A 113,152-nucleotide genomic window follows, 5' to 3' on the forward strand; every position below is an offset into this window, starting at 1 on the left:
TCGACAGCTGCGCGAGCCGGCGAAACGTCAGCGTGAAGTCGGCACGACTCGCATGCATCGTCTCGAGCAGCTGATTCGCGAGCGCCGCGTCGCCGTCGCGTTCGAGTTCGAGGCCGAGCTTCGCGCGCATCGCGCGCTCGAGCGCGGGACCGAAACGCTCGGGGAAGGTCGCGAGCACGGCCTGCGCATCGTCGACCGCGCGTTCCGCGCGCGCGTCGTCGTCGGCGATGCCGTGCTGCAGCCCGATCAGCGGCAGCAGCGCCTGCGCGAGGCAGTAGCAGTTCCAGTGCGCGATGCGCGGCTGCATCCGGTACGCATAGCGGCCGCCCGTATCCGAGTGGTTGCAGATGTGGTTCGCGTCGAACGCGTCGACGAAGCCGAACGGGCCGTAGTCGATCGTCACGCCGAGGATCGACATGTTGTCGGTGTTCATCACGCCGTGGCAGAACCCGACGGCCTGCCATTGCGCGACGAGCTCGGCCGTGCGCCGCGTCGCGGCTTCGAGCAGCGCGAGATAGGGATCGTCGGCGTCGCGGCAGGCCGGATAGAAGCGGTCGATCACGTGATCGGCGAGCGCGCGCAGCAGATCGGGGCGATTGTTCGAGAAGAAGTGCTCGAAATGGCCGAAGCGCACGAAGCTCTCCGACACGCGCGTAACGACGGCCGCCGTCTCGATTTCCTCGCGCACGACCGGCTGGTCGGAGCCGATCACGGTCAGCGCGCGCGTGGTCGGGATGCCGAGGTGGTGCATCGCTTCGGAGCACAGGAATTCGCGGATCGACGAGCGCAGCACCGCGCGGCCGTCGCCCATCCGCGAATACGGCGTGCGGCCGCTGCCTTTGAGCTGCAGCTCGTAGCGGCGCCCGTCCGTGCCGGGCAATTCGCCGATCGTCAGCGCGCGGCCGTCGCCGAGCTGGCCGGCCCAGACGCCGAACTGATGGCCGGAGTACACGGACGCGTAGGGCAGCGCCTCGGCGGGCCAGTCGCGCGTCGGATTGCCGGCGAACAGCTCGGCGAAGCCCGGCTGCGCGGCGAGCGACGCGGGCAGCCCGAGCAGGCGCGCGACTTCGTCGGAAAAACCGACCACGTACGGCGCCGCGAGCGGTGCGGCCGGCAGCCGCGTATGAAACGCGTCGCCGAGCCGCAGGAACGCGTGGGCGTCAGGCGCGGCGAGCGTCGCGGCGAGGTCGGGCAGGGTGTCAGCCGGATCGGCTGCGCTTCGGGAAAACGACATGTTGAGCGCCTCTGGGTAAGCCGATATTGTAAGGCGGCGCTGCGCCGCCCGCATGGCGGCCCGCGCGATGCACGCCGCCCGCCCGGGCCGCCGCGCGCCGCTGCCGCCGCGGGGCCCGTCACCGATTCGCGTCCTTCAGGGGAGAACAAGACGATGGGCAAGCCGTTGCTGGGCCAGATGATGGACATGCCGCTGCTGGTGTCGTCGCTGATCGCGCATGCCGCGCGTCATGCGGGCGACACCGAGATCGTGTCGAAGCGGATCGAAGGCGACCTGCATCGCTACACGTATCGCGACTGCGAGCGGCGCGCGAAGCGGCTTGCGCAGGCGCTCGCGCGGCTCGGCGTCGAGGCCGGCGACCGCGTCGGCACGCTCGCGTGGAACGGCTACCGGCATCTCGAGGCGTACTACGCGATCGGCGGCATGGGCGCCGTCTGCCACACGATCAACCCGCGGCTTTTTCCCGAACAGATCGCGTACATCGTCAATCATGCGGAAGACCGCTACGTGCTGTTCGACATCAACTTCGCGCCGCTCGTCGAAGCGCTCGCGCCGCGGTGTCCGAACGTGCGCGGCTGGATCGCGATGACCGACGTCGACCATCTGCCGCGCGGCGCGATGCCGTACCTGTGCTACGAGACGCTCGTCGAGGCGGAGGACGGCGGCTACGACTGGCCGCGTCTCGACGAGCAGCAGGCGTGCGGGCTCTGCTATACGTCGGGCACGACCGGCAATCCGAAGGGTGTGCTGTATTCGAATCGCTCGACCGTGCTGCACGCATACGGCGCCGCGCTGCCCGACGCGATGAACCTGTCGGCGCTGGACGCCGTGCTGCCGGTCGTGCCGATGTTCCACGTCAACGCATGGGGGCTGCCGTACGCGGTGCCGCTGACGGGCGGCAAGCTCGTGCTGCCCGGCAAGGATCTCGACGGCCGGTCGCTCTACGAGCTGATGGAGGCCGAGCGCGTGACGTTTTCGGCGGGCGTGCCGACCGTCTGGCTCGGGCTGCTGAACTACATGCGCGAGGCAGGCGTGCGCTTCTCGTCGCTGAACCGCACGGTGATCGGCGGCTCGGCCTGCCCGCCCGCGATGCTGCGCACGTTCGAGGACGACTACGGCGTACGCGTGATCCATGCGTGGGGCATGACCGAGCTGTCGCCGCTCGGCACGCTCGCGAAGCTGAACTGGGCGCAGTCGCAGCGGCCGCACGACGTGCAGCGGCGGCTGCTCGAAAAGCAGGGACGCGTGATCGGCGGCGTCGACATGCGGATCGTCGGCCCGGACGGGCAGGAACTGCCGTGGGACGGCGTCGCGTACGGCGAGCTGCAGGTGCGCGGGCCGTGGGTGATCGACCGCTACTTTCGCAGCGACACCTCGCCGCTCGTCGACGGCTGGTTTCCGACCGGCGACGTCGCGACGATCGACGCGGACGGGTTCCTGCAGATCACCGACCGCAGCAAGGACGTGATCAAGTCGGGCGGCGAATGGATCAGTTCGATCGACGTCGAAAACGTCGCGATCGCGCACCCGGGCGTCGCGGAGGCCGCCTGCATCGCGTGCGCGCATCCGAAGTGGACCGAGCGGCCGCTGCTCGTCGTCGTGCCGCGCGAAGGTGCGAACCTGACGCGCGAGGCGCTGCTCGCGTTCTACGAAGGCAAGGTCGCGAAATGGTGGATTCCGGACGACGTCGTGTTCGTCGAATCGCTGCCGCATACCGCGACCGGCAAGCTGCAGAAGCTGAAGCTGCGCGAAATGTTCCGCGACTACGTGCTGCCGACGGCGGTCTGCGCACCGTAACGCGGGCGCGCGGCCGGCCCTTCGGTCGGGCGCCGTTATCGGCCGGTTGCCCTGGCCGGTCCCCTTGCGAGTCCCCTTGCCGGTCGCTGCGATCCGCCCCCGGATTGCGCGCAAATTCAAATTGAACGACCGTGCTTTTTCGTTGTATGCTGCCTCCGTTCGATCCGGACATGCGGCCGTTCGACCGCGCACAATGGAAGCGCCGCCACCCCGGCGCGCGATGCATGGAGGCAGGCAGATGGCAGTGGATTACTCGACTCGCGACGGCGTCGCCGTCATCACGCTCAACAATCCGCCCGTCAACGGGCTCGGCCTGTCGACGCGGCTGGGCATCATGGACGCGCTCGAGCGCGCCGCGCACGATCCGTCGATCGCCGCGATCGTGCTGACGGGCGCCGGCCGCGCATTCTCGGGCGGCGCCGACATCACCGAATTCAATACGCCCAAAGCGCTGCAGGAACCGACGCTGCATACCGTGATCCGCGCAGTGGAGGCGAGCGCGAAGCCGGTCGTCGCCGCGCTGCACAGCGTCGTGATGGGCGGCGGTCTCGAGCTCGCGCTCGGCGCCCACTATCGCGTGGCCGCGCGCGGTGCGCAGATCGCGCTGCCCGAAGTGAAGCTCGGGCTGCTGCCGGGCGCGGGCGGCACGCAGCGCCTGCCGCGCGCGGTCGGCCTCGAGACCGCGCTGAACATGATCGTGTCGGGCGCGCCGGTGCCCTCCGAGCAGCTTGCCGAAAGCGGGTTGTTCGATCAGCTCGCCGACGGCGATCTGCTCGACGCGGCCGTCGCGTTCGCGCGCAAGGCCGGAGCGCAGCCGGGGCCGCATCCGCGCGTGCGCGACCGCAAAATCGTCCACGACAACGCGGCGGGCTTTATCCAGTTCGCACGCAATTCGGTGAAGGCCGCCGCGCCGAACTTCCCGGCGCCGCACAAGTGCATCGACGCGATCGAGGCCGGCGTGCTGCACGGTTTCGACAAAGGCAGCATCGCCGAGCGCGAAGGCTTCGTCGCGCTGATGATGACGCCGGAAAGCCGCGCGCTGCGGCACGCGTTTTTCGGCGAGCGCGCGGCGAGCAAGATTCCCGACGTGCCGGCCGACACGCCGGTGCGCGACATCCGCCGTGTCGCGGTGATCGGCGCGGGCACGATGGGCGGCGGCATCGCGATGAACTTCGTCAACGCGGGGCTGCCCGTCACGCTGCTCGAAACGAAGCAGGACGCGCTCGAGCGCGGGCTCGCGACGATCCGCAAGAACTACGACGCGCAGGTGAAGAAGGGCAAGCTCACGCAGGAGAAGCTCGAGGCGCGCATGGCGCTGATTGCGCCGACGCTGTCCTACGACGACGTGAAGGACGCCGACCTCATCGTCGAGGCCGTGTTCGAGGAGCTCGGCGTGAAGGAGCAGGTGTTCCGCAAGCTCGACGAAGTCGCGAAGCCGGGCGCGATCCTCGCGTCGAACACGTCGACGCTCGACGTGAACCGCATCGCCGCATTCACGAAGCGTCCGCAGGACGTCGTCGGCATGCACTTTTTCAGTCCGGCGAACGTGATGAAGCTGCTCGAAGTCGTGCGCGGCGCGCAGACGGCGAAGGACGTGCTCGCGACCGTGATGGCCGTCGCGAAGAAGATCCGCAAGACGGCAGTGGTATCGGGCGTATGCGACGGCTTCATCGGCAACCGGATGATCGAGCAGTACATCCGGCAGGCGCTGTTCATGCTCGAGGAAGGTGCGCTGCCCGCGCAGATCGACCGCGCGATCGAGCAGTTCGGCTTCGCGATGGGGCCGTTCCGGATGAGCGACCTGGCCGGCAACGACATCGGCTGGGCGATCCGCAAGCGCCGCTACGTCGAGCAGCCCGACCTCCATTATTCGAAGATCGCCGATCGTCTCTGCGAGCAGGGCCGCTTCGGACAGAAGACGGGCGCCGGCTGGTACGACTACGCGCCGGGCGATCGCCGCGCGCGGCCGTCGGCGCTCGTCGACGAGATGGTCGTCGCGTATTCGAAGGAGCGCGGCATCGAGCGACGCAAGATCGCCGACGACGAGATCGTCGAGCGACTCGTGTTCGCGCTCGTCAACGAAGGCGCGAAGATTCTCGAGGAAAAGATCGCGTCGAAGGCGTCCGACATCGACATGGTCTATCTGACCGGTTACGGCTTCCCGCTGTGGCGCGGCGGCCCGATGCTGTACGCCGACATGGTCGGCCTTTACAACGTCGAGCGCGCGATTCGCCGCTACGCGGCCGCGCCGAACGGCGATGCGTGGCAGCTCGCGCCGTCGATCGCGGAACTCGCGAAGGCCGGCCGCGGATTCAACGGCTGACGCTACGCGGCGCCGCGCACCGACTCGTAAGGAGAAACGCAATGAAACGCACCGACGACGTGCTGCTCGTGATCGACGTGCAGTACGACTTCATGCCGGGCGGCGCGCTGGCCGTCGCCGACGGCGACGCGGTCGTGCCCGTGATCAACGCGCTCGCGCAGCGGTTCGAGCGCGTCGTGATCACGCAGGACTGGCATCCGCGCGAGCACGTGTCGTTCGCAGCGAATCATCCGGACGGCGAACCGTTCTCGACGATCGCGCTGCCGTACGGCGAGCAGGTGCTGTGGCCCGTGCATTGCGTGCAGGACACCGAAGGCGCGGCGCTGCATCGCGACCTCGACCTCCCGCACGCGCAGCTCGTGATACGCAAGGGCTGCGATGCGCGCGTCGACAGCTATTCCGCGTTCGTCGAAGCCGATCGCACGACGCGCACGGGGCTCGCGGGCTATCTGCGCGAGATCGGCGCGAAACGCGTCTGGTGCTGCGGGCTCGCGACCGACTACTGCGTCGCGTGGTCGGCGCTCGACGCGCGCGCGGCAGGCTTCGATGCCGCGGTGATCGACGATGCGTGCCGCGCGATCGACCTGAACGGCTCGCTTGCGCAGGCATGGCAGCAGATGCAGGCGGCGGGCGTCGCACGCGTGACGTCCGATGGCGTGCGCGCCAGCGCATAGCGCCGCCTTTCCACTCGATTCAGCACATCAGGCAGGAACGAAGGAGACTCGCATGACCGAAGCCGTAATTGTATCGACCGCACGCACGCCGCTCGCGAAATCGTGGCGCGGCGCCTTCAACATGACGCACGGCGCGACGCTCGGCGGCCACGTGGTCGCGGCGGCGCTCGAGCGCGCGAAGCTCGACCCGGCGCGCGTCGAGGACGTGATCATCGGCTGTGCGAATCCGGAAGGCGCGACAGGCGGCAACATCGCGCGGCAGATCGCGTTGCGCGCGGGGCTGCCGGTCAGCGTGCCGGGCATGACGGTGAACCGCTTCTGCTCGTCGGGGTTGCAGACGATCGCACTCGCCGCCCAGCGGATCATCGCGGGCGAGGGCGACGTCTACGTCGCGGGCGGCGTCGAATCGATCTCGTGCGTGCAGAATGAAATGAACCGGCACATGGCGTACGAGGGCTGGCTGCTCGAACACAAGCCGGAAATCTACTGGACGATGCTGCAGACGGCCGAGAACGTCGCGAAGCGCTACGGGATCTCGAAGGAGCGTCAGGACGAATACGGCGTGAACTCGCAGCTCAAGGCCGCCGCCGCGCAGGAAGCGGGGCGCTTTCGCGACGAGATCGTGCCGATCACCGTGCGCGCCGGCATCGCCGACAAGGCCACCGGCCGCCTGTTTACGAAGGAAGTGACGGTGTCGGCCGACGAGGGGATCCGTCCGGACACGACACTCGACGGCGTGTCGAAGATTCGTCCGGCCGTGCCGGGCGGTGTGATCACGGCCGGCAATGCGAGCCAGTTTTCCGACGGCGCGGCCGCGTGCGTCGTGATGAGCGCCGCGGCCGCGCAGCGCGAAGGGCTGCAGCCGCTCGGCGTGTTCCGCGGCTTCGCGGTGGCCGGCTGCGAGCCGGACGAGATGGGCATCGGCCCCGTGTTCGCGGTGCCGAAGCTGCTGAAGCAGGCAGGGCTGAGCGTCGACGACATCGGGCTCTGGGAGCTGAACGAAGCGTTTGCGGTGCAGGTGCTCTATTGCCGCGACACGCTCGGGATCCCTGACGATCGCCTGAACGTGAACGGCGGCGCGATCGCGGTCGGCCACCCGTACGGCGTGTCGGGCACGCGGCTGACCGGCCACGCGCTGATCGAAGGCAAACGGCGCGGCGTCAAGTACGCGGTCGTCACGATGTGCATCGGCGGCGGGCAGGGCGCGGCCGGCCTGTTCGAAATCGTCTGACGTTTCGCCTGCCGTGCCGGCCGCCGCGCGACTGCGGCGCGCGCGGCACGGCGCTCTTCACGACGGCCGCCGCCTGCATGCGGCATGCCGGCCGTAATGCCGTTTCCCCTCACTTGTCAAACGAATCGCCGCTCCTATACTTGCTCTGACATTTGCCTTTCGGAACAGAGGGGCCGACGCGCGCGCCATGGCCGGGTCGCGCGCATGCGGGTGCGACACGCGAATCGGCGGCAAATCGATCGGGGAACGAATTGAGTACGACCTTTGCAGCCGGGGAACCGCCCCGCGTCGTGAGCGCGGCTGCGCGGATTTACGCGAAAGGCCTGCTGGTCGGATTCGCGCTGCTGCCGGCCTATCTGATCGCCTACCTGTGGTTCTTCGCCGATCCGCGCGCGACCTTCGAAAACCACGCGTTCCATGAAATCGCGATTGCGGCCGCGACCGTCGAGGGCGCGTTCGTCACGTACGTCACCTGGGTCTGCTATCGATCGTCGGGCGAACCGCTGTTGCGCTGGCTGACGCTCGGCTTTCTCGGCTTCGCGACGATCTACGCGCTGCACGGCGTGTTTACCGGCGCCGCGCATCACAACATCTGGCTGTTTCTGCTCTACGGGCCCGCGTCGCGGCTCGTGATGGCGATCCTGCTGCTGACCGGCCTGCTGTCGTATTCGCGCCCGCCCGACCGCGCCGACAAGCGCACGAGCGTGCGCACGTGGCTGCCGTGGCTCGTCGTCTTCGCGCTCGTCGACGTCGCGGTCGCGTATCTCGCCTATTCGCCGATCGCGGGCGCGCTCGGCACGCGGCTCGCGATGGAGGGCGGCGCGCTCGTATTCTCGCTGCTGAACGTCGCCGTACTGCTCGCGCGACGCATCCGCTCGCCTCTGATGGTGATCTACGGCGTGTCGATCACGGCGTTCGCGCTGTCGTCGCTCGCGTTCCTGCTCGGCAAGCCGTGGAACCACATGTGGTGGCTCGCGCACGCGATCTTCGCCGGCGGCTTCTTTCTGCTCAGCTACGGCGTCGTGCAGGCGCTGCAGACGACGCGCTCGTTCTCGGCGATCTACAGCCAGCAGGATCTGATGAGCCGCCTCGCGGAATCGATGGCGCGCACCGAGAGCGCGCTGCTCGAACTGCGACGCACGAACCAGAAGCTCGAATACATGGCCGCGACCGATCCGATGACGGGCGCGTCGAACCGCCGGCAATTCATCGCGCAGGTCGAACGCGAGATCGGTCGCGCCGAGCGCGACGGCATGCCGTTCTGCCTGCTCGCGCTCGACCTCGACAATTTCAAGCACATCAACGATGCGTACGGCCATCAGATCGGCGACGAGGTGCTGCGTGGCGTCGTGCGCCAGTGCCTCGACGCGATCCGGCCGAGCGGCGCGCTTGCGCGCGTCGGCGGCGAGGAGTTCATGGCCTTGCTGCCCGAGATGCCGCTCGAGGGGGCACGGATGACGGCCGAGCGCGTGCGTTCGTCGATCGCCACTGCGCCGTTCGGCCTCGACTTCAAGCGCGTGCAGGTCACGGTCAGTGTCGGTGTGGCGCAGTACGGCGTCGACGGCAGCACGGTAGACGCGCTGCTACGCGTCGTCGACGAACGGCTGTATCAGGCCAAGCGGGAAGGACGCAATCGCGTCGTCGCGCGGTGACGCTTTGCGGGGCAATACGTTGGCGCGAACCGCTGCGAGAGCGTGCCGTCCCGTGCGTCGCCCCGGACGGCGAAGCCGTGCCGGGGCGCCATCGCGTGGTCGACCGCCGCGTAATCGACGCGCGCTGCGCTAGCGCGACGCGGCCGCTGCGATGTGCGTCGCGCCATCATCCTGCAGCCGCTGCGACGCCTGCCACCAGTACCTGCCCGCGCGCAGCTGCGGATCGCGGATCGCGAGATACGTCGTGCTCCAGAGCTGCGCGGCGTTCGCCTCGGTCGCATCGGCGCTGCGCGTGCCGAATGCGTCGGCGTGGTACTGCCCGTTCGCGTAGGACCACGTCCACATCTCCGAGGTGCGCATGTCCCGGCCGTTCGCGATGACCTGCCACACGGTCTGCCGCGCCTGCGTGAGCAGCGCACGTGTCGTATCGGAGAGGTCCTGGCGCGCGAGCTGCCGATCGAGTCCGGCCACCCACATCGCCTGCTGCCACGACCAGATCACGGTGCCGTGATACGCGGAACTCGTGAACTTCGGCCACAGCGACGGATTCGCATACGCGGGGTTGGCGATCAGCATCCCGACGTCGGTGACGAGGCCGGTCGGGAACGGCCGGATCGCGTCGGCGACGATCCGCTGCAGCTGCGCCTCGGGCGGTGTGCCGAACAGCAGCGCGAAGCCGCCGTCCGAGTTCATCACCGGAATCGGATGGCCCTGTTCGTCGAGCGACAGCGCGTAGAACGCGAGCGGCGCGCTCGGCGCGGTGCCGGCCGGCACGCCGGCCGTCGGCGCATACGCGGCTACGTCGGCCGCCGCCTGCGCGGCCGGTACGCCGACTTCGAACAGCGGCGGCGCTTGCTGCTCCCATACCGCCGCTTCGTTCGAGGTGTCCGCGAGCGAAGCGCGCTGGTTCGCATCGAGATACGGATCGAGCAGCCCGCGCGCGAGGAACGCGTTCGCCGCGCGCAGCGCGGCCGGCACGAGCACCGCGTTGACGTCGTACGGGTACACGCCGCCGCCGAGCCCGTCGGTACTGTCGCGCCAGTTGCCGACGATCTCGCCCGGTCGCAGATGAATCAGGTTCGCGACCGCGGGCTGCTGCGCGAACGGCCGCGCGGTGTCGGCGACGTGCAGCAGGTTCGCGACGAGACGGCTGCCGTTCGTCCGTCCGTCGCTGCCGCGCTGCGCGAGATACGCGGCCGCGCGCGCCTGGCCGCGCGGATCGTCGATCAGCCATGCCGCGGCGATCGGCGCGAGCAGATAGTCGCTGTCGATCATCTTGTAGTCGTAGGTCGGCGTCGCATCGTCGGGGCGGCCGTTCTTCCGGTTGTCGATTAGCGCGAATTCGCCGATGCCTTCCTCGTGTGCGACCTTGCCGTCGCTCGACAGCCGCTCGAGCACCGACGACAGCCCGGCCTCGATTGCCGGCGCTTCGAGCACCGGCATCAACATGCGCACCGAGATCAGCGTGTCGCGGCCGAAGTAGGTGTCGTATTGCCACGAGCCGGCGAGCAGCTTGTCGTGGAAGCTCAGGAACTCGAGGACGTTCTGGCTCACCGGATCGGGGTTCGCGGACGAGGTCAGCAGATCGGCGTGCGTGATCGGCGACAGCGGGGTCTCGCCCGACAGCGCATCGATGTGCAGCTTCAGCACGTGCGAGCCGGCGGCCGCGCGCAGCACCAGCTTGCCGCCCGACGCGGTCGCGATGCTGCCGCCGTCGCGCAGCGTGATGCGCAGCGCGTAGCCGGGCGCGCCGTCGATCCGGTCGCGCTGCCATTGCGCGGTGCCGCCCTGCACGGCGGCCGCGACGACGATGTCCGGCGGAATCGATGCGCCGCCGTTGAAGTCGCGCAGAAAGCGCACGTTGCTGAGCAAGGCCTCGCGGATCGTCAGCGTGTCCGTATCGACCGAGACGTCCGCGCCGATGCCGTACAGCGGACGGCCGCGCGCGTCGGGCGCCGACAGCGCGGCCGGCGGCGTATCGAGGCTCCAGTTCACCGCTTGCGCGGTATCGTCGAACCACAGCCCGGTGCCGCTGTTGCCGGCCGGGAAGACGACGAGCAGGCGCGGCTTTGTCGACGAGCGCATCAGTAGATGCGCGGCCACCTTGTCCTGGCGGAAGAATGCGTTGATCTGTCCGCCGGTGTCCATCCGGAACGACAGCGCGGCCTGATTCGACGGCGCGGTGGCGGGCTGAATGTCGTCGTCGTTGCACGCGGCGAGCAGCGCGGCGCAGACGACACCGATGCAGAGCGACTTCGCGAAGCGATGCATGTCATATCCCTCCTGATGACTGACGTCGTTGTTATGAGGCGATCGGCGCGCGGCTTGTTTTTTGTCGGGTGCGAAATTGCGTCTTTACGTTAATCGGTCGATAGGAGAAGCGATGGAAATAGAATGAGAATGACGGGAGGCCTTTTAATGGATCGGTTGAACGCGATGATTCCGAATGCGCAATTGCGGTTGTTCGAATAAACGTTGCAGGCGCAACGTGTGCGCCAAGCCGATGCAGCCGATAACGGAATGTAATCCGTCGTACGAATTCTAGGAGTCGGATAAAGCGGCAGTCAATATCGGTTTCGAATGAATTCGAATAATGGTGGTTAAAAAATTCCTGTAATTATTTCCTGACGAATCGGCAAAATACGAAAATTTGACGGAACCGATCGGCGCGCAGCGATGCGATTTGGGAAAAATGGAACGGCAATGAACGCCGGTATCGCCGATTCGATGTCCGGGCGACATGCAATGGTGTCGATGCTTCATTGAAGTCTGCGCGTGCCCCGCTCGCACCGCGTCCCGATGAAGCGCCGTCGCGAGCAATCGGCATACCCGCGCTCGACCGCGCGGCTCGGCCATCGCGCCGCATCACCGCGCATGCGCGCACCCGCATGCGGCAAGTTTGGTAGGCTTGGAGTCTGCCTGCGCCGGCCGCGGATCGCGCGCGATCCGCGATGCGCGCGCGGCAGGCAGACCGACATGACGAGCCGGCGCACCGACGCCGGCTTTGCGATTCTCACGAACCGGAGCGAACGAAGTGATCAGACATATTGTGATGTGGAAGCTGAAGGAATCGGCGGAGGGCGCGACGCGCGCGCAGAACGCGCTGAAGCTGAAGGAAAAGCTCGAAGGCTGCCGCGACATCGTGCCGGGCATCCTGCAACTCGACGTCGGCGTGGCGACGCCGGGTCTCGAAGCCACCTGCGACGTCGTGCTCGTGTCCGATTTCGCGGATCAGGCGGCGCTCGATGCGTACCAGGTGCATCCGGTTCACCAGGAAGTGAAGAAGTTCGTCGTCAACGTGGTCGAAGGGCGGCAATGCCTCGACTATCTGGTCGACGGTACGCGATGAGCGACGCGGGAACCCGGACGGACGGCCCGTCGATCGAGAGCCCGTTCGTCGACTTGCTCGGCGTGCGCCTCGTGTCCGCGAAGGACGGTGCGAGCGAGATCGCGCTCGCGCTCGACGAGCGGCACATGAACACCTGGAGCATCGCGCACGGCGGCGTGACGATGACGCTGTCGGACATCGCGCTCGCGATGGCCGCGCGCAGCCTGACCGACGACGGCGTCGGCGTCGTCACGGTCGAGATGAAGGTCAACTTCATGCAGCCGGGCCGCGGCGAGCTGCGCGCTTACGGCCGCGTGATGCACCGCTCGACCACGATGGCGTATTGCGAAGGCGAGGTGCGCGACAGCGACGGCAATTTCGTCGCGAAGGCGCTCGGCACGTTCAAGTACATGCGGCGGCTCGCGGTCGGCCGCGACATCAAGCGGCAACGCACACGCACGGCGCCGGACGCGCAGCCTGGCCCGAGCGACGCGTAAGCGGCGTACGCGCGGCCCTGTCGGCGACGGCAGGGCCGTTTCCTTTGCAGGACGGCGCGCAGCCGCGCCGGCGGCGCCGCGTTACGCGGCGGCCGCGAACCGGAGACAGCGATGAATACGATCAACCGTCAGGTGCTGCTCGTGTCGCGCCCGCAGCAGGCCGCGAGCGTCGACAATTTCAGGCTCGTCGAGACGCCGCTCGCGCCGCTGGCCGACGGCGAACTGCGCGTGCGCAATCATTTTCTGTCGCTCGATCCGTACATGCGCGGCCGCATGAACGACGCGAAATCGTATGCGCCGCCGCAGCCGCTCAACGAAGTGATGATCGGCGGGACGGCGGGCGAGGTGATCGAGTCGCGCCATCCGGACTTCGCCGTCGGCGATCGCGTGGTCGGCCAGTTCGGCTGGCAGGAATACGGCACGTCGAATGGCGCCGGGCTGCGCAAGGTCGACACGTCGCGCGTGCCGCTGTCCGCGTGGCTCGGCGTGACCGGCATGCCGGGCGTGACGGCGTGGGTCGGGCTGAACCGCATCATCAAGCCGAAGGCCGGCGACACGATCGTCGTCAGTGCGGCGAGCGGGGCGGTCGGCAGCGTCGTCGGCCAGCTCGCGAAGCGCGCCGGATGCCGCGCGGTCGGCATCGCGGGCGGCCCCGACAAATGCCGCTACGTGGTCGATACGCTCGGCTTCGATGCGTGCGTCGACTACAAGGCCGGCCGGCTCGTCGACGATCTCGCGGCCGCGACGCCCGACGGCGTCGACGGCTGCTTCGAGAACGTCGGCGGCGTGGTGCTCGATGCGACGATGGCGCGGATGAACGCGTTCGGCCGGATCGCGGTGTGCGGGATGATCGCCGCCTACGACGGCGCCGCGGCGCCGCTCGCGAATCCGGCGCTGATCCTGCGCTCGCGGCTGACGATGCAGGGCTTCATCGTGTTCGAGCACGCGGACGCGTGGCCGCCGGCGCTCGCCGAACTGGCCGAGCTCGTCGCGACGAAGCAGCTGCACTACCGCGAGACGATCGCCTACGGGCTCGAGCGTGCGCCGGAAGCGTTCATCGGGATGCTGAAGGGCCGTAATTTCGGCAAGCAGCTCGTCCAGCTCGTGTGACGCAGGCGTGGCATCATGTGGCGCTTGTTCGTTCCCGGCGCCACGCACGCGCCGTTCACCCCGATGCCGCTGAATCCGAAGATCGCCCAGGTGCTCGACATGGTCGAGCGCGCGAAACGCCCGCCTTATCATCGCCAGACGCCGCAGCAGGCGCGCGCCGCCTACGAGAAGAGCGCGCCGATCCTCGACGTGCCGCCCGCGCCGATGCATGCGGTCGACGCGTGCACGATTCCGACGCGCGACGGCCATACGATTGCCGCGCGGCTGTATCTGCCGGTCGAACCGAGCCTCGCCGAGCCGCTGCCCGCGCTCGTCTACTATCACGGCGGCGGCTTCACAGTCGGCAGCATCGACACGCACGACGCGCTGTGCCGGATGTTCGCGCGCGACGCGCGCTGCGCGGTGCTGTCGGTGGGCTACCGGCTCGCGCCCGAGCACCGGTTCCCGACCGCCGTCGACGATGCCGAGGACGCATTGCGCTGGCTGCATCGCGAGGCGCCCGCATTGGGCCTCGACGCGTCGCGGCTCGCGGTCGGCGGCGACAGCGCGGGCGGCACGCTCGCGACGGTCTGCGCGGTGCTCGCACGCGATGCGGGCATCGATCTTGCGCTGCAACTGCTGATTTACCCGGGCGTCACGGGCCATCAGGACACCGCCTCGCATGCGCGGCTCGCGAACGGCTACCTGCTGTCGCGCGACACGATCCAGTGGTTCTTCGCGCAATACGTGCGCGACGCGGCGGATCGCGACGACTGGCGCTTCGCGCCGCTCGACGGCCGGCGCGGCGCGCCGTCGTTCGCGGGCGTCGCGCCCGCGTGGATCGCGACGGCCGAGTACGACCCGCTCAGCGACGAAGGCGCCGCCTATGCGGACAAGCTGCGCGCGGCCGGCAACGCGGTCACGCTGGTCTGCTATCCGGGCATGATCCACGAATTCTTCAAGATGGGCGGCTACGTGCCCGAGGTGAAGGCCGCGCATGCCGATGCGGTCGCGGCGCTGAGGGCCGCGTTCGACGACGTTTGACGGCGGGCGGCGACGGCGCCGCGCGCGAGGAGGGCAGCGATGACGGACGGCGTGGTGGAAACCGGCGACTGGACGACGCTGGGCGGCGATGCGGCGCGCATTCGCGACGCGGTGTTCGTGCGCGAGCAGCGCATCCCGCCCGAATGGGAACTCGACGACGACGATCCGCTCGCGTTGCATGCGGTCGCGTACCGGATCGACGCGACGACCGGCGCGCGCCGCGCGGTCGCGACGGGGCGGCTGCTGCCGTCCGGCACGATCGGCCGCGTCGCCGTGCTGGCCGAGGCACGCAACCGCGGCATCGGCTCGGCCGTGCTGCACGCGCTGCTCGATGCCGCGCGCCGGCGCGGCGAACCGCTCGTACGGCTTTATGCCCAGGAGGCGGCGGTGCCGTTCTATCTGCGGCACGGGTTCTCGGCAGCCGGCGCGCCGTTCGTCGAGGCCGGCGTGCCGCACGTCGAGATGACGCGCGTGCCGTGACGCGGCGCGTCAGCGCGGCGTCGTGACGTCGATGTCGAAGGCGAACGCGCGCTCGAACTCGCCGGGCCGCACGGTGCGATGCGAGCCGTCGTCGTCGCTGCGCTCCTTGATCTCGACGGTGAGCCGCACGCCTTCCTTCATCGTGACGCGCAGCGCGGTCGTGCCGCGCGTGCCGTATTCGGGCGTCTCGATGAACGCGGCGGACAGCGCGCGCTCGCGCTCGAGCGGAATGCCGGTGTGCGGCAGCGCGTCGTCGTCGGCCACGCGCGTATCGCGCATCAGCGCGATCAGCTCGTCGAGCGACGGTGTCGGGTTGTCGGTCAGCAGCGTGCCGAGCTCGGCGCGCTTGCGCACGACTTTCGGCCAGGGCGTATCGAGCCGCGCGTTCGACAGCGCGTGCACGCCGGCGCCGACCGCGACCGGGGGCGCCGCGCGGCTTTCGCCTTCGGGCGCGCGATTGCAGAACCATGCGAGTTCGCGCCGTTTCCAGTCGCCGACGAGCAGGTTGAAGCCGTTGTAGACGGCCGCATGCTCGGCGAGCTGCGCGAGATAGTCGAGCGGCGCGACGGCCGGGCCGCCGAGATAGTCGGACACGAGCTTGCCGCGCGTCGGCGCGCCGGCACGGATGTCGAACGGCGCGCGGTAATTGGTCAGCGCGGCGAAGCGGCCGTCGCGCGACACGCCGAGCCAGGTGCCGCCCGCCTCGAGATCGCGGCCGGCGAGCACGCCCGGCACGTCTTCCCACCACGACAGCGGCGCGCTCGTGCGGCGAAAGAATTCGTCGCGGTTGGCGGCCAGCGTAAATACGGGACCGGCGGCGGCATCGGGCTGCCAGTCGAAGGCAATCAGACACATCGGGCGAATCTCTCGCAGGAAACGTCGCGCGGCCGGCGCACAAGGCGCTGCGGCGCGCGAACGGGTTGTCAGTGCGTCATGCGTCGGTCGGCCACGCGTACGGCAGTGCGTCGAACGCGAGCGCGGGCCCGGCGGCCGAGCCGACGTGCACGCTGCCGCTGTCGAGCGCGGCGAGCTTGATCTCGACGAGCGCGTCGACGCCGCCCGCGGGCGCCGCCGCCGCATTGACGATCATGCCGCAGGGCTGGCCCGGATCGTCGCTGTGGAACAGCTCGACGCCGGCACGCACGGTGTCGGTGTCGGCCGCGACGTGCGCGAGCGCGGTGCGGCGCTTGATCGTGCCGCGATACTGGCTGCGCGCGACGACTTCCTGGCCCGGATAGCAGCCCTTGCGGAAGTTGACCGCGCCGATCACGTCGAAATTCACCATCTGCGGGACGAACTGTTCGACGACCGGCTGCGTGATACGCGGTTCGCCGGCACGCACGTCGAGCCAGTCCCACACGGCCGGCGACACGACCGGCAGCTTGCCGCCAAGCGCGGCGAGGCGCGCGTCGACTTCCGCGCGCGGGCCGATCCACAGGTAACGCTTGCGCCCGGCCGCGTCCGGCACGCGGATCAGCGCGCCGGCAGGGCCGTCGACCTTCACGTGCACGCCGTCCGGCAGCGCATCGAAGATGCCCGACAGCGCGTCGCGCACGTCGCCGGCGAAGCCCACCACCGCAAGCGCCTCGCTCGCGTCGGTCAGTTTCGCCTTCGCACGCAGCACGAACATCGACAGCCGCTTCTGCACCGCGGCCTGAATGTCCTTCGACACCAGCAGGCGCACGTCGTGGCCCGCGCGCCACGCGAGGAACGACGCGAGCAGCCGGCCCTTCGGCGAGCAGTAGCCGCTGAGCCGCGCACTGGCGGCGTCCAGATGCTCGATGTCGTTGGTGAGCTGGCTGTGCAGGAACGTTGCCGCATCGTCGCCGGCCACGTCGATCACGCCGAACTGCGCGAGCGGCATGCACGCGCCCGGCGCATCGAAATCGGCGGCGGACGGACGGGGAAAAACGGGAAGCGGGGCGGATGCGGCAGCCTGGGCAGCCGGTGAAGCGAACGGTGTGCTCATGGAATGAGGGAACAGTCAACCCTGACTTTGACGGAGGCGAGCAAGTATTATATGGGTCTTACCTGAGTCACGTTCCATGTCCCTACTGAAGAAATGCGCCGCGACGGTGGCGGCGCTGGCCGTCGTTGTGGCCGCTGCCGGCGCGGGCGGCGCGTATTACTGGGCGACCCGCCCGCTGCTGCTCGGTGCGGCGTCGCTCGACGTCACGATCAAGCCGCGCAGCAGCGTGAAGAGTGTCGCGCTGCAACTGAAGCGCGGCGGCGTACCGGTCGAGCCGTTCGGCTTCGTCGCGATGACGCGGCTGCTCGGCCTGTCGAGCCGGCTGAAGTCCGGCAACTACGAATTCAAGACGGGCGTCACGCCGTACGAAGTGCTGCAGAAGATCGCGCGCGGCGACGTGAACGAGTACGTCGCGACGGTGATCGAGGGCTGGACCTTCAAGCGGATGCGCGCGGAACTCGATGCGAACCCCGATCTGGTCCACACGACGGCCGGGATGAGCGACGCCGAACTGCTGCGCGCGATCGGCGCGTCCGACAGCGCGATCGAGCGCGGCAGCGGCGAAGGGCTGTTCTTTCCCGATACCTATCTGTTCGACAAGGGCACGAGCGACGTGAACATCTACCGGCGCGCCTACCGGCTGATGCAGACGCGCCTCGACGAGGCGTGGGCCGCGCGTGCGCCCGGCCTGCCGTACAAGACGCCTTACGAAGCGCTGACGATCGCGTCGATCGTCGAAAAGGAAACCGGGCATGCGGCCGATCGCGCCTTCGTCGCGGCCGTATTCGCGAACCGGCTGCGCATCGGCATGCCGCTGCAGACCGATCCGTCGGTGATCTACGGGCTCGGCGACGCGTACGACGGCCGCCTGCGCAAGCGCGACCTGCAGGCCGACACTCCTTACAATACCTACACGCGACGCGGGCTGCCGCCGACGCCGATCGCGTTGCCGGGCGTCGCCGCACTGCAGGCGGCGATCAATCCGGCGCAGACGAACGCGCTCTATTTCGTCGCGAAGGGCGACGGCACGAGCGTGTTCTCGGATACGCTCGGCGATCACAACAAGGCCGTGGACAAGTACATACGAGGTCAATGATGGCGAGCGGTAAATTCATCACGTTCGAGGGCATCGACGGGGCGGGCAAGACGACGCACCTGCAATGGTTCTGCGAACGCCTGCAGCACAAGCTGGCCGGCGCCGGCCGGCAGGTCGTCGTGACGCGCGAGCCGGGCGGCACGCAGCTCGGCGAGAAACTGCGCGAGATCCTGCTGAACCAGCCGATGGATCTGGAAACCGAGGCGCTGCTGATGTTCGCCGCGCGCCGCGAGCATCTCGCGCTCGTGATCGAGCCGGCGCTCGCGCGCGGCGACTGGGTCGTGTCGGACCGCTTCACCGACGCGACCTTCGCGTATCAGGGCGGCGGCCGCGGGCTGCCGCGCGACAAGCTCGAGACGCTCGAACGCTGGGTGCAGGGCGGCTTTCAGCCGGACCTGACCGTGCTGTTCGACGTTGCGCCGCACGTCGCGAGCGAGCGCCGCGGCGCCGTGCGCATGCCGGACAAGTTCGAGAGCGAGTCGGACGCGTTTTTCGCGCGCACGCGCGGCGAATATCTGCGGCGTGCGGAAGAAGCGCCGCATCGCTTCGCGATCGTCGACGCGACGCAGTCGATCGACGAGATCCGTCAGCAGCTCGAGCGCGTACTCGCCGCGCTGTAACCCGCAAGGAACGCACCTCATGATCTATCCGTGGCAGACCGACGACTGGAACCGCCTGCAGCAGTTGCGCGCGCAATGGCCGCATGCGCTGCTGCTGCACGGGCAGGCCGGCATCGGCAAGCTGCAGTTCGCGCAGCATCTGGCGCGGGGTTTCCTCTGCGAGTCGCCGCAGCCGAACGGCGAGCCGTGCGGCACCTGCGCGGCTTGCACGTGGTTCGCGCAGGGCAACCATCCGGACTACCGGATCGTGCTGCCCGAAGCGCTCGCCGGCGAAGCGCCGGGCGCCGCGGACGATGCGAAGCCGGCCGAGGCGGACGACAGCGGCAAGAAGACGCGCACGCCGAGCAAGGAGATCAAGATCGAGCAGGTGCGTGCGCTGCTCGATTTCTGCGGCGTCGGCTCGCATCGCGGCGGCCTGCGCGTCGTCGTGCTGTATCCGGCCGAAGCGCTGAACGTCGCCGCGTCCAACGCGTTGCTGAAGACGCTCGAGGAGCCGCCGCCGGGCGTCGTGTTCCTGCTCGTGTCGGCGCGCATCGACCGTCTGCTGCCGACCATCGTCAGCCGCTGCCGGCAGTGGCCGATGAGCGTGCCGGCGCCCGAGGCGGCCGCCGCGTGGCTCGCGACGCAGGGCGTCGACGACGCGCGCGCGCTGCTCGCCGAAGCCGGCGGCGCGCCGCTCGCCGCGCTGGCGCTCGCGAGCGACGAGAACCGCCCGTTGCGCGACTTCGCGCTGAACCAGCTCGCGGCCGGCGCGGCCTGCGATCCGTTCGCGTGCGGCGAGACGCTGCAGAAGCTGCCGGTGCCGCTCGTGCTCGGCTGGCTGCAGCGCTGGCTGTACGATCTGCTGGCGCAGCGGATGGCGGGCGCGCCGCGCTATTTCCCCGCGCACGCGGCGGCACTCGCGCGCTGCGCGCAGACGGTCGACGCGAACGCGTTCGCGCGCTTCATGAAGGCCGTCACGCGGCAGCGCACGGTCGAGAACCATCCGCTCAATGCGCGGCTCGTCTTCGAGGAATTGTTTCTCGGTTATCGCGAAATGTTCGCGTGATCCTCGATTGTTTCCGTCGGGTTGCGAAACGATGACCGACACCTGCCGCGAGGCGACGCGCGCGTCGCGGCCGGCTTTACGTATTCAGGAACCACGATGTTCGTCGACTCTCATTGCCACATCAATTTCAAGGGTCTCGCGGATCGCCTGCCGGCGGTGCTCGAGAACATGCGCGAGCACGACGTCACGCACGCGCTGTGCGTGTCCGTCGATTTCGAGACGCTGCCCGACGTGCTCGCGATCGCCGAGGCGCACGACAACGTCTATGCGTCGGTCGGCGTGCATCCCGATCACGAGGAGGCGCGGGAACCGACGCTCGCCGAACTCGTCGAACTGGCCGCGCATCCGAAGGTCGTCGCGATCGGCGAGACGGGCCTCGACTACTACCGCCTCGAAGGCCGCTCGATTGCCGACATGGAGTGGCAGCGCGAGCGCTTTCGCACGCACATCCGGGCCGCGACCGCGACGATGAAGCCGCTGATCGTCCATACGCGGGCGTCGTCGGAGGACACGCTGCGGATCATGGCCGAGGAGCGCGCGGACGTGCCCGGCGGCGTGATGCACTGCTTCACCGAGCCGTGGGCCGTCGCCGAGCAGGCGCTCGCGCAGAATTTCCACATCTCGCTGTCGGGCATCGTCACGTTCAAGAACGCAACCGAGGTGCAGGACGTCGCGCGCCGCGTGCCGCTCGACCGGCTGCTGATCGAGACCGACTCGCCGTACCTCGCGCCGGTGCCGTATCGCGGCAAGCCGAATGAACCTGCGTACGTGAGCCATGTCGGACGCTTTATCGCATCGGAGCGCGGCATCGCGGTCGAGACGCTTGCCGACGCAACGACACAAAACTTTTTCCGGCTGTTCAAGATCGCCCGCTGACGCGCCGCACAGCCGACAACCCAGGGAAGGAGCCCACAACAATGACGAAGCCGACCAAACATTTGCCGAAACGCGCGCTCGCCGCCGCCGTGCTCGTCGCGAGCGGCCTGCTCGGCGCCGCCGGCGCGCACGCCGAGTCGCTGGACGCGATCGTGAAGGCGGTCAAGTTCGACGACATCGCCGACATCGGCAAGCAGCTGAAGAACGGCCTCGATCCGAACACGGTCGCGCCGAACGGCGATCCGCTGCTCGTGATCGCCGCGCGCGAGAAGTCCGACAAGGTCGCGGCGGCGCTGGCGTCGGCCGCGAACGTCGATCTCGAGAAGGAAGACAAGGCCGGCGAAAACGCGCTGATGCTCGCGTCGCTGAACGGCGACGTCGCGCTCGTGAAGCTGCTGATCGACAAGGGCGCGGAAGTCAGCAAGAAGGGCTGGGCGCCGCTGCACTACGCGGCGACGAACGGTCAGGACGCGGTCGTCAAGGTGCTGCTCGATCATGACGCGTACATCGACACCGCCTCGCCGAACGGCACGACGCCGCTGATGATGGCCGCGCGCGGCAACCACGCGACGACCGTCAATCTGCTGCTCGACCAGGGCGCCGATCCGCAGGTGAAGAACCAGCTCGGGCTGACCGCGCTCGACTTCGCGAAGCACTACAAGGCGCCGGACGCGATCGACATCCTCAGCAAGCGTACGGTGCGCGTCGGCGCATCGGCACCGGCAGACGCGCAAAAGAGTGCAAAATGACGGTTTTCGGCGCGGCCGGCCAGCCCGGCCGTGTCTGGCCCGTCACGGCAGTGGGCCGTTGCGGGCCGCATTGACATAAGGAACACCATGTTGCGGGCTATGTTTTGTGCCGCGGCGTTTGCCGTGCCGTTGTCGGCGGCGGCTTTCACGGGCGCGGATCTCGACCGTCTGTGCGCGAAGACGGACATCAAGTCGCGAGCGTCGTGCGCGGCCTACATCGAAGGCGCCGCCGACGGCGTCTACAACACCATCGACGCGATCGGCGGCACGACGGGGCCGCGTGTCGGCCAGTATTTCTGCCTGCCGCCCGACATCAAGGCGCAGCAGATGACCGACGCGGTGCGCAAGTACATCGCCGAAAATCCGAAGCTCGCCGACTACAACGCGAGCACCGCCGTGTCGCTCGGTCTCGGCAAGGCCTTCCCGTGCCGGGGCGGCAACTGACCGACCGGACCGTGTCCGGGCCTGCGCGTGTGCCGCGCGGCGCCCGGACGTTCCCGACGCATTCAGGACGAGGCGCACGCGCCTCCTAACCGAAGCATCCCGGGCGCCGATGATTTCAATCGAGGAGTTTCAGCGCATCGCCGATGCGCCGCTGCATTCATGGCTCGGCACGCTGTTCGTGTCGATTGCCGTCGTGTTCGTCGTCACCATCGGGCATCGTCTCGGCGCGCGGATCGTCAAGCGCATCGCGCAGCCGTATCCGCTGACGAGCGCGATCCTGCGCTACATCGACAAGCCGTCGCTCGTCGCGCTCGTGCTGCTCGCGCTCGAATTCGTGTGGCTGCAGGCCGACGACGGCATGGCCTTCGTACGCGGCATGCGCACGGCGGCTGCGGTCGGCTCGATCGCCTCGCTGACGTGGCTGCTCGTGCGGCTCGCGGCCGGCGTCGGCGACGCGATCATCCGCGCGCATCCGCTCGATACCGCAAACAACCTGCACGCACGCCGCGTCCACACGCAGGCGAAGGTCCTCGTGCGGACCGTGATGGTGCTGATCGTGATCATCGGCACCGGCGCCGCGCTGATGACGTTCCCGAACGTGCGGCAGATCGGCGCGAGCCTGCTCGCGTCGGCCGGCGTCGCGGGCCTCGTCGCCGGTATCGCCGCGCGGCCCGTGCTCGGCAACCTGATCGCGGGGCTGCAGATCGCGCTCACGCAGCCGATCCGGCTGGACGACGTCGTCGTGATCCAGGGCGAGTGGGGCCGCATCGAGGAGATCACGGGCTCGTTCGTGTCGGTGCGGCTCTGGGATCAGCGGCGTCTCGTCGTGCCGCTGCAGTGGATCATCGAGAACCCGTTCGCGAACTGGACGCGCAGCAGCTCCGAGATCATCGGCACCGTGTTTCTGTCGGTCGATTACCGCACGCCGCTCGCGCCGCTGCGCGAGGAACTGGCGCGCCTCGTGCACGCGGCGCCGGAATGGGACGGCCGCGTGCAGGTGCTGCAGGTCACCGACGCGACCGAGCGCACGATGCAGCTGCGCGCACTCGTCAGCGCAGCCGATTCGTCGCTGTGCTGGGACCTGCGCTGCCGCGTGCGCGAAGGCCTGATCGCGTATCTGCAGACGCACTATCCGCAGTGCCTGCCGCGCAGCCGGATGGAGCTGTATCCGCACGACGCGGCGCCGAAGGAGCCGAGCCCCGAACGTCCGCATGCGCGGGCGCCGGCCGGCAGCACCGCCGCGAACACCGCGGCCGACCCGAAGGCCAACGACGGCCGCCACTGAGCGCCGCGCGCGCGACGATCCCATCATGACCGCCCTCACCACGCTCGCGATTGCCAACTACCGCTCGTTGCGCGAGCTGATCGTGCCGCTCGCGGCGCTGACCGTCGTGACCGGCCCGAACGGCAGCGGCAAGTCGAGCGTCTACCGCGCGCTGCGGCTGCTGGCCGATACCGCGCAGGGCCGCGTGATCCCGTCGCTCGCGCGTGAAGGCGGGCTGCCGTCGACGCTGTGGGCAGGCCCCGAGCGCTTCTCGCGCGCGATGCTGGCCCGCGAGGCGCCGGTGACGGGCACGGTGCGCAGCGGGCCGGTCAGCCTGAAGCTCGGCTTCGCGTGCGACGATTTCGGCTATGCGATCGATCTCGGGCTGCCGGTGAAGACCGGCACGTCGATGTTCGGGCTCGATCCGGTCGTCAAGCGCGAATGCATCTGGGGCGGCCCCGTGCTGCGTCCGTCGACGCTGCTGGTCGACCGGCACGGCGTGCAGATCCGCGCCCGCGCGGCATCGGGCGACTGGCGCACGATTCCGCAGCCCGTCGCGAGCTTCGACAGCATGATGACCGAGTTCGCCGATCCGGCCGGCGCGCCGGAGATGATCGCGGTGCGCGAGCGAATCCGCTCGTGGCGCTTCTACGATCACTTCCGGACCGACGCGCAGGCGCCCGCGCGGCAATCGCAGATCGGCACGCACACGCCGGTGCTCGCCGACGACGGCGCCGATCTGGCCGCCGCGCTGCAGACGATCCGCGAGATCGGCGACGGCGCGGCGCTCGACGCGACGATCGACGACGCGTTTCCCGGCGCGTCGATCGAAATCGACAGCCCGGGCGGCCGCGGCCGTCTCGACGTGCTGATGCGCCAGCCGGGATTGTTGCGGCCGCTCGCGGCGGCCGAGCTGTCGGACGGCACGCTGCGCTACCTGCTGCTCGCGGCCGCGCTGCTGACGCCGCGTCCGCCCGCGCTGATGGTGCTGAACGAACCGGAGACGAGCCTGCATCCCGACCTGCTGCCCGCGCTTGGGCGGCTGATCGTGCAGGCCGCGCAGCGCACGCAGGTGATCGTCGTGTCGCATGCGGCGCGGCTGATCGCAACGCTCGAGCGCGACGGGCAGTGCGAATCGCTGGTGCTCGACAAGCAGCTCGGCGCGACGACGCTCGTCGATGCCGATACGCGCGATCTGCCCGCATGGAAATGGCCGTCGCGCTGATGCGGACGCGGCCGCTGCCGGCGGATGCCGCTGCGCGGCGGCGCGCGGCGCTCGCTTGCGCGCGACGAGTGTATCGGTCTGTAACATCGCCCATAAAATGCAAGACCGCGCCGTGCCGGGCGGCGGAATCGCTAATAATGGCGGGATAGCGCGCCGGCGCCGTGCCACGCCGGGCAGCGCCGTTCGCCGGCGACGGTTGTCCGCGCCAAGGGACGGACCGGGCCGCGCATGCCGCGTGCCGGCCGCCTCGGCAGCCGCCGCGCACCGACGCGCTCACGCACGCCGACCAAGGAGACGTGGACCATGAGGATTGCCCAGATCGCCCCGCTGACCGAATCGGTGCCGCCGAAACTGTACGGCGGTACGGAGCGCGTCGTGTCCTACATCACCGAGGCGCTCGTCGACCTCGGACACGACGTGACGCTGTTCGCGAGCGGCGATTCGACGACGCGTGCGACGCTCGAGCCCGTGTGGCCGCGCGCGTTGCGGCTCGACACGTCGATCCGCGACCGCGTCGCGCCGCACATGCTGCTGATGGAAACCGTCGCGCGTCGTGCGAAAGACTTCGACGTGCTTCATTTCCACATGGACTACTACTCGTTTTCGGTGTTCGACCGGCAGGAGACGCCGTACGTGACGACGCTGCACGGCCGGCTCGATCTGCCCGAACAGCAGCCGGTGTTCGACACGTTCAGCCGCGCGCCCGTCGTGTCGATCTCGAACGCGCAGCGGCAGCCGCTGCCGCAGGCGAAGTGGATGACGACCGTCTATCACGGGCTGCCCGAGACGCTGTACATGCCGCAGCCGGTCGAGCCGCGCTACCTCGCGTTTCTGGGCCGCATCTCGCCGGAAAAGCGCGTCGATACCGCGATTCGCATCGCGCAGCAGTGCGGGCTGCCGATCCGGATCGCCGCAAAGATCGATTCGGCCGACCAGGAGTACTTCGAGCGCGAGATCAAGCCGCTGTTCGCGCTGCCGAACGTCGAGTACATCGGCGAGATCGCCGATCATCAGAAGGCCGAATTCCTGTCGGGCGCGCATGCGCTGCTGTTTCCGATCGACTGGCCGGAGCCGTTCGGGCTCGTGATGATCGAGGCGATGTCGTGCGGCACGCCCGTGATCGCGTTCAATCGCGGCGCGGTGCCGGAAGTGATCGACGAAGGCGTGTCGGGCTTCATCGTCGAGGACGAGATCAGCGCGGTGGCGGCCGTGAACCGGCTGCACCTGCTGCCGCGTGCACGCGTGCGGCGGCGCTTCGAGGAGCGTTTCACGTCGCGCCGGATGGCGCAGCAGTACGTCGACATCTATCAGTCGATGATCCGCGCGCAGAAGCGCTCGCGCTTCAAGGTGATCGACTCGACGACATGACGCATGCGCGCGACGCGCATAAAAAACGGCGATGCTCCGCAAGGACATCGCCGTTTGCACATCGTCCGCGCAGCACGCGCGGACGGGCAGGACGCGCAGCGTCAGAGCTTGAGCTTCGTGACCTTCGTGCCGTTGATCGACACGTCGCCCATCAGGCCGGCGTTGGTCAGCACGATGACCTGAACCGGTGCGGTCGCCGTGTTCGTGTCGACCGCGCCGTTCGCGCCCATCTTCACGAGCGCGACCGACGCGCCCGCGCCGGCGGCCCAGCCCTCGGAGTTGCGGAATTCGTCGAGCGCCTGCTGCGTCATGAACAGGAACACGATCGCCTTCGACTGCGCGCCGGCCTGCAGGCCGACCGACAGCGACGACGTGTTGTAGTAGCCGACGGTGCTGCCGCCGACGCGCAGCGCGCCGTTGCCGGACTGGCCGCCGACGATGAAGCCGGCCTGCAGCACCTCAGGGAACACCAGCACGCCGCGCGACTTCGCGACGAGTTCGCGCGAGCCCTTGACCGTCGAATACAGGCGCGACAGCGTCGCGTCGACACTCGAATCGATCGCCTGACGCTTCGACGCGTTGGTCGCGGCGTTGTCGGGTTTGTCGGGGGTAGTGGTGCAGCCGGTGAGCGCGAGGCTACCGACGACGAGCGCAGCGGCCAGTTTCAGCGCGAGAGTCCGTTTTTGCATCGTTCTTCTCCATCGGATGATGTTCGGAGTGAGTCTCGCTCAGAGAGCGGCCCACGTCGGCAGTTATATCACAGCGACATGCAGCGGCTTTTCGTTCGGACGTGAAAAAGCGTCAAATCGGGTGCCGATGTCGCGGCGTGCCAACGCGGCACCGATGTCGCGTGCGGCGTCGGGGCGCGGCTGGGGAAAAGGGCGGGGCGTCAGCGCGCAACGGGCGGAACCGGCGGCTCCATCGGTGGCTTGACGGGCGGCTTGATCGGCGGCCGCCGCAGCGCGCGGCGGATCAGCGCGATCACGACGCCGCAGCCGAACAGGAACACGGCCGGCACGACCCAGTAGCCGACGAACGCATGCCACAGATAGCTTGCGAGCGTATTGCGGCGCACCACGTATTCGTCGCGCGCGGCCTGCTGGCGCGGCGCGTTGGCGGCCAGCACCTCGGCCGGGCAGCCGGCTGCACGCGCTTCATCGGCGTCGCCGTGGCACTTCGCGGCCGCGCCGGCGGCCTGCTGCGCATCGGTCAGTTGCCAGGTGGTCAGCGCAAGCTGCAGATCGGCCTTGTTGTAGGCCATCTCCTCGCGAATCTCGCGCACCGCGACGATCGCGACGGGCACGGCCCAGAATGCGACCACGATCACCCAGCGGCGGAACCAGCGGTGTTGTCTCCATGCCATCCATGCCTCCGTTTGACGCGGCATGCGCGTCCGTGTCGAGGGCGGCCCGATGGCGCTTCTTGTACTTGGATGGGCCGCGTTGCAGCCATCATAGAAGAAAACGCGGCGAATTGCCGCACCGCGTGCGCGCGCGGGCGGCCGCGCCGGGCGGCGCGCGCGGCGCCGGCGTCGATGCGCGTACAACGAAAGCAAAAATGCCGCGCCCGCCGAAGCGGAGCGCGGCATTCGCGGCCGGTGTGCCGGAATCAGGCGGCCGGCTGGCTGCTCAGGCAGCTCTTCATGAACGCCTTGCGGTCGTCGCCTTTCTTGTCGGCGGCTTGCGTGTTGCAGGCCTTCATCTTTTCCTGCTGCGTCATCTTCTTGGCAGGCTTCGCCGATAGGCAGTCCTTCATGAACGCCTTGCGTTCGTCGCCCGTCTTGCCGGCGGCCTGGGTGTTGCAGGCCTTCATCTTGTCCTGCTGGCTGTTCGCCGCGAACGCGGGGGAAGCCAGCATGCCGCCGAGAAGCACTGCGGCCACGAGCGATTGGATTTTCATTTTGACACTCCCATGGGGTGAATTGCGTTTTATCGACGCCGTCACGAAGCCGATGCGGCACGATACGGAGTAGGGTCGCATCGCGCCGCGTTCCGATTATGGCAAACCAATGTGAAAACACCAAAACGGCACTTCCTATAACGCCGTCGCGCCACCGTGCGTTGACGTCGCACACGCGCCGGCGATCGGGATAAACCATGAGCGGCGCGCGTCGCGCGCGTTTGTTCGCACCGAATCGCTCGAATCCGGGCCGCGAGCCATTACAATCGCGGCCATGAATACGCTGACTCCCGCTTCTTCTTCCTCCGCGGCGCACCTGCCGCGCATTGCCGTCCTCGCGACCGGCGGCACGATCGCCGGCGCCGCGCCCGACGCGACGAGCACGGCCGGCTATCAGGCCGGCGCGCTCGGCGTCAATTTCCTGCTCGACGCGGTACCGGCGCTCGCGTCGGTCGCGCGCATTCATGCCGAGCAGGTCGCCAGCATCGACAGCAAGGATCTCGCACTGCCGCTCTGGAACACGCTCGCCGCGCGGATCGACGCACTGATGGCCGATCCGGCCGTCGACGGCATCGTCATCACGCATGGCACCGACACGCTCGAGGAAACCGCCTATGCGCTGCATCTGGTCGTGACCGGCGACAAGCCGGTCGTGCTGACTGCCGCGATGCGGCCGGCCACCGCGCTGTCGTCGGACGGGCCGCTGAACCTGCTGAACGCGGTGACGCTCGCCGGACATCCGGCCGCGCGCGGGCAGGGCGTGCTCGTCGCGTTCAACAACCGGATCCATGCGGCGCGCGACGTCGTGAAGACGAGCACCTATGCGGTCGACGCCTTCCACTCGCCGGAGCTCGGCGCGCTCGGCTGGGTGCAGGACGGCCGCGTCGAATTCGCGCGCCGCGTCACGCGTGCGCGCGATGCGCAACTGACGATTCCCGAGACGTGGCCGCCGGTCGACGTGGTCGCGAGCTATGCGGGCGTCACGCGCACGGCCGTCGATGCGCTCGTCGCGGCCGGCGTGCGCGGCCTCGTCGTCGCGGGCACGGGCAACGGCTCGATCCATGCGACGCTGCAGACGGCGCTGGCCGACGCGGTGAACGCCGGGGTTGCGGTGGTGCGCGCGTCGCGCGTCGGTTCCGGGCACGTGATGCGCAACGGCGCCGCGAACGACGATGCGTTCGGCTTCGTCAGCGCCGGCTCGCTGAGCCCGTTCAAGGCGCGCGTGCTGCTGATGCTCGCGCTGGCGAACGGCATTCGCGAGCGCGACGCGTTGCAGCGGCTGTTCGATCGCTGCTGACCCACACGCGGCCGCGTGCCGGCCGAATCGATGCCGTAAACGACAAAGGCAGGCCGAACGGCCTGCCTTTTCTCATGTCGACGCGTGCAAACGCTCAGGCTTGCGGCGGAATCACGAGCTTCTGGCCCGGATAGATGCGATCGGGGCTCGACAGCATCGGCTTGTTCGCCTCGAAGATCACCGGGTACTTGTTCGCGTCGCCGTACACTTCCTTCGCGATCGCGGACAGCGTGTCGCCCGGCTTCACGTCGTGGTACCGGACTTCCGGATCGTCGGGCTGCAGGCCGTCGTCGTTGACGCCCGCGACGCCTTGCACGTTGCCGGCCGCGACCTTGACCTTCGCCTTCGTGTCGAGATCGGGCACGCTGCCCGACAGCGACACGGTGCGCGACGCGCCGTCGAACGCGACGGTCAGGTTCGACGTGTCGAGGCCCTGCGTGTTGATGTAGTTCTTGATTGCATCGGCCGCGGTCTGGTTCGCGGCATTCGGATTTTCCGCCGCTTGCGCGTCGGCATGACCCAGCAGTTTTTCACCCGCCTCTTTGATAAACGAAAGAAGACCCATCGTTGCACTCCTTAGGTGGTTGAAACGAAAACGCGCCGTGAAGTGGCGAAAAAAACACCGCGCTGGGGGCGGCCACCGAAGGTGAACGCGAGCGCGGCGGTTTTCTCGAAAGGCGTGGCGAAAGTGTAGGCGTTCGTCGCGACGATTGCATGAAAAATCGACGGTACGAACGTAAAGAAATGTAATACGCGAAATCCGACAGGCGGACACCCGACGACGACGTCTGACCGACCAAGGCTTCCCCGGCGTCGCCGGGTGCCGCTGCGGACCCCACCACGCCGCTCTCAGCCCAGAGCGACGTTTTTCGCCCCGCCGCGCACGCATCGACGCGATGCGCGGCGGGGCGCCCCACCGTGATGCGCGCGTGTCGCGCACATCGATGCACCGGCAGCGGCCGGCGCACGTGAATTTCGCGCACCATCCGCCGCGAGCGCGACGGATAGTGCGTCATGGCAGCCGCCCGACGCGGCCCGCGTTCAGCTTGCCGACTTCTCGATCTCGAAGTTCGACATGATCTCGAGCGCACGCACGAGCGCCGAGTGATCCCATGCCTTGCCGCCGTGCGATGCGCACACGCTGAACAGCTGCTGCGCGCTCGCGGTGTGCGGCAGCGCGAGGCCGAGCTTGCGTGCGCCTTCGAGCGCGAGGTTCAGATCCTTCTGGTGCAGCTCGATGCGGAAGCCCGGATCGAACGTGCGCTTGGTCATCCGCGCGCCGTGCACTTCGAGGATGCGCGATGCTGCGAAGCCGCCCATCAGTGCCTGACGCACGCGCTCCGGGTCCGCGCCCGAGCGCGCGGCGAACAGCAGCGCTTCGCCGACGGCCTCGATGTTCAGCGCGACGATGATCTGGTTCGCGACCTTGCAGGTCTGGCCCGCGCCGTTGTCGCCGACGAGCGTGATGTTCTTGCCCATCTTCTCGAACAGCGGCTTGGCGCGCTCGAACGCCTGCTCCGGGCCGCCGACCATGATCGTCAGCGACGCTTCGCGCGCGCCGACTTCACCGCCGGACACCGGCGCGTCGAGGTAGTCGCAGCCGAGCGCATTGATCTGCTTCGCGAATTCCTGCGTGTCGAGCGGCGAGATCGAGCTCATGTCGATCACCAGCTTGCCGGCCGTCAGGCCCTTCGCGACGCCGTCGTCGGCGAACAGCACGTTACGCACGTCGGGCGTATCCGGCACCATCGAGATGATGATGTCCGCGTTCTTCGCGACTTCGCTCGAGTTCGCGACGACCTTCGCGCTCGCGCGCAGATCGTCCGGCACCGGATACGCGCCGTTCACGACGAGCTGATGATCGGCCTTGAGCAGGTTGCGCGCCATGTGCGCGCCCATGATGCCGAGGCCGATGAAACCGATGGTTGCCATGTGAAAGTCTCCTATAGGGGCGAATGACGGAAGGGGCGCTCAGGCGGCGCGGCGCGCGGCGCCCGACGTGCAGCCGGCGACGCTTTGCAGCCAGCCGAGCCCTTCGGTCGTGGTGGTGCGGGGCTTGTATTCGCAACCGACGTAGCCGGTGTAACCGAGCCGGTCGAGCAGCGCGAACAGGAACGCGTAGTTGATCTCGCCGGTGCCCGGCTCGTGGCGGCCCGGGTTGTCCGCGAGCTGCACGTGGCCGATCGACGCGAGGTTGCGTTCGATCGTCGCGGCCAGTTCGCCTTCCATGCGCTGCATGTGATAGATGTCGTACTGCAGGAACAGGTTGTCCGAGCCGACCGCGCGGATCACGTCGAGCCCTTCGGCCGAACGGTTCAGCGCGAAGCCCGGGATGTCGAAGCTGTTGCACGGCTCGACCAGCAGGCGGATGCCTTCGCGCTTGAGCGCATCGGCCGCGAAGCGCAGGTTGTCGACGATCGTCACGAAGGTCTTGTCGCGCGCGGTGCTCGCCGACGGAATGCCGACGAGGCAGTTCAACTGCGGCACCTTCAACGCCTTCGCGTATTCGATCGCGCGGCCGACGCCTTCCTGGAATTCGCCGACGCGATCGGGCAGGCACGCGATCCCGCGCTCGCCCTGATCCCAGTTGCCGGCGGGCAGGTTGTGCAGCACGAGGCGCAGGCGATGCGCGTCGAGCCGTTCGGCGAGTTCCTCCTTCGCATACGGATACGGAAACAGGAACTCGACGGCATCGAAGCCCGCGTCCGCGGCCGCCTTGAAGCGGTCGAGGAACGGCACTTCGTTGAACAGCATGGTCAGGTTTGCAGCAAACTTCGGCATGAGCTAAGCCTCTTCGGTCGGTCAGTCAAAAAAATCCCGCGGATCAGTCGAGCATCGAGATCGCGGTCGGCGCGTGTTCGGCTTTCTCCGCGAGGTCCTCGAATTCGTTGATCGCATCGATCTCGGTGCCCATCGAGATGTTCGTCACGCGCTCGAGGATCACTTCGACGATCACCGGCACGCTGAACTCTTCCGCGAGCGATTGCGCCTGCTTCAGCGCGGGTTCGATTTCTTCCGGCTTGAACACGCGCAACGCCTTGCAGCCGAGGCCTTCGGCCACGGCCACATGGTCGACGCCATAGCCGTTCAGCTCGGGCGCGTTCACGTTGTCGAACGCGAGCTGCACGCAGTAGTCCATGTCGAACGCGCGCTGCGCCTGGCGGATCAGCCCGAGGTACGAGTTGTTCACGACCACGTGCACGTACGGCAGCTTGAACTGCGCGCCGGCCGCCAGCTCCTCGATCATGAACTGGAAGTCGTAGTCGCCGGACAGCGCGACGATCGGGCGTGCCGGATCGGCCGCACGCACGCCGAGCGCGGCGGGAATCGTCCAGCCGAGCGGGCCGGCCTGGCCGCAGTTGATCCAGTTGCGCGCCTTGAACACGTGCAGGAACTGGGCGGCGGCGATCTGCGACAGGCCGATCGTGCTCACGTAGCAGGTATCGCGGCCGAACACCTTGTTCATCTCTTCGTACACGCGCTGCGGCTTGATCGGCACGTTCTCGAAGTGCGTCTTGCGCTGCAGCGTGCGCTTGCGCTGCTGGCACTCGGCCACCCAGGCGCTGCGGTCCTTCAGCTTGCCGGCCGCCTTCCATTCCTGCGCGACCGCGACGAACAGCTCGAGCGCCGCCTTCGCGTCCGACACGATCCCGAGATCGGGGCCGAACACGCGGCCGATCTGCGTCGGTTCGATGTCGACGTGCACGAACTTGCGGCCCTTCGTGTAGACGTCGATGCTGCCGGTGTGGCGGTTCGCCCAGCGGTTGCCGATGCCGAGCACGAAGTCGGACGCGAGCATCGTCGCGTTGCCGTAGCGGTGCGACGTCTGCAGGCCGACTATGCCGGCCATCAGCGGGTGATCGTCGGGAATCGCGCCCCACGACATCAGCGTCGGAATCACCGGCACGCCGACGGTTTCCGCGAACTGCACGAGCAGGTCTTCGGCCGCCGCGTTGAGCACGCCGCCGCCCGACACGATCAGCGGCTTGTCCGCGTCGTTGAGCATCGCGAGCGCCTTCTCGATCTGCGCGCGGGTCGCCGCGGGCTTGTAGACCGGCAGCGGTTCGTACGTGTCGATGTCGAATTCGATTTCCGCGAGCTGCACGTCGATCGGCAGGTCGATCAGCACCGGGCCCGGACGGCCCGAGCGCATCAGGTGGAACGCCTGCTGGAACACGCGCGGCACGAGTGCCGGCTCGCGCACGGTGACGGCCCACTTCGTCACGGGCTTGGCGATCGATTCGATGTCGACGGCCTGGAAGTCTTCCTTGTAGAGCCGCGCGCGCGGCGCCTGGCCCGTGATCGCGAGAATCGGAATCGAGTCGGCCGAGGCGGAGTAGAGGCCCGTGATCATGTCGGTGCCGGCCGGGCCCGACGTGCCGATGCACACGCCGATGTTGCCCGGTGCCGCGCGCGTGAAGCCTTCGGCCATGTGCGACGCGCCTTCGACGTGGCGCGCCAGCACGTGGCTGATGCCGCCCGACTTGCGCATCGCCGAGTAGAACGGGTTGATCGCGGCGCCGGGCACGCCGAACGCGGTCTGGATGCCTTCCTTCTCGAGCACGAGCACGGCGGCGTCGACAGCTCTCATTTTGGCCATGAATGTCTCCTTGAACCTGAAATGGGGTGGATCTCGGTAATCGGTCTGTTGGGGACACTTTAGGGATGCAGGAAAGGTTTGATAAGATCAGCCGAAGTCGCTTATTTCGAAACTAAAAGTATGGAATGACGGCCGGACGGGCATTCCGCCGGCGTCGGAACGGAGACGGGAGATGGATCGCTTCAAGCAGATCGAGACGTTCGTGCGCGTCGCGGACGCCGGCAGCCTCGCGGCGGCGGCGCTCGAGGAGGGTGTGTCGCCGGTCGTGCTCGGCCGGCGCATCGACGCACTCGAGAAGCGGCTCGGCGTCAAGCTGATGTACCGGTCGACGCGGCGGCTCGTCGTCAGCGAGGAGGGCGCCGCGTTCCTCGAGCGTTGCCGCGGGCTGCTGTCCGAATGGGATCAGGCCGAGAACGAGCTGGCCGCCGGGCGGCGCGCGGTCAGCGGTCACCTGATCGTATCGGCGCCGGCCGCGTTCGGCCGCAAGCACGTCGCGCCGCACGCGCCGGGCTTTCTCGCCGACAAGCCCGAGATGCAGCTGTCGTTCAACCTGACCGATCGCGTGGTCGATCTCGTGCGCGAAGGCTACGACCTGTCGATCCGGATCGGCGGGGCAGTGGATCCGAACTTCGTCGCGGTGAAGCTCGCATCGAACCGGCGCGTCGTGTGCGGCACGCCCGACTATTTCCGCCGGCACGGCCGGCCGAAGTCGCTCGACGATCTGCTCAAGCACAACTGCCTCGCGTTCAACCTGCAGGGCGGGCAGAACCGCGGCTGGTACTTTCAGCGTCACGGCAAGATCGTCACGATGCGCGTGACCGGCAACCTCGACTGCAACGACGGCGAGCTGCTGCACCGCTGGGTTGCCGAGGGGCTCGGGCTCGGCTGGCGCTCGACATGGGAAATCGCCGCGCAACTCGAGACGGGCGAGCTCGAAACGGTGCTCGACGAGTATGCGCTGCCCGACTACGACATCCTCGCCGTCTATCCGCAGCAGCGCTACGTGCCGGCGCGCGTGCGCTACTTCATCGACTACTTGCGCGATGCGTACGCGCGGCCGGGGTACTGGAGCACGTCGCCGTAACGGCCGGGCGCGCCGGTCGTGGTTTTTTTCGTTTCGGGCCCGTGCGGCGGGAATAAACTCGACGCAACGCCGGTAAGGTGGTCGAGCGTGCGGCGGCGGACGGCTGGCTTTGGGCTTCGGGACTCCGGTTTCGGGGACTCGGGTCTGGGCTCGGGTTTGGCCTCGGGCCTCGGGCGGCCGGCATCGCGTGCGCGGCGGGCGCGGCTTCGGCCGCCGGGATCAGGGAGGCCATGTGAGGCAAGCCGGACGGCCGGTCGATGGGCAGACAGCAGGCGATGCGGCGGCGCGCGGCGAGCGGTTTCGCGCGCTTGTGCTGCCGCACCTCGATGCCGCGTACAACCTTGCGCGCTGGCTGAGCGGCAGCGCGAGCGACGCGGACGACGTCGTGCAGGAGGCGTGCATGCGTGCGCTGCGCTTCGTCGATTCGTGCCGCGGCGACAACGCGCGGCCGTGGCTGCTGACGATCGTGCGGCACACGTGGTACAGCGAATGGCGGCGGCGCACGCACGCGCACGAAGTCGCCGCGCCCGACACGCTGAAGGACGCCGACGTGCCCGACGACTGGCAGCCGGCGACGGCCGATCCGCTCGCGCAGTTGCTGCGCGGCGAAAACGTCCGGCTCGTCAACGCGGCGCTCGCGAAGCTGCCTGCCGAGTACCGCGAGGTCCTCGTGCTGCGCGAGATGGAGGATCTCAGCTATCGCGAAATCGCGGCGATCGCGGACGTGCCGATCGGCACCGTGATGTCGCGGCTCGCGCGCGGCCGTCGGCGGCTCGCCGCACTGCTCGGCGAGGAAGCCGTGCCGGCGCGCGGCGAGCGGGCGGCGGGCACGCCGGCCGGCGGATCGGCATCGGAGGCTATCGATGGACTGTAACGAAGCGCGCGCGCTGCTGGATGCGGACGTCGACCGCGAGCTGTCGCCGCCGGACGCGCTGCGGGTCCAGCAGCACGTCGACGAATGCGAGCTGTGCCGGCGAGAGCGCGAGCGGATCGTCGCGCTATCGCATGCCGTGCGGGCAGCCGACTATCATCGCGCGCCGGACGCACTGCGCGCGCGGATCGCGGCGCTGCAGCCGGAGACGGCGACTGCGCCGATGGGCGAGCGAACGGGGGCGGAACGGGCGCGCGACGGCGAATTTCAGGCGCCGCCCCAGCCGCAGCCGCGCGGCCGCCGGCCGTTTTCATGGCGCGGCGGTCGCGGTGCGTCCGCGCGCCCGGCTGCCGCGGCATCCGGCACGCGCGCGCCGGCGCTGCCGGGGCTCGGCTGGGGCGTTGCGCTCGTCGTCGCGCTGGCGGCAGCGGGCGGCATCGCGATGTCCGCGCATCGCGCAGCGACCGACCGCACGGTCGACGAACTGGTCGCGAGCCACGTGCGCGCGGGGTTGTCGGCGCGCGATATCGACGTGATCTCGACCGATCGGCACACGGTCAAGCCGTGGTTCAACGGGCGGCTCGACTACGCGCCGCCGGTCGAGGATCTCGGCGCGAACGGCTTCGTGCTCGTCGGCGGTCGGCTCGACTATGTCGACCGACGCCGCGTCGCGGTGCTCGTGTACCGCTACCGGCAGCACGTGATCGACGTCTACGTGTCGCCGGCGGGCGACGGACGCGCCGCGCCGTACGCGACCGTGTCGCAGGGCTACGCGGTCGATCGCTGGACGGCGGCCGGCATGACCTGGTGGGCCGTGACGGACGCGGAGCCGTCGGCGCTCGCGGCGTTCCGCGCGGCGCTATCGGCGCGCATCGGCGCGGCCGGCGGCGAACAATGACGCCGGTTGGCGAGGCGGCGGGGCGGTGAACGCCGGGCATCCGACCGTCCCGGCTGCGCTGCAGCTCGGCACCGACGCACGCCGCGCTCCGTCCCGATATTCCAGAACGCACGCGCGCCGCGAGCGCCGCGCGGCACGGCAGCCGCTCAAGTGATTGAAAACACGGCCGAATCGGCCGGCAAATCGTCGATCGGCATTGCACGCGGCGCGTATCCGGGTTAGAATCTTCGGCTTCTCACTTGCCACACCGGTTCAGACGCCCGGGTGGCTTCTATCCACAAGGAGTGTGTAATGCGTCATTACGAAATCGTCTTCATCGTGCACCCCGATCAGAGCGAGCAAGTGCCCGCGATGATCGAGCGTTACAAGACCACGATCACCTCGCACGGCGGCCAGATCCACCGTGTCGAAGACTGGGGCCGTCGCCAGCTGGCCTACATGATCGAGAAACTCGCGAAGGCTCACTACGTCTGCATGAACATCGAGTGCGACCAGACGACGCTCGACGAACTCGAACACGCGTTCAAGTTCAACGACGCCGTGCTGCGTCACCTCATCGTCAAGATGAAGAAGGCCGAAACCGGCCCGTCGCCGATGATGAAGGAAGTTCAGCGCGAAGAAGCCAAGAAGGCGGCTGCCGCTCAGCCGACCGAAGCGCAGGCTTAAGCTCGTCTCGATTAAGCCACCAAGGAGCACGCCACTCACGTGAACAGGTTGCAATTGACGGCAAGCGTCGTCGAGCGCGCAGCGGTGCGATACACGCCCGCCGGCGTTCCGATCGCGAGCGCGACGTTGCAGCACCGCACGGAAGTCGTCGAAGCAGGCATTCCCCGTCAGGTCGAAATGACGATCGAGGCGGTGGCGGCCGGCGACGCGAGCGGCAGGCTGGAGCAATGTGAACTCGGCGTCGAGACGCTGTTCACGGGCTTCCTGGCAAAGAAAAGCCGCAACGCGCGAACCTTGGTGTTTCACATCACAGCATTGCAGGACATTGGAAAGGACTGAACATGGCCCGCCCCACTGGTAAGAAATTCGACAAGCGTCGTCAGCAACAAAACCCGCTCTTCAAGCGCAAGAAGTTCTGCCGCTTCACGGCAGCCGGCGTCGAGCAGATCGACTACAAGGACACGGAAACGCTGAAGGACTTCATCGGCGAAAACGGCAAGATCACGCCGGCGCGTCTGACGGGTACGAAGGCGCACTATCAGCGTCAGCTGGACACGGCAATCAAGCGCGCACGCTTCCTCGCGCTGCTGCCGTACACCGATCAGCACAAGGCGTAATCAGGCGACGCAATAAGGAGAATTCGAATGCAAATCATTCTGTTGGAAAAAGTCGCCAATCTGGGCAACCTCGGCGATATCGTCAAGGTCAAGGACGGTTACGCTCGCAACTTTCTGATCCCGAACCGCAAGGCTCGCCGTGCGACGAAGGAAGCGATCGCCGAATTCGAAGTGCGCCGTGCAGAGCTCGAGAAGATCGCCGCTGAAAAGCTGGCGGCTTCGCAGGCTGTCGGCGAGAAGCTGAACGGCCAGTCGTTCGAAATCACGCAGAAGTCGGGCGTGGACGGCCGTCTGTTCGGCTCGGTCACGAACGCGGACGTCGCGGAACTGCTGAAGAAGGCCGGCTTCGACGTCGAGAAGTCGCAGGTTCGCATGCCGGAAGGCCCGCTGAAGATGATCGGCGAGCACGGCGTTCAGGTCGCGCTGCATACGGACGTCGTCGTCGACGTCACGATCAACGTGATCGGCGACCACGCGTAAGCGTACGCAACACTTGCCGGGCGGCACACGCCGCCCGGACAGGGGCAGGCGCCCGGGCAACCGGGGCCTGCCTTTTTTGTTGGCCGATCGCCGGCGACGAACTGGCGTCGCGGCCCGCAATTCGCGATAATCCCAACCCATGAACGCGCCGCAAGATCCACAAATCGAATCGCTGAAAGTCCCGCCGCACTCGGTCGAAGCCGAGCAGTCGGTGCTGGGCGGCCTGTTGCTCGACAACGCGGCATGGGACCGGATTGCCGATTTCCTGTCGCAGAGCGACTTCTATCGTTACGACCACCGGATCATCTTCGAGCATATCGGCCGGCTGATCGCCGCCACGCGTCCGGCCGACGTCGTGACGGTGTTCGAAGCGCTGACGACGTCCGGCAAGGCCGACGAAGTCGGCGGCCTCGCCTATCTGAACGCGCTCGCGCAGAACACGCCGAGTGCGGCGAACATCCGCCGCTATGCGGAGATCGTGCGCGACCGTGCGGTGCTGCGCCGGCTCGTGTCGGTCGCCGACGAAATCTCGGCCGATGCGTTCAATCCGCAGGGCAAGGAAGTCCGCCAGCTGCTCGACGAAGCCGAAGCGAAGGTATTCTCGATCGCCGAAGAGGGCGCACGCGGCAATCAGGGCTTTCTCGAGATCGGTCCGCTGCTCACGCAGGTCGTCGAGCGGATCGACACGCTCTATCACACCGCGAACCCGAGCGACGTCACCGGCACGCCGACGGGCTTCGTCGATCTCGACCGGATGACGTCGGGCATGCACGGCGGCGAGCTGATCATCGTCGCCGGGCGGCCGTCGATGGGCAAGACCGCGTTCTCGATGAACATCGGCGAATACGTTGCGGTCGAGTACGGGCTGCCGGTCGCGGTGTTCTCGATGGAAATGCCGGGCACGCAGCTCGTGATGCGGATGCTCGGCTCGATCGGCCGGCTCGATCAGCACCGCATGCGTACGGGCCGCCTCACCGACGAGGATTGGCCGAAGCTGACGCACGCGGTGCAGAAGATGAGCGAAGCGCAGCTGTTCATCGACGAGACGGGTGGCCTGAACCCGATGGAACTGCGTTCGCGCGCGCGGCGTCTCGCGCGGCAGTGCGGCAAGCTCGGGCTGATCATCGTCGACTATCTGCAGCTGATGTCGGGCTCGTCGCAGGGCGAAAACCGCGCCACCGAAATCTCGGAAATCTCGCGCTCGCTGAAGAGTCTCGCGAAGGAACTCGACGTGCCGGTGATCGCGCTGTCGCAGCTGAACCGCGGCCTCGAACAGCGTCCGAACAAGCGCCCGGTGATGTCCGACCTGCGCGAATCGGGCGCTATCGAACAGGACGCGGACGTGATCCTGTTCATTTATCGCGACGAAGTCTACAATCCGGACAGCCCGGACAAGGGGACGGCCGAGATCATCATCGGCAAGCAGCGTAACGGCCCGATCGGTCCCGTTCGGCTCACGTTCCTGGGCCAATACACGAAGTTCGACAACTTTGCAGGGGCGCAGAACTTCTACGGCGAGTAACGCCGGATGTAAACCCCTATTTAGCCAAACGTTGTATCCCGTCCGGCGCGCGCGCATGCGCGCGTCGCGCCGTCAGCGGAAACGGTACAATGTCGCCCGTTTTCGTGACAGTCGTTTGACAATCTCTCAGGAATCCCATGTTCGGTCGATTCATGCCCACCGAGGGCAAGTTCTTTGAACTCTTCAATGCGCACGCGAAGCACATCGTTTCCGGTGGCCGCGAGCTCGAACTGCTGATCGACAATCTCGCCGACGCCGAGATTCACAAGCAAAACGTGCAGACGGCGGAGAAAGCCGCCGACAAGCTGACGCACGAAGCGATCGATCTGCTGCACAAGACCTTCATCACGCCGCTCGATCGCGACGAGATCCACAAGCTGATCACGACGATGGACGACATCCTCGACCTGATGGAAGACGTCGCGACGGCCGTGTCGCTGTACGACGTGCAGTCCGTCACGTCGGAAGCGAGCCAGCTCGCGCACATCGTCACGCAGTCGGCGCAGCACGTTCAGCAGGCCGTCGCGCTGCTGTCCGACATGAAGCAGTCCGCGCAGATCCTCAAGCAGTGCGAGGAAATCGACCGCTGGGAGTCCGAGGCCGACCGCGTGCTGCGTGCGGCGATGTCGAAGCTGTTCCGCGAGGAAGACGACGTGAAGACGCTCATCAAGCTGAAGGCGATCTACGAACTGCTCGAGGAGATCACCGACAAGTGCGAGGACGTCGCGAACATCATCGAAGGCATCGTGCTGGAAAACGCCTGAGCGGATCACGATGCATTCGATACAACTCGCCCTATGGATGGTCGCGACGCTGGTGCTCGTCGCGCTCGTATTCGACTTCATGAACGGCTTCCACGACGCGGCGAACTCGATCGCCACCGTCGTGTCGACCGGGGTGCTGAAGCCGCAGCAGGCCGTCGTGTTCGCGGCGGCCTTCAACGTGATCGCGTATTTCATCTTCCACCTGAAAGTCGCGCAGACCGTCGGCAAAGGCACGATCGATCCGGAGATCGTCGATCACTACGTCGTGTTCGGCGCGCTGGTCGGTGCGATCGGCTGGAACGTGATCACGTGGTACTACGGGATTCCGTCGAGCTCGTCGCACGCGCTGATCGGCGGGCTGGTCGGCTCCGCGCTCGCGAAATCGGGATGGAGCGCACTGAATGTCGACGGGCTGATGAAGACCGTCGCGTTCATCTTCATTTCGCCGCTGCTCGGCTTCATTCTCGGCTCGCTGTTCATGCTCGGCGTGTCGTGGCTGTATTTCCGTACCGCACCGAGCAAGGTCGACCGGCGCTTCCGCCGGCTGCAGCTGCTGTCGGCCGGGCTCTATAGCCTCGGCCACGGCGGCAACGACGCGCAGAAGACGATCGGCATCATCTGGATGCTGCTGATCGCGTCCGGCTACGCGTCGGCGACGTCCGATGCGCCGCCTGCCTGGGTGATCGGCGCCTGCTATCTGTCGATGGGCCTCGGCACGCTGTTCGGCGGCTGGCGCATCGTGCGCACGATGGGCCAGAAGATCACGAAGCTGAAGCCGGTCGGCGGCTTCTGTGCGGAGAGCGGCGGTGCGATCACGCTGTTCGTCGCGTCGTTCCTCGGCATTCCGGTGTCGACGACGCACACGATCACCGGCGCGATCGTCGGTGTCGGCGCGACGCAGAAGCTGTCGGCCGTGCGCTGGGGTGTCGCCGGCAACATCGTGTGGGCCTGGGTGCTGACGATTCCCGCATCCGCGCTGATCGCCGCCGGCGGCTGGTGGCTCGGGCACCGGATCTTCTGATTCCGGCGCGCGATCCGGTCGCCGCTTCGAGAAAAGGGCGCCGCATGCCGAACAGGCTGCGGCGCTTTTTTTTTGCGTGCGGCAGCGCGTGTCTGCGAAGCATAGCGGTCCGTGGTCGTAGACGATGAATCGGCAGGGAAGCCGGTCACCGATGCGATCGGGAAGCAGGTGAAACGATGGCGGCTTAAGCCGCTCAATGCGGACAGCGCGCCACGATGGTGTGGGGATCCCTCGACGTACGTGAACCCAGCGTGCCGGCCCGAGGGCGTCAGTAGCTGCCGTTCGCGAAGCGGGCGATCGGGTCGTCGGCCGTGCCGGTGCGGGCGCCGACCGGCGCGGACTGCGTCGACGCGCGCAGCACCTGAACCGCGGCCGGCTCGCTGTTGCGCGACGGCGCGGCGGCGGCCGGCGGTTCGGCATCGAATGCGGCGGCTTCTGCGGCGGTCAGCGCCGTCGTCGGAATCGGCGTGCCGACTTCCGGTGTGCCGGCCGGCATCGGGTTCGACGTCGCGGCGATCGCATCGCTGCCTGCGGACGCCGCCTGTTGCCGGGCCGCGGACAAGCGGGCCGGCGGCGGCTCGTACGGATCCGCAGGCGCGGCCGCCGCAGTCGATACAGTCGATACCGTCGAGACGGGCGCGGCTGCCGCGGCGACGGCCGCGGACGGTGCCGCCGATACGCGTGCTGTTTGCGTCGCCGCATAAGCCGGCGGCTGCGATGCCGCAGCCGTCACGACGGGTGCGGGGGCGGCCGGCGTCGGCGCCGATACAGCGGCCGCCGGCGTGCGCGACTCGTCGCGCCGCGCTTCGTACGTCGGCGCATCGAACGGCGTCGGCTTCGCGCGCGGGGGCGCGACGCGGCGAATGCCGTCGAAGCGCTTCGCCCAATACGGATTGGTCAGGTAATCGAGCCGCACGGTGCCGCCCGTCGACGGCGCATTCACGAAGCGCAGCTTGCCGACATAGATGCCGACATGCGAATGCGGGCGGCCGGTCGTGTTGAAGAAGATCAGGTCGCCGGGCGCGATCTGGTCGGGTTCGATCGACACGCCGCGGCTGCTCATGTCGGCCGTCGTGCGCGGCAGGTTCACGTCGGCCGCGCGGTCCATCACGTAGCGCACGAGCCCGCTGCAGTCGAAGCCGCTCGCGGGCGTGTTGCCGCCCCAGCGATACGGTACGCCGACGAGGCTCATCGCCTGGATCGAGATTTCTTCCTGGCCGACGCTGTGATCGACGAATTTCGGGAAGTTGGCGGGCGGCGGGAACGCGCGCGGCGTCTTGATCGTCATGCCGGACGAGCGCGATGCCGTCTGCGGCGGCACGCCGGAGCAGGCCGCAAGCAGCGAAACGACGGCGACGGGAACCCAGATTCGAAGCATGAAAGACGCAACGGGCGCGGCGCGCCCTGATTCGTATGACAACGGATAGGCCCGATGGTAGACGCTCCGACGGGGCTTGCGCAACCATTCCTGAGAATTTACTTGAAGTTTCGCACGTAAATCGTCGTCGTTTTCGTAACGGCGCGTTATCGACGAATCCGACCCTCGAAACAAAACGGCGCTCCGGAAGCGGAGCGCCGTCAGGCGTCGGAAACCGGCCGAGCGGCCGGCGCCGTGCGTCAGAGGATGTCGGACGCGTAGTCGGCGAGGCGTGAGCGTTCGCCGCGCGCGAGCGTCACGTGGCCGCTGTGGCCCCAGCCCTTGAAGCGATCGACGACGTAGGTGAGGCCTGAGCTGCCTTCGGTCAGATAAGGCGTGTCGATCTGCGCGATGTTGCCGAGGCACACGATCTTCGTGCCGGGGCCCGCGCGCGTGACGAGCGTCTTCATCTGTTTCGGTGTCAGGTTCTGCGCTTCGTCGATGATCAGATACTTGTCGACGAACGTGCGGCCGCGCATGAAGTTCATGCTCTTGACCTTCAGGCGCGAGCGGATCAGCTCCTGCGTCGCGGCGCGACCCCATTCGCCGGCTGCGTCGTCGGTCTTCTGCAGCACTTCGAGGTTGTCGTCGAAGGCGCCCATCCACGGCTGCATCTTCTCTTCCTCGGTGCCCGGCAGAAAGCCGATGTCCTCGCCGACCGGCACGGTCGCGCGCGTGACGATGATCTCGTTGTAGCGCTTGTCGTCGAGCACCTGCGCGAGGCCGGCCGCGAGCGCGACGAGCGTCTTGCCGGTGCCGGCCTGGCCGAGCAGCGTGACGAAGTCGATGTCGGGGTTCATCAGCAGGTTCAGCGCGAAGTTCTGCTCGCGGTTGCGCGCCGTGATGCCCCACACGTTGTTCTTGTGGTGGCTGTAGTCGCGCAGCGTCTGCAGCAGCGCCGTCTTGCCGTTCAGCTCGCGCACGATCGCATGGAACGTCGGCTCGCCGTTCTGCGGCTCGAGATAGACGAACTCGTTGACGAGCATCGACGCGACGAGCGGGCCCGTCACGCGGTAGTACGTGGTGCCCGTCTTCGTGTCCTGCCAGCTCTCCATGCCTTTCGCATGGCGGGTCCAGAAGTCCTGCGGCAGTTCGCGTACGCCGGTGTAGAGGAGATCCTTGTCCTCGAGCACCTGGTCGTTGAAGTAGTCTTCCGCGGGCAGGCCGAGCGCATGCGCCTTGATCCGCATGTTGATGTCTTTCGACACCAGCACGACCTGACGATCGGGCCGGTCGCGCTGCAGCGCGCGCACGACGCCGAGGATCTGGTTGTCGGCCTTGCCTTCCGGCAGTCCCTCGACGGGCGCGATATCGGCGAGCTTGGTCTGGAAGTACAGGCGGCCAAGCGCATCGCGATTGCCGAGGCGCGACAGCGGAATGCCGGCCGAGATCGGCCCGGCGTCGGCGACGAGCGCATCGAGCGTGCGGCTCACCTGACGCGCGTTGCGCGCGACTTCGGACATTCCTTTCTTGTGGTTGTCGAGTTCCTCGAGCGTCATCATCGGCAGATAGACGTCGTGTTCCTCGAACCGGAACAGGCTGCTCGGATCGTGCATCAGCACGTTCGTGTCGAGGACGAACAGCTTCTGCAGTTCGGCTTCGGCGGTCTTGCGCCCGCGCGCCTTGGTCGTCGCGCCCGTGTCGCGCGCCGGTGCGGCAGCGGGTTTGGCGGCGGCGGGCCGCTCGTCGCGTGCGACGACCGGTGCCGCCGGTTCCGCGGCGGCCGGCATCGGCTGCAGCAGCGCGGCGGTCTGGCGCGTCTTGCGCGTGCGCGCGGTCGCGCTCGCGGCTTCCTGCGCCGACGCGACGGCTCGCAGCGGCGCGGCGGCGTTCGCGGCTTCGGTCATCGGCTGGGCCACGCTGGCCGCGCCGTAGTCTGCGGATGTGGATGCGTCCCCTTCGGCGGTTTTCTTCGCGGCTTTCGCGGGCCGCGCTTTCGCCTTGTATTCATCGGGCGGCAGCAGGCTGCCGAGCTTGCTGGGGGCAGTAGGCAAAGGCATGGTGTCCCTCGGGAGGAATCGTGTCGCATGACGTGCGCCGCTGATCGCATCCTGCGTGATGACGCATGCAGTTTGCGCGCGGTGGCGCACAGGAATTTCGTCTAGCCGGTTCGCCTAAGTGTCGATCAACTCCTTGACGGGGTAGGGGCCGGACCGAGTGCCGGCGCGCAGTCCATAAAAAAAGCCGCTGCCCCGTGGACAGGGACATGCGGCTCGGCTGATACCGTCGTGATGCGCGTCAGATGCCGGAAAGCACCGGCGCAGCTACGAGAAATATGGGGCGAACTGGCATTCATTGCGGCCCAATATAACGCGCCTCAAAGCGCTTGTACAGCACTTAGCACGTCGTCCACGTGACCGGGTACCTTGATGCCGCGCCATGCCTGACGAAGCACGCCGTCGGCGTCGATCAGGAACGTCGAGCGCTCGATGCCGCGCACTTCCTTGCCATACATTTTCTTCATCTTGATGACATCGAACAGCGTGCACAGCGCTTCGTCGGCATCGGAAATCAGCGGGAACGGCAGTTCGAGCTTCGCCTTGAAATTGTCGTGCGAGCGCAGGCTGTCGCGCGACACGCCGACGATTTCCGCGCCGGCCTTCTTGAACTTCGGATAGAGATCGCGAAACTGCAACCCTTCGGTCGTGCAGCCCGGCGTATTGTCCTTCGGATAGAAATACAGCACGAGCTTCTTGCCCCGCAGGTCGGACAGCGAAATATCGCCGCCCGTGGCCGGCGCGGTGAAATCGGGAACTTGACGGTCTACTTCGACGGACACGTGTTTCTCCTGTTGTTATGGAAAGGCGCCGCCGCGGCGGCGCGATTCGGAGCGCGCCGCGCACCGCACGCAGCGCGGGCTCGCGTGCGAACTCAGTCGGGCTGGACGATCAGTTCGCCGGAGCGGCCGGGGATTTCGCCCCACGCGACAGGGTACGATGGCAGCGAATCGCGGTCCAGCGTCGCGTGGTAGTCGCCCATCGTCGCGAACGTATGACCCTGCGCGCGCCAGCCGGCGAGCAGCTGTTCGAACACGGGCGCGAGCTTCTGGCCTTCGAGCTCCGCGTGCAGCGTGAACACCTGGTCGTGCGGATTGGTTTCGGTGAACTGCAGAATGTGCGCCGCGACGTTGTGCGTGTCGACGCCGTCGACGCCGAGCACTTCATCGAGCGTCGGCAGCGTGGTCGGCATCTGCACGTGCGACAGCGTGCGGCCGCGGACGACCGGCAGATACGGCGAGTGGCCGCGCCCGTCGGACGCATAACGCATGCCCCATGCGTCGATCTGCTCGAACGCCGCATCGTTCATCTGCCAGCCGGCCGCGCCGTGCGTGACGGGCGGCGCGCCGAAGATCTCGGCGAAGCGCGCGTGACTCTTCTGCATCTCGCGTACCGTCCAGTCGCGGTCGCGCATGCGGACGTTGTCCTGCCAGTACACGTGGTCCCACGTATGGATGCCGCATTCGAAGCCGGCCTCGTGGATCGCGCGCATGTCGGCGATCGCGCGGCGGCCGATGTCGGGGCCGGGCAGCAGCACGCCGTACATCAGCTGCTTCACGCCGTAGTGCTCGACCACCGACGTGCGCGACACCTTCTTCAGGAAGCCGGGCCGAAACACGCGGCGCAGCGCCCAGCCCGTGTGATCGGGGCCGAGGCTGAACAGGAAGGTCGCGCGCGCGTTGAAGCGGTCGAAGATGCGTGCGAGATTCGGCACGCCTTCGCGCGTGCCGCGCAGCGTGTCGACGTCGATCTTGAGAACGATGCGAGCCAAGCGAGCGTCCCGTCAGCCTTGTTGCTCGACGAGTGCGCGCGCGTCGGCGACATGGCCGCGATACGCTTCGAAGATCTTGCGCAGCGCGTCGTCGAATGTCGATTGCGGCGCCCAGCCGAGCTCCTGCATCGTGTTCTCGATCTTCGGCACGCGGTTCTGCACGTCCTGGTAGCCGTTGCCGTAGTACGCGCCCGACGTGGTCTCGACGAGTCGCACCTGCTTCGCGGAATCGGCATACTCGGGGAATTCGGCGGCCAGCTCGAGCATCTTGTTCGCGAGTTCGCGCACCGAGAAGTTGTTGTTCGGATTCCCGATGTTGTAGATCTTGCCCGAGGCGATGCCGTTCGGATTCTCGATGATCTTCATCAGCGCGCTGATGCCGTCGTCGATGTCGGTGAACGCGCGCTTCTGCGAGCCGCCGTCGACGAGGCTGATGTTTTCGCCGCGCACGATGTGGCCGAGGAACTGCGTGACGACGCGCGAGCTGCCTTCCTTCGGCGTGTAGATCGAGTCGAGGCCCGGGCCGATCCAGTTGAACGGACGGAACAGCGTGAAGTTCAGGCCTTCCATCCCGTAGCCCCAGATCACGCGGTCCATCAGCTGCTTCGAGCAGGCGTAGATCCAGCGCGGCTTGTTGATCGGGCCGTAGGTGAGGGCGGACGCGTCCGGGTCGAACTGCTCGTCCGAGCACATCCCGTAGACTTCCGACGTCGACGGGAACACGAGGTGCTTGCCGTACTTGACGGCCGAACGCACGATCGGCAGGTTCGCCTCGAAGTCGAGTTCGAACACGCGCAGCGGCTGCTGGACGTAGGTCGCGGGCGTCGCGATCGCGACGAGCGGCAGGATCACGTCGCACTTCTTCACGTGATACTCCACCCACTCCTTGTTGATCGTGATGTCGCCTTCGAAGAAATGCATCCGCTCGTGCTTGACGAGATCGCCAAGCCGATCGGTCTGCATGTCCATGCCGAACACTTCCCAATCGGTGGTTTCAAGAATGCGCTTCGACAGGTGATGACCGATGAAGCCGTTCACACCCAGGATCAGGACTTTTTTTGCTTTCATGAATGACGGGAAGAATGAATGAACTGCGCGAATTCCGCGGGCGTCACGACGGTTTCGCGCCCGTCGCGCTGTTGCCGCAGTTCGAGAATGGATAGCGCGCGGCTGTCGCCGCAGACGCCGAATAGCGCATTATCGCTTACGTGCAGGCCGGGCGGCAAATTCGCCGCAGCCGCGGCGGCTGCGCTGCCGGGCGCCGCCGGGCGCGCGCGCGCGACGATAAAGCGCGTGCCGGCGAGCTCGGTGAACGCGCCCGGATACGGCGGCGCGACCGCGCGCACGAGGTTGTAGACCTGTGCGGCCGGCTGCGTCCAGTCGATGCGGCCGTCCTCGGGCTTGCGCCCGCCGTAGTAGCTGCCGGCGGCCAGATCGTTCGGCAGATGCGGCGCCTCGCCGGCCAGCAGCGCGGGCAGCACGCGCCAGAGCGTCTGCTCGGCCGCCACCGTGACCTTGTCGAACACCTGCGCGGCCGTGTCGTCGGGCAGGATCGGCACCGCGGTCTGGCCGACGATCGCGCCGGCGTCGGGCTTCGCGGCCATTTCGTGCAGCGTCGCGCCCGTTTCCGTTTCGCCGTTCAGCACGGCCCAGTTCGTCGGTACGCGACCCCGGTACTTCGGCAGCAGCGAGCCGTGCATGTTGTACGCGCCGCGCGGCGCGATCGCGAGCAGGTCGGTCGGCAGCATGTGCCGGTAGTAGAACGAGAAGATGAAATCGGGCTGCGCGTCCGATACCGCGCGGCGCAGCGCCGGATCGGCGGGGTCGGACGGCGTGACGACCGGAATGCCGTGCTCGGCCGCGACCGACGCGACGCTGCCGAACCAGATGTTCTCGTTCGGATTGTCTTCGTGCGTGACGACGAGCGCGACGTCGACACCGCGCGCGAGCAGGACCTGCAGGCAGCGCACGCCGACGTTGTGATACGCGAAAACGACCGCGCGCGGCTTCATGAGCTCGCCTCCGTGCGCGCCTTCGCGCCGGCCGGCACGGCCGGCACGCCGTCGTGCTGCTCGAGCACGGCCTGGATCAGGTAGCGCGGCCGCGCCCGCACTTGCTGATAGATGCGGCCGACGTATTCGCCGAGCAGCCCGAGCGCGAAGATGATCACGCCGAGCAGGAAGAACGTGATCGCGAACAGCGTGAACACGCCTTGCACTTCCGCGCCGACGATGAAGCGCCGCACGAGCAGCAGCACGAACAGCGCCGCGGAGCCGAGCGACAGGATCACGCCGATGAACGACAGCCATTGCAGCGGCACGACCGAGAAGCCGGTCACGAGATCGAAATTCAGGCGGATCAGGCTGTACAGCGAATACTTCGACTGGCCCGCGAAGCGTTCCTCGTGCGCGACTTCGATTTCGGTCGGGTTCTGCGCGAACGTATACGCGAGCGCCGGGATGAACGTGTTGACTTCGCCGCAGACGTTGATCGTGTCGATGATGCGGCGGCTGTACGCGCGCAGCATGCAGCCCTGGTCGGTCATCTTGATCCGCGTGATGCGTTCGCGCAGACGGTTCATCATCTGCGAGGCCTTGCGGCGCCAGAGGCTGTCCTGACGCTGCTTGCGGATCGAGCCGACGTAGTCGTAGCCCTCGCGCATCTTCGCGATCAGCTTGCCGATTTCTTCGGGCGGATTCTGCAGATCGGCGTCGAGCGTGACGACGATCTCGCCGCGCGACTGCGCGAAGCCGGCAAGGATCGCCATGTGCTGGCCGTAGTTGCCGTTGAGCAGCACGACGCGCGTCGTGTCGGGACGCACGTGGAACTGGTCGGCGAGCATCGCGGCCGAGCGGTCGCGGCTGCCGTCGTTGACCAGGATCACTTCGTATGACGTGCCGAGCGCGTCGAGCGCCGGATAGAGCCGCGCGAACAGCGCGGCGAGGCCGTCTTCCTCGTTATACACGGGGATCACGACCGACACTTCCGGACTCGTCGCGCCCGGATGGCCGGCGCGTGCTTCAAGGTGATTCATGTACGCTTACTTTCCGTATTGTTCGCAAATCTGGTTGGTGGCATCGACGACGCGGCGCACGTCGTCTTCCGTCATCTGCGTAAACAGCGGCAGCGTGACGGTCGATGCGCCGTAGCGCTCCGCATGCGGGAACATGCCTTCGCGGAAACCGCGTGCGCGGTACAGCGTGAACAGATGGATCGCCGGGTAATGGACGCCTGTGGCGATGCCGCGTTCCTTCATCTGCGCCATGAAGTCGGCGCGCGAGATCGACAGCCGGTCGAGCGGCAGCGTGATCTGGAACATGTGCCAGTTGCTGTTCGTGAAATCGGCGACCGGCAGCCCGACGCCGAGCCGCACCGCCGCGCCGCCGTCGAATGCCGCGAAGTAGGCGCGCGCGAGCGCGCGGCGCTGCGCGGTGAAGCGCTCGAGGTGCGGCAGCTGGCCGAGGCCGACGCGCGCGGCGACGTCGGTCAGGTTGTACTTGCCGCCGAGCACGTCGCAGTCCATGCCGTCGAAGCCGCTGCGCGTGATGCCCTGCAGCCGGTATTTCTGCGCGAGCGTCGCCTCGGCCTCGTCGTTCAGCACGAGCGCGCCGCCTTCGATCGTCGTCAGGTTCTTGTTCGCGTGGAAGCTGAACGAGACGATGTCGCCGATCGCGCCGATGCGCTTGCCGTTCCACGTCGAGCCGAGCGCCTGCGCGGCATCCTCGACGACGCGCAGCCCGTGTGCGCGCGCGATCGCGTACAGCCGGTCCATGTCGACCGGCAGGCCGGCCAGATAGACGGGGATGAGCGCCTTCGTGCGCGGCGTGATCGCCTGTTCGAGCTTGTCGAGATCGATGTTGCGGGTGACGGGGTCGATGTCGGCGAAGACGGGCGTCGCGCCGGTCTCGAGGATCACGTTGCTCGTCGACACCCACGACGCGGGCGTCGTGATCACTTCGTCACCGGGGCCGACGCCCGCGATGCGCAGGCCGATCTCGAGCGTGCAGGTGCCGGAGTTGAACGCGCGCACCGGGCGGCCGCCGCAGTACTCGGAGAGCGCGGCCTCGAACTTCTGGCACTGCGGGCCCGTGGTGATCCAGCCCGAGCGCAGCACCTCGACGACGCCCTGAATGGTTTCCTCGTCGATCTCGGGGCGGGTGAACGGCAGAAACGGAGCGGTAGTCTGGCTCATGAACGCATAGCCTGTAATGGCGTGTAATAAAAGGGTCGGGCGATCCGTCCGAAACCGGCATTAAACACCGGTTGGCGGATTCGTAGCGTGATTTTTTGTAGGCGGGCGCTTAACGCCGCCGCGCTCAGCTGCGCGCGAGCACGAGCACGCCGACCAGGATGATGCCGATGCCGACGAGCCGCTGGACGGACAGCACCTCGCCGAACAGATACCAGGCCGCGAACGCGTTGACGACGTAGCCGAGCGACAGCATCGGATACGCGATCGACACGTCGACGCGCGACAGCCCGACGATCCAGACGACGACGCTCAGCACGTAGCAGCCGAGGCCGCCGATGATCGGCAGCTGCGTCGCGATCTTCAGACCGACCGGGATGATGTTCGCACGGCTGAATTCGAAGTGTCCAACGGCGTTGACGCCGGCCTTCAGCAGAAGTTGCGCGCACGCGTTGAGCAGCACGCCGGTGATGATGCAGACGAACGAAATCGGGTTCATGCGGCGGGCGTCCTTACGATTGCGGTTTCTCGACGATCACGCGGCGGTTGTCGCGCGCGATCACGCGCATCGGCACCTGCTGCTTGACGAGCGCGTCGTATTCGCCGGGCGGCATGATCGCGAGCGCGTGCGCGTCCTGCTTCCAGCGCGCGATCCACTCGTCGACGGTCGGAACCCATTTGTTCGGCTCGACCGAGATGCCGAACGCCAGCTCGTCCTGGCGATGCACCATGATCGTCGTGTGACCGACGTAGAACGGGAACGTGTGGTCGAGCATCTCGATCGAGTAGAACGGCGTGTCGGGCGGCAGCTTCGCGAGCTCGGCGCGCACGGCGGGCGCGAGCAGCGCCCCGGAGCTATAGCGGCCGAACTCGTCGTGCCCCGTGCCGCCGATCGTGCCGAAGATCAGCCACGCGGCGCCGAACGCCGCGAGCGCGGCCGTCACGCCGGCGCGGCGGTTCAGCCATGCGGCGACGAGCGTCAGCACGGCGGCGATCGCGAGGCCGACGTAGAGCCAGATCTGGAACGCGCGATACAGCGCGTTCGGCGTGCGCGCGTCGCCCTGGTATGCGAGGAAGATGATTCCGAACGCGGCGGCGACGAAGAACACGAGATAGCCGAGCAGGTGGCGCCGGAACCGGTCGGCGCCGAGCAGCGGCAGATAGGCGCCGATGATCAGCGCGAGCGCCGGCGCGACCGGCAGCACGTACGAGATCAGCTTCGAATGCGATGCGCTGAAGAACAGGAAGATGAATGCGCTCCAGATCAGCAGCACGAGCATCGGCGAGAAGCCGTTCGGCTGGCGCGGCATGCGCAGCGCGTGGCGCACGCTCTGCCACGCAACCGACAGCCACGGCAGGAAGCCGACCAGCAGCACCGGCACGAAATAGTAGAACGGGCCCGGCCGGTTCTGCTCCGGCGTCAGGTAGCGGCGGAACTGCTGGACGATGAAGAAGAAATTGAAGAATTCCGGGTTGCGCTGCTGGACGAGCACGAACCACGGCGTCGCGATCGCGAAGAAGATCACGATGCCGCTCACCAGATAGAGGCGCTTCCACAGCGCCCAGTCGCGTGCGATCAGCGTATAGAGCACGAGCACCGCGCCGGGCAGGATTACGCCGACCAGCCCCTTCGACAGCACCGCGAACGCCATCGCGGCCCAGCACACCCACATCCAGCCGCGCACGGCGGCGGGGCGCAGCCCGGGCCGCTGCGCGAGCAGCAGCGCGCAGAGCGACAGCGCCATCCAGAACGCGAGCCCCATGTCGAGCGCGTTGAAGTGCCCCATCAGGTTCCAGTACGGCGAGCATGCGAGCACGACGGCGGCGAGGAAGCCGGACAGCGGGTTGAACAGGCGCGCGCCGGTGAAGCCGACGAGCAGCACGCCCGCGAAGCTCGCGAGCGCCGTGTAGAGGCGTGCCTGCCATTCGCCGATACCGAACCACGCGAACGTCAGCGCGTTGAGCCAGGTCTGCAGCGGCGGCTTCTCGAAGTACTTGTAGCCGTTGTAGCGCGGCGTGATCCAGTCGCCGGTCACGAACATCTCGCGCGCCATTTCGGCGTAGCGGCCCTCGTCGCTCGGGATCAGATGGCGCATGCCGAGCGGCGTGAACCAGATCACCGCGAATGCGACGAGCAGTAGGACGAGCACGATGCGATTGAGCGGTAGCCTCGACGGCGTATCGTTCATGGAGTTTCAGCCTGTTGGTTGTTGTGATGGGCCGCCGGCGGGTGGCGCCGCGGCAGGCGGCTTGCCGGGGTGGCCGGCGTACCGGCCCGAGTTTTACCGCATCGGCGCTTAACGTTCAATTAAGAGCGCGGCCGCGACTTTGCGGCCTTCGGCCATCAGGATGTTGTAGGTGCGGCACGCGGCCTGGAAGTCCATCGTCTCGACGCCGATGCGCTGTGCGGCGAGTGCGGCGACGAGCCGCGGGTGCGGAAAGCGCAGCCGGGCGCCGCTGCCGAAGATCACGACCTCGGGCGCCGGGTCGAGCAGCATCGCGAAATGCTCGGGCGTGAGCGCGTCGAACGACGACACCGGCCAGGCGCGGACCGGTGCGCCGGGCAGCACGATGACGCTCGTTTCGTGGCGTTCGAGGTTGACGTCGACATAATCGGGGCCGTAGCCCGTGACGGTGTTGAGCGCGCCGCTCGCGTCCTGGTGCAGTTTCAAATCGGTATTCCGCGGTTTCCGTAGTGGGAATGGGGCCGGGCCGCGCGGGCCCGGGCAGCCGGTTTCGCGCCCGACGCGCGCGGGACGCCTGACGGCGCGGGCCCGGCGCGGCTTTGGTGCATTGCGAAAGTCGGCCAAAATCCGCTAAATTATAACTTTTTGGTCGCCTGCGGGCGCCACTTGCGTCGTGCGCCGCCACAAGCCGCGTCCGGACCGCCGCTTTTTCCCAGCCTAGACAGCGCGCACAGACCGGCCGCTCTCCAGTTTTGATCCCGTCCCCCCGGCCGCGAGGCCAACCCAGGAACCGTGTCGTCGTGAAACCGATTCAGAAGTCGAACAAGCTGCTCAACGTCTGCTACGACATCCGTGGCCCGGTGCTCGAGCACGCGAAGCGCCTCGAGGAAGAAGGCCACCGCATCATCAAGCTGAACATCGGCAACCTTGCGCCGTTCGGGTTCGACGCGCCGGACGAGATCATCCAGGACATGATCCGCAACCTGCCCACGTCGTCCGGCTATTCGGACTCGAAGGGCGTGTTCTCCGCGCGCAAGGCGGTGATGCACTACACGCAGGAAAAGGGCGTCGTCGGCGTCGGTCTCGACGACATCTACATCGGCAACGGCGCGTCCGAGCTGATCGTGATGGCGACCCAGGCGCTGCTGAACGACGGCGACGAAGTGCTGCTGCCCGCGCCCGACTATCCGCTCTGGACGGCCGCGGTGAGCCTGTCGGGCGGCACGCCCGTGCACTATATCTGCGACGAGCAGAACGCCTGGATGCCCGATCTCGACGACATCCGCCGCAAGATCACGCCGAACACGAAGGCGATCGTCGTGATCAACCCGAACAACCCGACGGGCGCGCTCTATTCCGACGAATTGCTGCTCGAGCTGCTCGCGATCGCGCGCCAGCACGGGCTGATCGTGTTCGCCGACGAGGTGTACGACAAGATCGTCTACGACGGTCTCGAGCACACGGCGATGGGCGCGCTCTCCGAGGACGTGATCACGGTCACGTTCAACAGCCTGTCGAAGAGCTACCGGTCGTGCGGCTACCGCGCGGGCTGGATGGCCGTGTCGGGCCTCGGCGGCGACAACCGCCGGCGCGCGAAGGACTATCTCGAAGGGCTCGGCATCCTGTCGTCGATGCGGCTCTGCGCGAACGTGCCCGGCCAGTTCGCGATCCAGACGGCGCTCGGCGGCTACCAGAGCATCAACGAACTGATCGTGCCGAGCGGGCGCCTGTACAAGCAGCGCGAACTCGCGTACGACATGCTCACGTCGATCCCGGGCGTCACCTGCGTGAAGCCGCAGGCCGCGCTCTACATGTTCCCGCGCCTCGATCCGAAGCTGTATCCGATCCAGAACGACCAGCAGTTCATTCTCGACCTGCTGCTCGAGGAGCGCGTGCTGCTCGTGCAGGGGACGGGCTTCAACTGGCCCGCGCCGGATCACTTCCGCGTGGTGTTCCTGCCGAACCTCGACGACCTGACCGATTCGATCAACCGGATCGCGCGCTTCCTCGACGGCTATCGCAAGCGCCATTCGGTCTGAGCGGCGCCATCGCACGGCATTCATTACTTTTCATTCATCGACCACACGCAGCATGGAACCGATCAAAGTTGGCCTGTTGGGCTTCGGCACGGTAGGCAGCGGCACCTTCACGGTGCTGCGCCGCAACCAGGAAGAAATCAAGCGACGCGCAGGACGCGGCATCGAGGTTGCGCGCATCGCCGTGCGCAACCCGGCCAAGGCGCAGGCCGCGCTCGCCGGCGATGCCGGCGGCGCGCAGATCACCGACGACTTCAACGCGGTCGTCGACGATCCGTCGATCGCGATCGTCGCCGAGATGATCGGCGGCACCGGCATCGCGCGCGAGCTCGTGCTGCGCGCGATCGCGAACGGCAAGCACGTCGTGACGGCGAACAAGGCGCTGCTCGCGGTGCACGGCACCGAGATCTTCGAGGCCGCGCGCGAGAAGGGCGTGATGGTCGCGTTCGAAGCGGCCGTCGCGGGCGGCATCCCGATCATCAAGGCGCTGCGCGAAGGGCTGACCGCCAACCGCATCCAGTACATCGCCGGCATCATCAACGGCACGACGAACTACATCCTGTCGGAAATGCGCGACCGCGGGCTCGACTTCGCGACCGCACTGAAGGCCGCGCAGGAACTCGGCTACGCGGAAGCCGATCCGACCTTCGACATCGAAGGCGTCGACGCCGCGCACAAGGCGACGATCATGAGCGCGATCGCGTTCGGCGTGCCGGTGCAGTTCGACCGCGCGTACGTCGAAGGCATCAGCAAGCTCGACGCGACCGACATCCGCTATGCGGAAGAGCTCGGCTACCGGATCAAGCTGCTCGGCATCGCGCGCCGCACCGAGCGCGGCATCGAGTTGCGCGTGCATCCGACGCTGATTCCGGAGAAGCGTCTGCTCGCGAACGTCGAGGGCGCGATGAACGCGGTCGTCGTGCACGGCGACGCAGTCGGTACGACGCTGTACTACGGCAAGGGTGCGGGCGCGGAGCCGACCGCGTCGGCGGTCGTCGCCGATCTGGTCGACGTCACGCGCCTGCATACGGCCGATCCCGAGCATCGCGTGCCGCATCTCGCGTTCCAGCCGGACAGCCTGTCGAATACGCCGATCCTGCCGATCGACGAAGTGACGAGCGGCTACTACCTGCGTCTGCGCGTTGCCGACGAAACCGGCGTGCTCGCCGACATCACGCGCATCCTCGCCGATTCGGGCATCTCGATCGACGCGCTGCTGCAGAAGGAATCCGAGCAGGTCGACGACGCGAACGGCGAAACCGACATCATCCTGATCACGCACGAGACGCTCGAGAAGAACGTCAATGCGGCGATCGCGCGTATCGAGAGCCTGTCGACGGTCGTGTCGAAGGTGACGAAGCTGCGCATGGAAGCGCTGAACTGAGGACGACGCAATGAACTACATCTCCACGCGCGGCGCCGGCATCGGCGAGCGCCACACGTTCTCCGACATCCTGCTCGCCGGCCTCGCGAAGGACGGCGGGCTCTATCTGCCGGTCGAGTATCCGCAGGTGTCGGCCGACGAGCTCGCGCGCTGGCGCGCGCTGCCGTACGCGGATCTCGCGTTCGAGATCCTGTCGAAGTTCTGCGACGACGTGCCGGCCGACGATCTGCGTGCGATCGCGCGCCGCACGTATACGGCCGACGTCTACCGCCACACGCGCCACGGCGAGAACGCGCACGACATCACGCCGCTGAAGACGCTCGGCACCGAGCACGGTGCGCCGCTCGCGCTGCTGGAGCTGTCGAACGGGCCGACGCTCGCGTTCAAGGACATGGCGATGCAGCTGCTCGGCAATCTGTTCGAGTACACGCTCGCGAAGCACGGCGAGACGCTGAACATCCTCGGCGCGACGTCCGGCGACACGGGCAGCGCGGCCGAATACGCGATGCGCGGCAAGGCCGGCGTGCGCGTGTTCATGCTGTCGCCGCACAAGAAGATGAGCGCGTTCCAGACGGCGCAGATGTACAGCCTGCAGGATCCGAATATCTTCAACCTCGCGGTCGAGGGCGTGTTCGACGACTGCCAGGACATCGTGAAGGCGGTGTCGAACGATCACGCGTTCAAGGCGCAGCACAAGATCGGCACGGTGAACTCGATCAACTGGGCACGCGTCGTCGCGCAGGTCGTCTACTACTTCAAGGGCTATTTCGCGGCCACGCGCTCGAACGACGAGCGCGTGTCGTTCACGGTACCGTCGGGCAACTTCGGCAACGTCTGCGCGGGCCACATTGCGCGCATGATGGGGCTGCCGATCGCGAAGCTCGTCGTCGCGACCAACGAGAACGACGTGCTCGACGAATTCTTCCGCACCGGCGCGTACCGCGTGCGCAGCGCGGAGAACACCTATCACACGAGCAGCCCGAGCATGGACATCTCGAAGGCGTCGAATTTCGAGCGCTTCGTGTTCGACCTGCTCGGCCGCGATCCGGCGCGCGTGATGCAGCTGTTCCGCGACGTCGAGGAGAAGGGCGGCTTCGATCTCGCGGCGAGCGGCGATTTCACGCGCGTGGCGGAGTTCGGCTTCGTGTCGGGCCGTAGCAGCCACGCCGACCGCATCGCGACGATCCGCGACGTGTTCTCGCGCTACGGCACGACGATCGATACGCATACGGCCGACGGCGTGAAGGTCGCGCGCGAGCATCTCGATGCCGGCGTGCCGATGATCGTGCTCGAGACGGCGCAGCCGATCAAGTTCGGCGAGACGATCCGCGAGGCGCTCGAACGCGAACCGGAGCGCCCGGCGGCGTTCGACGGGCTCGAGTCGCTGCCGCAGCGCTTCGAGGTCGTGAAGGCCGACGCGCAGCAGGTGAAGGACTTCATCGCCGCGCACACGCGCGCCTGACGGGCGGCCGGGCGCGACGCCCGGGCAGCGCGGCACGGCCGGAACGCCGATTCGTCCAACGGATCGCGTTCCGGCCGTTTCGTTTGGCGGCGCCGCTCGATCGATAGCCGCCGGCGCTTCAGTGCAGCTTCAGTGCGGCATCGGTGCAGCATCAGTGCGGCGCGCCGGCGCCGATCACAGTTTCCGCATGCTGGCCATATCGCGCGTGCGCGCGACGGCGTCGCTACAATGACGTATTGCGTTCAATCCCCCGATTTCACGATGTCGAATCCGAACCCCGCGGCGCCGCGCGCGCCGATGCTGTCGACGGCCGAGGCGCTCGCCGCGCTGCTCGATGCCGCGAAGCCGCTGCCCGGAACCGAAACGGTCGCGACGCTCGACGCGCTCGGACGCGTGCTCGCGGCGGACGTGAGCTCGCCGCTCGACGTGCCGCCAATGCACACGAGCGCGATGGACGGCTACGCGGTGCGCGTCGCCGATCTGCTGCACGGCGAGCGGCGGCTGCCGGTGTCGCAGCGGATTCCGGCCGGCCATCCGGCTGCGCCGCTGGCCGCCGGCACCGCCGCGCGGATCTTCACCGGCGCGCCGGTGCCGCCCGGCGCCGACGCGGTCGTGATGCAGGAGCAGGCCGCGGCCGACGGCGACGCGGTCGAGATCCTGCATACGCCGAAGCCCGGCGAATGGATCACCGCGCAGGGCGCCGACATCCGCCGCGGTGCGGTGATCCTGCCGGGCGGTACGCGGCTCACGCCGCAGGCGCTCGGCCTCGCCGCGTCGGTCGGCTGCGCCACGCTGTCGGTCGCACGGCCCGTGCGTGTCGCGGTGTTTTTCACCGGCGACGAACTGACGATGCCCGGCGAGCCGCTGAAGCCGGGCGCGATCTACAACTCGAACCGCTTCACGCTGCGCGGCCTGCTGCAGCGGCTCGGCTGCCAGGTGACCGACTACGGGATCGTGCCCGACTCGCTCGCGGCGACGCGCGACACGCTGCGCGCAGCCGCGCGCGATCACGACGTGATCCTGACGAGCGGCGGCGTGTCGGTCGGCGACGAGGATCACGTGAAACCGGCCGTCGAGGCGGAAGGGCGGCTCGCGCTGTGGCAGATCGCGATGAAACCCGGCAAGCCGCTCGCGTTCGGCGCGGTGCGGCGCGGCGACGATCTGCCCGACGCGCATTTCATCGGGCTGCCCGGCAACCCGGTGTCGAGCTTCGTCACGTTCCTGCTGTTCGTGCGGCCGTTCCTGCTGCGTCTGTCCGGCGTGCACGACGTCGCGCCGCGCGCGCTGTCGCTGCGCGCGGACTTCTCGCAGAGCAAGGGCGACCGGCGCAACGAATTCCTGCGTGCGCGCGTCAACGCGGCGGGCGGTCTCGATCTGTTCCCGAACCAGAGCTCTGCGGTGCTGACCTCGACCGTCTGGGGCGACGGGCTGATCGACAATCCGCCGCAGCACGCGATCAGCGCGGGCGAGACCGTGCGCTTCATTCCGTTTTCCGAACTGCTGTCGTAACGCGACGGCTTCCCGACATGAAGATTCAATTGAAATTCTTTGCGAGCGTGCGCGAGGCGCTCGGCGTCGCCGACGAACAGGTCGACGTGCCGGATGGCATCGCGACGGTCGGCGACGTGCGCGCGTGGCTGCGCATGCGCGGCGGCGCCTGGGCCGAGACGCTCGCCGAAGGGCGCGCGTTGCGCATGGCCTGCAATCACGAGATGACCGACGCCGGCACGCGCATCACCGACGGCTGCGAAGTCGCGTTCTTTCCGCCCGTCACGGGCGGCTGAGCGATGCGTTCGGTACAGGTGGCCGGCGGCGCGCCGGCAGGGAGCGAATGATGGCGACCGTACGAGTGCAGACCGACGATTTCGATCTGAACGCCGAGGTGGCGGCGCTGCGCGCGCGCAATCCGAAGATCGGCGCAGTCGCGTGCTTCGTCGGCACCGTGCGCGACCTGAACGAAGGCGACGCGGTGGCGGCGCTGGAGCTCGAGCACTATCCGGGCATGACGGAGAGGGCGCTCGAGAAGATCGCGGCGGAGGCCGGCCGGCGCTGGCCGGGCATCGACGTGGCGATCGTCCACCGGGTCGGCAAGCTGTATCCGCTCGACCAGATCGTGATGGTGGCGACGGTCGCGGCCCATCGCGGCGACGCGTTCGCGTCATGCGAATTCGTGATGGATTACCTGAAGACCGATGCGCCGTTCTGGAAGAAGGAGACGACGCCGGACGGCGAGCGCTGGGTCGACGCGCGCAGCACCGACGATGCGGCGCTGGCGCGCTGGGGGATCGAGTCGCGCAACGCGGCGCGCTGAGTGCGGTTCTGCGGCCGCGGCTGCGCGATGCCGGGCCGGCCTTGCGCGGGCGGTGCTGCGCCGAAAGCCGACGAGGGCGGCGCGGATGGCCAACGCGGCGGGGCGGCATCGGCCCGCACGGCCGTTAGTCGTCGGCGCCGCGCCCGATGATCTTGGCCGGAAACGGCTCGCCGCGCGCGCGCGACGGCAACGCATGCGGATCGTCGCCGGCATCGGGCCGGCGCGGTGCGATCGCGTCGAGCAGCGCCTGCTGCTCGGGCGGAATCCGGTAATCCCAGCCGAATCGACTCAATTGCAGGCTCTGCGCGATCCGCAGCGCGGGCTCCATGAAGCGGATCGCCGCGGCCGGCGCATAGCGCGTGTCGACGGTGTTCAGAAACAGCGACAGCCAGCGGCTGAAGTGCGCGGGCTCGATGCCTTCGAGCGGCTGATGCGCCTGCTGCACGTTGCCGCGATAGCGCTTCGTGCCGAGCACGAGGCTCGACCAGAAGCTGACCATCTTCGGCAGATGCTCGTCCCAGCGTCCCGCGAGCTTCGCGTCGAACACCGGCCCGAGCAGCGGGTCGGCGCGCACACGATCGTAGAACGCATAGACGAGGTCGCGGATATTGTCTTCGGTCGGCTCGGCGTCGCGCAGGCGCGCGGGTGCCGAATCGGGCAAGGCGGATGGAGCAGTCATGTGAACCTGGGGCGGAAATCCGGGCGATGCGCAAGACGGCGCACGGGACGCGGGCACGATTTTGCCGCAAAATAGCGTCCATTCACCCATGAAAAACGTGCAAACATCAGGCATCTTATTGCTTGCGCGCGATCCCGGCAACCGGGCGAGCGCAAGCGGCGCGGAGAACCGGTCCGACGCATGCCGCCTTCCGTCCTGCCCGCGTAATCGGGGCACGATCTTCAATCATCCTATTGGCTCATGAGACTGACCGACTACACCGACTATTCGCTGCGCGTGATGCTTTACCTGGCCGTCCGCGGCGAGGGGCTGGCGACGATTCAGGAAATATCGGATGCCTACGGCATCTCGAAGAATCATCTGATGAAAGTCGTGCAGCGGCTCGGCGAACTCGGCTGGGTCGACACGGTCCGCGGCCGCAACGGCGGGCTGCGGCTCTTTCCCGCGTCGCTGAAGCTGACGGTCGGCGAAGTCGTGCGCGCGACCGAGACCGACTTCGCGCTGGTCGGCTGCTTCGTAGCCGGCGACGATACGCGCGGCTGCGTGATCGAGCCGCAGTGCCGGCTGAAGGGTGTGCTGGCTGCCGCCCGCGACGCCTTTTTCGCCGAGCTCGAGCGCCATACGCTCGCCGAGCTGGCCGAGCCCGCTCCGGTGCTCGTGTCGCTGCTCGGCATCCGGCCGATCGCAGTCGCGCGCGCGCCGCACGCAGCAGGCTCGACCGAGTAGCCCGGGGCCGCGCTCGGCACGCCGGCCGACACGGCCGTGCAGCGCGCCGCGCGCTCGTGGCCCGAATCGGCACATGCGCATGCCTGCCGCCGCCGACACTTTTTTGCGCTGTATCGACCCGAGTTCCGCTTGAAAGCCGCATAACCATCCTCACTTTGGTGTTAATCGAAAATTGGAGGTCTCACCTAAATGAGAATCGACAAGCTCACCACCAAGTTCCAGGAAGCGCTTGCGGATGCGCAAAGCCTCGCGGCCGGCCGCGACAATCAATACATCGAACCGGTTCACGTGCTGGCGGCGCTGCTCGCGCAGCAGGACGGTTCCGCGCGCTCGCTGATGTCGCGGGCGGGCGTCCACGTGCAGGCGCTGCAGGGCGCGCTGAACGACGCGATCGCACGCCTGCCGCAGGTCACGGGCACGGGCGGCGACATCCAGATCGGCCGCGAGCTGGCCGGCCTGCTGAACCAGGCCGACAAGGAAGCGCAGAAGCTGAATGACACCTTCATCGCGAGCGAGATGTTCCTGCTCGCGGTCGCGGACGACAAGGGCGAAGCGGGCAAGCTCGCGCGTCAGCACGGCCTCACGCGCAAGGCGCTCGAAGCCGCGATCGCCGCGGTGCGCGGCGGCTCGCAGGTGCATAGCCAGGACGCGGAAAGCCAGCGCGAAGCGCTGAAGAAATACACGGTCGACCTGACCGAGCGCGCGCGCGCCGGCAAGCTCGATCCCGTGATCGGCCGCGACGACGAGATCCGCCGCTCGATCCAGATCCTGCAGCGCCGCACCAAGAACAACCCCGTGCTGATCGGCGAGCCGGGCGTCGGCAAGACGGCGATCGTCGAAGGGCTCGCACAGCGGATCGTCAACGGCGAGGTGCCGGAGACGCTGAAGGGCAAGCGCGTGCTGTCGCTCGACATGGCCGCGCTGCTCGCCGGCGCGAAGTATCGCGGCGAGTTCGAGGAGCGCCTGAAGGCCGTGCTCAACGACATCGCGAAGGACGAAGGCCAGACGATCGTGTTCATCGACGAAATCCACACGATGGTCGGCGCCGGCAAGGCCGAAGGCGCGATGGACGCGGGCAACATGCTGAAGCCGGCGCTGTCGCGCGGCGAGCTGCATTGCATCGGCGCGACCACGCTCGACGAATACCGCAAGTACATCGAGAAGGATGCCGCGCTCGAGCGCCGTTTCCAGAAGGTGCTCGTCGACGAGCCGAGCGTCGAGGCGACGATCGCGATTCTGCGCGGGCTGCAGGAGAAGTACGAACTGCACCACGGCGTCGACATCACGGACCCGGCGATCGTCGCCGCGGCCGAGCTGTCGCACCGCTACATCACGGACCGTTTCCTGCCGGACAAGGCGATCGACCTGATCGACGAGGCCGCTTCGAAGATCAAGATGGAAATCGATTCGAAGCCCGAAGAGATGGACAAGCTCGATCGCCGGCTGATCCAGCTGAAGATCGAGCGCGAGGCCGTGAAGAAGGAGCAGGACGAAGCGTCGCAGAAGCGGCTGCAGCTGATCGAGGAAGAGATCGAGCGGCTCGGGCGCGAGTATGCGGACCTGGAGGAAATCTGGACCGCCGAGAAGGCCGCGGTGCAAGGCAGCGCGCAGCTGAAGGAAGAGATCGAGAAGGTGCGCGCGGACATCGCGCGGCTGCAGCGTGAAGGCAAGCTCGAGAAGGTCGCCGAACTGCAGTACGGAAAGCTGCCGCAGCTCGAGGCGCAGCTGAAGCAGGTCACGCAGGCCGAAGAGCAGGAGCAGCATAATCCGACGCGGCCGCGTCTGCTGCGCACGCAGGTCGGTGCCGAGGAGATTGCCGAAGTCGTGTCGCGCGCGACCGGGATTCCGGTGTCGCGGATGATGCAGGGCGAACGCGAAAAGCTGCTGCATATCGAGGAAAAGCTGCACGAGCGCGTGGTCGGCCAGGACGAGGCGATCAACGCGGTCGCCGACGCGATCCGCCGTTCGCGCGCGGGCCTCGCCGATCCGAACCGTCCGTACGGCTCGTTCCTGTTCCTCGGCCCGACGGGCGTCGGCAAGACCGAGTTGTGCAAGGCGCTCGCGTCGTTCCTGTTCGATTCGGAAGAGCATCTGATCCGTATCGACATGAGCGAGTTCATGGAGAAGCACAGCGTCGCGCGGCTGATCGGCGCGCCGCCGGGCTACGTCGGCTACGAGGAGGGCGGCTACCTGACGGAAGCCGTGCGCCGCAAGCCGTACAGCGTGATCCTGCTCGACGAGATCGAGAAGGCGCATCCGGACGTGTTCAACGTGCTGCTGCAGGTGCTCGACGACGGTCGCATGACCGACGGGCAGGGCCGCACGGTCGACTTCAAGAACACGGTGATCGTCATGACGTCGAACCTCGGCTCGCAGGTGATCCAGTCGATGACGGGTTCGCCGCAGGACGAGATCAAGGATGCGGTGTGGCTCGAGGTGAAGCAGCATTTCCGCCCCGAGTTCCTGAACCGGATCGACGACGTCGTCGTGTTCCACGGCCTCGACCGCCACAACATCGAGTCGATCGCGAAGATCCAGCTCGCGCGCCTGCACGACCGGCTCGCGAAACTCGACATGGCGCTCGACGTGTCGCCGGCGGCGCTCGAGCAGATCGCGAAGGTCGGCTACGATCCGCTGTTCGGTGCACGGCCGCTGAAGCGCGCGATCCAGCAGGAGATCGAGAACCCGGTCGCGAAGCTGATCCTCGCCGGCCGCTTCGGCCCGAAGGACGTGATTCCGGTCGACGTCAACGACGGCAAGTTCGTGTTCGACCGCGTCGTGCACTGATCGCCGTCATCGGCTGCGTTGCCCGGCCCCGCGCCGGGCGCGCAAAAAAACGAACACCCCGCCTCGGCGGGGTGTTTGCTTATGGGGCGCGCACGACGGCGCAGGGCCGTCGCGCGTACCGCTCAGGCCTGCTTGTTGCCGCCGAACATACCGGCCAGCTGCGACAGCGCGCCGAGCACGTTCGACGTGTCGACCTGGCCGTCGCTCGGCACTTCGCCGTTCGGCGTCGCATGGTTCACGACGTGCGGCAGCACCTGCGCGAGGATCGACGACGCCTGCGCCGGGTCGATGCCGACCTTGCTCGCGAGCGAGCCGACCACGTCGGAGCCCAGCACGTTCTGCAGCGTGTCCGGCGAGATCGGCTGATTCGCGCCGGTGCCGACCCACGAGCCGATGATCTCGCCGGCGCCGCCGGCCTTGAACTTCTCGATGAGGCCGTTCAGGCCGCCCGGCTGGTTGTTGATGAATTCGAGCGCGGTCGTAATCAGCGCGCTTTGCGAGTTGCCGCCGGCCTGGCCGCCGATCAGACCGCCGACGATGTCGAGGAGACCCATGGTTCTTCACCTTCACTGAAAGGGGCGCCGCAAGGCGACGCCCGTTGCACGGATGCCGCGCACGCGCCCGTCGCGCGCGCGGCGCACATCAGGCGCCCGACGCCGCGGCGGCGGAGGCTGCCTTGTCCTTCTTGCTCTTCTTCTTCGAACCCTTCGCCGCCTTCGTCGACGATGCGGCAGCCGGCGCGCTCGCGCTTGCGCCCGCGTCCGCGGACGCCGCTGCCGCCGCCTTGTCCTTCTTGGAGGCGCGCTTGCTCTTGGCCGGCTTGGTTGCGGCGGCCGGCGTGCTCGCCGCCGGCGCCGGTGCCGGGGCGGCGGCCGTGGTGCCGGCCGTCGCGGTGGTCGACGTCGATGCCGTACCGGCGGACGTCGTCGTCGACGTCGTGGCCGAGCTCGTCGCGGCCGGCTTCGACAGCTTCACGCCCTTCGGCGGGGCCGACGAGCCGCCGATCGTCAGCCCGTTTTCCTCGAGATGCCCGACCGACTTCGTGCCGAGCCCCTTGACGCGGGTCGCGAGATCGTCGGCATCCTTGAACGGGCCGTTCTTCGTGCGCTCGTCGATGATCGCCTTCGACTTCACGGGCCCGAGGCCCTTCACCGATTCGAGCGCGGCCTGATCGGCCGTGTTGACGTCGACGGCCGCGGCAAGGCCCGCAGCAAGCGACAGCGATAACGCGACGAACAGCATCAGCAGCTTTTTCAGCATGGCAAGGGCTCCCTGGTTCGGACGGATGAATGGCTGTTGCAACGGACGGCGGAGGCGACACGGCCGGGCGTCGCCGTTAAGCATAGGACAAATGCGTGCCCTTTTTAAGACAGGCTGCACGAATCTTGCTCAAGCGCGCGCCCCGTGTAAAGGGCGAATGCGCCGCGGCGGCGCCGTTTTGACGATTCTTTACGGTATTGCCGCGTTGGGGGCAGCGATGCTGGCCGTTCGACGGCGCTTGACTTAGAGTGAACTCTAACTCCTAAGCTTGAGCGTGCCATGTCGATGACCGAATCGAAACCTTCCGCCGCCGGTCCGCTGACGATCGGTGAAGTCGCCGCGCTGATGCGCGTGTCGACGCACACGCTGCGCTATTACGAGCAGGCCGGGCTGCTGCACGCGATTTCGCGCAACGCGGCCGGGCACCGGCTCTATGCGCCGGCCGATCTGGACTGGCTCGCGTTCGTGATGCGTCTGAAGTCGACCGGGATGCCGATCGCGCAGATGCAGCAGTTCGCGGCGCTGCGCGTGCAGGGCGAGCCGACGCTTGGCGCACGGCGCCGGCTGCTGGTCGCGCATCGCGATGCCGTGCGTGCGCATCTCGCGGAGCTGCAGGCGAGCCTCGACGCGATCGGCGAAAAGATCGCGCACTACGAGGCGCTGGAGCGTGAGTCGGAACGACAGGCGAGCCCTTCTCATTCACTCAAGGAACAGGACGAACACCATGGAACGAGTCGTTGAAGATCGCTACGCGCGCGGCTGGGACAAGCTCACGGAAATCGACGGCGACGCGGGCGAGCGCGTGATCGCCGCGCTCGCGCCGATCGCGCCGGACTTTGCGCGGATGGTCATCGAATTTCCGTTCGGCGAGATTTACAGCCGCCCGCAGCTCGACCTCAAATCGCGCGAGATCGCGACGATCGCGGCGCTCGCCGCGCTCGGCAATGCGCAGCCGCAACTGAAAGTGCATATCGAAGCCGCGCTGAACGTTGGCTGCACGCGCGACGAGATCGTCGAGGTCTTCATGCAGATGGCGGTCTATGCCGGTTTCCCGGCCGCGCTCAATGCGCTGTTCGCCGCGCACGAGGTGTTCCGGCAGCGCGACGAAGCAGCGGGCGCGGCCCGCGACGGCGCGCCCGCGGCGGCCGCCGAAACCGCCTGACACGGCATGCGCGCGCGGATCGCAACGCGTGTCACACGCGGTGCGGCGCGACGATCCGGTATTTCGCGATGCGCCGGTACAGCGTCGCGCGCGACATGCCGAGTGCCTGCGCGGCCGCATCGGGCCGCCAGCGGTGCGCGCTCAGCGCCGCGACGATGCGGCTGCGCTCGTCGTCGGGCAGCACGCTTCCGGGATCCGCACCGAGCTGCGCGGCGACGTCGGCCGGCAGATCGCGCCGCGTCACGCGTGCGCCGTCGCATACCGCGCAGGCGTAGCGCATCACGTTGCGCAACTGACGCACGTTGCCGGGCCACGGATAGGCGGCGAGCTGCTCGGCGAGCGCCGTGTCGAGCGTCAGCACGTGGCCGGTCGCCTGCGCTTCCTCGGCGAACACGGCTGCGATCAGGTCGCGCACGTCCGCGCGTTCGCGCAACGGCGGCAGCTCGAACGTCGCGCCGCTGAGCCGGTAATACAAATCCTCGCGGAACGTGCCGGACGCGACCATCTGCGCGAGATCGCGGTGCGTCGCGCAGATCACGTCGAGATCGACGCGCACCGGCGTGTCGCTGCCGAGCGGCACGACTTCGCCGTCGGCGAGCACGCGCAGCAGGCGCGTTTGCAGCGCGAGCGGCATGTCGCCGATTTCGTCGAGAAACAGCGTGCCGCCGTCGGCCTGCGCGATCTTGCCGCGCGCGCCGTGCTTGCGTGCGCCCGTGAACGCGCCGGCCGCGTAGCCGAACAGTTCGCTCTCGATCAGCGCTTCGGGCAGCGCGCCGCAATTGACGGCGACGAACGGCCGCGTGCGCCGCGTGCCGGCATCGTGGATCGCCCGAGCGAACACTTCCTTGCCCGCGCCGGTTTCGCCGAGCACGAGAATCGGCAGGCGCTTGCTCGCGACGCGCAGCGCGAGTTCGGCCTGCTGCGCGACGCGCGCGTCGCTGCTGTGCAGGAACGGCGTCAGCGCGCCGACGTGGCGCTCGGTCGCGCCCGGCCGGCGCGATGCGCTGCCGGCATCGCGTCCCGCGCGGCGCAACGGCGCGCGCAACCGCGCATGCAGCGTCGCACCGGTCGCGCGCAACCGCAGCGCGACGATCGCGTCGAGCCGCGCGGCGTCGCGCAGCGGCATGTCGGTCACGTCGAAAATCTCGTCGATGTGGCGCGGCTCGCGCAGCTCCGGCAGCGCGTCGCGCGCGCGCCGGTTGGCGGCGACGATGTTGCCGCATTCGTCGAACGCGATCAGCCATTCGGGCTGTGCCTCGACGTAGTGACGATTAGGATGCCCGAACAGGATCCAGTGCTGCGCCGTGCTGTGCACGAAATAGCCGTCCTCGATCAGCGCCGCGCTCTGCCGCACGAGCTGATAGACGAGACGCTGGCTGTCGCGATTGTCGGGCGACTGCACGGCCGACGCGTCGAGCACGCCGATCAGCTCGCCGGCCGGCGAAAAGATCGGCGCCGCGCTGCAGGTGAGCGTCGTGAACGCGGCGCGAAAATGGTCGGTCTTGTGCACGGTGATCGGCGCGAGATCGGTCAGCACGCTCGCGACGCCGCACGTGCCTTCCTCGCTCTCCGACCAGCACGAGCCGATGTGCAGCCCCGCATGGCGGAAGTCGTTGCGACGCTCGCGATCGATCCGATAGTCGATCGTCACGCCGTGCGCGTCGGTCAGCATCACGCAGTAATCGGCGACGCGGATCATCTCGTGCAGCCGCGTCAGGCACTGGCCCGACGCGCGCAAAAACGCTTCTTCCTTGTCGCGCACCTCGCGCAGCTCGGCCGCGGTCAGCACGCGCGGGCCGATCGACGACGCGGGGTCGAGCCGGTAGCGCTCGAGCGAGCGCTGCCATGACGAAACGAGGCGCGTCGAATCGGCCGGCGGCGGCAAACGGCCGGCGAGCGCACCGAGCACGCGGTCCGCATGCTGGGCCTGGGGAACGACGTAAGGCATGGTCGGCTCCGGTTCCGTACGACGGGGAATTCGATGCTCTTGTAGCACATCCGTTTCGGCGGATCACATTGCGCCGCAGCACGCGAGTCGCGTGAGACATTCGTCTCACGGCCGCCGCCGCGCGTCTCGCGCGATTGAGACGCGCATCGCCGCGTCGTTCGGCCGGCGGCGCGCCGGCGTAATGCGGCGCACAGCCGCGCCGCACGCGGGTTTGCGCGCGATGCGCGGCGTCGCGGCGCGTGCGATGACGAGGCGCGCAGCGTCGCGCGCGCGTGAGACGCCGGCGCCGCTCGGCGCCGCGATGCGCGGTCGCGGCGTTGCATCCGCATGCCGCGCGCGGCCGCCGCGCCAGCGCCGGCGCGGGTGCCGCGCCGATCGCGCGCATGCTGGCACATCGCTTGCAGAGATCACGGGCAAGACCGGCGCGATGGCGTCGGCGACGACGATCCGCGGCCCTTCGCAGGCCGCGGACGTAACGCAGGGCCGCCGCGGGCGCGACAGCGCCGGCGCCGGCCGACTGGATGGAGACAAAGCCCGTGACGACGCCCGTTACCGTCGGCGTGATCGCGAACCCCGCCTCGGGGCGCGACATTCGCCGCCTCACCACGCATGCATCGGTGTTTCCGACCGCCGAGAAGGCGAACATGATCGTGCGCCTGCTGGCCGGCCTCGGCGCGATGGGCGTCGAGCGCGTGCTGACGCTGCGCGACCGCACCGGCATCGCGACGCTGCTGCTGCGCGCACTCGATACGCATCGTGCGGTGGGCGGCGACGCGCGCTGGCCGGACGTCCAATTCGTCGACCTGCCGATCACCGATACGGTCGCCGACACGCATGCGGGCGCCGCTTATCTGCATCGCCACGAAGTTGCGCTGATCGTCGTGCTCGGCGGCGACGGCACGCATCGTGCGGTCGCCGCCCATTGCGGCACGACACCGCTCGTCGCGCTGTCGACCGGCACCAACAACGCGTTTCCCGAGCAGCGCGAGGCGACCGTCGCCGGCGTCGCGGCTGGTCTCGCCGCCACTGGCGCGGTGCCGCCCGACGTCGCGTTCGCGCGCAACAAGCGGCTCGTCGTGCGCTGCGCGGCCGGCCCGCAGCCGGGGCGCGAGGAGATCGCGCTCGTCGACGTCTGCGCCGCACGGCAGCGCTTCGTCGGCGCACGCGCGATCTCGGGGCCCGACGACATCGACACGCTGTATCTGACCTTCGCGGAGCCGGACGGCATCGGGCTGTCGGCGCTCGGCGGCGCGTGGGCGCCGCTCGAGCGCAGCGCGCCGCACGGGCTCGCGATGCGTTTCGCCGGCGAAGGGAAGACGGCCGGCACACCGCTCGTCGCACCGATCGCGCCGGGCCGCGTCGACCGCGTCGTGATGCGCAGCTGCGAACGGCTCGAGCCGGACGCGTGGCAGCCGATTCCGTTCGAGCACGGCACGCTCGCGTTCGACGGCGAACGCGAGATCGAAGTCGCGCGCGGCGACCGCTACGAGATCGCGCTCGACTGGCGCGGCCCGCTCACCGTCGACGTCGGCCGCACGCTGCGCTACGCGGCGTCGCGTCAGTTGCTGCGCGACGTTCCCGCATGGCGCAACTGAACGCACCGACGCGCATGTATCGCTTTTCCCATTCACGAGGAGACAGTGCCATGACAACCGCTCTCGAAGGACAGGTCGCGATCGTCACCGGCGGCGCGCGCGGCATCGGCCGCGGAATCGCGCTGACGCTCGCCGGCGCGGGCGCCGACATTCTGCTCGCCGATCTGCTCGACGACGCGCTCGATTCCACGGCGCGCGAAGTGCGTGCGCTCGGCCGCCGTGCGGCGGTCGCGAAGGTCGACGTCACGCAGTCCGCGCAGGTCGACGCGATGGTCGCGCAGGCGCTTGCCGAACTCGGCCGGCTCGACATCCTCGTCAACTGCGCGGGCGTGATCAGCATCCACCCGGTCGACCAGCTGAGCGAGCGCGACTGGGATTTCGTGATGGACGTGAACGCGAAGGGCACGTTTCTCGGCTGCCGCGCGGCGCTGCCGCATCTGAAGACGCAACGCAGCGGCCGGATCGTCAACGTCGCGTCGATTGCCGGCAAGGAAGGCTTTCCGAATCTCGCGCACTACAGCGCCTCGAAGTTCGCGGTCGTCGGCTTCACGAACGCGCTCGCGAAGGAAGTCGCGCGCGACGGCATCACCGTCAACGCGATCTGCCCGGGCATCGTGCGCACCTACATGTGGGACCGGCTTTCCGACGAATGGAAGGCGGACGGCGAGTCGGTCGAGGAATCGTGGCAGCGGCATCAGCTGACGCTGATTCCGCAAGGCCGCGCGCAGACGCCCGAAGACATGGGCCGCCTCGCGCTGTTTTTCGCGACGATGGACAACGTGACCGGGCAGGCCGTGAACGTCGACGGCGGCTTCACGTTTCACTGACGGCCGCAACCGGCACGCGCGGGCCGCAGTCGCGCAATCCGTTGCCGCGGCAGCGCCGCGGCGGCATTCGCAGTCAGACCAACCCAAGGAGACACACATGTCCGTTTCGACACAGCTCAGCAGGGACACGCTGCTGGAGGCATACCGGCTGATGCGCACGATTCGCGAATTCGAGGAGCGCCTGCACGTCGAGTTCGCGACCGGCGAGATTCCCGGCTTCGTTCACCTGTATGCGGGCGAGGAGGCGTCCGCGGTCGGCACGATGCTGCACCTCGGCGTCGCCGACTACGTCGCGACGACGCACCGCGGCCACGGCCACTGCATCGCGAAGGGCGTCGACGTGCGCGGGATGATGGCCGAAATCTACGGGAAGAAGACCGGCGTCTGTCACGGCAAGGGCGGCTCGATGCACATCGCCGACCTGTCGATGGGGATGCTCGGCGCCAACGGGATCGTCGGGGCGGGCGGCCCGCTCGTTTGCGGCGCGGCGCTCGCGGCCAAGCAGAAGAAGACGGGCGGCGTCGGCGTCTGCTTCTTCGGCGACGGCGCATCGAACCAGGGCGTGATCTTCGAATCGATGAACCTCGCGTCGGTGTGGCGGCTGCCCGCGATCTTCGTCGCCGAGAACAACGGCTACGCGGAAGCGACCTCGTCGAGCTGGTCGGTCGCGACCGACAACATCGCCGATCGCGCGAACGGCTTCGGGATGCCGGGCGTGATCGTCGACGGCTTCGACTTCTTTGCCGTGCACGAGGCGCTCGGCGAAGCCGTCGAGCGCGCGCGCAACGGCGGCGGCCCGACGCTCGTCGAGGTGAAGTTCTCGCGCTACTTCGGCCACTTCGAAGGCGACGCGCAGACCTATCGCGCGCCCGGCGAAGTGCAGAAGCTGCGCGACGAGAAGGACTGCCTGAAGCATTTCGAATCGCGCGTCGTGCGCGCCGAAGTGCTGACGACGGACGAGCTGCGTGCAGTCGACGCGCAGGTGAAGGCGCTGATCGACGACGCGGTGGCCGAAGCGAAGGCCGCGCCGCTGCCGGACGCGGCCGACCTGCTGACCGACGTCTACGTGTCGTATCCGTGAGCGCGGCCGAACCGCGCGCAATGCAACGGCCGACACGGCGAACCGAACATTCCAGGAGACAGACATGGCAAGGAAGATCACTTATTCGCAGGCGATCAACGAGGCGCTCGCGCAGGAGATGGCGCGCGACGACAGCGTGATCGTGATGGGCGAGGACAATGCGGGCGGCGCGGGCGCGCCCGGCGAGGACGACGCATGGGGCGGCGTGCTCGGCGTGACGAAGGGGCTGTTCCACAAGTTTCCGGGCCGCGTGCTCGACACGCCGCTGTCCGAAGGCGGCTACATCGGCGCGGCGGTCGGCGCCGCCGCGTGCGGGATGCGGCCCGTTGCCGAGCTGATGTTCGTCGACTTCATGGGCGTGTGCTTCGACCAGATCTTCAACCAGGCCGCGAAATTCCGCTACATGTTCGGCGGCAAGGCCGTCACGCCGGTCGTGATCCGCGCGATGTACGGCGCGGGCCTGCGCGCGGCCGCGCAGCACTCGCAGATGCTCACGTCGCTGTTTACGCACATTCCGGGGCTGAAGGTCGTGTGCCCGTCGACGCCGTACGACGCGAAGGGGCTGCTGATCCAGTCGATCCGCGACAACGATCCGGTGATCTTCCTCGAGCACAAGCTGCTCTACACGCGCGAAGGCGACGTGCCCGAGGAATCCTATGCCATTCCGTTCGGCGAGGCGAATGTCGTGCGCGACGGCGACGACGCGACGATCGTCACCTACGGCCGGATGGTGCATGTCGCGATGGACGCCGCCGCGAAGCTCGCGAAGGACGGCATTCAGGTCGACGTGATCGACCTGCGCACGACGTCGCCGCTCGACGAGGAAACGATTCTCGAAAGCGCGGCACGCACCGGGCGCGTGGTGGTCGTCGACGAAGCGAACCCGCGCTGCTCGATCGCGACCGACATCGCCGCGCTCGTCGCGCAGCGCGCGTTCCGTTCGCTGCAGGCGCCGATCGAGCTCGTGACCGCGCCGCACACGCCCGCGCCGTTCGCCGGCGTGCTCGAGGACCTGTATATCCCGTCTGCCGATGCGATCGCGCAGGCCGTGCTGAAAACGAGGAGCTGAGACGATGTCGATTCACATGATCACGATGCCCAAGTGGGGGCTGTCGATGGAGCAGGGGCAGGTCAACGGCTGGCTGAAGGCGGTCGGCGAACGCGTGTCGAAGGGCGACGAGGTGCTCGACGTCGAGACCGACAAGATCTCGTCGGGCGTCGAATGCGCATTCGACGGCACGCTGCGCCGGCAGGTCGCTCAGGAGGGCGAAACGCTGCCGGTCGGCGCGCTGCTCGGCGTGGTCGCCGCGGCCGACGTGAGCGATGCCGACATCGACGCGGCGATCGCGGCATTCCAGCGCGACTACACGCCGAGCGCGGCGGCCGACGAAGCGGCCGGCCCGCAACCGGAGAAGGCGCAGATCGGCGGCCGCACGATGCGCTTCCTGAAGCTCGGCGAGGGCGCCGGGACGCCGGCCGTGCTGATCCACGGCTTCGGCGGCGACCTGAACAACTGGCTGTTCAACCATGCGGAACTGGCGGCGCACCGGCCGGTGTGGGCGCTCGATCTGCCCGGTCACGGCGAGTCGGGCAAGGCGGTCGAGAGCGGCAGCCTCGACGAGCTCGCCGACGCCGTGCTGGCGCTGCTCGACGCGAAGGACATCGAGCGTGCGCACCTGATCGGCCATTCGATGGGCGGCGCGGTCGCGATGACGGTCGCCGAGCGTGCGCCGGCGCGCGTCGCGTCGCTGACCCTGATCGCGAGCGCGGGCCTCGGTGCCGAGATCAACCGCGACTACATCGACGGCTTCGTCGCCGGCAACAGCCGCAATACGCTGAAGCCGCATCTCGGCGCGCTGTTCGCGGACAGCGCGCTCGTCACGCGGCAGCTCGTCGACGATCTCGTCAAGTACAAGCGGCTCGAAGGCGTGCAGGCCGCGCTCGAGAAGATCGCGAACGCCGCGTTCGACGGCGCGACGCAGCGGCGCGTGTTCCGCGACCGGCTTGCGTCGCTCGCGCCGCGCACGCTCGTGATCTGGGGCGAGCGCGACCAGGTGATTCCGGCGCAGCACGCGCAGGGTTTGCCGGACGGCGTGCGCACCGAGCTGATCGCCGGCAGCGGGCACATGGTGCAGATGGAAGCGGCGGCCGACGTGAACCGGCTGATCGTCGCGTTTCTCGGAGACTGACGATGGCTGCCGCGCTCGAACGACCCAGCCTCACCGCGCTCGGCCAGCCGGGCGCGCGCAGCCGCGACAAGCTCGCGCGCATTCCCGTGCGGGTCGAGCTCGCCGACGGTACGGCGCTGCCCAAGCCGCCGTGGCTGCGCGCACGGCCGATGATGAGCGCGGCCGTCGCCGACATGGCGGCCGTGCTGCGCGCGCATCGGCTGCATTCCGTATGCGAGGAAGCGATGTGTCCGAACATCGGCGAATGTTTTGCGCAGCGCACGGCGACCTTCATGATCATGGGCGGGCTCTGTACGCGCCGCTGCCCGTTCTGCGACGTCGCGCATGGCCGTCCGGAGCCGCTCGATCCGGACGAGCCCGCCCGGCTCGCGGAGGCGGTCGCCGCGCTCGCGCTGCGCTACGTCGTGATCACGTCGGTCGACCGCGACGATCTGCGCGACGGCGGCGCCGCGCATTTCGCCGCCTGCATCGCGGCGGTGCGCGCGAGCGTGCCGGGGATCGGCGTCGAGGTGCTGGTGCCCGATTTCCGCGGCCGCATCGATCGTGCGCTCGACGCGCTGTCGCAGGCATGGCCCGACGTGTTCAACCACAACATCGAGACGGTGCCCTCGCTGTATCGCGCGGCGCGGCCCGGCGCCGACTATCGCGGCTCGCTCGATCTGCTCGCGCGCGCGAAGGGCGCGCGGCCGGCGCTCGTCACGAAATCGGGATTGATGCTCGGGCTCGGCGAAGGCGACGACGAGGTGCGCGCGACGATGCGCGACCTGCGCGCGCACGGTGTCGACGTCCTGACGCTCGGCCAGTATCTCGCGCCGTCCGCGCATCATCTGCCGGTGCGGCGCTACGTGAGCCCGGAGGCGTTCGCGGCATGGCGCGACGAGGGGCTGGCGCTCGGTTTCGCGGAAGTGGTCGCCGGCCCGCTCGTGCGCTCCTCGTATCACGCGGCAGACGTGCTGTTGCCCGCGTAGCGGGCCGTGGCTCAGGTGCCGGCGGACACGTGCAGGCGGCTCACGCGGCGCAGGTACAGCGCGAGCCCGACGCCCGCGAGCATCAGGCTGACCGTGTTCGCGAACCAGAAGCCGCGCGCGCCGACGAGCGACGCGGGCGCGATGCCGCCGACGTCGAAGCCGAGCAGATAGCCGCCGCCGAGGCCGACGCCCCAGAGTGCGACCGCGTAGATCACGGTCGGCACGACCGCGACCTTGTACGCGCGCAGCACGAACGCGGAGGTAATCTGCAGCGCGTCGAAGAAGTGGTAGCAGGTCACGATCGCGACGAGCGGCATCGCGGCGGACGCGACGGCCGGATTCGGCGTGTAGCCGCCGATGATCAACGGCCGCAGCACGAACACGAGCACGCCGTACGCGGCGGCGATCGCGCAGGCGAGGATCACGCCGTGCCGGCCGAGCAGCCGCGCTTCGTCGGGCCGGCCCGCACCGAGCGCGCGCGCGACGAGCGTCGATGCGGCGACGCCGATCGACAACGGCGTCATGTACAGCACGGCGCCGACGTTGCCGGCGATCTGGTGGCCGGCCAGCGTCGTCGTGCCGAACTGCGCAATGAACAGCGCCATGCAGGTGTACGACGTGACTTCGATCAGGTAGGACAGCCCCATCGGCACGCCGAGTTTCAGCAGCGCTTTCTGGCGCGTCCAGACGGGCCAGCAGAAGCGCGAGAAGATCGCGAGCGGCGCGAACACGTCGAGCCTCGCGAGCAGCGCGAAGCCGATCAGCGCGAGCGCCCAGTTGATCAGCGTGCTGGCGAGCCCGCAGCCGGGGCCGCCAAGCGCCGGTATGCCGAAGCCGCCGAAGATGAACCAGACGTTGAGCGGAAACTTCAGCAGCAGTGCGCCGATCTGCAGGATCATCGCGAGCCGCGGCTTGCCGGCCGCGTTGGTCAACGCGTTGTAAATGCGGAATACGAGGCTCGCCGGCAGCCCGTACGACAGGATGCGCAGATAGTCGACGGTGCGGTCGTGAAGCGCCGGCGGCGCGTGCGCGACGCGCAGCAGCGGTTCGGGAAAATGCAGCAACAGGAAGCCGGGTGTCGCGAGCAGCACGGCGAGCCACAGCGCCTGGCGCACTTCCTCGCCGATCTCGGCATAGCGCCGCGCGCCGTAGAGCTGGCCCGCGATCGGCTGCAGCGCGGACAGGATGCCGGTCAGCCCGATATAGACGGACACGTAGATCGACGAGCCGAGCCCGAGCGCGGCGAGGTCGACGGCCGAATAGCGGCCGACCATCGCGGTGTCGATCACGCCGAACGCGATGATCGCGAGCTGGCCGACGAGCACCGGCCACGCGAGACCGACGATGCGACGGATGTCCGCGAACATCGTCAACCGGCCGCCCGGCGATGCGGCGCGCGCCGCTTGACCGGCGTCTTCGGCCGCTCGATGCGCTCATACAGGCGGAAGCGCTCGTCGCGGTCGGCGACGCGGCGGCCTTCCCATACGAGACGCCACACGAATTGCGACATTGCGCTCGGCTCGCCGAAGTCCGCGCGGTCCTGGCGCAGGATCACGTCGCAGTCTTCGGTGAAATCGAAGTGCATGTTGCCGAAATAGGCGAACGTCGCGATCTGCGCATCGCCGAGCCGCACGGGCGAAATGCATTGGTAGTCGGCCGGCAGGTGCGTCGCGATCTGCTGCGCGACGTCGCGGTAGGTCCGGCCGTAGTTGACGATCGGCAGCCACAGCGTCATCAGCAGCACCCACATCAGCGTGGTGCCCGCGCCCGACAGCACGACGCTGCGCCAGAGCACCTTCGGCTGCCGCGAGATGCGCCAGCGCGCGAGCACGCACCAGCACACCGTGACGACGACCGCACAGGCGAACGACAGCGCGTTGAAATGCGGCTCGTAGCCCGGCAGCAGCCGCCCGAGGTTGCGCGCGAGCGGATGCGGGAAACCGGTCAGCGAGGCGAGCCACACGAGCCACACGAAGGTGCCGAGGATCGTGAAGCTGAGCACCGCGAACCAGTCGATCGCGTTGATCGCGCCGCGCTTGAGCGTCGGCAGCGCGAACGTCGCGAGCACCGCGAGCGGCGGCAGCAGCAGCATGTACATGCGGTTCGACTGCTGGCTTTGCAGGATCACGAGCGCGACGAGCGGCACGACGACCGACAGCGGAATCGCGATGTGCGCGCGCCGGCGCATGCCGGCCCAGCTCCACCACGCCCAGATCGCGAGCGGCCATGCGGGCCACGTAAACAGCGGCAGGTTCTTCGCCGCATAGCCGAGCACCGCGGTCGGCGGGCCCGAGAAGCGCATCAGGCTGCCGTGGATCCACTGGTTGAAGAACCACGCGGCGTCGTCGGGCGCTGCGATGAACGCGGCGACCGGCCACAGCGCGAAGATCGCGATCGCGACCGGCACGCCGACGAGCGGCAGGCGCAGGTTGCGCATCTCGGGCGTGACGAGCCACAGTGCGGCCGTGCCGGCGAGCAGCGCGACGACGAGCACCGGGTTGCCCGACAAGCCGACGAGGCCGATCGCCGCACCCCAGCAGAGCGCGCCTTGCAGCGGCTTGTCGATGCCGCGCACGATGCCGTAGACGAGCATCGCGATCCACGCGAACTGCGCGAGCTGCGGCGTCGTTTCGTGTCCGCGCTCCGCGAGGCCGAAGCACGCGACGAGGATCAGCAGCGCGCCGTCGGCGAGCGTGCGGCCGTAGTCGCGCGGCTCGGGCTCGCCGCCGAACGCGTACTTGAACGGCTGGACTTCCGCGCGCCGGCCGAGCAGATAGGCCGCATACCAGACGAACGCGCACGCGACGCAGAACCAGATGCCGGTATCGACGCGCGACGCGTTGCTCGCATCGACCCAGGGCGCCAGCGCGCGGATCGACAGCGCGCCGAGCCAGTAGCCGAGCGGCCCGTCGCTCGTGATGAACTTGCCGACGAGGTTCGGCAGCAGCCAGTCGTCGTGGTGGCCGGTCGCCATCGTCCACATTACGCCGAAGCCCGCCGCGTCCTCGTTCTTCCACGGATCTCGGCCGAACAGGCCGAATGCCGCGTAGACGAAGCAGAGCGTGAGCAGCAGCCAGCGCGGCAGCGCGCGCGTGGCGGAGGCGGTGAGACGGACGACAGGCTTCATGCAGATGAACGATGTGTGATGAGCGGGCGGCCGCGCGGCCGGGCCGGTTTCGAGCATCCGGCATTGTAGACGCGCGCACGCGCGCGCGGCAGATCATGGCGGGCTCGCGGGCCGGGCCGTGTGCCGGACGCGCGGAGACAAAAAAGGGCAGCCGAGGCTGCCCTTTTGTGCGGAGACCGGTGCGTTGCAGCCACCGGCTGCGGTGCGAAGCTTACTTCGCGACCTTGCCGCTTGCGCGCGAACCGAACTTGTTCTTGAACTTCTCGACGCGGCCGGCCGTGTCCATGATCTTTTGCTGACCCGTGTAGAACGAGTGCGATTCCGACGACACTTCGATCTTCGCGAGCGGGTAGGTCTTGCCTTCGAGCTCGATGGTTTCGCGCGTCTGGATCGTCGAACGCGTGATGAACTTGAAGCCGTTCGACATGTCTTGGAAGACGACTTCGCGGTAATCCGGGTGAATGCCAGGTTTCATGATTTTCCTTGGTGAGAGCGGTAGCCAACCCGCCGCTTGCCGTGCCGATTGGCGCGCTGTGCGCGTATCGGCGACCGTCAAGCCCGGCGCGAGCCACTTGCCTAAGGTCGAAAAACGGCGATTATGCCAGAAAATCAGACGGTTGACGAATAATTTTCACGCCGCGTCGAGCGCGCCCGCGCGCGCCGGATCTTGCCGGTAGTAGCGGGCGAGCAGCCGGTACAGCTCCGGAAATTCGGACTCGAACGCTTGCGGCCGCACGAACAGCGCTTCGCTGCAAACCGCAAAGAACTCGGACGGATGGTCGGCCGCGTACGGATCGATCAGGGAGTCGCGCTCGAAGCGCGCCCAGGCGCGGTCCGGCACGGCGTCGACGCGCGCGCAGAACTGGTCGTATGCGTTGTCGAACACGTCGGCCCAGGTCTGCGCATCGAGGTGCGGCGCATGCCAGCGGCGAAACAGCGGCGGGTAGCCGTCGGCCGCGCCGTTGACCATGTCGATCTTGTGCGCGAATTCGTGGATCACGACGTTGTACGCGTCGCGGCCGTCGGTCATCTGCGCGTCTTCCCACGACAGGATCACGGGGCCGCCTTCCCACGCCTCGCCGCTCGCATCCTGCTCGACCTCGTGCACGACGCCGTCCTCGTCCTGCACGGTCTTGCGGATCACGAACTCGCCCGGATACACCACGACGCCGACCCAGCCGTCGTAGAGCGACAGATCGAGATTCAGCACGGGCAGGCACGCCTGCGCGGCGATCGCGACGATCATCGCGTCGGTCAGCTCGAGCCCGTGCGCCGTGGAGAACGATTTCTTCGCGATGAACAGGCTCGTCAGTTCGCGCAGCCGGCCGAGATCGTCGGGCGACAACGCGTCGAGGAACGGCAGGCGTGCCACGGTGTCGTGCCACAGCGTGTCCGGAATCGGATGGCTGCGCAGCGCGCGATCGCGGCGGCGATCGTCGAGCCAGCGGGTCAGTTTCGAAAGCATGGAGGCGGCGCGCGGAAATCCAAAGCCTGTCTTTTAACTCAATCGATCTCTTTTTGCCATGCCGCGAACACGCCGCCGACGAGCGCGACGCCGGCGAGGAAGTAGAAGCCGTCGAGCGAGGCGAGAAACGACGCCTGCTGCGCGACCATCCGCGCGATCGACGCGACGGCGAGGCCGTGCGCTTCGGTCGCCGCGTGGCCGGCCGCCGCATAACCGTTCGCGAGCGTGTCGAGCGTCTGCCGGAACAGCGGGTCGAACACGTTCGCGCGTTCGACGAGCCGCGTCTGGTGCACCGCGAGCCGATGTTGCTCGACGATGATCACCGACGACGTCGCGAACGTGATCGTCAGCTGCCGCACGATGTTCTTGAGCCGATAGCCGTGCGTGTACTCGTCGATCGCGAAGATCCGGAACGTGAGGTTCGCGACCGGCAGCACGATGAACAGCAGCAGCAGGCCGCGCAACAGCAGCGGCACGACGAGCGCGGCCTCGCCGACTTGCGGCGTGAGCCGCGTCATCCATAGCGTCGCGACGATCGCGATCGCGAAGCCCGGCACGACGAACCATTTCTTGTGCGCGACGTGCTTCGCGTAGCGCAGGTACGCGAACAGCGCGGTGGCCGAAATCAGCGACATCGTGCCGACGAGCCGCCCGGCGTTCTCGACCGGATAGCCGAGCCCCGATTCGAGAAAGCGCGACGACAAATAGCTGAAGCCCGTCGACTCGTAGTAATAGAACATGTAGAGCAACAGGCCGATCTGGAACGTGCGCTCGCGCAGCGCGTGCAGCCGCACGAGCGGCGTCGGGTGGTTCCACTGGTGATACGCGAACCAGGCGAGCGCGCCGAGCCCCGCGGCGGTCAGACCGATCAGCATCGGCGAGCCGCTGTACAGCTGGTAGTGCACCTGCTGCATCACGATCTGCAGCGCGCCCTGCGCGAGCGCGAATACGACGTATGGCCAGAAATGTCCGGAGCCGCGTTCGTCGTCCGGCGTGCGGCCCGAGTCGGGCAGCGTGAGCAGCGCGAGGATCGCGAACGCGATGCCGGCCGGCGCCGTGCACGCGAACAGTGCGCGCCACGTCGAATGCGCGACGAACAGCCCGCCGACGATCGGCGCGAGCGCGCTGCCGAGCAGGATCATGATCAGGAACGCGCGCGTCGCGGGCGGCCTCGTCTGAGGCTTGAAGCTGATCTGGATCAGGATCCGGCACGCGCCCATCATCGGGCCGATGAAGTAGCCCTGAAAGCCGCGCGCGAACGCGAGTTCGAGCGACGTATCGGCGAGCGCGGCCGCGATCGCGCCGAACGAGAACATCAGCATGCAGCCGGCGACGTAGCGGCGATGCCCGAGGCGGTCGACCCACCATTGCTGCTGCAGGATGCCGAGCACGGCCGTGACCGCATACGCGCTCGACGCCCATACGAGTTCGTCCGGCGACGCATTGATGCCGCCCGCGATATAGCTCGCGAAGAACGAGAAGATCGCGTTGTCGAAGTAGTCGAGCCCGGTGACGAGCGCAAGTGCCCAGGGGAACAGGTCCGCGCGCAGGTTCGCGCGGCTCCACAGCGGCGGGCGCCCGGACGTGACGTTCATGCGCGGCCCTTGCCGCGCCGTGCGCCGGCTTCGGCGCGCCGTTGCGCGATCAGCGCATCGGGGTTCTCGCCGGCGAGGCGTCGTTCGACGTAGTCGATGTCGTGCTGCAACTCCTTGCGCAGCGCGACCGCTTCCTTCAGCTCGCGCTGGACGGCCGCGATCCGGCGATCGAGCGTCGCGATCTGCTCGGCGAGCCCCGCGCGGATCTCGCGCAGCGAGGCGTCCGAATAGCGGCGCCGGCCGTCGCCGGCTTCCTCGAGCGGACGCTTGAGCATTTCGGTGATGCCGTGCAGCGAGAAGCCGAGCGCGCGCAATCGCAGGATGCGCGCGAAACGCTCAAGATCGGCTTCGTCGTACAGGCGATAGCGGCCTTCGCTGCGCGACGGCGTGACGAGCCCGCGCTCCTCGTAATACTTCAGCGTGCGCGGCGTGACACCGAGCCGTGCGGCGGCGTCGCCAACGGTCAGCAGCGGGGTGGAGGCGGCATCGGACATGGACGGAGCGCGGATCGTGACGATCGCGTCATTATAGATCAACCTGTACGTTCACGTTCAGGTTGGCGTGAAAAAACGGCCGCCGGCGCAGGGCGCGGGCGGCCGTCGGGGCGCGCAGCGGCGCTTAGCCGCCGCGGCGCATCAGATCGAAGAACTCGGAGTTGCTCTTCGTCTGGCGGATCTTGTCGAGCAGGAATTCCATCGCCTCGACTTCGTCCATGTCGTGGATGAACTTGCGCAGCACCCAGATCTTCTGAAGGATGTCCGGCTTGATCAGCATTTCCTCGCGGCGCGTGCCCGACTTGTTTAGGTTGATCGACGGATAGACGCGCTTTTCCGCGAGACGGCGCTCGAGGTGCACTTCCATGTTGCCGGTGCCCTTGAACTCTTCGTAGATGACGTCGTCCATGCGGCTGCCGGTTTCGATCAGCGCGGTGCCGATGATCGTCAGCGAGCCGCCTTCCTCGATGTTGCGCGCCGCGCCGAAGAAGCGCTTCGGACGCTGCAGCGCGTTCGCGTCGACACCGCCCGTCAGCACCTTGCCCGACGCCGGGATCACGGTGTTGTAGGCGCGTGCGAGACGCGTGATCGAGTCGAGCAGGATCACGACGTCATGCTTCATTTCGACGAGACGCTTGGCCTTCTCGATCACCATTTCGGCGACCTGCACGTGACGCGTGGCCGGTTCGTCGAACGTCGACGCGATCACTTCGCCCGCGACCGAGCGCTGCATTTCGGTCACTTCTTCGGGGCGCTCGTCGATCAGCAGCACGAACAGGATCACGTCCGGATGGTTCTGCTTGATCGCATGCGCGATGTGCTGAAGCATCACGGTCTTGCCCGACTTCGGCGATGCGACGAGCAGGCCGCGCTGGCCCTTGCCGATCGGCGCGATCATGTCGATGATGCGGCCCGTGACGTTTTCCTCGCCGCGCATTTCGCGCTCGAGCGACAGCGGCTTGTTCGGGTGCAGCGGCGTGAGGTTCTCGAACATGATCTTGTGTTTCGAGGCCTCGGGCGGCTGCCCGTTGACTTTGTCGACCTTCACCAGCGCGAAGTAGCGCTCGCCGTCCTTCGGCGTGCGGACTTCGCCTTCGATCGTGTCGCCGGTGTGCAGGTTGAAGCGGCGGATCTGCGACGGGCTGATGTAGATGTCGTCGGTGCTCGCGAGGTACGACATTTCCGGCGAGCGGAGGAAGCCGAAGCCGTCCGGCAGCACTTCGAGCGTGCCGTCGCCGAAGATCGTCTCTCCCGTCTTGGCGCGCTTTTTGAGAATGGCGAACATCAGCTCCTGCTTGCGCAGGCGGTTCGCGTTTTCGATCTCGAGGCCGTTGGCCATTTCGATCAGTTCGGAGACGTGCAGAGACTTGAGCTCGGATAAATGCATACGGAGAACCCGCCAGGGAGGAGATGCGACGAAAGATATAAAGGGAGGAGGGCGAGCGGAAGCGCTCAGAGACTTAAATGCGTCTTGTAGACGTTTTTTGATTCTAGCATACGCCGATTCGCGCTTGAGCGGCCGATCGGCGGTGCGGCGGCGGACGTGTTGCCGGCTGACAACACGTCCGCGGGACGTGCCGGTATTACAGGTGGCTGTCCAGGAATGCGGTGAGCTGCGACTTCGACAGCGCGCCGACCTTCTGCGCGGCAGCCGCGCCGTTCTTGAACAGGATCAGCGTCGGGATGCCGCGCACGCCGAACTTCGCGGGCGTCGCCTGGTTGTCGTCGACGTTGATCTTCGCGATCTGCAGCTTGTCGCCGTAGTCCTTCGCGACTTCGTCGAGGATCGGGGCGATCATCTTGCACGGACCGCACCATTCGGCCCAGAAGTCGACGAGGACGGGCTTGTCGGATTTGACGACGTCCTGTTCGAACGATGCGTCGCTGATGTGTTTGATCTGTTCGCTCATTGGGTCAATACCTCTTTCGGTTCGGGGACTGCCTGCTTCGCGCGTTGCGGCGCACCGGCCGCCGAAGCAGCCGGCCGCTGCGGCAGGTAGCTCCGCTCTCCGGGAAAGAAGGGCGTAAGCGCTGCATACCGCGGCTCGCGGGTCGTTCGGGCGTCATATTAGCCTAAATTGCTATCCGTTGCGGGCGGCGATAGTAGCCGCTTTGCAAGTAGGGGTACGACGCGCCGTTCGGCCTCTGCAATCGGCAGGTGGAGGCGTGCACGCAAAATACAAGAGCGCACCGCCGCGGCACGACCGGCGCGCCATTTATCCGCCGATTTACGGCGCAGCCGAATAAACGGTCGCATTCGGCGCGCAGCGGTGATAGAATACGCCGTGACGGGCCTCCTCGCATGGTGGGCCGGTGAACCTGGTCAGGTCGGGAACGAAGCAGCCACAGCCGTTTTCCGCCAGTGCCGAGGGTCGGGCTCGTCACCTTCCTCCTCGCCCCATTCGTCGGGCGTTTTTTCTTTCTGCAATCAATTTTCGTTTCCCCGGTTTTCGCTGTTTCGATGGCTGTCAGGTGCAGTCGCGGCCGTGCATCTGGTCGACGCTCGTCCCGAGCGTTTCGCCCGTCGCGACGCATGCGTCGTCAGGCGCCGTCATGCACCGCGATTGCCGCAGCGCGCGGCGTTTCGCGTGTCGGCGCGCGGCAGCGTTGCTGATACAATTTCCCGATGACCTATCAAGTTCTCGCACGCAAGTGGCGTCCGAAGGATTTCGCTTCGCTCGTCGGCCAGGAGCACGTCGTCAGGGCGCTCACGCACGCGCTCGACGGCGGGCGTCTTCATCACGCGTATCTGTTCACCGGCACCCGCGGCGTCGGCAAGACGACGCTGTCGCGCATCTTCGCGAAGGCGCTCAACTGTGAAACCGGCGTGACGTCGCAGCCGTGCGGCGTCTGCCGTGCGTGCCGCGAGATCGACGAAGGCCGCTTCGTCGACTACGTCGAAATGGATGCCGCGAGCAATCGCGGCGTCGACGAAATGGCCGCGCTGCTCGAGCGCGCGGTGTACGCGCCGGTCGATGCGCGCTTCAAGGTCTACATGATCGACGAAGTGCACATGCTGACGAACCACGCGTTCAACGCGATGCTGAAGACGCTCGAGGAGCCGCCGCCGCATGTGAAGTTCATCCTCGCGACCACCGATCCGCAGAAGATTCCGGTCACGGTGCTGTCGCGCTGCCTGCAGTTCAACCTGAAGCAGATGCCGGCCGGGCACATCGTGTCGCATCTCGAGCGCATTCTCGGCGAAGAGCGCATCGCGTTCGAGCCGCAGGCGCTGCGTCTGCTCGCGCGTGCGGCGCAGGGCAGCATGCGCGACGCGCTGTCGCTGACCGACCAGGCGATCGCCTATTCGGCCAACGAAGTGACCGAAGCGGCGGTGTCGGGCATGCTCGGCGCGCTCGACCAGACTTACATGGTGCGGCTGCTCGATGCGCTCGCGGCCGGCAGCGGCCCCGAGATTCTCGCGATCGCCGACGAAATGTCGCTGCGCAGCCTGTCGTTCTCGACCGCGCTGCAGGATCTCGCGAGCCTGCTGCACCGGATCGCGTGGGCGCAGTTCGCGCCGGGCTCGGTGCTCGACGAATGGCCGGAAGCGGCCGATCTGCGTCGCTTCGCCGAGCTGCTGAGCCCCGAACAGGTGCAGCTGTTCTATCAGATCGCGACGGTCGGTCGCGCGGAGCTCGGCCTCGCGCCCGACGAATACGCGGGTTTCACGATGACGCTGCTGCGCATGCTCGCGTTCGAGCCGGCCGTCGGTGCCGGCAGCGCGCCGGGCGGTCAGCCGTCCGTGCCGCGCGCCGTACCGGCGCCGCGGGCGGCTGCCGCGGCGGCAGCGCCTGCGGCGAAGCCGGTGTCGGCTGTGCGCCCGCAAACGGCTGCTCCGGCTGCGCCTGCTGCGCGCCCGGCAGCGGTTGCGCCGGCACCGACCGGCGATGCCGCCACGCAGCCGGCCACGCAAGCCGCGCCTGCGCCGCAAGCCACGCCGGTTTCGCCCGTCGCGAAGGTAGCGGACGCCGGCGCGACGCCACAACCCGACGCGAGCGCTCGATCGGACGCGGCGACCGCAGCGACCGACACGCCGGCGGCCGTTCGTGCCGAACCCGCACCGTCTGCCGACGCGCAGCGCAGCACCGAAGCCGACGTGTCGGCCGCCGAGCCGCGCAACAGCGCGCCGAAACCGCGCGTCGCCGCGCAGCAAGCGCGCGAGCCCGAAGCATCCGCTGCCGCGCCGCGCAATGACGAACCCGCACCGCCGGCCGAACCGGCGCCGCGCGCGGCATCCGCAGGGTCGGCCGCGCGCCCGGCCGCCCGTTCGGGCGGCGCGGCCGCCGCGCTCGACGTGCTGCGCAATGCCGGGATGCGCGTGTCGTCCGATCGTTCTCGCGCGGGCGCCGCAGCCAAGCCCGCGGCCGAGCCCGCCGCCGCAAAGCCTGCGCCGGCGCGTCCGGCCGTACAGGTGCCGACGCCGCGCGCGACCGCGCGCGCCGCGCAGCCGAGCGCCGACACGCGCCATGCGCCGCCGCCGTGGGAAGACATTCCGCCGGACGACTACGTGCCGCTCAGCGCGGACGAAATGTTCGGCGGCCCGCCGGACGACGGCTTCGTGCCGGTGTTCGACAGCGGCCCGGACGACGTGCGCGTCGCGCCGTCGCTCGCCGAAAGCCGGCCGTCGGCGCCGGTCGACACGCGTCCGTTGCCGCCCGCGATCGCGCTCGACGCGATCGGCTTCGACGGCGAATGGCCGACGCTCGCCGCACGATTGCCGCTGAAGGGCGTCGCATATCAGCTCGCGTTCAACAGCGAACTGACGGCTGTCGACGCGACGTCGCTGAAGCTGTCGGTGCCCGTCCCGCAGTACGCGGACGCCGCACAGGTCGCGAAGCTGAAGGCCGCGCTTGCCGATGCACTCGGCAAGCCGGTCGAGGTGGCGGTCGAGGTCGGCCCCGCGCGCCGCACGGCGGCGGCGCTCGACGCGGCCGCACGCGCGGCGCGTCAGCGCGAGGCCGAACAGGAGATTCACGCCGATCCGTTCGTCCAGCAACTCGTGCGCGACTTCGGCGCGCGCATCGTCGAAGGCTCCGTGCGTCCGCTCGCCGATTCGGCGCCGGACGGCGGTGCGCCGACGCTGCATTGAACGGATTGCGCCGCGGCAGGCACAATCCCGCCCCAGCACATTGGCCGGCACGCGCCGCGTGCCGGTTTTCACACGATCGAGAAGGAGTATTCCCATGTTGAAAGGCAACCTCGCCGGACTGATGAAGCAAGCGCAGCAAATGCAGGAAAACATGAAGAAGATGCAGGAGCAGCTTGCGCAGATTGAAGTCGAAGGGCAGTCGGGCGCCGGCCTCGTCAAGGTGACGATGACGTGCCGCAACGAAGTGCGACGCGTGTCGATCGATCCGAGCCTGCTCGCGGACGACAAGGACATGCTCGAGGATCTCGTCGCGGCCGCGTTCAACGATGCGGTGCGCAAGGCCGAGGCGACGTCGCAGGAAAAGATGAGCGGGATGACGTCGGGCCTGCCGCTGCCGCCGGGCTTCAAGCTGCCGTTCTGAACGCCGCGTTCGTCTCGACGTCTGCCGCCGTATGAAACAACCGTCCGCCCTGTCCGCGCTCGTCGAAGCGCTGCGTGTGCTGCCCGGTGTCGGGCCGAAGTCCGCGCAGCGCATGGCGTACCACCTGATGCAGCACGATCGGGAGGGCGCGGAGCGGCTCGGCCGGTCGCTGCTGTTCGCGACCGAGCATCTGCGGCACTGCGATAAATGCAACACGTTCACCGAAGCGCAGATCTGCGAGGTCTGCAGCGACGAGGAGCGCGACCCGACGCTGCTGTGCGTCGTCGAAACGCCTGCCGATCAAATCATGCTCGAGCAGACGATGACCTATCGCGGCCTGTACTTCGTGCTGATGGGGCGGCTCAGCCCGCTCGACGGCATCGGCCCGAAGGAAATCCACTTCGACCGGCTCGTGCGCCGCGCATCCGACGGCATCGTCAAGGAAGTCGTGCTCGCGACGAACTTCACGAACGAAGGCGAAGCCACCGCGCATTACCTCGGCCAGACGCTGAAGGCGCGCGGGCTCGCGGTCACGCGCCTCGCGCGCGGCGTGCCGGTCGGCGGCGAGCTCGAATACGTCGACGCGGGCACGATCGCCCGCGCGATGCTCGACCGCCGCACGATGTAATTTCCGGCGCCGCCCGCCGGCGGCGCCGTTCCTCATGTCAGGGAGACACATGAGCGCCAGCCAGGGCCCGCTCGCGGGCGTCAAAGTGCTCGAATTCGGAACGCTGATCGCCGGGCCGTTCGCGTCGCGGCTGTTCGCCGAGTTCGGCGCCGAAGTCATCAAGATCGAAGACCCGAAAGGCGGCGATCCGCTGCGCAAGTGGCGCAAGCTCCATCCGGAGCAGGGCGGCACGTCGCTGTGGTGGGCCGTGCAGGCGCGCAACAAGAAATCGGTCACGCTGAACTTGAAATCGGACGCCGGCAAGACGATCGCGCGCCAGCTCGCACGCGAAGCCGACATCGTGATCGAGAACTTCCGTCCGGGCCTGCTCGAAAAGCTCGGCCTCGGCTACGACGTGCTGTCGGCCGAGAATCCGGGCCTCGTGATGGTGCGCCTGTCCGGCTACGGGCAGACCGGCCCGTATCGCGACCGCCCGGGCTTCGGCGCGATCGCCGAATCGATGGGCGGGCTGCGCCACATCACCGGCTATCCCGACCTGCCGCCGCCGCGCATCGGCATCTCGATCGGCGATTCGATCGCCGCGCTGCACGGCGTGATCGGCGCGCTGATGGCGCTGCATCACCGCAAGGTGAACGGCGGCGCGGGGCAGGTCGTCGACGTCGCGCTATATGAAGCGGTGTTCAACATGATGGAAAGCGTCGTGCCGGAGTACGGCGTGTACGGGATGGTGCGGGAGCGCACCGGCGCGTCGCTGCCGGGCATCGTGCCGTCGAACACGTACGCGTGCCGCGACGGCAGCATTGTGATCGGCGGCAACAGCGATCCGATCTTCAAGCGGCTGATGAAGGCGATCGACCGCGACGATCTCGCGGACGATCCGGCGCTCGCGCAGAACGACGGGCGCGTGCCGCGCACGCAGGAAATCGACGACGCGATCGCCGCATGGCTCGCACCGCGCACGATCGACGAGGCGCTCGAGGTGTTGCACGCCGCCGACGTGCCGGCCGGGCGCATCTACAGCGTCGCCGACATGTTCACCGATCCGCAGTTCGCCGCACGCCAGATGATCCAGCACTTCAAGCTCGCCGACGGTACCGACATCTCGCTGCCCAACGTGACGCCGAAGCTGTCCGACACGCCGGGCGAAACGCGCTGGCTCGGCCCGGCGCTGGGCGAGCATACGGACGAGGTGCTGCGCGGCCTCGGCTACGACGCGCAGGCCATCGCGGCGCTGCGCGACGCCGGCGCGATCTGAGCGCAAATGCGGCCGCGCGATGCGGCCGTGCACCGCGCGCGCATGTGCCCGGCTGCCGTCGGACTGTCGCTCGCGCGCCATCTTTCCTCGGTTACAATCGCCGGATGCGAATCCTACTCAGCAACGACGACGGCTATCTCGCCCCGGGTCTTGCCGCGCTCAACGACGCGCTGCAACCGCTGGCCGAACTCACGGTGATCGCGCCCGAGCAGAACTGCAGCGGCGCATCGAACTCGCTGACGCTGTCGCGGCCGCTGTCCGTGCAGCGCGCGGCGAGTACGGGTTTCTTCTACGTGAACGGCACGCCGACCGACTCGGTGCACGTCGCGCTGACGGGAATGATCGACGCGCGGCCCGACCTCGTCGTGTCGGGCATCAACAACGGCCAGAACATGGGCGAAGACACGCTCTACTCGGGCACGGTCGCCGCCGCCACCGAGGGCATCATGTTCGGCGTGCCGGCGATCGCGTTTTCACTGGCCGACAAGGGCTGGGCCCATCTCGCAGACGCCGCGCGCGTCGCGGCCGAGATCGTCGCGCACTACCTCGCGCATCCGCTGCCGGGCCACCCGCTGCTGAACGTCAACATCCCGAACCTGCCGTACGACGAGCTGAAGGGCTGGAAGGTGACGCGCCTCGGCAAGCGTCATCCGTCGCAGCCGGTGATCCGCCAGGCCGATCCGCGCGGCGAGCCGATTTACTGGATCGGCGCGGCGGGCGACGCGATGGACGCGAGCGAAGGCACCGATTTCCACGCGATCGCCAACGGTTTCGTGTCGATCACGCCGCTGCAGCTCGATCTCACGCACACGCAGATGCTGCCCGCGACGCGCGAATGGGCGCGCGCCGGAGGGCGGGCTTCATGAGCGGCGAGCGCGCGAAGCGGTTCCCGCTCGCGCTCGAAGATCTCAAGCGAGCGCCACGCAAATCCGACGGGCGGCCCGGCGAACGCCATGCGCTTGCCGCGTCGAAGTCCGCCGACGGTCCGGTCGCCGTGCCGAAGCCCGGCCCGGCGCGCGGCGTGCCGGCCGGCCTCGCCGCCGCCAAGCCCGCGACGGCGCCGAAGGCCACCGCACCGAAGCCGACGCTGCCGAAGCCTGCCGCACCGCGGCCTATCGCACCGAGCGCGGCGCCGGCCGGCGCGTTCGCGCTCACCTCGGAACGCGTGCGCGAGCGCATGGTCGAACGGCTGCGTGCGAACGGCGTCGCCGACGCGCGCGTGCTGGCGGCGATGGCGGCGGTGCCGCGCCACCTGTTCGTGGATCCCGGCCTCGCGACGCAGGCCTACGAGGATTCCGCGCTGCCGATCGGCCACCAGCAGACCATTTCGAAGCCGTCGGTCGTCGCGCGCATGATCGAGCTCGCGATGGCCGGCCGCTCCCTCGAGCGCGTCCTCGAAATCGGCACCGGCTGCGGCTATCAGGCCGCGGTGCTGAGCCACGTGGCGCGCGACGTGTATTCGATTGAACGCATCAAGCCGCTGTACGAGCGCGCGAAGCTGAACCTGAGGCCGCTGCGCGTGCCGAACATCCGTCTGCACTACGGCGACGGGCGTGTCGGCCTGCCGTCCGCCGCCCCGTTCGATGCGATCGTGATCGCAGCCGCGGGGCTCGACGTGCCGCAGGCGCTGCTCGAGCAGCTCGCGATCGGCGGGCGCCTCATCGCGCCGGTCGGTGCGCAGAGCGGGCAGCCGCAGGTCCTCACGCTCGTCGAGCGCGTCGCGCACGCGCAGTGGCGGGAGTCTCGGCTTGATCGCGTTTTCTTTGTCCCTTTAAAATCCGGAGTGATTTGAAACCGATGAGTATGTTGCGCGCGATGCAAAACAACCGTTCCAGGGAACCGCTTACGCTCGCCCAGCGCGCGATCTGCGTGGCCGCGTTCTCCACGTTACTGGCCGCCTGTGCGACGCGGCTCGACAACGCGCCCGTCGTCGACCGCTCCGGTTCGTTCGGCACGACGGCCGCCGCGCAGCCCGCGGTGCCGCTCGGCCCGCCGCCGCCCGGTTTCTACCGCGTGAAGCCGGGCGACACGCTGTACCGGATCGCACTCGAGAACGGACAGAATTATCGCGACATCGCCGCGTGGAACAATCTGTCGAACCCGAATCAGATCGAGGTCGATCAGCTGCTGCGCGTCGTGCCGCCGGGCGGCGCCGCGGCGGCCGGTGCGCCGGCCACGGCACCGCTCGCGGGCGGCGCGGTCGCGACGGCCCCGTTGAGCAGCGGCCCGGCGACGCCGTCGGCGAGTGCGCCGTCGGCCGTCACGCCGCCGCCCGCCGCATCGAGCGACACGACGGCCGCGCCGAGCGGCCCGATCGTGTTCGCCTGGCCCGTGCGCGGCCCCGTGCTGAACGGTTTCGACGACACGAAGAACAAGGGTGTCAATATCGGCGGCACGGCCGGCGAGGCCGTGAAGGCGGCGGCGGACGGCCGCGTCGTCTACGCGGGCAACGGGCTGCGCGGCTACGGCAACCTCATTATCATCAAGCACGACGCGACTTACCTCACCGCGTATGCACACAATCGCGCTTTGATGGTAAAAGAGGGGGACGCGGTGACGAAGGGGCAGAAAATCGCCGAGATGGGTAACAGCGATGCCGACCGCGTGATGCTGCATTTCGAGGTTCGCCGACAGGGTAAGCCTGTCGATCCGATGAAGTATCTGCCGCCTCAATAACGGGACGACCATGCCGAAATCGAAGCGCCACGAGCCGCAAGCCGAGTCTGAGAAGATCAGTCGTGCCACGCAAGCATCGGTGGATCGCGCTGGCGCTTCGACGGACGAAGACGACGACGTCGCGGACAACGAGCGGGACTTCGAAGCGCGCGACGCCGATTCCGAAGGCGGCGACGAGCGCGAAGACCGCCCGGACGCGGCGCCCGACGTCGACGATTTCCGCGCACTGCTGCAGGCCGAGCTCACGGCCGACACGATCCAGCACTACCTGAACCGCATCAGCGTGAAGCCGCTGCTCACCGTCGAGGAGGAGCAGCGCTATTCGCGTCTGGCCAAAGCCGGCGAATTCGAAGCGCGGCAGGTGATGATCGAGCGCAATCTGCGTCTCGTCGTCAGCATCGCGAAGGGCTATCTGAACCGCGGCGTGCCGCTGCTCGATCTGATCGAGGAAGGCAATCTCGGGCTCATGCATGCGATCGAGAAATTCGATCCCACGCGCGGCTTCCGTTTCTCGACCTATGCGACCTGGTGGATCCGCCAGAGCATCGAACGCGCGATCATGAACCAGGCGCGCACCGTGCGCCTGCCCGTGCACGTGATTCGCGAACTGAACCAGGTGCTGCGCGCGAAGCGTCACCTGGAAAAAAACTCGATGTCGACGGGCGAAGCGGCCGAGCGCCGCGAAGCCAGCATCGACGACATCGCCTATCTCACCGGCAAGACCGCCGAGGAAGTCACCGATATCCTCGCGCTGAACGAGCACACCGCGTCGCTCGACGCGCCGCTCGATCTCGATCCCGCGAGCAGCCTGCTCGACCTGCTGCCGGACGACCAGAGCCAGTCGCCCGACGCCGAAGTGCAGCACCGCGAACTCGAGACGCTCACGCGCGCGTGGCTGTCGCGTCTGTCCGACAAGCATCGGCACGTCATCGAGCGGCGTTTCGGGCTGAACCATATCGAACCGGCGACGCTCGAGGAGCTCGCCGACGAGATGGGGCTGACGCGCGAGCGTGTGCGGCAGATTCAGCAGGAAGCGCTGGTGCGCCTCAAGCGGTTCTTCGCGTCCAACGGCGTGCGCAAGGACGCCGTTCTGTAACTGATGACACCGATTCTCGTTTTTGACATCGAGACGATTCCCGATGTCGACGGCATTCGCCGTCTCGAAGATTTGCCCGCCACGCTCAACGATGCCGCGGTGGCCGAACATGCGTTCGCCGCGCGCCGCGAGAAGACCGGCAGCGATTTCCTGCCGCATCACCTGCAGCGCGTCGCTGCGATCTCGTGCGTGTTTCGCGACAACAACGGTTTTCGCGTGCGCTCGCTCGGCACGCCGCAGGACAGCGAAGCGACGCTGATCCAGTCGTTTTACCGCGTGATCGAGAAGTACACGCCGCAGCTCGTGTCGTGGAACGGCGGCGGCTTCGATCTGCCGGTGCTGCATTACCGCGCGCTCGTGCACGGCATCGCCGCGACCCGCTACTGGGATCTCGGCGAGGACGACCGCGACTTCAAATGGAACAACTACATCTCGCGCTATCACTCGCGGCATACGGACCTGATGGATCTGCTCGCGATGTATCAGGCGCGCGCGAACGCGCCGCTCGACGCGCTCGCGAAACTGTGCGGGTTTCCCGGCAAGCTCGGCATGGACGGCAGTCAGGTCTGGACGGCCTTCCAGGAAGGGCGCATCGACGAGATTCGCAACTATTGCGAAACGGACGTCGTCAATACGTATCTGTTGTACTGCCGGTTCCAACTGATGCGCGGCGGCCTCACACCGAGCGAGTACGACGATGAGATTCTGCTCGTGAAGAACGCGCTCGCCCAGGAGTCGGCACCGCACTGGGCCGAGTATCTGGCCGCCTTCGGCGCGTAACGCTTGCCGGAGCCGATCAGTCGAGCAGCTCCAGCACGATCGGCTGGTGATCCGATGCGCGCACGGCGCCATCGATCTCGCAGCGCGCGAGGCGCGGCGACAGCGTGTCGGTGACGAATGCGAAGTCGCACGCGAGCGGGCCGTCCGACCATTGGGCGGTGTCGTAGACGCCGGCCGTCGGCGGCGGCGTGCGGCCGGGATGCTGCGCAATCCACGCGTCGACGAAGGCCGGCGCGCCGTCGATCGGTTCGAGCATGCGCCGGTATGCGGTGCTGTCGAACGCGCTGTTGAAGTCGCCGCAGAGGATCGCATCGCGCGACTGCGCCGTCGCGGCGAACGGGCCCGTGTCGTTTTCCGCCGGCGCCGGCCGGTCCGCATGTGCGCATGCTTCGCGATGCCGCGCACGTATTGCGTCGACCTGCGCGAGGCGCTGCCGCTCCGAATAGAACTCGAGATGCGTCGTCACGACGCGCAGCGGGCCGGACGCCGTCAGTAGTTCGACGTCGAGCGCGACGCGCGGCATCGACGGCGCGTCGGCGTCGGCCGGCCACGGCAGCAACTGGCGCAGCACGCGGCCGACCGGCAGCCGCGTCGTGATCGCGTTGCCGAACTGGCGGCGCGGTGCCCCCGGTTGCGCGGGCGGCAGATCGACGCCGATTGCCTCGACGACCGTATAGCCTGGCAGCAGCGCCGCCAGTTCCGCGAACTGATCGACGCCCGGGCGGCTGGGCAGGGCGTCGAAGCCGCGCGTGATTTCCTGCACGCACAGGACATCGAAGTCGGCGAGTTGGCGCGCCACGGCGATCGTGCGGCGCAGGTCGACGGCGCCGTCGGCGTCCCGACCCCATTGGATGTTCCAGTCGATCACGCGCATGACGGAATCTCCCAGCGGCGGATGCCGCTTTCTGCTGCTAGCTTCGTCTACAATCTCGCCTTCTTCAACGTTTGTCAGGAAAAGCTGGTGTCTGAAGCCGTCCCCACTTCTGCGCGCAAATTGAATAGCGTGCCCGCCGCGCCCGGGAGCGCTCCGGTTCTCGAGATCGAGTCGCTCGACATGGAAGCGCGCGGTGTCGGCCGTGCGACGACCGAGGAGGGCGAGCCGGGCAAGGTCATCTTCGTCGAGGGCGCGCTGCCCGGCGAGCGCGTGACCTATTCGAGCTACCGCCGCAAGCCGAGCTACGAGCAGGCGACGGTCGTCGACATCCTGCGCCCGAGCGTGATGCGCACGCAGCCGAAGTGCGCGTTCTTCGGCACCTGCGGCGGCTGCTCGATGCAGCATCTCGACATGCGCGCGCAGGTCGCGATCAAGCAGCGCGTGCTCGAGGACAACCTGTGGCATCTCGCGAAGCTGCGCGCGGAGTCGATCTTCTCGCCGATCCACGGCCCGTCGTGGGGCTATCGCTATCGCGCGCGCCTGACCGTGCGCCATGTCGCGAAGAAGGGCGGCGTGCTGGTCGGCTTCCACGAGAAGAAGAGCAGCTACGTGGCCGACATGACGAGCTGCGAGGTGTTGCCGCCGCACGTATCGGCGATGCTCGTGCCGCTGCGCCGGCTCGTCGAGGGGCTGTCGATTCGCGACCGGATGCCGCAGATCGAGCTCGCGGTCGGCTCGCAGGTGACGGCGCTCGTGCTGCGCGTGCTGGAGCCGATCAACGCGGACGACGAAGCGCTGCTGCGCGCGTTTGCGGACGAACACAAGGTGCAGTTCTGGCTGCAGCCGAAGGGACCGGACACGGTCACGCCGTTCTATCCGCTCGACGTGTCGCTCGACTACACGCTGCCGGAATTCGGCATTCGGATGCCGTTCAAGCCGACCGACTTCACGCAGGTGAACCATCAGATCAACCGCGTGCTGGTCGGCCGCGCGCTGCGTCTGCTCGCGCCGGCGCGCGACGATCGCGTGCTCGATCTATTCTGCGGGATCGGCAACTTCACGCTGCCGCTCGCGCGGCTCGCGCGTGAGGTGGTGGGCATCGAGGGCAGCGAGACGCTGACCACGCGCGCGCTCGCCAACGCGCGCGAGAACGGCGTCGACGGTCATACGACCTTCGCGTGCCGCAACCTGTTCGAGGTGACGGCCGACGACATCCGTGCGCTCGGCGCCTTCGACAAGTTCCTGATCGATCCGCCGCGCGAAGGCGCGCTCGCGGTGTCGAAGGCGCTGGCCGACATCGCGCAGAGCGGCGAGGGCCCGCTGCCGAAGCGGATCGTCTACGTGTCCTGCAATCCGTCGACGCTCGCGCGCGACGCGGGCCTGCTCGTGCATGAAGCCGGATACCGGCTCAAGGGCGCCGGCGTCGTGAACATGTTCCCGAATACGTCGCACGTCGAATCGATCGCGCTGTTCGAGCGCGACTGAGCGACGCAGGCGGCAGCGGACGTAAAAAAACCGGCCCGTGACGGGCCGGTTTTTCGTCGGATGCCGCGAACGTCAGTTGCGGTTGCCGCCGAAGATGCCGAGCAGCGCAAGCAGGTTCGTGAACACGTTGTAGAGGTCGAGATAGATCGCAAGCGTGGCGGTGATGTAGTTCGTTTCGCCGCCGTTCACGACGCGCTGCACGTCGAACAGCATGTACGCGGAAAAGATCGCGATCGCGAGCACGGAGACGGTCAGCATCAGCGCCGGCAGCTGCAGGAAGATGTTCGCGACCGAGGCGAGGAGGATCACGATCACGCCCATGAACAGCCACTTGCCGAGGCCCGAGAAATCGCGCTTGCTGACGGTGGCGATCGTCGCCATCGCGGCGAAGATGATGCCGGTGCCGCCGAACGCGAGCATGATCAGCGACGGCCCGTTCGAGAAGCCGAGGATGAAGCTCAGCAGCCGCGACAGCATCAGGCCCATGAAGAACGTGAAGCCGAGCAGCACGAACACGCCGGCCGCGCTGTTCTTCGTGCGCTCGATCGCGAACATGAAGCCGAACGCGATCGCGAAGAACGCCAGCAGGCTCATCATCGGGCTGGTGGCCGCGAACAGCGAGAAGCCCGTCGCGACGCCGACCCACGCACCGAGCACCGTCGGCACCATCGACAGCGCGAGCAGCCAGTACGTGTTCCGCAGCACGCGGTTGCGAACCTCGGCGGTGGTAACGGAGCCGCCTCGGCCGAAATTGTACGGATAGTCGTTCATGGTTTCTCCTAACATTGAACGCAGGGCGTTCGGGGCCGGTTCGGCACACGCGGTGTGCGGCGCAGCAAACCGGAACAGCTATGGCTAAGATACGTTCCGCGCCGCGAGGTTTCAATGGCCGCGCCGCGCAGAACACATCGTTTTGGAACCTTTCGATCGTGTAAGGGTTCAATCGCAATGATACACGGGATCGTGCTACAATAGCGGATTCATTTGAACCTGTAACTTCTTAATTTCTTGGAGTTTTTATGGCAATCGAGCGCACCCTGTCGATCATCAAGCCGGATGCGGTGGCAAAGAACGTGATCGGCCAGATCTACAGCCGTTTCGAAGGCGCCGGCCTGAAGATCGTCGCAGCGCGCATGGCGCATCTGTCGCGTGCAGACGCTGAGAAGTTCTATGCGGTTCACGCGGCGCGTCCGTTCTTCAAGGACCTCGTCGACTTCATGATCTCGGGCCCGGTGATGATCCAGGTTCTGGAAGGCGAAGGCGCGATCCTGAAGAACCGCGACCTGATGGGCGCGACCGATCCGAAGAAGGCTGAAAAGGGCACGATCCGCGCCGACTTCGCGGACAGCATCGACGCGAACGCCGTGCACGGCTCGGACGCACCGGAAACGGCAGCGGTCGAAATCGCGTTCTTCTTCCCGGAAATGAACGTTTACTCGCGCTAAGCCCTGGCTTCCAGCAAGTAGGCAGGATTCAGCGCACGCGGCAAGGCAGCACATCATGACGAGCGAAACTTCCGTCAATCTTCTCGACTTCGACGCCGAGGGTCTTGTCGCGTACTGCGGCAGCCTCGGCGAGAAGCCGTTCCGCGCCAAGCAGTTGCAGCGCTGGATCCACCAGTACAACGCCGGCGATTTCGACGGCATGACCGATCTCGCGAAGTCCCTCAGGGAAAAGCTGAAGGGGCGCGCGTCGATCACGATGCCCGACATCGTCAGCGATCACGTTTCCGCCGACGGCACGCGCAAGTGGCTCGTCGACGTCGGCAACGGCAACGCGGTCGAAACCGTGTTCATCCCCGAGGAAACGCGCGGCACGCTCTGCGTGTCGTCGCAGGCCGGGTGCGCCGTCAACTGCCGCTTCTGTTCGACGGGCAAGCAGGGGTTCTCGCGCAACCTGTCGACGGCCGAGATCATCGGCCAGCTGCGCATGGCCGAATTTGCGCTGCGTGCGTCGCTCGGGCGCGCGCCGGGGCCGAACGGCAAGGCCGAGCGCGTCGTCACGAACGTCGTGATGATGGGCATGGGCGAGCCGCTCCTCAATTACAACGCGGTCGTTCCCGCGATGCGCTTGATGCTCGACGACAACGCGTACGGGCTGTCGCGCCGTCGCGTCACGCTGTCGACCTCGGGCGTGGTGCCGATGATGGACCGTCTCGGCGCCGAGCTGCCGGTCGCGCTCGCGGTGTCGCTGCATGCGCCGAACGATGCGCTGCGCGACGAACTCGTACCGCTGAACAAGAAGCATCCGCTGCGCGAGCTGATGGCTGCGTGCCAGCGTTATCTGAAGGTCGCGCCGCGCGACTTCATTACTTTCGAATACTGCATGCTCGACGGTGTGAACGACACCGAAGCGCATGCGCGCGAACTGCTGGCCGTCACGCGGGACGTGCCGTGCAAGTTCAATCTGATCCCGTTCAACCCGTTCCCGGAGTCGGGCCTCATCCGCTCGAAGCCGGAGCAGATCAAGCGTTTCGCGCAGATCCTGATCGACGCGGGCGTCGTGACGACCGTGCGCAAGACGCGCGGCGACGACATCGACGCCGCATGCGGTCAGCTCGCCGGTGCAGTGAAGGACCGCACGCGCCTGGCGGAACGAACGGGCGCAGGAAAAATCATCGAGGTTCGGGCGGTTTGACGGGGTGACCCGGCCGGGGATGCCCGAACCAGTGGCGGTACAACACGCGAATAGCGATCGTCGCGGCGCACGGGCGCCGCGCATGGCATGAACAGTTGCGGGGGCGGCCGGTGGAGCCGGCGCACCCGCCAGTGAAGAAGAATCGACGCGAGGACAAGGATGAGTGAGCCGCAGCCGTCAAACGGCGCAGAGACGAATGCCGCACAGCCGGCACCGGCGGGACTGGAATCGCTGGTCGCGGTCGGCAGCCGGCTGGCGCAGCTTCGGGAGGCGAAGGGGTGGACGGTCGAGGACGTATCGGCGCGGCTCAAGGTCGCTCCGCCGAAGCTGCGGGCGCTGGAGGCCGGCGACATCAGCCATCTGCCCGGCGTGACGTTCGCACTGGGCGTCGTGCGCAGCTACGCGAAGATGCTCGGCGTCGATCCGGAACCGTTTGCGCAGGCGCTGCGCCGCGAGCGCGGCGTGCCGGAGGTCGATCTGTCGATGCCCGCGTCGTCGGGCGCCGATCTGCCGCGCGGCCGCGTGTCGATTCCGCTCGGACACTCGTCGCGCCACCATCCGTGGCTATGGGGAACGGCGCTCGTCGTGGTCGCGGTGATCGCGGTGCTCATGTGGCACACTGGCGGCGATTCGTCGGGCTGGCTCGCGCGCTTGAAGGGCAACGACGCGCAGCAGCATGCCTCGGCCGCAGCGGCGGCGACGGCCTCGCCGGTCGAGGACGCTTCCGCGGGCGGCGCATCGAACGCGGCGCCGGTTGCCGCCGTGCCGGCTGCCGTATCGGAAGCGGCGCCGCAGGCCGCCGCATCGGCAGCGCCGGCACCGGCCGCACCGGTCGCAACCGCGGCGGCATCGCAGCCGGTCGCAGTCGCCGGCGCGGCCGCATCGGCCGAAGCGGCGAGCGTGGCGGCGGCGCCCGGCCAGTCGACGATCGAACTGAAGGTGAAGCAGGACAGCTGGTTCAGCGTGCGCGACAACCGCGGCAAGGAACTGTTCTCGGGGCTCGTGCATGCCGGCGAGGCGAAGCAGGTCGCCGGCGACGGCCCGTTCCGCGTGACGATCGGCAACAAGGCGGGCCTCGACGCGATCGCGTTCGACGGAAAACCCGTCGATCCGGCAAAATATTCGGCAGCGCGGGGTAACGTGGCGCGGTTCACGTTGCCCTGATGCCAAGCGCCGTGGCCAGAGGCTGCCGCCGCGTCGGCAGCCGTGGCAGCACGGCGCTTTTTCAATTCGTGCGCCGCCTCGCGGCGCATTCCGCGTAAATGGATCTATCGATGCAATCCGAAGCTCAATCCCCACGCAGCAGTCAGATTTGTTCAACCGAACCGGTATTCGGCGGGCCGGCGCCGCGTCGCGTATCGCATGCGGTCGATGTCCGTTGGGGCGGGCAGCTCGTGACGATCGGCGGCGACGCGCCGGTGCGCGTGCAGTCGATGACGAACACCGACACGGCCGACGCGATCGGCACCGCGATCCAGATCAAGGAACTCGCGAACGCGGGCTCCGAGCTGGTGCGCATCACCGTCAACACGCCGGAGGCCGCGGCCGCCGTGCCGGCGATTCGCGAGCAGCTGGACCGGATGGGCGTGACGGTGCCGCTCGTCGGCGACTTCCATTACAACGGCCACCTGCTGCTGCGCGACTATCCGGGCTGCGCGGAAGCGCTGTCGAAGTACCGGATCAATCCGGGCAACGTCGGTCAGGGCGCGAAGCGCGACACGCAGTTCGCGCAGATGATCGAAGCGGCGATCAAGTACGACAAGCCGGTGCGGATCGGCGTGAACTGGGGCAGCCTCGATCAGGATCTGCTCGCGCGGATGATGGACGAGAATGCCGCGCGCGCCCAGCCGTGGGATGCGCAGAGCGTGATGTACGAGGCGCTGATCCAGTCGGCGATCGGCTCGGCCGAGCGCGCGGTCGAACTGGGCCTCGGGCGCGACCGCATCGTGCTGTCGTGCAAGGTCAGCGGCGTGCAGGACCTGATCGCGGTGTACCGCGAGCTCGCGCGGCGCTGCGGCTTCGCGCTGCACCTCGGTCTGACCGAAGCCGGCATGGGCTCGAAGGGCATCGTCGCCTCGACGGCGGCGCTCGGCGTGCTGCTGCAGGAAGGGATCGGCGACACGATCCGCATTTCGCTGACGCCGGAACCGGGCGCGCCGCGCACGGGCGAAGTGGTGGTCGGCCAGGAAATCCTGCAGACGATGGGCCTGCGCTCGTTCGCGCCGATGGTGATCGCGTGCCCGGGCTGCGGCCGCACGACGAGCACGCTGTTCCAGGAACTGGCGATGCAGATCCAGACGTATCTGCGCGAGCAGATGCCGGTGTGGCGCAAGGAATATCCGGGCGTCGAGAAGATGAACGTCGCGGTGATGGGCTGTATCGTCAACGGCCCGGGCGAGTCGAAGCACGCGAACATCGGCATCAGCCTGCCGGGTTCGGGCGAGAATCCGGCCGCGCCGGTCTTTATCGACGGCGAGAAGGTCAAGACGCTGCGCGGCGAGCGGATCGCCGAGGAATTCCAGCAGATCGTCAGCGACTACGTCGCACGCAATTACGGCCGCGCGGCGGCCACGAACTAATTCGTCCACACACAGATGACTGAACAGAAACGCAAGATCGAGAAGCTCACGGGCGTCAAGGGCATGAACGACATCCTGCCGCAGGATGCCGGCCTGTGGGAGTTCTTCGAGTCCACCGTGAAATCGCTGTTGCGCGCGTACGGCTATCAGAACATCCGCACGCCGATCGTCGAGCATACGCAGCTCTTCACGCGCGGCATCGGCGAAGTCACCGACATCGTCGAGAAGGAGATGTACAGCTTCACCGACGCGCTGAACGGCGAGCACCTGACGATGCGTCCGGAGAACACCGCGGCCGTCGTGCGCGCGGCGATCGAGCACAACATGCTGTACGACGGTCCGAAGCGCCTCTGGTACATCGGCCCGATGTTCCGTCACGAGCGTCCGCAGCGCGGTCGCTATCGCCAGTTCCATCAGGTCGGCGTCGAGGCGCTCGGCTTCGCGGGTCCCGATGCGGATGCCGAGATCATCATGATGTGTCAGCGTCTGTGGGACGACCTCGGCCTGACCGGCATCAAGCTCGAGATCAATTCGCTGGGCCTCGCCGAAGAGCGTGCGGCGCATCGCGTCGAACTGATCAAGTATCTCGAGCAGCACGTCGACGCGCTCGACGAGGATGCGAAGCGTCGTCTGTATACGAACCCGCTGCGCGTGCTCGACACGAAGAATCCGGCGCTGCAGGAGATTGCGCAGAATGCGCCGAAGCTGATCGACTTCCTCGGCGACACGTCGCGTGCGCACTTCGAGGGACTGCAGCGCCTGCTGCTCGCGAACAACGTTCCGTTCAAGATCAATCCGCGGCTCGTGCGCGGCCTCGACTACTACAACCTGACCGTGTTCGAGTGGGTGACCGACAAGCTCGGCGCGCAGGGCACCGTCGCGGCCGGCGGCCGTTACGATCCGCTGATCGAGCAGCTCGGCGGCAAGCCGACGGCTGCGTGCGGCTGGGCGATGGGCATCGAGCGCATTCTCGAGCTGCTGAAGGAAGAGAACCTTGCGCCGGAGCAGGAAGGCGTCGATGTATACGTCGTGCACCAGGGCGACGCGGCGCGCGAGCAGGCCTTCATCGCGGCCGAGCGTCTGCGCGATACGGGCCTCGACGTGATCTTCCACTGCAGCGCCGACGGCGCGCCGGCAAGCTTCAAGTCGCAGATGAAGCGCGCCGATGCGAGCGGCGCCGCATTCGCGGTGATCTTCGGCGAAGAAGAGGTCGCGAACGGCACGGTGGGCGTGAAAGCGCTGCGCGGCACGGGCGGCGACGGGGAAAAGAACGCTCAGCAGACCGTACCGGTCGAAAGCTTGACCGAATTCCTAATCAATGCGATGGTTGCATCCGCCGAAGACGGCGACGACTGATCGCGCTGGCGTTCGCTCGACAAGAAAAGGCCTGAACAGGAAGGAATCGCTCGCCGATGAGTTATCACGACGAACAAGAATCGATTGAAAGTCTGAAAGCGTGGTGGGCCCGCTGGGGCAATCTCACCACGTGGATCGTCCTCGCGGCGCTCGTCGTCGCAGCCGGTTTCAACGGCTGGAACTACTGGCAGCGCCGTCAGGCCGCCGAAGCGTCGGGGCTGTACGAGCAGGTCCAGAAGGCCGCTGCCGCGAACGACAAGACGACGATCGCACGCGCGGCCGCCGACATGGAAGACAAGTACGGCCGCACCGCGTATGCACAGATGACGGCGCTGTCGGCCGCGAAGGTGCTGTACGCGGCGGGCGATACGGCCGGCGCGAAGGCGCAACTGCAGTGGGCGGCCGATCACGCGAAGGACGACGAGTACAAGCAGATCGCGAAGCTGCGCCTTGCGTCGCTGCTGCTCGACGAAAAGGCGTACGACGCAGGGCTCGCGCTGCTGTCGGGCACGCCGATGGACGCATTCAAGGGCCTCGTGGCCGATCGCCGCGGCGATCTGCTCGCCGCGCAAGGCAAGACCGACGACGCGCGCACCGCCTACAAGCTCGCGCTCGACAGCCTGTCGAAGGACGACCAGTCGGCGCGCCAGCTCGTGCAGTTCAAGCTGGACGCGCTCGGCGGCTGAATCGCGGTCCCCTCAACCTCTTAACTCTGCTTCGCTAACCGATGAATTTGCTGAAACGTTACGCTGTGCCCGTTGCCTGCGCGGCGGCTGTCATGACATTGGCGGCCTGCTCGTCGTCGAAGGACGCGCGCCGCGTGCCGACGCCGCTCACCGAGTTCAAGCCCGTGATGGACGTGCAACAGGTCTGGAAGGCGAGCGTCGGCAAGGGCGGACGCTATCTGTTCTCGCCGGTGGCCGTCGGCGACGCCGTATTCGCGGCGGGCGAGAACGGCTCGGTCGAGAAGATCGACGCGAAGACGGGCCAGACGGTCTGGCGCACGAAGCTCGGCTCGGATCTGTCGGCGGGCGTCGGCAGCGACGGCAACCTGACCGCGGTCGGCGCGCTGAAGGGCGGCGTGTTCGTGCTCGGCCCGGACGGCAAGCAGTTGTGGAAGACCACGGTGCAGGGCGAGATCATTTCGCCGCCGCTCGTCGGCAACGGTCTCGTGATCGTGCGCACGATCGACGGCCAGGTGATCGCGTTCAACGCGCAGACGGGCGAGCAGAAGTGGAACTACCGCAACCGCGCGGTGCCGCTCAATCTGCGCGTGTCGGCCGGGATGACGTTCGCGGGCGACGCGGCCGTACTCGCGGGCTTCCCGGGCGGCGGGCTCGTCGCGATCAACCTGCAGACCGGCGAGCCGTTCTGGCAGACGCCGGTGTCGTTCCCGAAGGGCGTGACCGAAGTCGAGCGGATCAACGACGTGAGCGGCCCGCCGACGCTGGTCGGCGCCGAAACCTGCGCCGTGACGTTCCAGGGTCAGCTCGGCTGCTTCGACGCGAACTCGGGGCGACCGCTCTGGGAAAAACCGTTCTCGAGCCGCAGCGGCCTCGCGCAGGACGATTCGGTCGTCACCGGCGGCGACGACTGGTCGATCGTCACGGCGTACGACGCGGCGACCGGCAATCCGCTGTGGCATAACGACAAGCTGAAGAGCCGCGACGTCGGCGTGCCCTATCTGCTCGGCCATGCGGTCGTGATGGGCGACTACCAGGGCTACGTGCACTTCCTGTCGCGCGAGGACGGCAGCTTCATCGCGCGGATGAAGACCGACGGCAGCGCGATCACGGCTGCGCCGGTGCTGGCCGGCAACACGCTCGTCGTGCAGACGAAGGACGGCGGCCTGTACGGCTTCCGTCCGCGCTGACGCGCAGCAGGTACGCGCCGCGCGGGCCCGCCCGCGCGCTGCGGCGTACGACATGAAGGCGGCCGGTGTTCCCGGCCGCTCGGTATTTGAAAGGCAGTTCGAAACGATAGACGGACGGCGCGCACTGCGTGCCCGGCGCGCGCATCCGGCGCGGCGCGAATTCGTGATATTTTCATTCAGCGCAGCCGCCCGCAGCAGCGGGCCTCCCGCTGCTGCGCTTCACCGTAGACAACACAGATGAAACCGGTCATTGCCCTCGTTGGGCGCCCCAATGTGGGGAAATCCACGCTGTTCAACCGGCTCACGCGCTCGCGCGATGCGCTGGTGGCCGACTTGCCGGGCCTCACGCGCGATCGCCATTACGGCGAAGGGCGCGTCGGCGCGCGGCCGTATCTCGTCGTCGACACGGGCGGCTTCGAGCCCGTCGCGAAGGACGGGATCCTGCACGAGATGGCGCGTCAGACGCGGCAGGCCGTCGAGGAAGCCGACGTCGTCGTGTTCATCGTCGACGGCCGCAACGGCCTCGCGCCGCAGGACAAGTCGATCGCCGACTATCTGCGCAAGACGGGCCGGCCGATTTTCCTCGTCGTCAACAAGGCCGAGGGGATGAAGTACACGGCGGTCGCGACCGATTTCTACGAACTCGGGCTCGGCGATCCGCGCGCGATCTCGGCCGCGCACGGCGACGGCGTGACCGACATGATCAACGAGGCGCTGGAAGTCGCGTACGCCGACCAGCCGGAAGAAGAGGACGACAACGATCCGTCGCGCGGCATCAAGATCGCGATCGTCGGCCGGCCGAACGTCGGCAAGTCGACGCTCGTCAACGCACTGATCGGCGAGGATCGCGTGATCGCGTTCGACATGCCGGGCACCACGCGCGATTCGATCTACGTCGACTTCGAGCGTAACGGCAAGAAATACACGCTGATCGACACGGCCGGCCTGCGCCGCCGCGGCAAGGTGTTCGAGGCGATCGAGAAGTTCTCGGTCGTGAAGACGCTGCAGTCGATCTCCGATGCGAACGTCGTCATTCTTCTGCTGGATGCGCAGCAGGACATTTCCGATCAGGACGCGCATATCGCCGGCTTCGTCGTCGAGCAGGGCCGCGCGCTCGTGATCGGTGTGAACAAATGGGACGGGCTCGACGAGCACGCGCGCGAGCGCGCGAAAGCGGATTTGACCCGCAAGCTGAAATTCCTCGACTTCGCCAAGTCGCACTTCATTTCGGCCGCGAAGAAAACGGGCATCGGCGCGCTGATGCGCTCGGTCGACGATGCGTATGCGGCTGCCATGGCGAAGCTGCCGACGCCGAAGCTCACGCGCGCGCTGATCGAGGCCGTGGAATTCCAGCAGCCGCGCCGCCGCGGCCCCGTGCGACCGAAGCTGCGCTACGCGCACCAGGGCGGCCAGAATCCGCCGATCATCGTGATCCACGGCAACGCGCTCGACGCCGTGACGGAAACGTACAAGCGTTACCTGGAGAACCGTTTCCGCGAAACTTTCTCCCTGACCGGCACTCCATTGCGCATAGAGTTCCGTTCGTCGACCAACCCGTACGCGGACAAGGGCTGAAGCACGCCTGATACCCGCTTCCGGCAACGGATCGGCCGCATGGCCGACGCCGGGCGCGGCAGGCAAAATCAGCTATAGTGTAGCGATTGGCGCCGGATCTCTTTTTCTTCGTCGCCAATCCAGATCAACCTGCAAAAAAAGATGGAGTACGCCATGAGCAACAAAGGGCAATTGTTACAAGACCCGTTTTTGAACGCACTGCGCAAGGAGCACGTGCCCGTTTCGATCTATCTCGTGAACGGCATCAAGCTCCAAGGGAACATCGAATCGTTCGACCAGTACGTCGTGTTGCTCCGTAATACGGTGACCCAGATGGTCTACAAGCACGCCATCTCGACGGTCGTGCCGGCGCGCCCGGTGAACTTCCACCCGGACGCGGAAGCCTCGTCCTAACCCATTGCAGCGGCCGGCATCCGGTCGCCGCGAGCGACCGATGCCAGCCGCCTTATCTTGACACCTGACAATTTGATCAACGCAGCGCTCGTCGGCATCGATTTCGGCAAGACCGATTTCGAAGCCAGTCTCGAAGAACTCAGTCTTCTCGCCTCCAGCGCCGGGGCGCATCCCGCCGTCACTCTCACGGGCCGCCGGTCCAGTCCCGATGCCGCGATGTTCATCGGCAGCGGCAAAGCAGACGAATTGCGGCTCGCGTGCGAAGCGCACGACGTCGACATCGTCATCTTCAATCACGCACTCGCGCCGGCTCAGCAGCGCAACCTCGAGCGCGCGCTCAACCGGCGCGTCGTCGATCGCACGAGCCTGATCCTCGACATCTTCGCGCAACGCGCGCGCAGCCACGAAGGCAAGCTGCAGGTCGAGCTCGCGCAGCTGCAATATCTGTCGACGCGGCTGATCCGCGCGTGGACCCACCTCGAGCGCCAAAAGGGCGGTATCGGCCTGCGCGGCCCCGGCGAGACGCAGCTCGAAACCGACCGCCGGCTGATCGGCGAGCGCATCAAGATGCTGAAGTCGCGGCTCGACAAGCTGCGCCGGCAGCACAGCACGCAGCGGCGCCAGCGCGCGCGCAGCGGCACGATGTCGGTGTCGCTCGTCGGCTATACGAACGCCGGCAAGTCGACGCTGTTCAATGCGCTGACGAAAGCGCAGGCCTACGCGGCCGATCAGCTGTTCGCGACGCTCGACACGACGTCGCGGCGCGTCTACCTCGGCGACGAAGTGGGTCAGATCGTCGTGTCCGACACGGTCGGCTTCATCCGCGAGCTGCCTCACCAGCTCGTCGCCGCGTTCCGCGCGACGCTGGAAGAAACGATCCACGCCGATCTGCTGCTGCACGTGGTCGACGCGTCGAGCGCGGTGCGGCTCGAGCAGATCGAGCAGGTCAACGGCGTGCTGCACGAGATCGGCGCGGACACGATCCGGCAGGTGCTGGTGTTCAACAAGATCGACGCCGTGCCCGAGCTGGCGGCCCGCGGCGACGCGGTCGAGCGGGACGAGTATGGTAATATTTCGCGCGTCTTTTTGAGCGCGCGCACCGGTCAGGGTCTCGACACGTTGCGCGCCGCCATCGCCGAGATCGCCTCCGCGGAACACCTGTCCGGCGCGACGTTGCCCAACGACGCGCTCGACGGCGCGCCCGCTGAACCGCACGAAGACCACACGATTTCCGAACACGGGCGCTAACCGGTCCCGGCCGGTTCGCCGGCGTCTAATCTGGTGAACAAACTCTGGTGAACGAATACAACGAGCGGAGTACCTGGCGGCGGATGCGCGCCTTGCTGTCGATCAACGATCCCCGCTGGGGGCGCGGCGAAGGCAATGGCAACGGCGGCTCCCGTCCGCGCGCGAACGAATCGAAGCGTCCGCCCGGCGGCGACGGCGACGGTCCGCCCGATCTCGACGAGATGTGGCGCAATTTCAACCGCCGCCTGAGCGGGCTGTTCGGCGGCAAGGGCGGCAACGGTTTCCGTCCCGATAACGGGCGCGCGGCGCGCGTCGGCGTCGGCATCGTGATCGGCGTGCTGATCGCGGTCTATGCCGGCAGCGGCCTGTTCGTCGTCCAGGAAGGTCAGACCGGCGTCGTGCTGCAGCTCGGCAAGCTGGCCGGCACGGTCGGCCAGGGCGTGCACTGGCGTGCGCCGTATCCGTTCGCGTCGCACGAGATCGTCGACACGACGCAGGTGCGCTCGATCGAGATTGGCCGCAACAACGTCGTGCGGCTCGCCAACGTCAAGGAAGCGGCGATGCTCACGCGCGATGCGGACATCGTCGACGTGCGCTTCATCGTCCAGTACCGCGTTCGCTCCGCCACCGACTATCTGTTCCGCAGCGTCGATCCCGAGCGCAGCGTGTCGCAGGCCGCGCAGGCGGCGGTGCGCGCGATCGTCGGCACGCGCAGCGCGGCCGACCTGCTGAGCCAGGATCGCGATGCGATGCGCGAGCAACTGTCGGCCGCGATTCAGCGCGATCTCGACCGTTATCGGACGGGCCTCGAAGTGACGGCCGTCACCATGCAGCGCGTCGCCGCGCCCGAGCAGACGCAGTCCGCCTATGCGGACGTCGCGAAGGCGCGCGACGAGCGCGAGGCCGCGAAGCGCGCCGCGCAGGCCTACGCGAGCGAGCTGCTGCCGAAGGCGCAGGGCGATGCCGCGAAGCTGATCGACGATGCGAAGGCCTATGCGGAGCGCGTCGTCACCGAAGCGCAAGGCGACGCGGAGCGTTTCACGCAGGTCTACGCCGCGTATTCGAAGGCGCCCGCGGTCGTTCGCGAACGGATGTACGTCGACACGATGCAGGAAATCTATTCGAACGCGACGAAGGTTTTCGTCGGCAACAACGGCAATAACGTCGTCTATCTGCCGCTCGACAAGCTCGTCGAGCAGCAGCGGCAAAACGCCGCGGCGTCGGCCGGCGCGGCGGCGGCCGATGCGGCCTCGGCACCGGCGGCCGCGTCGGGCGCCGCCGCCGCCGCGACCGCGGCATCGACGCCGGCGGCCGCAGCGGCACCGGGCAGCGATGCGCTGCGATCGCGCGAAGCGTTCCGCAGCCGGTCGCGCGAAGACGATCTGAAGTAACGGGGAGCGCAGAACATGAATCGAATCGTTGTGCTCGTCGTCGCAATCGTGATCCTGGCTTTTGCCGCATCGTCGACCGTGCTGACCGTCGATCCGCGCCATATCGCCGTGCTGTCCGGCCGCGGCGGCGCGGAGCCCGAGCTCGCCGGCCCCGGCGTTCATTTCAAGCTGCCGCCGCCGCTGCAGACGGCCACGCTGGTCGATACGCGGCTGCAGTCGCTGGAATCGCCCGATCCGCTGCAGCTGGCAACCGAAGACAAGCACGATCTGCTGGTTTCGTATGCGGCGAAGTACCGGATCGGCGATCCGATGAAGTACTTCACGGCAACCGGCGGCGATCCGGCCGCGGCCGGCGAGCGGCTGGCCGGCGCGCTGAAGGGCGCGCTTGGCGACGCATTCGGCAAGCATGCGCTCGACGACGCGCTCGGCGCGCAGCGCGCGATCGCCGACGCTGCGCGCGACGCGGTACAGGCCAGCGCGGCAGCGCTCGGCATCGAGCTGGTCGACGTGCAGCTCACGCGCGTCGACTTGCCGGCCGCGCAGACCGATGCGGTCTATCAGCGCATGATCGGCGCGCTGCACGACCAGGCCGCGCAGGTGCGTGCCGACGGCGCAGCCGAGGTCGAGCAGATCAAGGCGGACGCCGAACGCGAGCAGCAGGCGGTGCTCGCGAACGCGTACAAGTCCGCGCAGACGATCAAGGGCGAGGGCGATGCGAAGGCGGCGACGATCGCCGCGGACGCGTTCGGCCGCGATCCGCAGTTCTACGAGTTCTACGCGAGCCTGCAGGCGTACCGGAAGACGTTCAAGCGCAACGACGTCATCGTCGTCGATCCCGACAGCGCGTTCTTCCGTTTCATGCGCAGCCCGACGGGCGGTGCCGCACCGGCGGCGCCTGCTCCCCGCAAACACTGAATCTGGGGCGCCGCGTCGTGCGGCGCCGTCGCCCGCATGGATCTCGCTGCCTCGTTGTTGCTTGCCGTCGCGCTGATGCTGATCATCGAAGGGGCGTTCCCCTTCGTGTTTCCCGTCGCCTGGCGCGACACGTTTCGTAGAATAGCGGAGCGGCCGCCGCATCATATCCGGATCGGCGGGCTGATCGTGATGGCGCTCGGGCTCGTGCTGCTGCTGCTCGCCACCTGATCCCGGACGGCGCACCCGCCGTTCGTTCCCGTCCGATTCCGATTACCGATTCATCCGTCGGCGCGCGTGCCGCGCGCCGTTTCCTGTCGTAGGACCGTACCGATGTCGACCTGGTTACTTCCCGAGAATATCGCCGACGTACTGCCGTCGGAAGCGCGCAAGATCGAGGAGCTGCGCCGCAGGCTGCTCGATCGCTTCCGTTCGTACGGCTACGAGATGGTGATGCCGCCGCTGCTCGAATATCTCGAGTCGCTGCTGACGAGCGGCGGCGCCGATCTGCGCCTGCGCACCTTCAAGCTGGTCGACCAGCTTTCGGGCCGCACGCTCGGCCTGCGCGCCGACATCACGCCGCAGGTGGCGCGCATCGACGCGCATCTGCTGAACCGCCAGGGCGTCACGCGCCTCTGCTATGCGGGGCACGTCATGCATACGCGCCCGCGCGGCCTGCACGCGACGCGCGAGCAGATCCAGATCGGCGCGGAAATCTACGGACACGCGGGACTGGAAGCCGATCTTGAGATCCAGCAGTTGATGCTCGATGCGCTGCATCTTGCCGGCCTGTCGCGGATCCGCCTCGATCTGTGCCATGCGGGCGTGCTCGCGGCGCTGCTCGCGCGCGATACGCAGGCGGCCGCGCGCGGCGAAGCGCTCTACGACGCGCTGTCGGGCAAGGACGTGCCGCTGCTGAACGAACTGACCGACGATCTCGGCGCCGACACGCGCGCGGCGCTGCGTGCGCTGCCGCACCTGTACGGCGACGCGAGCGTGCTCGACGAAGCGCGCCAGCGCCTGCCGGCGCTGCCCGAGATCGCGCGCGCGCTCGACGATCTCGCGCAGCTCGCCGCGCAGGCGAAGGGCGTGGAAGTCGCGATCGACCTGGCCGATCTGCGCGGTTACGCGTACCACAGCGGCGCGATGTTTACCGCGTACATCGACGGCGTGCCGAACGCGATCGCGCGCGGCGGCCGTTACGACCACGTCGGCCAGGCATACGGCCGCGCGCGTCCGGCGACCGGCTTCTCGCTCGACCTGCGCGAGCTCGCGCGGATTTCCCCGGTCGAGGCGCGCGGCACCGCGATTCTGGCGCCGTGGGCGCAGGACGATGCGCTGCGCGCGGCCGTGGCCGCGCTGCGCGACGCCGGCGAGGTCGTGATCCAGGCGCTGCCGGGCCACGATCACGTGCTCGACGAATTCGCCTGCGACCGTTCGCTCGTCGAGCGCAACGGTGCGTGGGTGGTCGAGCCCCGCTAACAAGGCGTTCGCGAGCGGCAGTCGGCTGCATATCGTTGACGCGAAACGGAAAAATTCGGAATCGCTCGCGAACATAGGTAAAATACGTTTTTAACCAGCTAACGAATCAACATGTCTGCCAGCGCAGTGAACGTGACTCCCGGGCGCAACGTCGTCGTCGTGGGGACTCAATGGGGTGATGAAGGCAAGGGCAAGATCGTCGACTGGCTGACGGACCACGCTCAGGGCGTCGTGCGTTTCCAGGGCGGTCACAACGCCGGCCACACCCTCATCATCGGCGGCAAGAAGACGATCTTGCGCCTCATCCCGTCGGGCATCATGCGCGAAGGCGTCGCGTGCTACATCGGCAACGGCGTCGTTCTGTCCCCGGAAGCACTGTTCAAGGAAATCGGCGAGCTCGAAGAAGCCGGCGTGAACGTGCGCGACCGTCTGTTCATTTCCGAAGCCACGACGCTGATCCTGCCGTATCACATCGCGATCGACCAGGCGCGCGAAGCGCGCAAGGGCGCGGGCAAGATCGGCACGACGGGCCGCGGCATCGGCCCCGCGTACGAAGACAAGGTCGGCCGCCGCGCGCTGCGCGTGCAGGACCTGTTCGACGCGAAGACCTTCGCCGATCGCCTGCGCGAAAACCTCGATTTCCACAACTTCGTGCTGACGCAGTACCTCGGCGGCGCAGCCGTCGATTTCCAGGCGACGCTCGACACGATGCTCGGCTATGCCGACCGCCTGAAGCCGATGGTGGCTGACGTGTCGCGCCGTCTGTACGACGCGAACAACGCGGGCCAGAACCTGCTGTTCGAGGGCGCGCAGGGCACGCTGCTCGACATCGATCACGGCACCTATCCGTTCGTCACGTCGAGCAACTGCGTTGCCGGTGCGGCCGCGGCGGGCGCGGGCGTCGGTCCGCAGAAGCTGAACTACATCCTCGGCATCACGAAGGCATACTGCACGCGCGTCGGCTCGGGTCCGTTCCCGAGCGAGCTGTACGATGCCGATAATCCGAAGCGTCAGGA

At 67.7% G+C, this 113,152-nt stretch carries 107 protein-coding genes, 1 other RNA gene and 1 pseudogene (2 of these 109 cut by a window edge); 73 read left to right on the forward strand and 36 right to left on the reverse strand.

Features of this window, described 5'->3' with window-relative positions; translation table 11 throughout:
* A protein-coding gene (locus BCR55_RS14680; protein ID WP_059938350.1) for a YdiU family protein crosses the window boundary here: on the reverse strand, positions 1–1,234 show its 5' portion. Its footprint begins 335 nt before the window's first position; the window shows 1,234 of its 1,569 coding nt (coding positions 1–1,234); its start codon is at positions 1,232–1,234; its stop codon lies beyond the left edge, outside the window.
* Between the two features lie 153 nt (positions 1,235–1,387).
* Here BCR55_RS14680 and BCR55_RS14685 point away from each other — a divergent pair, with 153 nt between their 5' ends.
* From BCR55_RS14685 to BCR55_RS14705, 5 genes are all read left to right on the forward strand, one after another.
* A complete protein-coding gene (locus BCR55_RS14685) occupies positions 1,388–3,031 on the forward strand; it encodes a 3-(methylthio)propionyl-CoA ligase (protein ID WP_065494724.1) in 1,644 nt (547 codons plus the stop codon).
* A 238-nt stretch (positions 3,032–3,269) separates the two neighbouring features.
* Positions 3,270–5,354, forward strand: a complete 2,085-nt coding sequence (locus BCR55_RS14690; protein WP_059938347.1) for a 3-hydroxyacyl-CoA dehydrogenase NAD-binding domain-containing protein — start codon at positions 3,270–3,272, stop codon at positions 5,352–5,354.
* A gap of 41 nt (positions 5,355–5,395) precedes the next feature.
* Positions 5,396–6,028: a bifunctional nicotinamidase/pyrazinamidase gene (gene pncA, locus BCR55_RS14695; protein WP_006402259.1), complete on the forward strand. Its 633-nt coding sequence runs from the start codon at positions 5,396–5,398 to the stop codon at positions 6,026–6,028.
* Positions 6,029–6,080: 52 nt separating this feature from the next.
* On the forward strand, positions 6,081–7,259 hold the full coding sequence (locus BCR55_RS14700; protein WP_006411887.1) for an acetyl-CoA C-acyltransferase: 1,179 nt from the start codon (positions 6,081–6,083) through the stop codon (positions 7,257–7,259).
* A gap of 251 nt (positions 7,260–7,510) precedes the next feature.
* The gene (locus BCR55_RS14705) at positions 7,511–8,911 is read left to right on the forward strand and encodes a sensor domain-containing diguanylate cyclase (RefSeq protein ID WP_065494725.1); all 1,401 of its coding nucleotides are present in this window, start codon (positions 7,511–7,513) and stop codon (positions 8,909–8,911) included.
* A gap of 129 nt (positions 8,912–9,040) precedes the next feature.
* Here the strand turns inward: BCR55_RS14705 and BCR55_RS14710 are convergent, their stop codons facing one another.
* Complete coding sequence (locus BCR55_RS14710; RefSeq protein ID WP_065494726.1) at positions 9,041–11,182, reverse strand: hypothetical protein; 2,142 nt, start codon at positions 11,180–11,182, stop codon at positions 9,041–9,043.
* Positions 11,183–11,945: 763 nt separating this feature from the next.
* Here BCR55_RS14710 and BCR55_RS14715 point away from each other — a divergent pair.
* From BCR55_RS14715 to BCR55_RS14735, 5 genes are all read left to right on the forward strand, one after another.
* Positions 11,946–12,260, forward strand: coding sequence for a Dabb family protein (locus BCR55_RS14715; RefSeq protein WP_012213202.1), 315 nt, complete (start codon positions 11,946–11,948; stop codon positions 12,258–12,260).
* Positions 12,257–12,736 carry a PaaI family thioesterase gene (locus BCR55_RS14720; RefSeq protein ID WP_006402265.1) on the forward strand — a complete coding sequence of 160 codons (480 nt, stop codon included), beginning with the start codon at positions 12,257–12,259 and terminating at the stop codon, positions 12,734–12,736. Before BCR55_RS14715 ends, BCR55_RS14720 begins: the two co-directional genes overlap by 4 nt.
* Before the next feature lie 111 nt (positions 12,737–12,847).
* Positions 12,848–13,846, forward strand: coding sequence for an NADP-dependent oxidoreductase (locus BCR55_RS14725; protein WP_065494727.1), 999 nt, complete (start codon positions 12,848–12,850; stop codon positions 13,844–13,846).
* Positions 13,847–13,909: 63 nt separating this feature from the next.
* Positions 13,910–14,869 carry an alpha/beta hydrolase gene (locus tag BCR55_RS14730; RefSeq protein ID WP_065494728.1) on the forward strand — a complete coding sequence of 320 codons (960 nt, stop codon included), beginning with the start codon at positions 13,910–13,912 and terminating at the stop codon, positions 14,867–14,869.
* A gap of 39 nt (positions 14,870–14,908) precedes the next feature.
* Positions 14,909–15,349 (forward strand): GNAT family N-acetyltransferase, encoded by a 441-nt coding sequence (locus BCR55_RS14735; protein ID WP_059938337.1) that lies wholly within the window; start codon positions 14,909–14,911, stop codon positions 15,347–15,349.
* A 9-nt stretch (positions 15,350–15,358) separates the two neighbouring features.
* Here the strand turns inward: BCR55_RS14735 and BCR55_RS14740 are convergent, their stop codons facing one another.
* Entirely contained in the window at positions 15,359–16,204 is an 846-nt protein-coding gene (locus tag BCR55_RS14740; RefSeq protein ID WP_006411884.1) for an NRDE family protein, read from the reverse strand.
* A gap of 76 nt (positions 16,205–16,280) precedes the next feature.
* A complete protein-coding gene (locus BCR55_RS14745) occupies positions 16,281–17,318 on the reverse strand; it encodes a folate-binding protein YgfZ (protein WP_065494729.1) in 1,038 nt (345 codons plus the stop codon).
* A gap of 76 nt (positions 17,319–17,394) precedes the next feature.
* Between BCR55_RS14745 and mltG the strand changes: the two genes are divergently transcribed.
* The 9 genes from mltG (at position 17,395) to BCR55_RS14790 (ending at position 26,008) form a co-directional block, all read left to right on the forward strand.
* Positions 17,395–18,414, forward strand: a complete 1,020-nt coding sequence (gene mltG / locus BCR55_RS14750) for an endolytic transglycosylase MltG (protein WP_006407774.1) — start codon at positions 17,395–17,397, stop codon at positions 18,412–18,414.
* Positions 18,414–19,034 (forward strand): dTMP kinase, encoded by a 621-nt coding sequence (gene tmk / locus BCR55_RS14755; RefSeq protein ID WP_035488251.1) that lies wholly within the window; start codon positions 18,414–18,416, stop codon positions 19,032–19,034. Before mltG ends, tmk begins: the two co-directional genes overlap by 1 nt.
* A 19-nt stretch (positions 19,035–19,053) precedes the next feature.
* Positions 19,054–20,082, forward strand: a complete 1,029-nt coding sequence (locus BCR55_RS14760; RefSeq protein WP_065494730.1) for a DNA polymerase III subunit delta' — start codon at positions 19,054–19,056, stop codon at positions 20,080–20,082.
* Positions 20,083–20,178: 96 nt separating this feature from the next.
* Positions 20,179–20,958 (forward strand): TatD family hydrolase, encoded by a 780-nt coding sequence (locus tag BCR55_RS14765; protein ID WP_065494731.1) that lies wholly within the window; start codon positions 20,179–20,181, stop codon positions 20,956–20,958.
* A gap of 41 nt (positions 20,959–20,999) precedes the next feature.
* A complete protein-coding gene (locus tag BCR55_RS14770) occupies positions 21,000–21,707 on the forward strand; it encodes an ankyrin repeat domain-containing protein (RefSeq protein WP_006407777.1) in 708 nt (235 codons plus the stop codon).
* An 87-nt stretch (positions 21,708–21,794) separates the two neighbouring features.
* Positions 21,795–22,151, forward strand: a complete 357-nt coding sequence (locus BCR55_RS14775; protein ID WP_006402276.1) for a Rap1a/Tai family immunity protein — start codon at positions 21,795–21,797, stop codon at positions 22,149–22,151.
* Positions 22,152–22,260: 109 nt separating this feature from the next.
* Positions 22,261–23,436 carry a mechanosensitive ion channel family protein gene (locus BCR55_RS14780; RefSeq protein ID WP_006407778.1) on the forward strand — a complete coding sequence of 392 codons (1,176 nt, stop codon included), beginning with the start codon at positions 22,261–22,263 and terminating at the stop codon, positions 23,434–23,436.
* 25 nt (positions 23,437–23,461) lie between these two features.
* Positions 23,462–24,640 (forward strand): AAA family ATPase, encoded by a 1,179-nt coding sequence (locus BCR55_RS14785; protein WP_065494732.1) that lies wholly within the window; start codon positions 23,462–23,464, stop codon positions 24,638–24,640.
* A gap of 303 nt (positions 24,641–24,943) precedes the next feature.
* A complete protein-coding gene (locus tag BCR55_RS14790) occupies positions 24,944–26,008 on the forward strand; it encodes a glycosyltransferase family 4 protein (protein ID WP_006408525.1) in 1,065 nt (354 codons plus the stop codon).
* A 101-nt stretch (positions 26,009–26,109) separates the two neighbouring features.
* Here the strand turns inward: BCR55_RS14790 and BCR55_RS14795 are convergent, their stop codons facing one another.
* From BCR55_RS14795 to BCR55_RS14805, 3 genes are all read right to left on the reverse strand, one after another.
* The gene (locus tag BCR55_RS14795) at positions 26,110–26,697 is read right to left on the reverse strand and encodes a YSC84-related protein (RefSeq protein WP_006402280.1); all 588 of its coding nucleotides are present in this window, start codon (positions 26,695–26,697) and stop codon (positions 26,110–26,112) included.
* Positions 26,698–26,897: 200 nt separating this feature from the next.
* Positions 26,898–27,371 (reverse strand): hypothetical protein, encoded by a 474-nt coding sequence (locus BCR55_RS14800; RefSeq protein ID WP_006407781.1) that lies wholly within the window; start codon positions 27,369–27,371, stop codon positions 26,898–26,900.
* Positions 27,372–27,616: 245 nt separating this feature from the next.
* Positions 27,617–27,907 carry a PsiF family protein gene (locus BCR55_RS14805; protein ID WP_006402283.1) on the reverse strand — a complete coding sequence of 97 codons (291 nt, stop codon included), beginning with the start codon at positions 27,905–27,907 and terminating at the stop codon, positions 27,617–27,619.
* A 274-nt stretch (positions 27,908–28,181) separates the two neighbouring features.
* Here BCR55_RS14805 and BCR55_RS14810 point away from each other — a divergent pair, with 274 nt between their 5' ends.
* Positions 28,182–29,204, forward strand: coding sequence for an asparaginase (locus BCR55_RS14810; RefSeq protein WP_053297181.1), 1,023 nt, complete (start codon positions 28,182–28,184; stop codon positions 29,202–29,204).
* A 94-nt stretch (positions 29,205–29,298) separates the two neighbouring features.
* On the opposite strand, the gene lysM is transcribed toward BCR55_RS14810, so the two are convergent.
* The 4 genes from lysM to gcl form a co-directional block, all read right to left on the reverse strand.
* Positions 29,299–29,769, reverse strand: a complete 471-nt coding sequence (gene lysM, locus BCR55_RS14815) for a peptidoglycan-binding protein LysM (RefSeq protein ID WP_006402286.1) — start codon at positions 29,767–29,769, stop codon at positions 29,299–29,301.
* Positions 29,770–30,245: 476 nt separating this feature from the next.
* On the reverse strand, positions 30,246–31,136 hold the full coding sequence (locus tag BCR55_RS14820; protein ID WP_059938313.1) for a 2-hydroxy-3-oxopropionate reductase: 891 nt from the start codon (positions 31,134–31,136) through the stop codon (positions 30,246–30,248).
* Between the two features lie 39 nt (positions 31,137–31,175).
* Positions 31,176–31,985 carry a hydroxypyruvate isomerase gene (hyi, locus tag BCR55_RS14825; protein WP_053297182.1) on the reverse strand — a complete coding sequence of 270 codons (810 nt, stop codon included), beginning with the start codon at positions 31,983–31,985 and terminating at the stop codon, positions 31,176–31,178.
* Positions 31,986–32,028: 43 nt separating this feature from the next.
* The gene (gene gcl / locus BCR55_RS14830; protein WP_065494733.1) at positions 32,029–33,804 is read right to left on the reverse strand and encodes a glyoxylate carboligase; all 1,776 of its coding nucleotides are present in this window, start codon (positions 33,802–33,804) and stop codon (positions 32,029–32,031) included.
* Between the two features lie 172 nt (positions 33,805–33,976).
* Here gcl and BCR55_RS14835 point away from each other — a divergent pair, with 172 nt between their 5' ends.
* The 10 genes from BCR55_RS14835 to BCR55_RS14880 all read left to right on the forward strand — a co-directional run bounded on the left by BCR55_RS14835 (position 33,977) and on the right by BCR55_RS14880 (position 41,727).
* Positions 33,977–34,888, forward strand: a complete 912-nt coding sequence (locus BCR55_RS14835) for a LysR family transcriptional regulator (protein ID WP_006407787.1) — start codon at positions 33,977–33,979, stop codon at positions 34,886–34,888.
* A gap of 232 nt (positions 34,889–35,120) precedes the next feature.
* The gene (locus tag BCR55_RS14840; protein ID WP_065494981.1) at positions 35,121–35,762 is read left to right on the forward strand and encodes an RNA polymerase sigma factor; all 642 of its coding nucleotides are present in this window, start codon (positions 35,121–35,123) and stop codon (positions 35,760–35,762) included.
* A complete protein-coding gene (locus BCR55_RS14845; RefSeq protein ID WP_059938309.1) occupies positions 35,752–36,657 on the forward strand; it encodes an anti-sigma factor in 906 nt (301 codons plus the stop codon). The genes BCR55_RS14840 and BCR55_RS14845 overlap by 11 nt, the downstream gene beginning before the upstream one ends.
* Before the next feature lie 291 nt (positions 36,658–36,948).
* Positions 36,949–37,323, forward strand: a complete 375-nt coding sequence (gene rpsF / locus BCR55_RS14850) for a 30S ribosomal protein S6 (RefSeq protein ID WP_006402295.1) — start codon at positions 36,949–36,951, stop codon at positions 37,321–37,323.
* A gap of 39 nt (positions 37,324–37,362) precedes the next feature.
* Positions 37,363–37,662, forward strand: a complete 300-nt coding sequence (priB, locus tag BCR55_RS14855) for a primosomal replication protein N (RefSeq protein WP_006402296.1) — start codon at positions 37,363–37,365, stop codon at positions 37,660–37,662.
* Between the two features lie 2 nt (positions 37,663–37,664).
* Positions 37,665–37,940: a 30S ribosomal protein S18 gene (gene rpsR / locus BCR55_RS14860; RefSeq protein ID WP_004193360.1), complete on the forward strand. Its 276-nt coding sequence runs from the start codon at positions 37,665–37,667 to the stop codon at positions 37,938–37,940.
* 27 nt (positions 37,941–37,967) lie between these two features.
* Positions 37,968–38,420 carry a 50S ribosomal protein L9 gene (rplI, locus tag BCR55_RS14865; protein ID WP_006402297.1) on the forward strand — a complete coding sequence of 151 codons (453 nt, stop codon included), beginning with the start codon at positions 37,968–37,970 and terminating at the stop codon, positions 38,418–38,420.
* Positions 38,421–38,559: 139 nt separating this feature from the next.
* The gene (locus BCR55_RS14870) at positions 38,560–39,942 is read left to right on the forward strand and encodes a replicative DNA helicase (RefSeq protein ID WP_006402298.1); all 1,383 of its coding nucleotides are present in this window, start codon (positions 38,560–38,562) and stop codon (positions 39,940–39,942) included.
* A gap of 137 nt (positions 39,943–40,079) precedes the next feature.
* On the forward strand, positions 40,080–40,706 hold the full coding sequence (locus BCR55_RS14875) for a DUF47 domain-containing protein (RefSeq protein WP_006402300.1): 627 nt from the start codon (positions 40,080–40,082) through the stop codon (positions 40,704–40,706).
* A gap of 10 nt (positions 40,707–40,716) precedes the next feature.
* The gene (locus BCR55_RS14880; RefSeq protein ID WP_006402301.1) at positions 40,717–41,727 is read left to right on the forward strand and encodes an inorganic phosphate transporter; all 1,011 of its coding nucleotides are present in this window, start codon (positions 40,717–40,719) and stop codon (positions 41,725–41,727) included.
* A 268-nt stretch (positions 41,728–41,995) separates the two neighbouring features.
* On the opposite strand, the gene BCR55_RS14885 is transcribed toward BCR55_RS14880, so the two are convergent.
* A complete protein-coding gene (locus BCR55_RS14885; RefSeq protein WP_065494734.1) occupies positions 41,996–43,105 on the reverse strand; it encodes a C40 family peptidase in 1,110 nt (369 codons plus the stop codon).
* A 239-nt stretch (positions 43,106–43,344) separates the two neighbouring features.
* A complete protein-coding gene (locus BCR55_RS14890) occupies positions 43,345–45,144 on the reverse strand; it encodes a PhoH family protein (protein ID WP_065494735.1) in 1,800 nt (599 codons plus the stop codon).
* Here BCR55_RS14890 and BCR55_RS33915 point away from each other — a divergent pair.
* Positions 45,094–45,281 (forward strand): annotated as a pseudogene (locus BCR55_RS33915) (hypothetical protein). The gene BCR55_RS14890 and the pseudogene BCR55_RS33915 overlap by 51 nt on opposite strands.
* Positions 45,282–45,461: 180 nt before the next feature.
* Here the strand turns inward: BCR55_RS33915 and BCR55_RS14895 are convergent.
* The 9 genes from BCR55_RS14895 to BCR55_RS14935 all read right to left on the reverse strand — a co-directional run bounded on the left by BCR55_RS14895 (position 45,462) and on the right by BCR55_RS14935 (position 53,773).
* Positions 45,462–45,923: a peroxiredoxin gene (locus tag BCR55_RS14895; RefSeq protein WP_006407794.1), complete on the reverse strand. Its 462-nt coding sequence runs from the start codon at positions 45,921–45,923 to the stop codon at positions 45,462–45,464.
* 92 nt (positions 45,924–46,015) lie between these two features.
* Positions 46,016–46,912, reverse strand: coding sequence for a polysaccharide deacetylase family protein (locus BCR55_RS14900; protein WP_065494736.1), 897 nt, complete (start codon positions 46,910–46,912; stop codon positions 46,016–46,018).
* Between the two features lie 12 nt (positions 46,913–46,924).
* Positions 46,925–47,980 carry a bifunctional UDP-4-keto-pentose/UDP-xylose synthase gene (locus tag BCR55_RS14905; RefSeq protein ID WP_065494737.1) on the reverse strand — a complete coding sequence of 352 codons (1,056 nt, stop codon included), beginning with the start codon at positions 47,978–47,980 and terminating at the stop codon, positions 46,925–46,927.
* Positions 47,977–48,924, reverse strand: coding sequence for a formyltransferase (locus BCR55_RS14910; RefSeq protein WP_006407796.1), 948 nt, complete (start codon positions 48,922–48,924; stop codon positions 47,977–47,979). The genes BCR55_RS14905 and BCR55_RS14910 overlap by 4 nt, the downstream gene beginning before the upstream one ends.
* Positions 48,921–49,946 (reverse strand): glycosyltransferase, encoded by a 1,026-nt coding sequence (locus BCR55_RS14915; protein ID WP_006402309.1) that lies wholly within the window; start codon positions 49,944–49,946, stop codon positions 48,921–48,923. The genes BCR55_RS14910 and BCR55_RS14915 overlap by 4 nt, the downstream gene beginning before the upstream one ends.
* Positions 49,947–49,952: 6 nt before the next feature.
* The gene (locus BCR55_RS14920) at positions 49,953–51,104 is read right to left on the reverse strand and encodes a DegT/DnrJ/EryC1/StrS aminotransferase family protein (RefSeq protein WP_006407797.1); all 1,152 of its coding nucleotides are present in this window, start codon (positions 51,102–51,104) and stop codon (positions 49,953–49,955) included.
* Between the two features lie 124 nt (positions 51,105–51,228).
* A complete protein-coding gene (locus BCR55_RS14925) occupies positions 51,229–51,600 on the reverse strand; it encodes an EamA family transporter (RefSeq protein WP_006407798.1) in 372 nt (123 codons plus the stop codon).
* Between the two features lie 13 nt (positions 51,601–51,613).
* Positions 51,614–53,290, reverse strand: coding sequence for a glycosyltransferase family 39 protein (locus BCR55_RS14930; protein ID WP_065494738.1), 1,677 nt, complete (start codon positions 53,288–53,290; stop codon positions 51,614–51,616).
* A gap of 108 nt (positions 53,291–53,398) precedes the next feature.
* Positions 53,399–53,773 (reverse strand): Mth938-like domain-containing protein, encoded by a 375-nt coding sequence (locus BCR55_RS14935; protein ID WP_006402313.1) that lies wholly within the window; start codon positions 53,771–53,773, stop codon positions 53,399–53,401.
* Positions 53,774–54,087: 314 nt separating this feature from the next.
* Here BCR55_RS14935 and BCR55_RS14940 point away from each other — a divergent pair, with 314 nt between their 5' ends.
* The 6 genes from BCR55_RS14940 to moaE all read left to right on the forward strand — a co-directional run bounded on the left by BCR55_RS14940 (position 54,088) and on the right by moaE (position 60,480).
* On the forward strand, positions 54,088–55,326 hold the full coding sequence (locus BCR55_RS14940) for a pyridoxal phosphate-dependent aminotransferase (RefSeq protein WP_006402314.1): 1,239 nt from the start codon (positions 54,088–54,090) through the stop codon (positions 55,324–55,326).
* Positions 55,327–55,378: 52 nt separating this feature from the next.
* Entirely contained in the window at positions 55,379–56,707 is a 1,329-nt protein-coding gene (locus BCR55_RS14945; RefSeq protein WP_006407802.1) for a homoserine dehydrogenase, read from the forward strand.
* Positions 56,708–56,717: 10 nt separating this feature from the next.
* Positions 56,718–58,169, forward strand: coding sequence for a threonine synthase (thrC, locus tag BCR55_RS14950; RefSeq protein WP_065494739.1), 1,452 nt, complete (start codon positions 56,718–56,720; stop codon positions 58,167–58,169).
* 261 nt (positions 58,170–58,430) lie between these two features.
* A complete protein-coding gene (glp, locus tag BCR55_RS14955) occupies positions 58,431–59,678 on the forward strand; it encodes a gephyrin-like molybdotransferase Glp (RefSeq protein WP_065494740.1) in 1,248 nt (415 codons plus the stop codon).
* Between the two features lie 17 nt (positions 59,679–59,695).
* Positions 59,696–59,953, forward strand: coding sequence for a molybdopterin converting factor subunit 1 (moaD, locus tag BCR55_RS14960; RefSeq protein ID WP_006408894.1), 258 nt, complete (start codon positions 59,696–59,698; stop codon positions 59,951–59,953).
* 50 nt (positions 59,954–60,003) lie between these two features.
* Positions 60,004–60,480 carry a molybdopterin synthase catalytic subunit MoaE gene (moaE, locus tag BCR55_RS14965; protein ID WP_006407806.1) on the forward strand — a complete coding sequence of 159 codons (477 nt, stop codon included), beginning with the start codon at positions 60,004–60,006 and terminating at the stop codon, positions 60,478–60,480.
* Positions 60,481–60,604: 124 nt separating this feature from the next.
* Here moaE and BCR55_RS14970 read toward each other — a convergent pair whose 3' ends face one another.
* On the reverse strand, positions 60,605–61,159 hold the full coding sequence (locus tag BCR55_RS14970) for a group III truncated hemoglobin (RefSeq protein WP_035488248.1): 555 nt from the start codon (positions 61,157–61,159) through the stop codon (positions 60,605–60,607).
* Positions 61,160–61,399: 240 nt separating this feature from the next.
* Here BCR55_RS14970 and BCR55_RS14975 point away from each other — a divergent pair, with 240 nt between their 5' ends.
* Together BCR55_RS14975 and clpB are read left to right on the forward strand one after the other, a co-directional pair.
* Positions 61,400–61,885 carry an Rrf2 family transcriptional regulator gene (locus BCR55_RS14975; RefSeq protein ID WP_065494741.1) on the forward strand — a complete coding sequence of 162 codons (486 nt, stop codon included), beginning with the start codon at positions 61,400–61,402 and terminating at the stop codon, positions 61,883–61,885.
* A 189-nt stretch (positions 61,886–62,074) separates the two neighbouring features.
* Positions 62,075–64,672, forward strand: a complete 2,598-nt coding sequence (gene clpB / locus BCR55_RS14980; protein WP_006402324.1) for an ATP-dependent chaperone ClpB — start codon at positions 62,075–62,077, stop codon at positions 64,670–64,672.
* A gap of 122 nt (positions 64,673–64,794) precedes the next feature.
* Here the strand turns inward: clpB and BCR55_RS14985 are convergent, their stop codons facing one another.
* A complete protein-coding gene (locus tag BCR55_RS14985; protein ID WP_006407808.1) occupies positions 64,795–65,226 on the reverse strand; it encodes a YidB family protein in 432 nt (143 codons plus the stop codon).
* 88 nt (positions 65,227–65,314) lie between these two features.
* Positions 65,315–65,932, reverse strand: coding sequence for a helix-hairpin-helix domain-containing protein (locus BCR55_RS14990; RefSeq protein ID WP_065494742.1), 618 nt, complete (start codon positions 65,930–65,932; stop codon positions 65,315–65,317).
* A 279-nt stretch (positions 65,933–66,211) separates the two neighbouring features.
* Between BCR55_RS14990 and BCR55_RS14995 the strand changes: the two genes are divergently transcribed.
* Positions 66,212–66,673 (forward strand): MerR family transcriptional regulator, encoded by a 462-nt coding sequence (locus tag BCR55_RS14995; RefSeq protein ID WP_006407810.1) that lies wholly within the window; start codon positions 66,212–66,214, stop codon positions 66,671–66,673.
* On the forward strand, positions 66,657–67,094 hold the full coding sequence (locus BCR55_RS15000) for a carboxymuconolactone decarboxylase family protein (RefSeq protein WP_006407811.1): 438 nt from the start codon (positions 66,657–66,659) through the stop codon (positions 67,092–67,094). Before BCR55_RS14995 ends, BCR55_RS15000 begins: the two co-directional genes overlap by 17 nt.
* A gap of 31 nt (positions 67,095–67,125) precedes the next feature.
* Here BCR55_RS15000 and BCR55_RS15005 read toward each other — a convergent pair whose 3' ends face one another.
* On the reverse strand, positions 67,126–69,042 hold the full coding sequence (locus tag BCR55_RS15005; protein WP_065494743.1) for a sigma-54-dependent Fis family transcriptional regulator: 1,917 nt from the start codon (positions 69,040–69,042) through the stop codon (positions 67,126–67,128).
* Positions 69,043–69,578: 536 nt separating this feature from the next.
* On the opposite strand from BCR55_RS15005, the gene BCR55_RS15015 reads away from it, so the two are divergent.
* The 6 genes from BCR55_RS15015 (at position 69,579) to lipA (ending at position 75,702) form a co-directional block, all read left to right on the forward strand.
* Entirely contained in the window at positions 69,579–70,637 is a 1,059-nt protein-coding gene (locus tag BCR55_RS15015; protein WP_006407813.1) for an ATP-NAD kinase family protein, read from the forward strand.
* A 50-nt stretch (positions 70,638–70,687) separates the two neighbouring features.
* Positions 70,688–71,464, forward strand: coding sequence for an SDR family NAD(P)-dependent oxidoreductase (locus BCR55_RS15020; RefSeq protein ID WP_006409105.1), 777 nt, complete (start codon positions 70,688–70,690; stop codon positions 71,462–71,464).
* 97 nt (positions 71,465–71,561) lie between these two features.
* Complete coding sequence (locus tag BCR55_RS15025; RefSeq protein WP_006407815.1) at positions 71,562–72,545, forward strand: thiamine pyrophosphate-dependent dehydrogenase E1 component subunit alpha; 984 nt, start codon at positions 71,562–71,564, stop codon at positions 72,543–72,545.
* A 64-nt stretch (positions 72,546–72,609) separates the two neighbouring features.
* On the forward strand, positions 72,610–73,614 hold the full coding sequence (locus BCR55_RS15030; protein WP_006402333.1) for an alpha-ketoacid dehydrogenase subunit beta: 1,005 nt from the start codon (positions 72,610–72,612) through the stop codon (positions 73,612–73,614).
* 4 nt (positions 73,615–73,618) lie between these two features.
* Complete coding sequence (locus BCR55_RS15035) at positions 73,619–74,734, forward strand: acetoin dehydrogenase dihydrolipoyllysine-residue acetyltransferase subunit (protein ID WP_065494744.1); 1,116 nt, start codon at positions 73,619–73,621, stop codon at positions 74,732–74,734.
* Between the two features lie 2 nt (positions 74,735–74,736).
* Positions 74,737–75,702, forward strand: a complete 966-nt coding sequence (gene lipA, locus BCR55_RS15040) for a lipoyl synthase (RefSeq protein ID WP_006407817.1) — start codon at positions 74,737–74,739, stop codon at positions 75,700–75,702.
* Positions 75,703–75,713: 11 nt separating this feature from the next.
* Here lipA and BCR55_RS15045 read toward each other — a convergent pair whose 3' ends face one another.
* The 8 genes from BCR55_RS15045 to trxA form a co-directional block, all read right to left on the reverse strand.
* A complete protein-coding gene (locus BCR55_RS15045) occupies positions 75,714–77,069 on the reverse strand; it encodes an MATE family efflux transporter (RefSeq protein ID WP_065494745.1) in 1,356 nt (451 codons plus the stop codon).
* Between the two features lie 2 nt (positions 77,070–77,071).
* On the reverse strand, positions 77,072–78,829 hold the full coding sequence (locus BCR55_RS15050) for a glycosyltransferase family 39 protein (protein ID WP_170933520.1): 1,758 nt from the start codon (positions 78,827–78,829) through the stop codon (positions 77,072–77,074).
* A gap of 211 nt (positions 78,830–79,040) precedes the next feature.
* On the reverse strand, positions 79,041–79,304 hold the full coding sequence (locus tag BCR55_RS15055) for a type B 50S ribosomal protein L31 (protein ID WP_006402343.1): 264 nt from the start codon (positions 79,302–79,304) through the stop codon (positions 79,041–79,043).
* Between the two features lie 156 nt (positions 79,305–79,460).
* Positions 79,461–80,294, reverse strand: a complete 834-nt coding sequence (locus BCR55_RS15060) for a zinc-dependent peptidase (protein WP_006409107.1) — start codon at positions 80,292–80,294, stop codon at positions 79,461–79,463.
* A 38-nt stretch (positions 80,295–80,332) separates the two neighbouring features.
* The gene (locus BCR55_RS15065; protein WP_065494746.1) at positions 80,333–81,889 is read right to left on the reverse strand and encodes an MFS transporter; all 1,557 of its coding nucleotides are present in this window, start codon (positions 81,887–81,889) and stop codon (positions 80,333–80,335) included.
* Positions 81,886–82,383, reverse strand: a complete 498-nt coding sequence (locus BCR55_RS15070) for a MerR family transcriptional regulator (protein WP_065494983.1) — start codon at positions 82,381–82,383, stop codon at positions 81,886–81,888. Before BCR55_RS15070 ends, BCR55_RS15065 begins: the two co-directional genes overlap by 4 nt.
* A gap of 124 nt (positions 82,384–82,507) precedes the next feature.
* Positions 82,508–83,770, reverse strand: coding sequence for a transcription termination factor Rho (gene rho / locus BCR55_RS15075; protein WP_006402347.1), 1,263 nt, complete (start codon positions 83,768–83,770; stop codon positions 82,508–82,510).
* A 196-nt stretch (positions 83,771–83,966) separates the two neighbouring features.
* Positions 83,967–84,293 (reverse strand): thioredoxin TrxA, encoded by a 327-nt coding sequence (trxA, locus tag BCR55_RS15080; protein ID WP_006402348.1) that lies wholly within the window; start codon positions 84,291–84,293, stop codon positions 83,967–83,969.
* 377 nt (positions 84,294–84,670) lie between these two features.
* Between trxA and ffs the strand changes: the two genes are divergently transcribed.
* The 10 genes from ffs to BCR55_RS15130 all read left to right on the forward strand — a co-directional run bounded on the left by ffs (position 84,671) and on the right by BCR55_RS15130 (position 94,331).
* An RNA gene (gene ffs, locus BCR55_RS15085) (signal recognition particle sRNA small type) lies at positions 84,671–84,769 on the forward strand.
* 240 nt (positions 84,770–85,009) lie between these two features.
* Complete coding sequence (locus BCR55_RS15090) at positions 85,010–87,475, forward strand: DNA polymerase III subunit gamma/tau (protein WP_065494747.1); 2,466 nt, start codon at positions 85,010–85,012, stop codon at positions 87,473–87,475.
* Positions 87,476–87,569: 94 nt separating this feature from the next.
* On the forward strand, positions 87,570–87,896 hold the full coding sequence (locus tag BCR55_RS15095; RefSeq protein WP_006399891.1) for a YbaB/EbfC family nucleoid-associated protein: 327 nt from the start codon (positions 87,570–87,572) through the stop codon (positions 87,894–87,896).
* 31 nt (positions 87,897–87,927) lie between these two features.
* A complete protein-coding gene (gene recR / locus BCR55_RS15100; RefSeq protein WP_006404699.1) occupies positions 87,928–88,524 on the forward strand; it encodes a recombination mediator RecR in 597 nt (198 codons plus the stop codon).
* A 49-nt stretch (positions 88,525–88,573) separates the two neighbouring features.
* The gene (locus BCR55_RS15105; RefSeq protein WP_065494748.1) at positions 88,574–89,779 is read left to right on the forward strand and encodes a CaiB/BaiF CoA-transferase family protein; all 1,206 of its coding nucleotides are present in this window, start codon (positions 88,574–88,576) and stop codon (positions 89,777–89,779) included.
* Positions 89,780–89,883: 104 nt separating this feature from the next.
* On the forward strand, positions 89,884–90,645 hold the full coding sequence (surE, locus tag BCR55_RS15110; RefSeq protein WP_006412019.1) for a 5'/3'-nucleotidase SurE: 762 nt from the start codon (positions 89,884–89,886) through the stop codon (positions 90,643–90,645).
* A complete protein-coding gene (locus tag BCR55_RS15115; RefSeq protein WP_059938456.1) occupies positions 90,642–91,571 on the forward strand; it encodes a protein-L-isoaspartate(D-aspartate) O-methyltransferase in 930 nt (309 codons plus the stop codon). The genes surE and BCR55_RS15115 overlap by 4 nt, the downstream gene beginning before the upstream one ends.
* A 5-nt stretch (positions 91,572–91,576) precedes the next feature.
* Positions 91,577–92,455 carry a peptidoglycan DD-metalloendopeptidase family protein gene (locus tag BCR55_RS15120; protein ID WP_053297198.1) on the forward strand — a complete coding sequence of 293 codons (879 nt, stop codon included), beginning with the start codon at positions 91,577–91,579 and terminating at the stop codon, positions 92,453–92,455.
* A gap of 10 nt (positions 92,456–92,465) precedes the next feature.
* Positions 92,466–93,551, forward strand: a complete 1,086-nt coding sequence (rpoS, locus tag BCR55_RS15125; RefSeq protein ID WP_006399897.1) for an RNA polymerase sigma factor RpoS — start codon at positions 92,466–92,468, stop codon at positions 93,549–93,551.
* A gap of 3 nt (positions 93,552–93,554) precedes the next feature.
* On the forward strand, positions 93,555–94,331 hold the full coding sequence (locus BCR55_RS15130; RefSeq protein WP_053297199.1) for a 3'-5' exonuclease: 777 nt from the start codon (positions 93,555–93,557) through the stop codon (positions 94,329–94,331).
* Positions 94,332–94,347: 16 nt separating this feature from the next.
* On the opposite strand, the gene BCR55_RS15135 is transcribed toward BCR55_RS15130, so the two are convergent.
* Complete coding sequence (locus BCR55_RS15135) at positions 94,348–95,205, reverse strand: endonuclease/exonuclease/phosphatase family protein (protein ID WP_065494749.1); 858 nt, start codon at positions 95,203–95,205, stop codon at positions 94,348–94,350.
* 87 nt (positions 95,206–95,292) lie between these two features.
* Here BCR55_RS15135 and rlmD point away from each other — a divergent pair, with 87 nt between their 5' ends.
* On the forward strand, positions 95,293–96,690 hold the full coding sequence (gene rlmD / locus BCR55_RS15140) for a 23S rRNA (uracil(1939)-C(5))-methyltransferase RlmD (protein ID WP_083211823.1): 1,398 nt from the start codon (positions 95,293–95,295) through the stop codon (positions 96,688–96,690).
* Positions 96,691–96,762: 72 nt separating this feature from the next.
* Here rlmD and BCR55_RS15145 read toward each other — a convergent pair whose 3' ends face one another.
* Positions 96,763–97,461: a Bax inhibitor-1/YccA family protein gene (locus BCR55_RS15145; protein ID WP_006399901.1), complete on the reverse strand. Its 699-nt coding sequence runs from the start codon at positions 97,459–97,461 to the stop codon at positions 96,763–96,765.
* A gap of 248 nt (positions 97,462–97,709) precedes the next feature.
* Here BCR55_RS15145 and ndk point away from each other — a divergent pair, with 248 nt between their 5' ends.
* The 15 genes from ndk to BCR55_RS15220 all read left to right on the forward strand — a co-directional run.
* The gene (gene ndk / locus BCR55_RS15150; protein ID WP_006399902.1) at positions 97,710–98,135 is read left to right on the forward strand and encodes a nucleoside-diphosphate kinase; all 426 of its coding nucleotides are present in this window, start codon (positions 97,710–97,712) and stop codon (positions 98,133–98,135) included.
* 55 nt (positions 98,136–98,190) lie between these two features.
* A complete protein-coding gene (gene rlmN / locus BCR55_RS15155; protein WP_006399903.1) occupies positions 98,191–99,327 on the forward strand; it encodes a 23S rRNA (adenine(2503)-C(2))-methyltransferase RlmN in 1,137 nt (378 codons plus the stop codon).
* Positions 99,328–99,486: 159 nt separating this feature from the next.
* On the forward strand, positions 99,487–100,491 hold the full coding sequence (locus BCR55_RS15160; protein WP_053297202.1) for a helix-turn-helix domain-containing protein: 1,005 nt from the start codon (positions 99,487–99,489) through the stop codon (positions 100,489–100,491).
* Positions 100,492–100,601: 110 nt separating this feature from the next.
* Complete coding sequence (gene ispG / locus BCR55_RS15165; RefSeq protein ID WP_006399905.1) at positions 100,602–101,906, forward strand: flavodoxin-dependent (E)-4-hydroxy-3-methylbut-2-enyl-diphosphate synthase; 1,305 nt, start codon at positions 100,602–100,604, stop codon at positions 101,904–101,906.
* A gap of 15 nt (positions 101,907–101,921) precedes the next feature.
* Entirely contained in the window at positions 101,922–103,262 is a 1,341-nt protein-coding gene (hisS, locus tag BCR55_RS15170; RefSeq protein WP_065494751.1) for a histidine--tRNA ligase, read from the forward strand.
* A gap of 56 nt (positions 103,263–103,318) precedes the next feature.
* The gene (locus tag BCR55_RS15175) at positions 103,319–103,948 is read left to right on the forward strand and encodes a tetratricopeptide repeat protein (RefSeq protein WP_006404710.1); all 630 of its coding nucleotides are present in this window, start codon (positions 103,319–103,321) and stop codon (positions 103,946–103,948) included.
* 41 nt (positions 103,949–103,989) lie between these two features.
* Positions 103,990–105,135, forward strand: coding sequence for an outer membrane protein assembly factor BamB (bamB, locus tag BCR55_RS15180; RefSeq protein ID WP_006404711.1), 1,146 nt, complete (start codon positions 103,990–103,992; stop codon positions 105,133–105,135).
* A 237-nt stretch (positions 105,136–105,372) separates the two neighbouring features.
* Complete coding sequence (gene der, locus BCR55_RS15185; protein ID WP_006399916.1) at positions 105,373–106,710, forward strand: ribosome biogenesis GTPase Der; 1,338 nt, start codon at positions 105,373–105,375, stop codon at positions 106,708–106,710.
* Between the two features lie 153 nt (positions 106,711–106,863).
* The gene (hfq, locus tag BCR55_RS15190) at positions 106,864–107,103 is read left to right on the forward strand and encodes an RNA chaperone Hfq (protein ID WP_006399927.1); all 240 of its coding nucleotides are present in this window, start codon (positions 106,864–106,866) and stop codon (positions 107,101–107,103) included.
* 72 nt (positions 107,104–107,175) lie between these two features.
* Positions 107,176–108,351 (forward strand): GTPase HflX, encoded by a 1,176-nt coding sequence (gene hflX, locus BCR55_RS15195; protein ID WP_006410362.1) that lies wholly within the window; start codon positions 107,176–107,178, stop codon positions 108,349–108,351.
* A gap of 47 nt (positions 108,352–108,398) precedes the next feature.
* Positions 108,399–109,742, forward strand: coding sequence for an FtsH protease activity modulator HflK (gene hflK / locus BCR55_RS15200; protein WP_065494752.1), 1,344 nt, complete (start codon positions 108,399–108,401; stop codon positions 109,740–109,742).
* A gap of 15 nt (positions 109,743–109,757) precedes the next feature.
* Positions 109,758–110,657, forward strand: a complete 900-nt coding sequence (hflC, locus tag BCR55_RS15205) for a protease modulator HflC (protein ID WP_065494753.1) — start codon at positions 109,758–109,760, stop codon at positions 110,655–110,657.
* 36 nt (positions 110,658–110,693) lie between these two features.
* Positions 110,694–110,885, forward strand: a complete 192-nt coding sequence (locus BCR55_RS15210) for a DUF2065 domain-containing protein (RefSeq protein ID WP_006399932.1) — start codon at positions 110,694–110,696, stop codon at positions 110,883–110,885.
* A gap of 102 nt (positions 110,886–110,987) precedes the next feature.
* A complete protein-coding gene (locus tag BCR55_RS15215) occupies positions 110,988–112,136 on the forward strand; it encodes an ATP phosphoribosyltransferase regulatory subunit (RefSeq protein ID WP_006399933.1) in 1,149 nt (382 codons plus the stop codon).
* Between the two features lie 111 nt (positions 112,137–112,247).
* Positions 112,248–113,152 carry the 5' portion of an adenylosuccinate synthase gene (locus BCR55_RS15220; protein ID WP_006399934.1) on the forward strand. Its footprint extends 442 nt past the window's final position, so the window shows 905 of its 1,347 coding nt (coding positions 1–905); it begins with the start codon at positions 112,248–112,250; its stop codon lies beyond the right edge, outside the window.

Source organism: Burkholderia sp. CCA53, from assembly GCF_001685525.1.
Lineage (GTDB): Bacteria > Pseudomonadota > Gammaproteobacteria > Burkholderiales > Burkholderiaceae > Burkholderia > Burkholderia multivorans.

Bases quoted from the DNA above. Each gene is read 5' to 3' on its own strand.
- BCR55_RS15135 (WP_065494749.1), bottom strand. From the start codon at position 95,205: ATGCGCGTGATCGACTGGAACATCCAATGGGGTCGGGACGCCGACGGC.
- BCR55_RS15175 (WP_006404710.1), top strand. From the start codon at position 103,319: ATGAGTTATCACGACGAACAAGAATCGATTGAAAGTCTGAAAGCGTGG.
- BCR55_RS15105 (WP_065494748.1), top strand. From the start codon at position 88,574: ATGAGCGCCAGCCAGGGCCCGCTCGCGGGCGTCAAAGTGCTCGAATTC.
- moaD (WP_006408894.1), top strand. From the start codon at position 59,696: ATGAAGATTCAATTGAAATTCTTTGCGAGCGTGCGCGAGGCGCTCGGC.
- BCR55_RS14710 (WP_065494726.1), bottom strand. From the start codon at position 11,182: ATGCATCGCTTCGCGAAGTCGCTCTGCATCGGTGTCGTCTGCGCCGCG.
- der (WP_006399916.1), top strand. From the start codon at position 105,373: ATGAAACCGGTCATTGCCCTCGTTGGGCGCCCCAATGTGGGGAAATCC.
- thrC (WP_065494739.1), top strand. From the start codon at position 56,718: ATGAACTACATCTCCACGCGCGGCGCCGGCATCGGCGAGCGCCACACG.
- BCR55_RS15070 (WP_065494983.1), bottom strand. From the start codon at position 82,383: ATGTCCGATGCCGCCTCCACCCCGCTGCTGACCGTTGGCGACGCCGCC.
- BCR55_RS14885 (WP_065494734.1), bottom strand. From the start codon at position 43,105: ATGCTTCGAATCTGGGTTCCCGTCGCCGTCGTTTCGCTGCTTGCGGCC.
- tmk (WP_035488251.1), top strand. From the start codon at position 18,414: ATGGCGAGCGGTAAATTCATCACGTTCGAGGGCATCGACGGGGCGGGC.
- BCR55_RS14700 (WP_006411887.1), top strand. From the start codon at position 6,081: ATGACCGAAGCCGTAATTGTATCGACCGCACGCACGCCGCTCGCGAAA.
- BCR55_RS15065 (WP_065494746.1), bottom strand. From the start codon at position 81,889: ATGAACGTCACGTCCGGGCGCCCGCCGCTGTGGAGCCGCGCGAACCTG.
- pncA (WP_006402259.1), top strand. From the start codon at position 5,396: ATGAAACGCACCGACGACGTGCTGCTCGTGATCGACGTGCAGTACGAC.
- rlmN (WP_006399903.1), top strand. From the start codon at position 98,191: ATGACGAGCGAAACTTCCGTCAATCTTCTCGACTTCGACGCCGAGGGT.
- gcl (WP_065494733.1), bottom strand. From the start codon at position 33,804: ATGGCCAAAATGAGAGCTGTCGACGCCGCCGTGCTCGTGCTCGAGAAG.
- BCR55_RS14925 (WP_006407798.1), bottom strand. From the start codon at position 51,600: ATGAACCCGATTTCGTTCGTCTGCATCATCACCGGCGTGCTGCTCAAC.
- BCR55_RS14805 (WP_006402283.1), bottom strand. From the start codon at position 27,907: ATGAAAATCCAATCGCTCGTGGCCGCAGTGCTTCTCGGCGGCATGCTG.
- BCR55_RS15095 (WP_006399891.1), top strand. From the start codon at position 87,570: ATGTTGAAAGGCAACCTCGCCGGACTGATGAAGCAAGCGCAGCAAATG.
- BCR55_RS14795 (WP_006402280.1), bottom strand. From the start codon at position 26,697: ATGCAAAAACGGACTCTCGCGCTGAAACTGGCCGCTGCGCTCGTCGTC.
- rpsF (WP_006402295.1), top strand. From the start codon at position 36,949: ATGCGTCATTACGAAATCGTCTTCATCGTGCACCCCGATCAGAGCGAG.
- surE (WP_006412019.1), top strand. From the start codon at position 89,884: ATGCGAATCCTACTCAGCAACGACGACGGCTATCTCGCCCCGGGTCTT.
- BCR55_RS15045 (WP_065494745.1), bottom strand. From the start codon at position 77,069: ATGTTCGCGGACATCCGTCGCATCGTCGGTCTCGCGTGGCCGGTGCTC.
- BCR55_RS15030 (WP_006402333.1), top strand. From the start codon at position 72,610: ATGGCAAGGAAGATCACTTATTCGCAGGCGATCAACGAGGCGCTCGCG.
- BCR55_RS14790 (WP_006408525.1), top strand. From the start codon at position 24,944: ATGAGGATTGCCCAGATCGCCCCGCTGACCGAATCGGTGCCGCCGAAA.
- BCR55_RS14985 (WP_006407808.1), bottom strand. From the start codon at position 65,226: ATGGGTCTCCTCGACATCGTCGGCGGTCTGATCGGCGGCCAGGCCGGC.
- rplI (WP_006402297.1), top strand. From the start codon at position 37,968: ATGCAAATCATTCTGTTGGAAAAAGTCGCCAATCTGGGCAACCTCGGC.
- hfq (WP_006399927.1), top strand. From the start codon at position 106,864: ATGAGCAACAAAGGGCAATTGTTACAAGACCCGTTTTTGAACGCACTG.
- BCR55_RS14820 (WP_059938313.1), bottom strand. From the start codon at position 31,136: ATGGCAACCATCGGTTTCATCGGCCTCGGCATCATGGGCGCGCACATG.
- BCR55_RS14690 (WP_059938347.1), top strand. From the start codon at position 3,270: ATGGCAGTGGATTACTCGACTCGCGACGGCGTCGCCGTCATCACGCTC.
- BCR55_RS14890 (WP_065494735.1), bottom strand. From the start codon at position 45,144: ATGCCTTTGCCTACTGCCCCCAGCAAGCTCGGCAGCCTGCTGCCGCCC.
- rpoS (WP_006399897.1), top strand. From the start codon at position 92,466: ATGCCGAAATCGAAGCGCCACGAGCCGCAAGCCGAGTCTGAGAAGATC.
- lipA (WP_006407817.1), top strand. From the start codon at position 74,737: ATGGCTGCCGCGCTCGAACGACCCAGCCTCACCGCGCTCGGCCAGCCG.
- BCR55_RS15000 (WP_006407811.1), top strand. From the start codon at position 66,657: ATGGAACGAGTCGTTGAAGATCGCTACGCGCGCGGCTGGGACAAGCTC.
- BCR55_RS15120 (WP_053297198.1), top strand. From the start codon at position 91,577: ATGAGTATGTTGCGCGCGATGCAAAACAACCGTTCCAGGGAACCGCTT.
- BCR55_RS14810 (WP_053297181.1), top strand. From the start codon at position 28,182: ATGAATACGCTGACTCCCGCTTCTTCTTCCTCCGCGGCGCACCTGCCG.
- BCR55_RS15025 (WP_006407815.1), top strand. From the start codon at position 71,562: ATGTCCGTTTCGACACAGCTCAGCAGGGACACGCTGCTGGAGGCATAC.
- clpB (WP_006402324.1), top strand. From the start codon at position 62,075: ATGAGAATCGACAAGCTCACCACCAAGTTCCAGGAAGCGCTTGCGGAT.
- BCR55_RS15005 (WP_065494743.1), bottom strand. From the start codon at position 69,042: ATGCCTTACGTCGTTCCCCAGGCCCAGCATGCGGACCGCGTGCTCGGT.
- BCR55_RS14785 (WP_065494732.1), top strand. From the start codon at position 23,462: ATGACCGCCCTCACCACGCTCGCGATTGCCAACTACCGCTCGTTGCGC.
- BCR55_RS15145 (WP_006399901.1), bottom strand. From the start codon at position 97,461: ATGAACGACTATCCGTACAATTTCGGCCGAGGCGGCTCCGTTACCACC.
- BCR55_RS14720 (WP_006402265.1), top strand. From the start codon at position 12,257: ATGAGCGACGCGGGAACCCGGACGGACGGCCCGTCGATCGAGAGCCCG.
- BCR55_RS14725 (WP_065494727.1), top strand. From the start codon at position 12,848: ATGAATACGATCAACCGTCAGGTGCTGCTCGTGTCGCGCCCGCAGCAG.
- BCR55_RS14685 (WP_065494724.1), top strand. From the start codon at position 1,388: ATGGGCAAGCCGTTGCTGGGCCAGATGATGGACATGCCGCTGCTGGTG.
- BCR55_RS15035 (WP_065494744.1), top strand. From the start codon at position 73,619: ATGTCGATTCACATGATCACGATGCCCAAGTGGGGGCTGTCGATGGAG.
- BCR55_RS15090 (WP_065494747.1), top strand. From the start codon at position 85,010: ATGACCTATCAAGTTCTCGCACGCAAGTGGCGTCCGAAGGATTTCGCT.
- hyi (WP_053297182.1), bottom strand. From the start codon at position 31,985: ATGCCGAAGTTTGCTGCAAACCTGACCATGCTGTTCAACGAAGTGCCG.
- BCR55_RS14800 (WP_006407781.1), bottom strand. From the start codon at position 27,371: ATGGCATGGAGACAACACCGCTGGTTCCGCCGCTGGGTGATCGTGGTC.
- BCR55_RS14735 (WP_059938337.1), top strand. From the start codon at position 14,909: ATGACGGACGGCGTGGTGGAAACCGGCGACTGGACGACGCTGGGCGGC.
- mltG (WP_006407774.1), top strand. From the start codon at position 17,395: ATGTCCCTACTGAAGAAATGCGCCGCGACGGTGGCGGCGCTGGCCGTC.
- hisS (WP_065494751.1), top strand. From the start codon at position 101,922: ATGACTGAACAGAAACGCAAGATCGAGAAGCTCACGGGCGTCAAGGGC.
- BCR55_RS14760 (WP_065494730.1), top strand. From the start codon at position 19,054: ATGATCTATCCGTGGCAGACCGACGACTGGAACCGCCTGCAGCAGTTG.
- BCR55_RS14765 (WP_065494731.1), top strand. From the start codon at position 20,179: ATGTTCGTCGACTCTCATTGCCACATCAATTTCAAGGGTCTCGCGGAT.
- hflC (WP_065494753.1), top strand. From the start codon at position 109,758: ATGAATCGAATCGTTGTGCTCGTCGTCGCAATCGTGATCCTGGCTTTT.
- BCR55_RS14970 (WP_035488248.1), bottom strand. From the start codon at position 61,159: ATGACTGCTCCATCCGCCTTGCCCGATTCGGCACCCGCGCGCCTGCGC.
- BCR55_RS14775 (WP_006402276.1), top strand. From the start codon at position 21,795: ATGTTGCGGGCTATGTTTTGTGCCGCGGCGTTTGCCGTGCCGTTGTCG.
- BCR55_RS15020 (WP_006409105.1), top strand. From the start codon at position 70,688: ATGACAACCGCTCTCGAAGGACAGGTCGCGATCGTCACCGGCGGCGCG.
- glp (WP_065494740.1), top strand. From the start codon at position 58,431: ATGTCGAATCCGAACCCCGCGGCGCCGCGCGCGCCGATGCTGTCGACG.
- BCR55_RS15130 (WP_053297199.1), top strand. From the start codon at position 93,555: ATGACACCGATTCTCGTTTTTGACATCGAGACGATTCCCGATGTCGAC.
- BCR55_RS15160 (WP_053297202.1), top strand. From the start codon at position 99,487: ATGAGTGAGCCGCAGCCGTCAAACGGCGCAGAGACGAATGCCGCACAG.
- bamB (WP_006404711.1), top strand. From the start codon at position 103,990: ATGAATTTGCTGAAACGTTACGCTGTGCCCGTTGCCTGCGCGGCGGCT.
- ndk (WP_006399902.1), top strand. From the start codon at position 97,710: ATGGCAATCGAGCGCACCCTGTCGATCATCAAGCCGGATGCGGTGGCA.
- BCR55_RS14835 (WP_006407787.1), top strand. From the start codon at position 33,977: ATGGATCGCTTCAAGCAGATCGAGACGTTCGTGCGCGTCGCGGACGCC.
- ispG (WP_006399905.1), top strand. From the start codon at position 100,602: ATGCAATCCGAAGCTCAATCCCCACGCAGCAGTCAGATTTGTTCAACC.
- recR (WP_006404699.1), top strand. From the start codon at position 87,928: ATGAAACAACCGTCCGCCCTGTCCGCGCTCGTCGAAGCGCTGCGTGTG.
- BCR55_RS14905 (WP_065494737.1), bottom strand. From the start codon at position 47,980: ATGAAAGCAAAAAAAGTCCTGATCCTGGGTGTGAACGGCTTCATCGGT.
- BCR55_RS14945 (WP_006407802.1), top strand. From the start codon at position 55,379: ATGGAACCGATCAAAGTTGGCCTGTTGGGCTTCGGCACGGTAGGCAGC.
- BCR55_RS14870 (WP_006402298.1), top strand. From the start codon at position 38,560: ATGAACGCGCCGCAAGATCCACAAATCGAATCGCTGAAAGTCCCGCCG.
- BCR55_RS15115 (WP_059938456.1), top strand. From the start codon at position 90,642: ATGAGCGGCGAGCGCGCGAAGCGGTTCCCGCTCGCGCTCGAAGATCTC.
- BCR55_RS15210 (WP_006399932.1), top strand. From the start codon at position 110,694: ATGGATCTCGCTGCCTCGTTGTTGCTTGCCGTCGCGCTGATGCTGATC.
- BCR55_RS14740 (WP_006411884.1), bottom strand. From the start codon at position 16,204: ATGTGTCTGATTGCCTTCGACTGGCAGCCCGATGCCGCCGCCGGTCCC.
- BCR55_RS14995 (WP_006407810.1), top strand. From the start codon at position 66,212: ATGTCGATGACCGAATCGAAACCTTCCGCCGCCGGTCCGCTGACGATC.
- moaE (WP_006407806.1), top strand. From the start codon at position 60,004: ATGGCGACCGTACGAGTGCAGACCGACGATTTCGATCTGAACGCCGAG.
- BCR55_RS15050 (WP_170933520.1), bottom strand. From the start codon at position 78,829: ATGAAGCCTGTCGTCCGTCTCACCGCCTCCGCCACGCGCGCGCTGCCG.
- BCR55_RS14910 (WP_006407796.1), bottom strand. From the start codon at position 48,924: ATGAAGCCGCGCGCGGTCGTTTTCGCGTATCACAACGTCGGCGTGCGC.
- BCR55_RS15215 (WP_006399933.1), top strand. From the start codon at position 110,988: ATGTCGACCTGGTTACTTCCCGAGAATATCGCCGACGTACTGCCGTCG.
- trxA (WP_006402348.1), bottom strand. From the start codon at position 84,293: ATGAGCGAACAGATCAAACACATCAGCGACGCATCGTTCGAACAGGAC.
- BCR55_RS14745 (WP_065494729.1), bottom strand. From the start codon at position 17,318: ATGAGCACACCGTTCGCTTCACCGGCTGCCCAGGCTGCCGCATCCGCC.
- rho (WP_006402347.1), bottom strand. From the start codon at position 83,770: ATGCATTTATCCGAGCTCAAGTCTCTGCACGTCTCCGAACTGATCGAA.
- BCR55_RS14780 (WP_006407778.1), top strand. From the start codon at position 22,261: ATGATTTCAATCGAGGAGTTTCAGCGCATCGCCGATGCGCCGCTGCAT.
- BCR55_RS14880 (WP_006402301.1), top strand. From the start codon at position 40,717: ATGCATTCGATACAACTCGCCCTATGGATGGTCGCGACGCTGGTGCTC.
- BCR55_RS15055 (WP_006402343.1), bottom strand. From the start codon at position 79,304: ATGAAACCTGGCATTCACCCGGATTACCGCGAAGTCGTCTTCCAAGAC.
- BCR55_RS14990 (WP_065494742.1), bottom strand. From the start codon at position 65,932: ATGCTGAAAAAGCTGCTGATGCTGTTCGTCGCGTTATCGCTGTCGCTT.
- BCR55_RS14915 (WP_006402309.1), bottom strand. From the start codon at position 49,946: ATGAATCACCTTGAAGCACGCGCCGGCCATCCGGGCGCGACGAGTCCG.
- BCR55_RS14975 (WP_065494741.1), top strand. From the start codon at position 61,400: ATGAGACTGACCGACTACACCGACTATTCGCTGCGCGTGATGCTTTAC.
- BCR55_RS14845 (WP_059938309.1), top strand. From the start codon at position 35,752: ATGGACTGTAACGAAGCGCGCGCGCTGCTGGATGCGGACGTCGACCGC.
- BCR55_RS15060 (WP_006409107.1), bottom strand. From the start codon at position 80,294: ATGCTTTCGAAACTGACCCGCTGGCTCGACGATCGCCGCCGCGATCGC.
- BCR55_RS14875 (WP_006402300.1), top strand. From the start codon at position 40,080: ATGTTCGGTCGATTCATGCCCACCGAGGGCAAGTTCTTTGAACTCTTC.
- BCR55_RS14730 (WP_065494728.1), top strand. From the start codon at position 13,910: ATGCCGCTGAATCCGAAGATCGCCCAGGTGCTCGACATGGTCGAGCGC.
- BCR55_RS14770 (WP_006407777.1), top strand. From the start codon at position 21,000: ATGACGAAGCCGACCAAACATTTGCCGAAACGCGCGCTCGCCGCCGCC.
- BCR55_RS14930 (WP_065494738.1), bottom strand. From the start codon at position 53,290: ATGAACGATACGCCGTCGAGGCTACCGCTCAATCGCATCGTGCTCGTC.
- rpsR (WP_004193360.1), top strand. From the start codon at position 37,665: ATGGCCCGCCCCACTGGTAAGAAATTCGACAAGCGTCGTCAGCAACAA.
- BCR55_RS14920 (WP_006407797.1), bottom strand. From the start codon at position 51,104: ATGAGCCAGACTACCGCTCCGTTTCTGCCGTTCACCCGCCCCGAGATC.
- lysM (WP_006402286.1), bottom strand. From the start codon at position 29,769: ATGGGTCTTCTTTCGTTTATCAAAGAGGCGGGTGAAAAACTGCTGGGT.